The sequence below is a fragment of the Achromobacter sp. UMC71 genome, from assembly GCF_014170305.1.
Taxonomy (GTDB): domain Bacteria; phylum Pseudomonadota; class Gammaproteobacteria; order Burkholderiales; family Burkholderiaceae_B; genus Achromobacter.
This window is the reverse complement of the sequence record NZ_LZZT01000045.1, coordinates 1-115,343: the sequence shown is the minus strand read 5'-3', so window position 1 is coordinate 115,343 and position 115,343 is coordinate 1. Positions and strand designations below refer to the sequence as shown.

Sequence of the window (115,343 nt, the reverse complement as noted above, 5' to 3'; positions counted from 1 at the left end):
ATTTCGTGAATTATTTATGACAGGGTTCTGGTCGGCATTTTTCCATCCGTCTGTCTTGTTCTAGGTGGCGAATACTCGCGATTGGAATAAGGAAGGACGATCATGCAGGCACGGATGGCGCAGCGGGGCGGTAAGGCAATCATGGCGCGCAAAGCAAGGCGCGGCCGCCCGGACTGGCGCCCCACGCCGTTGTCGCGCGCGCTGATGGCGCTGCTGATCGCCGGCAGCTGGAGCGGCGCGGCGCAGGCGCAGACACGCGCCTTCAGCTCGGGCTGGTTCGCGGACAAGAACGCGGTGCAGTCGACGGCGCAGCGCACCGGGCGCATGCCCGACGGCAGCCTGGCGGGCATCGGCAACAGCGCGCGCCAGCAGGCCGAGTCGCGGCTGAAGCTGCAGCGTTCGCTGGACAACCTGAACCGCACGGCGGCCGCGGTGGCGGCGCAGCAGGCCGCGCAAGCGGCGGCTCGCGCCGCGGCGGCGGCCAATGGCAGCAGCGTGCCCGATGGCTTGACGCCGGGCGGCTTGTGGGTGGCCGAAGGCGCGCTGGCCAAGTGGGAAGGGGCCAAGGCGCCCCAGCCCGGCACGGAAGGCGGTCGCCAGTTGGTGACGATCGAGCAGACTCAGTCGCGCGCGGTGCTGAACTGGGACACGTTCAACGTGGGCCGCAACACCACGGTGCAGTTCAAGCAGGGCGCGGACGACGCGGTGCTGAACCGGGTAGTGGGCGCGGGGGCCAAGCCCAGCCAGATCCAGGGCGCGATCAAGGCGGACGGCACAGTGCTGGTGGTGAACCAGAACGGCGTGATCTTCACCGGCACCAGCCAGGTAAACGCGCGCAATCTGGTGGTGGCGGCCGCGACGATGACCGACGCGCAATTCAAGGCCAAGGGCCTGTATGCCGACAATGGCGCGCAACCGACCTTCACGGACGCGCTGGGCGCCGTCGAGGTGCAGGCCGGCGCGCGCCTGCAAACCGCCACGCCCGCCACGTCCACCACGGGCGGCGGCTACGTGCTGCTGCTGGGCAAGACGGCGGCCAACGCGGGCACGATCGACACCCCGGGCGGGCAGGCGCTGCTGGCGGCGGGCGACAGCTTCGTGATCAAGCGCGGCCAGGGCACCTCGGGCAATCTGGTGTCCACGACCAAGGGCAACGAGGTCACGCCCGCCGGCGTGCCCGGCCGGGTCGAGAACACGGGCCTGATCCAGGCCGCCCTGGGCGACGTGACGCTGACGGGCGGCGATGTGGCGCAGCGCGGCGTGGTGTTGTCGAGCACCTCGGTGGACACGCGCGGCACGGTGCACCTGACCGCGACGGGCGCGGACGGCCGGATCACCGTGGCCGAGAACAGCACCACGGCGATTCTGCTGGACCGCAGCGGCGCGCTGGCGCTGGACAGCCAGCGCGACGGCCTGCGCGTGCCGCCGGCGGTGCAAAGCGACACGCCTTTGCTCGCGGCGGGCGCGGACCGGCGCGAGCTGTCGCGGGTGGAGATCAGCAGCTCGGGCACGGTGGATTTCGCGGCCGGCTCGATCACGCTGGCCACCGGCGGGCAGATCGCCGTATACGCCACGCAGCGCAGCCTGCTGCGCGACGGCGCGGTGCTGGACGTGGCGGGCGCGGTGGGCGTGCCGGTCGCGATGGAGAACAACAACCTCAAGATCAACGTGCAGGGCAACGAGCAACGCGACGCGCCGGTGAACCGGGACAGCGGCAAGCTCAACAGCAATGACGTCTGGGTCGACATCCGCGACCTGGTGCTGGTGCCGGCGGGCACCAACGGCTATGCCACCGACCGTTGGTACACGGCTGGGGGGCTGCTGGAAGTCAGCGGCTATCTGGGCACGCAGGGGCACGCCGTCACCGAGTGGATGGCGCAGGGCGGCAATGTCGAATTCACCGGCGGCGACGTGGTGACGCGGGCCGGTTCGCAGATCAACCTGTCGGGCGGCACGCTGGACGTGCAGGACGGGATGATCCGCCAGAGCTGGCTGCGCGGCGTGGACGGCCGCCTGTACGAGGTGACGCGCGCGCCGGGCGACCTGGCCTATACGGGGCTGTACAAGGGCTTCGAGGCCAACAGCGCACGCTGGGGCCAGACGCGCTATTTCTACAATCCGCTGATCGCCCCGCGCGAGCGTTTCGAGACCGGCTATACCGTCGGGCGCGATGCGGGCCGGCTGGTGATCGGCACCCGCAGCGCGGTGCTGGAAGGCGAACTGATCGGCACGACGTTCCAGGGCGACCGGCAGAACGCCGCCGCGCAGGCGGGCCTGGATGGCTACCAGCAATCGCAGCGCGCCGTGGCGCGCGGCGCGCAATTGGTGGTGGGGACGTACACGCCGTATTACAGCAAGACCACGGGGGCGCTGCAGTATGCATTGGGCCGCGGCGACGGCACGGTCAAGCAGGTGGTGCTGTCCGACCGGGTGGAGGCGATTGCGGCGGGGCTGGACCTGGATACCGCGCTGCCCGCCGACCGCGCCGGCATCCTGCAGCTGGATACCGCGCGGCTCAACGGCTTTGGCCTGGGCGCGGTGAAGATCGCCGCGAGCGACATCGCGGTGCAGTCGGACCTGACCGTGGCGCCGGCAGGCGACATCACGCTGTTCGCGAACCAGCTGGCGGTGGATGCGGCGCTGACCGCCAACGCCGGCAGCATCCGGCTGGGCAATACGTTGCTTCAGGCGACGCCCGGCGGCATGGTGGACACGACGGCGGGCGTGCCCGGCGCGAACGACCGGCTGACGCTGGGCGCGCGGGCGCGGCTGGATACGTCGGGCCTGTGGGCCAACCTGGCGCTGGCGCCGGGGCAGACGGGCGCCATGCCGTACCTGAACGGCGGCAGCGTATCGTTGCGCAGCACCCAGGACCTGCTGTTGCAGGCGGGAAGCGTGATCGACGTCGGCGCCGGCGCGGCGCTGCGCGCCAAGGGCAAGGTGACGGGCGGCAAGGGCGGCAATGTGACCGTGGAAGCGGTGGCGGCCGGCACCGCGGCGGGCGGGCGGCTGGTGCTGGACGCAACGCTGCGGGGTTATGGCGTGGAAGGCGGCGGCACCTTGGCGGTGACGGCGGGCAAGGTGGCGCTGGGCGCCGCGCAGGCCGATGCCGATGTGCTGGCGCTGGCCGCGCCGTTCTTTCAGCAGGGGTTTTCGCGCTATGAGATCACGGGCAGCCGGGGCGTAAGCGTGGCCGAGGACGCGCGCATCGCCGTGTCCATGCCGGTGCTGCGGCCGGTGCTCGATGCCGCCGGGTTGGCCACGGGCACGCCGGCCCGCGCGGCACTGGAAATCTGGCAGCCGCCGGTCTACCAGCACGACCTGGCCGCAGGCACGGTGACGCGCCGCCGCGGCGCCAGCCTGTCGCTGCAAAGCGGCCGCAGCGTGTCGCTGCCGGGCGCCGATGCCGATGCGGCGCTGCTCGTCGGCCGTGGCGCGCAGATCAATGTGGATCCGGGCCAGACTATCCAGCTGCGCGGGGCCGGGCAGATCACGGTGCTGGGCGCGCTGACGGCGGCCGGCGGCAAGATCGACATCCGCCAGCTGCGCTTGGGCGACATCGATGTGGCCGAGTCCATCGAGACCGCCGCGGGCCAGGTGCACAACCGGTCGATCTGGATCGGCGAGCAGGCCGTGCTGAACGTGGCCGGCCGCGCGGAAACCGGCGCCGATGCGCAGGGACGCCGCTACGGCGTAGCCGACGCGGGGGGCGTCATCGTGATCGGCGGCGAGATCAATCACGACCGCGCCACGGCGACGTCGTCGGATGCCTACGTAATCATCCGGCCGGGAGCGGTGCTGGATGCGTCGGGGTCGAGCGCGACCGTGGACGTCAACGGGGTGGGGCCGGTGCGGATGGACCGCAACGGCGGCCGCATCGCGTTCAGCTCCTATAACGGCCTGTTCCTGGACGGCACCGTCGTGGCCCGGGCCGGCGGCGCGAACGCCGCGGGCGGCGCCCTGGACATCGCGCTGGAGACGCCGCTGTACCGCGCCCAGGGCGACAATCCGTCCAGCATCGACGTGCAGGTGCCGCGCGAGCTGGTGCTGGCCGCTGGCGGCGCCAGCCCGTTGGCCACGGACCTGCAGCCGGGCGAGGCCGCTGGCGTGCTGCGTTACGGCCAGGCTCGCCTGGACGTGGCGCGCCTGCTGGCGGGCGGCGGCTTCGACCAGCTGGGAGTGCTGGCGAACGGCCTGATGTCGTTTGACGGTACGGTCGATATCGCGGTGCGGCAGAGCCTGCGCCTGTACGCCGGGGCATTTTCGCTGGCGCCGGGCGCCGATACCGCGACGCGCGTCAATCTGGCGGCCTCGCAGGTGCGCCTGTCCGGGCCGGGCAAGTACTACGCCACCAACGGCATGCTCCGGCCGCGCGTGCTGTTCGGCGACGCGCCGTCGATGGGCACGGGCGCGTTCACGGTGCACGCCACCGATCTGCTGGAAGTGGGCAACAGCCTGTCCTTCGGCACCCAGGGCAGCATCAACCGCCCCGCGGGCGGTCCGCTGGCGGTGGCGCGCGCGGGCTTTGACCGCGTACGGCTGGAAAGCGGCGGCGACCTGCGCTTTCTGGGGCAGAACGACAGCGAACCGCGCACGCGGCTGTGGACGCGCGGCGACCTGGACCTGATCGCCGCGCAGCTGTATCCGGTGACGGGCGCCGAAGCCGAAGTGCTGGCGGGCTACACCCGCAATCCGCAGTCCGGCGTCAATGTGTTCGATCCCGCCCGCACGCTGCGGGTGGGCCGGTCGGGTGGCGCCAACGCGCCGTTGCCGGCCGTGCCGTATTCGGCGTTCGGCACGCTGCGCCTGGCGGCAAGCAACGTGGAGCAGGGCGGCGTGCTGCGCGCGCCGCTGGGTGCGATCGTCCTGGGCGATGTCAGTTCGGCGACGGGTACGCAGCGCCTGAGCTTGTTGCCGGGCAGCGTGACCTCGGTCAGCGGCGCGGGGCTGTTGATGCCCTACGGCGGCACGACCGATGGCGTGTCGTACAAGTTCAAGGGCGCGGAAGTTTCGCTGATGGGCGCCGGCGGCGCCACCGGCTCTGGGAGCGGCGCGTCGCTGCGCACCGGCATCACGCTGGGCTTTCGCGATGTGGACGCGCTGCCGGGGTCGGTGCTGGACCTGTCGGGCGGCGGCGAGCTGACGGGGGCGGGCTTTGTGTCCGGGCGCGGCGGTTCCACCGACGCGCGCTACAACCCGCTGGTGCGCAACAACCCCAAGGGCGGCTTTACCTTGCCGGGCCTGGCGGGCAATCCCGTCTACGCGATCGTGCCGGGCGTGCAGCCGGACTATGCGCCGGCGGGCGGCGAAGCCGGCGCTTCGGCGCCGGGCCTGGGGCAGCGCATCACGATCGGCGCGGGCGTGCCGGGCTTGCCGGCCGGCACCTACACGCTGATGCCGTCGACCTATGCACTGTTGCCGGGGGCGTTCCGCGTCGAGATCAATACCGGCGCGATGGCGGGCGCGGCCATGGCACCGGCGCAGATGCGCAATCTGTCGTGGGCGGCCAGCGGCACGCTGTCCGTGGCGGGCACGCACGTTGCCGACAGCCTGGCGACGCCGGTGATCCTGACGCCGGCCAATGTGCTGCGCATGCTGTCGCAATACAACGAGACCAGCTACGCCAGCTTCGTGCGCGCCGATGCGGCCACGCGCGGCGTGCCGCGTGCGATGCTGCCGGCCGATGGCCGCACCTTGCGCCTGGCGGTGCACCAGGGGTCGCCGGACGGGCAGGCGCTGCGCTTTGAGGGGCTGGCCGATTTCAAGCCGGCGACGGGCGGCTTTGGCGGCACGGCGGCGTTGAGCGGCGGCAGTCCGTATGTCGAGATCCTGGCGTCGGGCCAGGCGCCCACGGCCGGCTTTGGCGGCGCGTCGGTGCAGGCCGATGCGTTGGCGGCGTTGGGGGCGAGCCGCCTGGTGATCGGTGCGCTGCCGGTCGTGGTGTACGGCCAGGGCGGCCGTTTCTATACCTTCCAGGGCGCCGCCAACGAAGTGGTGATGCGGGCTGGCGCGCAACTGGCGGCGCCCGAGGTCATCATTTCCTCGCGGACGATCGAGGTCGAAGCCGGCGCGGGTATCTCGACGCTGGGCCGGGGCGCGCCGTCGGTCGATTCGACCAATGGCTATGCGTTCGCGCCCGGCGCCGCCGGCTTGCTGGCGGTGTCGAACGGCCGCCTGGACGTGCTGGCGCCCGATGCGCTGGGCGAGGGCGCGATCCGCATCGGCACCTGCGCGGCCACGCCTTGCCAGGGCGTGACGCGGCTGTATTCCGAGGGCACCATCGCCGCGGCCACCAATGGCGTGTTCGATCTGGGCGAGCAGGTGCTGTACGGCACCCGCAACCTGACGCTGGCCGTCGGGGCGATCAATGCAGGCACGGCCGACGCGCTGGCGCAGGCCGCCGCGCGCGGCGTGCTGCCCAACGGCCTGACGCTGAACCAGTCCATCCTGGCGCGTCTGCTGCGAGGCGACACGAGCACCGGCGCCCCGGCGCTGGAGCGGCTGACGCTGACGGCGCGCGAGTCCATGAATTTCTACGGCACGGTGGCGCTGGACACGCGCGATCCGGCAACGGGCAAATACAGCCTGGCCACGCTGGCATTGAGCACGCCGGCCATTTACGGCTACGGCGGCGCGGGCGACGAGGCCAGTATCCGCACCCAGAACCTGGTGTGGAACGGCGCCACGCAGGCGCCCGGCGCGGTGGCGGCCGGCGGGGCGGGCACCGGAGCGGGCGTGCTGCGCATCGAGGCCGAACGCATCGAGTTCGGCTACGGTCAGGGCGCCCAGCCCAGCGGGCTGGACGACAACGCCCGCCTGGCGCTGGGCTTTGCCAGCGTCAACCTGAACGCCAGCGAGCGCATCACGGCCAATCACCGCGGCAGCCTGGCGGTGTACCAAGCGCAAGGCGCCTACGTCAGCGGCAGCGGCTATACCTACAGCGGCGGCAACCTCAACCTGAACACACCGCTGCTGACCGGCGCGTCGGGCTCCGTGAACAAGATCACGGCGGGCGGCGATGTGCGCGTGGCGGCCATGCCGGGCACGCAGGCGGCCGCGGTGCGGGAATTGGGCGGCGAACTGAGCCTGGCCGGCGCCAATGTGCGGGTCGACGGCACGATCGTGCTGCCCAGCGGCAAGCTGACATTGCAAGGGCGCGACAGCGTGCTCCTGACCGGCACGTCGCAGCTGGACGTAGCCGGCCGGGCCATTGCCTTCAATGATGTGTTGCGCTACAGCTGGGGCGGCGACCTGATCCTGGAAAGCAGCCAGGGTAACATCCGCCAGGAGGCCGGCGCGGTGATCGATCTGTCGGCCAAGGAAAACGATGCGGGCAGCCTGCGGGCCGTGGCGCTGGCTGCGGGCGCGGGGCAGGTGGAACTGCTGGGCCGCATCCTGGGCGCCAGCTCGGGCCATTACGATGCCGGCGGCACCGCGGTGCCGTACCGCGCGGGCAGCATCGACATCCGCGCCCAGCGCCTGGGGGCGGCGGGCGCCTTGAACGCCGATTTCGACGCGCTGAATCAACGCCTGAATGACGGCGGCGTGTTCGGCGCGCGCGGCTTCCAGATCAAACAGGGCAGTCTGACCGTGGGCGACACGCTGCGCGCCAATGACATCAATCTGTCGATCGACGGCGGCAGCCTCACGGTGGCGGGCCGGGTGGACGCCAGCGGCGAGCGGGTCGGCCGCATCCGCCTGGCGGCGCGCGACGGCTTGACGCTGGCCGCGACCTCGGTGCTGGACGCGCACAGCACGGTGCTGCGCGTGGACAGCTACGGCAAGATCATCGACGCGCCCAACCGGGCGGTGGTGGAACTCAATTCGGGGCTGGGGGTGCTGACCCTGGCCGGCGGCGCGCGCATCGACCTGCGCCACGGCACGTCGGCCGCGCGGCATGACGGCGTGCAACGCGGCACGCTGGAACTGCTGGCGCCGCGCATCGACGCGGCCGGCAATACCGGCATCAATGGGGGCGGGGCGCCGGGTTCCGCGGCCCGTTATGGCGACATCGCCATCGAGGCGCGCGGACCGGTCGCGATCGAGGGCGCCAAGTCGATCACGTTGACCGCCATGCAGCGCTATGACGATGCCGATGTGGGCAACCCCGCCGACCGGGCCAACGGTCGCGAATACCAGATCATCGACCAGGCCTATCTGGACCTGAAACACGCCGACAGCATTGCATTCATGGGTGGGGCGCTGGCCAACGGCAACCTGATGAACGCCAAGCTGGCGGGCCTGAACAACGCCGCCTACCGCGACGTGTTCCATCTGCGTCCGGGCGTGGAGATCGTCAGCAGGACCGCCGACGGCGATCTGGTGGTGCAGGGCGACCTGGACCTGTCACGCTACCGCTACGCGGGCGTGAATCCGCGCTCGCCGCAGACGGGGGTATACGGCTCTGGCGAGGCCGGCGCGCTGATCCTGCGCGCCAAGGGCAACCTGGATGTCTACGGCAGCATCAACGACGGCTTCGCGCCGCCTGAGGCCACGCCGGACGATGAGCACGGCTGGGTGCTGACGCCCGGTGTGCAGCCGTTCGGCGGCGATGTGGTGCTGCCGCGTGGCGGCGTTACGCTTGCCGACGGCACCGAGTTTCCCGGTGGCAAGACGCTGAATTACCCCTTGCCCCTCAAAGCCGTGAAACTGGCCGCGGGCACCCGCTTGCCGGTGGAAGCTGCCCTGGATCAAACGCTGTCCCTGGCCAGCGGCACGGTGCTGTCCGGCGATGTGCGCGACGCCTCGGGTCAGTTGCTGTACGGCGCGGGCACGGTGCTGGGCCAGGCGGTGGATCTGCCCGCGGGGACCCGCCTGGGCGCGGGCACGCTGTTGGTCGACGGCACGTCGTTGCAGTCGTTCACCTGGCCCGCCAACGTGGCTTTGCCCAATCTGTACACCACGCAGGGCTATGAGCCGAATGTGTTGCTGATGGAAGGCACCATCACGCTCAAGCAGGGCGCGTTCATTCCGTCGCAGACCAAGCTGGTGTTCCCGGCCGGTACCGACTATGTGGACTTGCGCCCCGGCACGCCGGCGGACCAGCGGCGCAATTGGGCCGTGGCCCAGATGCTGCCGGCGGGCAGCCAGTCGTGGTCGGTGCAGTTGGTGGCGGGCGCGGACCTGGACGCGGCCGATCCGCGCCGGGTGCTGACCGGCCCGGGCGCCGGCAAGCTGACGCTGGCCGATACCCACTACAACGCCAGCCTGGTCCAGGGCGGCGGCTGGGTCTGGGGGCCGGACGCCGAGCAATCCGGCTACGAGCCCGGCACGCCGGTGCCGGACGATATGGCATGGCTGTGCGACGTGATCGAAGGATTCTGCGAGCGCGGCGACGCCAACGCGGTCTCGGTCACGCCGCATACGCAGAACTTCAGCGTGTTGCGTACCGGCACCGGTGATCTGGACCTGAACGCGGGTGGCGATATCAGCCTGATGTCGGCGTACGGCGTGTACACCGCCGGCACGCAGTCGGCGAATATCGCGTCGGCCTACCAGTTGCCGCGCGGCCGTTTCGGCGCCACGGTGCTGGGCGACGAACATGCGGCGACCTATGAACCGTTCGTGACGGCGGGCGGCGGCTACCAGGCCTGGTATCCGGAAGCTGGCGGCAACCTCAGTTTGTACGCGGGCGGGATGTTGCGTGGCGACGTATGGGGCCAGACCGCGCAAAGCACGTTCGACGCCCGCAGGGTGGATGCAAGCGTGGGCGTCGGCAATTGGCTGTGGCGCCAGGGCAGCGGCAGCGCCAACGGCGGCGACACGCCGACCGCGTGGTGGATCAATTTCGGCAGCTACACCCGGGCGCCGTCCGACTTCAAGGATACGACGCCGCTGCTGGTCGGCTTTACCGGCTTCGGCGCATTGGGCGGCGGCAATGTCAGCGTGCGCACCGACGGCGACGCGGGCAACGTCGAGGCGCGCGGCTCGCGCAGCAATCCGCGCAGCCAGGGGCTGATCGTGGCGGTGGGCAGCACCGGCCGCATCGCGGCCGATGGCGGTATGACGCTGACGGGCGGCGGCGATATCGACGTGCGCATCGGCGGCGCCCTCAACCCCACGCAGAATGCGCGCGGGGCGGTGTCGTCCACCAACGGCCCCACGCCGTACTACGGCGATCCGGCCATCGACCTGCAAGGCGCGCTCATCAACCTGCGCGGCAATGTGCAGTTCACGGGGGGCGCGATTGGCGGGCTGGACCTGCGCTACAGCAGCGAACCCGCTCTGCGCGATGCCAAGGACAGCCGCGGCTTCGATCCCTACGAATCGTCGATGGCCAGCGCCACGGGCGGGCTTGCGCTGATTCCAGGCGACGCAGTGATCAGGCTGGACGCACGCGGCGACCTGGTGGTGGGCGGCGCCAGCGATCCGGGCCGGGTGGCGTTGCAGAACAGCACGCCGTTCCGGCTGCGCGACGGCACCCAGATCGAGGGCGGCGGCTACAGCTGGTTCTCGATGTGGACGGCGAATACCGCCATCGAGCTGTCCAGCGCGGGCGGCAACCTGACGCCCAGCCGGCAGACCTCGCACAGCGGGCAGGGCCTGGGGTTGCAGACCGGCCGCAATACGTCGGCGTCGGATGCGCGCTACTTGTACCCCTCTATCCTGCGCGCGACGGCGTATGACGGCAGCATCTATGCGGGCGTCTCGGCCGGCTACCTGAACGCCGAGGCCAATGGCCTGCCGTATTCACTGACCTTGGCGCCCGGCGCGCGCGGTCAGCTCGAGCTGCTGGCGGGCAATTCGATCTACGCCGGCGGCTACGCCATCAACCGGTCGGGCGCGGACCCGGCCAGCGTGGCCAACGTGCTGGCGCCGGCTTTCGCGGGGTATACCTCGCTGGACAGCAGCGCGGTCACGTTGAGCAACAAGGGGGCCAATGGCATCGACGGCGCGCGCAATACGCACTTCCCATTGTTTTATTTCGATGCGCCCACCGCCAGCGCGGCGGGGTCCGGCCTGGTGACGCGCCTGTATGCCCGGGACGGCGACATCGTGGGGCTGCGTAGCGGCGAAACGCTGGCCATCATCGAGGGTCCCAACCTGGGGCAGACGTGGTACGAGGCGGCGGGCCCGGTCTGGATGATGGCCGGACGCGACATCGTGGCCTCGGGCACCGATACCGGCGTGCAATTGAACGTGCCGACGACCAACGGCTATTACTTTGGTGCAGCCGTGGCGTCGGCCACGTCGTCCGGCAACCTGTTCCTGCACCGCGACGCGCAGGACGTGTCGCGGGTGTCGGCGGGGCGCGACATTCTCTACAGTTCGTTCCAGGTGGCCGGCCCCGGTACCCTGGAAGTGACCGCTGGCCGCCATGTGCTGATGGGCGACCGGGCGTCGCTCAACAGCCTGGGCGCGGTGCTGCCGGGCGATCGCCGCCCGGGCGCGTCGATTGCCGTGCTGGCGGGCGTGGGCGCGGCCGGGCCGGATTACGCGGGCTTTCTGGCGCGTTACCTGGATGCGTCGCGGCAGGCGGATCCCAGCCGTCCGCTGGCCGACCAGGGCATGGCCTTCAAGACCTATGAAGCGGAACTGCTGCTGTGGTTGACGCAGCGCTTCGGCTTTGCCGGCAGCACGGAAGACGCGCAAGCCTATTTCCAGGCGCTACCCGCCGAGCAGCAGCGCATCTTCGCGCGGCAGGTGTACTTCGCCGAGCTGCGCGCGGGCGGGCGGGAATACAACGACAAGTCCAGCCCGCGCCAGGGCAGCTACCTGCGCGGCCGCCAGGCCATTGCGGCGCTGTTCCCGCAGACCGCGGCCGGCGCCTACCAGGGCGACCTGACTCTGTACGGCGGCGCCGGCATCCGCAGCAGCTTCGGCGGCGACATCCAGCTGCTGACGCCGGGCGGCAAGCAGGTGTTCGGCGTGGAAGGCGTGGCGCCGCCCGCCAGCGCCGGCATCATCACCCAGGGCCAGGGCAGCATCCAGCTGTACGCGCAGGGCAGCATCCTGCTGGGCCAGAGCCGGGTCATGACCACCTTCGGCGGCGGCATCACGGCCTGGTCGGCGCAAGGCGACATCAACGCCGGGCGCGGCTCCAAGACGACGGTGCTCTACACCCCGCCCAAGCGGGTCTACGACGCGGTCGGCAACGTCACCTTGTCGCCCAGCGCACCGGCCACCGGCGCGGGCATCGCCACGCTGGCGCCGCTGCCGGAAGTGCCGGCGGGCGACGTCGACCTGTACGCGCCGCTGGGCACCATCGATGCGGGCGAGGCCGGCATCCGGGTGTCGGGCAACGTCAACATCGCGGCGCTGCAGGTGGTGAACGCGGCCAACATCCAGGCGCAGGGCGACAGCAAGGGCGTGCCGGTGACGGCGGCGGTGAACACCGGGGCGATGTCGTCGGCCAGCGCGGCGGCGACGTCGGCGGTGGGCGCGGCGCAGGAATCGGCGCAGCGTGCGCAGAACCAGGCGCGGCAGAACCAGCCGTCCGTGATCAGCGTGCAGATCCTGGGGTATGGCGAGGAGCCGGTGGCGGGCGCCAGCGCGCCCGCGCCGGGCCCGTCGGCGGCGGCCACGCGTTACGACGCCGCCAGCGCCGTGCAGGTGCTGGGCGCTGGCACGCTGGACGACAGCGAGATGCGCGGCCTGAGTCCGCAGGAACGGAGCAAGCTGGCGATGTAAGGGGACGGCGGGGACGGCCTCGCCGGCGTCCCTGTCAAGCGCGCGGCCGATGGCCGTGCTGGCTCTTACAAGCTGGTGACGGCGGCGGGTGCTTGAGCCCGCCGTTGTCACGAGCGCGTCACCCGACCGTCACATGGGGTCGCTACCATGCCGCTTCCGCACTGCGTCCGGTTACCGCCGGCGCGCAGCCGCCACGCCATCTTCCTGAACCGGGGTGTTATGACAGTGACGCAGGCGCCTGGGGCCGCTTGGGCGTTCGCCTGCTGGCTAGCGCTGGGCCTGTCGGTGTTGCCGCCGGCCGCGTGGGCCCAGGGGCGGCCCGCCGAGCCCGGATGGATTCCGTTCGATATCGCGGCGCAGCCGCTGGACAGCGCGCTGGCCGCCTACACCGAGGCCACGGGCCTGGCGGTGCTGGTCACTAGCCGGCTGACGGCCGGCCGCCGGGCCGCGGCGGTGCGCGGCCGGCTGGCGCCGCAGGAAGCGCTGCGGCAATTGCTGGCGGGCACGGGCCTGCAGGCGCGCTTTGCCAGCGCGTCCGCCTTCACGCTGGTCGAGACCGCCGGCGCCGCCGATGGCGCCCGCGCGCCGGCTGCCGCGTCCAATCCAGCGGCGTTGCCGCGCTACGCCGGCATTTTGCAGAACACCGTGACGCGCGCGCTGTGCGCGTGGACGGGCGCGCAGTTCGGCCGTTACCGGGCATCGGTGCAATTATGGATCGGCCGCAATGGCGTGGTGCGCCAGGCCCGGCTGGTGTCGGGCACGGGCGACGCGCGCCGCGATGAGGCGCTGGCCGCGGTGCTATCCGGGCTGGTGATGGACGCGCCGCCGCCCGCCGGCCTGCCGCAGCCCGTGACCCTGGTGCTGTCGCCGCGCCCCGATCCGCAGGCCGATTGCCGCCAAGCCGGCGCGGCCGCAGGCTGACCCGCCATGTCCATGACCGGCGACGCCTTGCGCGACCTGTTCCTGTCCAAGTACCAGGAATTCCGCAAACGCCTGCGCATCCGGCTGGGTTCGGAAGACCTGGCCAACGACGCCATGCAGGAAGCCTGGCTGCGGGTGGACAGCCTGGCCGAGACCGCGCCGGTGGAATATCCGGCGGCCTATCTGTTCAAGATTGCCTCCAACATCGCCGAGGACCAGCGCCGCGCCAATGCCCGCATTCTGTCGATGGACGAGATCGATGAACTGTACGAAATGGCCGACGAGGCCGCGGGGCCCGTCGAGGTGGCAGAAGGCCGCGAGCAGCTTGCCGCGCTGGAGGCGGCGCTGGCCGAACTGCCGCGCCGGCGCCAGGCCATCGTGATCGCGGCCCGGGTGGACGAGGTGCCGCATCGCGAGATTGCCGAGCGTTTCGGCATTTCGATACGCACGGTGGAAAAGGAATTGCGCGCGGGGCTGGAGCACTGCTGCAAGAAATTGGAAAAAAAGTATGTCCAGCGCTACGGTCCCCAGGCCCGGGAAACGTCTTAGGAATATGACCGCCATGTTCAGACGATCTCCCCTTGATGCCGGCCCCTCGGCCAGGCTGCGCCGCGAGGCGCAGGCCTGGGTCGTGCGCCTGGCGTCGGGACAGGCCAGCGTGGCCGATGGCGAGGCGTTCCGGCGCTGGTGCGCCCAGAGCGCGGAGCATGCCCGCGTCTTCAAGGAAACGCGCGGCGCCTGGCAGCAGCTGGCGCCGGTGGCGCGCCAGGCCGCCGCCAGGCAAGCCGACAAGGCGCACCGCGCCCGGGCGGCTTTGCCGGCCCGCCGCGCCTTCCTGGGCGGCGCGGTGGCGGCCGCCTCCGCGTACCTGGCGTTCAAGCCGCCGCTGGGCCTGTGGCCAGCGCTGGACGAGCTGGCGGCGGACGTGCGCAGCGGCACCGGCGAGCAGCGCCAGGTGGCGCTGGCGGGCGATGCCACGGTGCAATTGAATACGCAGACGCGCATCAACCTGTCGCGTAGCGGCGGGGCCGAGCAGATCGATCTGCTGGCCGGCGAGGTCGAACTGAAAACCGCCGGCCAGCCTGTCAGCCTGACGGCGGGCGCGGGCCGCGTGACGGCCACGGCGGGCTGCGTCAACGTGCGCTACACCGACGGGCTGGTCCGCGTGACCTGCCTGGAAGGCAGCGCGCGCGTCGCCATCCGCCACGACACGCTGGACTTGGTGGCCGCGCAGCAGGTGGTGCTGGGCGCCGGCGGCGCCAGCGCGCCGAAGCGGGTCGATGCCGAGCAGGTCACGGCGTGGCGGCGCGGCGTGCTGGAATTCAACAACGTGCCGCTGGCCCAGGTGGTGGACGAGATCAACCGCTACCGGCCCGGCCGCATCGTGCTGGTGGGGCAGCGGCTGGCGGACAGCCTGGTGCAGGCGCGTTTTTCGCTGGACCAGCTGGCCGACGCAGCGCTCTTGATCCGTGACGTGTACGGCGCCCAGGTCACCTCGCTGCCCGGCGGCATCGTGCTGTTGAGTTGAAACGGCGCGGCACGCGTTCGGACCCTGCCGCCCGGCTTTCCTCGCATAAAACATGAAATATGAATTTTTTATGAAAAGGCGCAGTCGATGACGCTTCAGACGGTCTAGGCACCCATGCGCAGAATCGTCCGGTCCTTCGCCTCGCCGCCACTTCCGGCGAGCCGGCCCCGGCGCTGCAGATGCCAGATCCGATTCCAGGAAGGAAAGCCGTCATGTCCAGCCGTTTTCACGCTCGTGTTTCCCACCGTCCGCGCCGCGCCCTCTGGCGCCTGAAACCGTTGTCGCAGGCGGTCGCGCTGCTGCTGGTGGCGGGCAGCTGGAGCGGCGCGGCGCAAGCGCAGCCGCGGGCCTTCAGCTCGGGCTGGTTCGCGGACAAGAACGCGGTGCAGTCGACGGCGCAGCGCACCGGGCGCATGCCCGACGGCAGCCTGGCGGGCATCGGCAACAGCGCGCGCCAGCAGGCCGAGTCGCGCGCGAAGCTGCAGCGTTCGCTGGACAACCTGAACCGCACGGCGGCCGCGGTGGTGGCGCAGCAGGCTGCGCAAGCGGCGGCTCGCGCCGCGGCGGCGGCCAATGGCAGCAGCGTGCCCGATGGCTTGACGCCGGGCGGCTTGTGGGTGGCCGAGGGCGCGCTGGCCAAGTGGGAAGGGGCCAAGGCGCCCCAGCCCGGCACGGAAGGCGGTCGCCAGTTGGTGACGATCGAGCAGACTCAGTCGCGCGCGGTGCTGAACTGGGACACGTTCAACGTGGGCCGCAACACCACGGTGCAGTTCAAGCAGGGCGCGGACGACGCGGTGCTGAACCGGGTAGTGGGCGCGGGGGCCAAGCCCAGCCAGATCCAGGGCGCGATCAAGGCGAACGGCACAGTGCTGGTGGTGAACCAGAACGGCGTGATCTTCACCGGCACCAGCCAGGTAAACGCGCGCAACCTGGTGGTGGCGGCCGCGACCATGACCGATGCGCAATTCCGCGAGCGCGGCATCTATGCCGACGCCGACGCGACCCAGCCTACCTTCAAGGATGCGCTGGGCAAGATCGAGGTGCAGGCCGGCGCGCGCCTGGCGACGGCCGCACCTGGCAGCGCCACGCGCGGCGGCGGCTACGTGCTGCTGGCGGGCAAGGACGTCCACAACGCCGGTGAAATCAGCACGCAGCAAGGCCAGGCGCTGCTGGCCGCGGGCGACAGTTTCATTATCCGGCGCGGCCAGGGGTCGGACAGCAACCAGGCGTCCACCACCCGCGGCAACGAAGTGCAGATCACGGGCCAGGGGCTGGCGCGCAACACCGGCCTGATCCAGGCGCCGCAAGGCGACATCACGCTGACCGGCCAGCGCGTGGAGCAGGCCGGCGTGGCGGTGTCGACGACGTCGGTGGACGCGCGCGGCACCATCCACCTGGACGCGCGCGGCAGCGGCGCGGCGGTGACGCTGCGCGAATCCGCCGTCAGCGCGATTCTGGTGGACGCCAGCCTGACCACGGCCTTGGACGGCCAGCGCGCCAGCCTGCTGCAACCGGCGGTGCCGTCCAACACCGCGCTGATGGCGGGCGATACGTTCCGCCGCGACCTGTCGCTGGTGCAGATCAACAGCCAGGGCAGCGTCGACTTCCAGGGCGGCTCGCTGACGCTGGCTACGGGCGGCCAGGTGGGGGTCAAGGCCGATGGGCGGGCGCTGGTGCAGGATGGCGCGCGCATCGACGTGGGCGGCGCGGTGGGCGTGATCGTGTCGATGGAGTCGAACAATCTCAAGATCAACCTGCAGGGCAACGAGCAGCGCGATGCGCCAGTTAACCGCGACAGCAAGCTGCTGAACAACAGCGATGTCTGGCTGGACCGGCGCGACCTGGTGCGCGTGGCGGCGGGCAAGGGCGGCAACGACGCCGACCGCTGGTACACGGCGGGCGGGTTGCTGGAAGTGGGCGGCTATCTGGGCACGCTGGGCGTGCCGGTAAGTCATTGGCTGGCGCAGGGCGGCGTGGTGCGTTTTGAAGGCGCGGAGGTGGTGACGCGGGCCGGCTCGGCCATCAATCTGTCGGGCGGCACGCTCGATGTGCAGAGCGGCGAGATCCGCCAGAGCTGGCTGCGCGGCGACGACGGCCGCCTGTACCTGGCCGACCGCGCGCCGGGCGATCTGCTCTATTCCGGGCTGTACCGAGGCTACGAGGCGGTGTCGCGGCGCTGGGGCGAGAACGCCACGCGGCGCTTCTACAACCCGCTGATCGCGCCGCCGACCCGCTACGAATCGGGCTATACCGTCGGCCGCGACGCGGGCGCGCTGGTGGTGTCCACCCGCAACGCGGTGCTGGACGGCGACGTCATCAGCGACACCTACCTGGGCGATCGGCAGACGCGCGCGCCGCTGGCCGACCAGGACGGCTACAGCCAGTCGCACCGCAATGCGGCGCGCGCGGCGCAACTGGTGGTGGGCACCTATCTGCCGTTCTTTGACGCCGCTGGCGCGTTCCTGCGCTACCAGTTGGGCGCCACCGGCACGGCCACGGACGTGGCGGTGGGCAAGGGCCTGGCGGACCGTTCCGCCGGTCTGGGCCTGGACGACGCGTTGCCCGCCGACCTGAAGGGCAAGCTGTTCCTGGACGCCGATCGCCTGAACGGTTTCGGCCTGGGCGCGATGCGCATCGCCGCCAGCCGCAAGATCAGCGTGGATGCCGGCTTGCGCAGCGCCGACGGCGGCGAGATCACGCTGTATGCGCCCACCATCGACATCAACGCCGACCTGGTCAGCCGCGGCGGCCTGATCCAGGCCGGCAATACGCTGCGCCAGCCGGGTTCGTCCGGCCGGATCGAGGACGTGGCCTTGGCGCCGGCCGCCGGCGCCAAGGCCGCGCTGCGCGTGGCCGGCGGCGTGGCGCTCGATGCCCGCGGCGTGTGGAGCAATCTGAAGGAAGACCCGGCCGCGCAGCGCGGCCTGGCCGTCATCGATGGCGGACGCGTGCTGTTGCGCGGCACCGGCGACGTGGCGCTGGCGGCGGGCAGCGTGATCGATGTGTCGTCGGGTGCGGCGCTGCTGGCCACCGGCGCGGTGCAGGGCGGACGCGGCGGCAGCGTGACGCTGGAGGCCAACGCGATCAGCACGCAGGCGGAATCGGGCGGCAAGCTGTCGCTGGGCGGCGCGGTGCGCGGTTATGGCGTGAGCGGCGGCGGCACCTTTAGCATCGCCAGCGGCGGCACGCTCGTCCTGGGCGGCCCGGCCGACGGCCTGGCGGCCGATGTGCTGCGGCTGGACCCGGCCCTGTTCCAGACCGGCTTTGCCACCTACGACCTCAACGGGCATGGCGGCCTGCGCGTCGCCGACGGCGCGCAGATCGACCTGGCCATGCCGGTGTTGCGCCTGCGGCGCGAGACGGGCCCCTTGCCGCAGTCGGGCATCGATCCGGCCGAAGCGCTGACGCTGTGGACGCCGCCCGTCTATACCGAAGATGCCAAGCGCGGCAAGCTGACACAACGTGCCGGCGCCAGCCTGAGCCTGCGTTCGGACCGCGCCGGCGCGGGCGGCGCGCTGGTGGTCGGCGAGAACGCCCGGGTGACGGTGGATCCGGGCCAGTCCATCCGCCTGAGCGGCGGCGACCAGATCACGGTGCTGGGCCGCCTGACGGCGCCGGGCGGCCTGATCTCCCTCATGGACACCCGCCTGAATTCGCAGCAGTACTACACCCCGAAGGCCAATGGCCGTTCGGTCTGGGTCGGCGAGCGTGCCGTGCTGGACGTGGCCGGCGACAGCCGCGTTGCAGTGGCCGCTGACGGCCACCGCTATGGCGTGGCGCGCGCCGGCGGCGCTATCCAGATCGGCGGCGCGCTGGACTGGGAGGCCGATGCCTACGCCGCCAACCGCCCGATGGACCGCCATCTGATCCTGCGGCCCGGCTCGCTGTTGGATGCATCGGGCTCGCAGGCCCTGGTGGACCTGCCGGGGCGCGGCGCCACGCTGCTGGCCTACAACGGCGGCAGCATCGTGCTGTCGTCGGCCAACAGCCTGTATCTGGACGGCGGCCTGCGCGCCGCGGCGGGCGGCCCGGGGGCGGCCGGCGGCACGCTGGCCGTGGCGCTGACGCCGGCGTTCTATCTGAGAAGCCTGGCCGACGCCGCGGTGCTGACGCCGCGCGTGCTGGCGCTGACGCAGCAACAGGGCGCGTCCCTGTTGCCCGCCAGCCTGCGTCCGGGCGAACTTGGCGCGGACCTGCGCTATGGCGTCGGCGGCCTGAGCGTGGAGCAGGTCCAGGCCGGCGGCTTCGGCAACCTGGCCCTGTTCGCGTCGGTAAGGGCCGACAGCGGCCTGACGCTGGCCATGCCCCAGAGCCTGCGCCTGTCGGGCCCGCTGATGCTGAGCCAAAATGCCCCCGCGGGCAGCCTGGTGCACCTGTCGGCCCCGTACATGTTCCTGAATCACGCGGCCTATGAGCCGCCGCTGGGGTCCGACAGCGTGGTGCAGGTCGGCGTGGTGACGCCGGACTGGCTCAAGCGCGGACATCGTCTGGTGCTGGACGCCGGCATGATGGACCTGCGCGGCATGCGCGACTTGCGCAGCTTCGATGATGTCCAGGTGAACCTGACCGGCGACCTGCGCCTGACGGGCGTGTCCGTGGGCCAGGACTTCAATGGCAACACGCTGCTGGGCGCGCCCAACCGCCTGACCGTCACCGCGGCCCAGATCTATCCCACCACCGGCGGCGGCGGCGGGATCGCCGCGGGCGAATACTACGGGCAGGGCGGCGGCAGCGCGGTGAAGAATCCGGATGCGGTGCTGACGATCCGGCGCGCCACGGAGGCCATGCCGGATATGCCGTATTCCGCCTTCGGTTCGGTGACGCTGTCGGGACCCAATATCGTCCAGGGCGGCGTGGTGCGCGCGCCACTCGGCTCGATTCTCTTCATGGGACCCGAAGGCGCGCCATCCAGCGTGCGTTTCCTGGCCGGCAGCGTCACATCGATCAGCGGCCAGGGGTTGGTCATGCCTTACGGCGGCACCACCGACGGCATCAAGTACCTGTACGGCGGGCAGGAGATCCGGACCAGCGGCGTGGGGGGCAATGACTTGAACGGCGCGCCCGCCCGCATGATCCAGATCAACATGAAATCCGTCGTGGCCGACGCCGGCTCGCTGCTGGACCTGTCCGGCGGCGGCGAACTGACCGGCGCCGCGTTCGTGCGCGGACGCGGCGGTTCGGTGGACGTGCTCAAGTACGCCATGGCCGACGCCAATCCCGGCTTCGGTTTCAGCAAGTCCGGCAATGCCGTCTATGCCATCGTGCCTGGCTTCGGCGGCGACTATGCGCCGGCCACGAAAGACGCCGCCATGCCTGGGTACGGCCAGCGCGTCACCATCGGCGCCGGCGTGCCGGGCTTGCCGCCCGGCACCTATACGCTGCTGCCCGCCAATTTCGCCCTGCTGCCGGGCGCGTTCCGGGTCGAGGCCGGCGCGCCGGGCGTATTCGACGCCGCGCAGGCCGCGCTGACCCGCGGCGGCTCCTGGGTGACCACGGGCCGGATGACGGCGCCGGGCGTCAGCCCGGGCACCGTGCCCGCCAGTCAACTGCTGGTGACGCCGGGCGACGTGGTGCGCCGCCACGCGCAATACAACGAAACCTCGTACAGCGCCTTTCTGGCGGCGAACGCGGCCCGCAGCGGCACGCCGTTGCCGATGCTGCCGGCCGACGCGGGCATGCTGCGCCTGAAGCTGACACCGGGCGCGGGCCGCGAAGGCACGCCGGCCGTGTCGTTCGGCGGCGTGGCGCGCTTCTCCGCGGCGCCGGGCAGCACCGGCGCGGGCGGCACCCTGGCCGTGGACGTGCGCGGCGGCGGCCTGGAAATTCTGGGGCCGGGGCAGGCGCCGGCCCTGGCCGGCCCTGGCGTGGCGGTCTCCGCCGACGCGCTTAACGCCTTGCTTCCCGCCCGCATGGTGCTGGGCGGCGCGATAGGCGCCTCCGCCAATTCGCCCGGCGCGATCAGCCTGGGCGGCGACTCTCAACGCGTGCTGGTGCGCGGCGGCGCCCGCCTGTACGCGCCGGAGCTCGTGCTGCTCGCGCCCACCAACGGCAGTATTACCGTTGAGCAGGGGGCCGTCCTGTCCACCGTCGGGCGGGGGGCGGCGCCGCAGGACGCACGTGGCGGCTATTACTATTCGGTCCAGTCCAACGGCGCTTTGGTCTTGTCCAATGGGCTGGTCAACTTGCGGCCGCCGGAGCAAGACGGCCGGGTGGCCATCGACATCGGCGCTTGCGCGAGCGTCTGCTCGGGAACCACGCGCCTGGTGTCCGAGGGCACCCTCGGCGCGGCCACCAACGGCGCCTTCACCTTGCGCGACAACGTCGAGTACGGCACGCGCAACCTGATGCTGAGCGTGTCCGGCCTGAACCTGGGCTCGCCGCAGGCGCTGGCGCAGGCCGCCGCGGCGGGACAATTGCCGCCCGGACTGGCGCTGGACCAGGACGCCCTGGCGCGGCTGCTGCGCGGCAATACGGCGTTGGGTGCACCCGGGCTGGAAAGCCTGATCTTCAATGCCGCTGAATCCATCAACGTCTATGGCGCGGTGACGCTGGACACCCGCGCCGCGGCCGGTCCCTCGGCCTTGCGGCGGCTGGTGCTGGGCGCACCGGCCGTGTATGGCTACGGCGCGGCCGGCGATACCGCGCGCATCAGCGCGCCGGAGTTCGTCTGGGCCGGCTCGGTCATGGCCAGCCCGGCCGGCAAAGTGCCGTTGGGCTACGACACGCCGGCCGCGCCGGGCGGCGCGGTGCTGGATCGCCTGGGCGACGGCAGCCTGACGATCGCGGCCGACGTCATCCGCTTCGACTACTCGCCCTACACGGTGCCGGCCTCGCTGGTGCCGGCCAACCGGCTGGCGCTGGGCTTTGCCACGGTCAACCTGGAAGCCGCCCAGATGATCACGGGCGTATCGACCGGCAGCCTGCACGTCTATCACAAGCAGAACGGCTACGCGGCCGGCGAAGGCTGGCGCTACCAGGGCGGCGACCTGATGCTGCGCACGCCGCTGCTGACGGGCGAGGCGGGCGCGACGCTGGCGTTGCGCGCCGGCGGCGCGCTGGCGCTGGCGGGCACCGGCGCCGTGGCCCCGGCCCGCGACGCGCTCGGCGCCACGCTGGATCTGAAGGCGCAGCGCGTCACGCTGGACTCGACCGTGGCACTGCCCTCGGGCAAGCTGATCGTCAAGGCCGACGGCGACATCACGCTGGGGGCGGGCGCGCGCATCGACCTGGCGGGGCGCGCCTTCACGGCATTCGATGCCACGCGTTACAGCTGGGGCGGCGACCTGGACCTGAACAGCGTGACGGGCAATATCGTGCAGGCGGCCGGGTCGGTCATCGACCTGTCGGCGCGCAAGCAGCGCGGCGGCCGCATGCAGGCCGTGGCGCTGGGCGTGACCGGCGGCCGCGTGGCACTGGACGGCACCATTCTGGGCAGCGCCAGCGGCGAGCACGACGCCGGCGGCACGCGCGTGCCCTACGACGGCGCCGAGATCACGCTGCGCGCGCAGACGCTGGCGGATTTCGCGGGCCTGAACCAACGGTTGAACCAGGGCGGCGTCACGGGCGCCCGTCGCTTCCAGCTCAAGCAGGGCGACCTGGTGGTGGGCGACGAGCTGCGGGCGCGTGTGGTCGAGATCAGCGTCGACGGCGGCAGCCTGACCGTCAACGGCCGCATCGACGCCAGCGGCCGGCAGGTGGGCAGCATCCGCCTGGCGGCCCGCGACGACCTGCGCATCAACGGCCTGCTGGACGCGCATGGCGAACGCCTGCGCCTGGACAGCTATGGCAAGGTCATCGACGCCACCAACCGCGCCATCATCGAACTGACCTCGCGCGACGGCACGCTGGCACTGGGCGCCGGCGCGGCCTTCGATCTGCGCGCCGGCACCGACGACCCCGGCCGCCTGGGCGGCCGCCAGCTTGGCACGCTCGACCTGAACGCTCGCCGCCTGGGCGGCGGCGCCGAACGCGGCGCCATTGCCGGGTCGGGCGATGGCGCCAACGACGTGGCCATCAGCATCACGGGCACGCCTCGGATCCTGGGCGCCAAGACTGTCGCCGTGAATGCCTTCCGCCGCTATGACGATGCGCCGTCGGCCGCGCTGCCCGACGTCAGCGGCAAGACGCCGCAATTGATCACGCAGGCCTATCTGGACGGCATCGACGGCGAGAACGTGGCCTATATGAACGCCGCGCTCGGCAATGGCGCGCTGACCGCCAGGCTGGCGGCGCTGGGCCCGTACCACTTGCGACCGGGCGTCGAGATCGTCAGCGCCACGCCCGATGGCAACCTGACGGTGTCGGGTGACATCGACTTGTCCGGCTACCGCTACGGCCCCAACGCCAACCGCACGGTGGCCGCGCTGCGCGGCTACGGCGAGCCCGGCAAGCTGGTGCTGCGCGCCGGCGGCGACCTGGCCATCCACGGCAGCATCAACGACGGTTTCGCGCCGCCGCCCGATACGATTGACGACGGCGGCTGGAAGCTGGTCGAAGGGCGTTTCCTCGGCAATGGCCAGACGCCGTTCGGCGAAGATCTGGTGGTGCCCATCGATGGCGTTCAGCTGGAAGCGGGCACCCTCTTCCCGGCCGGCCGGGCGCTGAACTACGACTTGCCGGCGCAGGCCGCCACGCTGCCGGCCGGCACCGTGCTGCCAATGGCGGCGACGCTGAACGGCCCCTTGGCCCTGCCCGCGGGCCTGGTGCTGACGGGCGACCTGACGCTGGCCGACGGCCGCGTGCTGCGCGCCGGCACGGTGCTGCAGGAAGCCCTGGCAGTGGGCGCCGGCGCCCGCCTGGGTGCGGGCTTCACGCTGCGTAGCGAGGCGGCGTTGCAGGCCTTTACCTGGCCCAAGGACGTGCCCCTGGCGGCGGCCTTGAAGGCCAGCGCGCCGCTGAACCTGGCGCGCGGTTCGCTGATTCCGTCGCAGACGTATATCGAGCTGCCGGGCGATCAACCCATCAACCTGCGCCCGGTGGGCCCGGATGGCAGGCAGGGCCGCAACTGGGCCCTGGCGCCGATGCTGGGCGAAGGCGCCAGCGCCTGGAGCCTGATGGCCGTGGCCGGCGCCGACCTGACGTCGGCCGATATGGCGGCGCGCAAGCCGGACGGCCAGGGGGATATCATTCTGGCCGACACGCACTACGGCAAGCTGGGTTATGGCAGCAAGAGCGTCACCAACGTCTTCATCGGCGAGCGGGTGCTGACGCAGCGCGCCATCGACGAACTGGAACTCGATCAGTCGTTGCTGGGCACGCCCGTCAAGCCCATTGCCGACCAGTACGAGCTGAGCGAGGATAGTTTCTGCAACAGCACGGGCTATTGCGAGGCGGGCAAGCGCAAGCTGACGGCGGCGGGGTCGATCTACTGGTTCGGCGACGAGTCCGGCAAGGGCCGCTACGTGGCGGAGCTGGAAGCCGAGTGGGGCATCTCGGAAGATGAGTTCTGCGGTGAGACCGGCAATTGCGAAGGCGGCGGCCGCACCGAGACCACCACCAAGCGCGACTACCGCTATGGCGACCGCACGCCGCTGTTCAGCGTGTTGCGCACCGGCACTGGCGACCTGTCGCTGCTGGCCGGGCGCGACGTCGGCATGGCGTCGGTATACGGCGTGTACACGGCCGGCACGCCATCGTCGCTGGGGGCGGGGCAGGATGCGCGTTTCAACCTGCCGCGCGGCACTACCGCCGACGATGCCGTGCTGGGCACCATCCAGTACGACGGCAAGTACGACGCGGCACTGGCCGCCTACCGCGCCTGGTATCCGGACCAGGGCGGCAACCTGACCGTGGCGGCGGGCCGCGACATCTATGGCGACGCGTGGGCCAAGACCGCCATGAACGCCCAGCCGTACGGCACGCCGGACGTCGAATATCCCAAGTATCCCAGCGCCGCGCTCAGCAACTGGCTGTGGCGCCAGGGCAGCGTGGGCATGCCGGGCGTGACGGATATCGCCTCGAGCTGGTGGATCAACTTCGGCACGTACGCCGCCAATTCGTCGACTAACGGGGAACAGCCGCGGGTGGTCGGCTTTACCGGCTTCGGCACCCTGGGCGGCGGCAATCTCAGCATCACCGCCGGCCGCGATGCCGGCGTGCGCGACCCGCGCGGCGACGCGCTGCTCAACAACAACATGGCCTCCGGCCGCTCGCAGGCCCTGGTGGCCGTGGTGGCCGGCACCGGCCGGGTGGTCGGCGGCGACCTGGTGCTGACGGGCGGCGGCGACATGGACCTGCGGATCGGCGGCGCGTTCAACCCGAACCTGCGCGCGGTGCAGCAGTCCGACGGCGCCAGCGGCCTGGGCGGCGGCTACGCCGGCAGCATGGAAGACGTCGACCTCAACGGGCTGCTGGTCAACCTGCGCGGCCAGCTGGCCTTGACGGCCGGACGCGTGGGCGGCATCTCGCTGTTCTATGGCGACGGCGCGCAGCTGCGGGCCCCGGACCTGTCCGCGGTGGGCGGCGGGAAACCCTTGGGCGGACCGCGCCTGCTGCTGGGCGATGCCGTGGCGTCGTTCGACACGCGCGGCGACCTGGTGCTGGCCGACGCGCCGGACCCCGGCCGCGTGCGCCAGATCAATACCAGCCCGTATACCCAGGGCAGCCTGGTCAAGGGCGGTGGCGCGGAAAGCTGGTTCACGCTGTGGACGCCGGGCACGGCCATCGACCTGTTCTCGGCGGGCGGTAACGTCACGCCGTTGAGCACCAACAATACGTTCCGGCCCGGTACGGACCTGCTGATCGAGGAGACGACCCGGATTGGCGCGCAGCTGCAGATCAGCTATGTCTATCCGTCCAAGCTTGATGTGACGGCGGCCGGCGGCAATATCATCCTGGCCACCACCACGCGCGAGGCCGACGGCGTCAATCATGTGCTGTTGCTGGCGCCGTCGTCCAGCGGGGCGTTGTCGATGCTGGCGGGCGGCTCGATCTTCGCGGCGGGCGCGCATGCGGTGTCGATGTCGGGCGCGGATACGCCGCTGCCGACACCGTGGCGTCCCGGCTTCATGGCCAGCAATGGCGGCGAGAACAATACCCAGACGCTTTCCAATGCCTCGGTCGAAGGCAACGTGGTCTGGCCGAACTCGCCCAAGCCCCTGTTCGTGTTCGGGCCCAACACCCCGTTGGATGCCTCGCCGCGTCAAGCGGAAGGAGAACTGGCGCGCTTCCATGCCGTGAATGGCGATATCGTCGGCCTGCGCGCAGGCGCCGAGACGCGGCTCGCGCCGCGCAGCCTGCTGGGCCGGCCCCAAACCGTGATGACCTGGTACGAGGCCGCATTGCCGGTCTCGGTGCGGGCAGGGCGCGACATCCTCGGGATGAGCGCGCTGGGGCTGCACAGCAATGCCAGCGATCTGTCGCAAGTGACCGCGGGCCGCGACATCGTGCAGGCCGATCTGAAGGTCGCCGGCCCCGGTACGCTGCTGGTGCAGGCGGGCCGCAACATCCGCCAGGACGACGTGGCCAGCGTCGTCAGCGTGGGCGCCATCGTGCGCGGCGACGCGCGCCCCGGCGCCAGCATTGCCGTGCTGGCGGGCGTCGGCCCGCAGGGGCCGGACTACGCCGGCCTGCTGGCGCGCTACCTGGATCCGGCGCGCGCGCTGGCCGCGGGCCAGACGCTGAGCGCCAATCCGGACCGCGTGGTGCAGTCCTATGCCGGTGAGCTGACGCTGGCCGGCTGGCTGCGCCAGGCGTACGGCTACCAGGGCGACGAATCGGGCGCGCCGGCCGAACTGGCGCAACGCCAGGCGCTGCTGGACGCCGAGGTGGCAGCTGATCCGGCGCGCAAGCGCCGCGACCTGATGCAGGACTATCGCCAGGAAAGCGAACTGCACCTGGTCAACTGGCTGCGCACGCACCATGGCTACGACGGCGGCGAGGACGGCGCGCGCGCCGCGCTGGCTGCGCTGGCAGCCGAGCAGCAGGGCATCTATGCCCGCCAGCTGTACTTCGCCGAACTGCGCAAGGGCGGCCGCGAATACAACGAGCAGGACGGCCCGCGCAGCGGCAGCTACCTGCGAGGCCGCCGCGCGATTGCGGCGCTGTTCCCGCAGACCGACGCCCAGGGCGCGCAGCGCCTGTACCAGGGCGACTTCACTATGTATGGCGGCGCCGGCCTGCGCACGCAGTTCGGCGGCGACATCCAGGTGCTGACGCCGGGCGGCCAGCAGGTGCTGGGCATCGAGGGCGCGGCGCCGCCGGCGTCGTCGGGCGTGGTGACGCAGGGGCAGGGCGACATCCAGCTGTACGCGCTGGGCAGCGTGCTGCTGGGCCAGAGCCGCATCATGACCACCTTCGGCGGCCACATCCAGGCCTGGTCGTCGGAGGGCGACATCAACGCGGGCCGCGGCGCCAAGACCACGGTGATCTACACGCCGCCCAAGCGGGTCTATGACGCCCTGGGCAACATCACCCTGTCGCCGTCGGCCCCGTCCACCGGCGCGGGCATCGCCACGCTGGCGCCGATTGCCGAAGTGCCGGCCGGCGACGTGGACCTGATCGCGCCGCTGGGCACCATCGATGCGGGCGAGGCCGGCATCCGGGTCTCGGGCAACGTCAACGTGGCGGCGCTGCATGTGGTCAACGCGGCCAACATCCAGGTGCAGGGCGACAGCAAGGGGATCCCGGTGACGGCGGTGGTGAACACCGGCGCGCTGGCATCGGCCAGCGCCGCGTCCTCGGCGGCGTCCAGCGCCGCGCAGGACTCGGTGCAGCGCGCCCAGAACCAGGCGCGGCAGAACCAGCCGTCCATCATCAGCGTGCAGATCCTGGGCTTTGGCGACGAGCCGGCCGCGCCCGCGCCGGCGCAACCGCGCGCCGCGGCGCCGGCCTACCGGCCCGATGGCGTGGTGCAGGTGCAAGGCGTGGATGGCGGCGGTTGATGCGCCGTGTGAACCGGCGGCCGAAATACTGGCCGCCGTGTCACGCGGGCGTCACATAGGCGGCAGGTGAAAAGCGCATCAGGGCCCGGCAAAAACCGGGCCCTGATGCTTTCTGGCACCGCTTTTCCCCGGGCCGGCGCTGTTTCATGAAATTTTTCTTACAACGCGCAGTCCGCGCCGTGCCGGAACGTCTAGTAACAAGCAGAAGCTGTAGACGCGGGTATGCGGGCAGAAAACCGTAACGGGATTGTCGCAAGCGCACTGCACGGTAGCGGCCGGTGCCAGACCGGTTATCACACAAGGAACTGAGTGCATCGCTATGCATGATTTCGAGAGCAGGGTCGGCGCGCTGCGCGCCATGATGCGCCGGGCGCCGGGGGCGATGGTGCTGGCGCTGGCCGCGGGCGCGGCATGGGCGCAGCCGGCGCCGGCCGCGGACAGCAACGCGCGCCGCGTCAACATCAACGAATACATCGTGCGCGGCAACACCGTGCTGGACGCGCGCGACATCGAAAAGGCCGTCTACCCTTACCTGGGGCCGGACCGCACGCTGGCCGACATCGAGTCGGCGCGCGAAGCGCTGCAGACCATCTACCAGGAACGCGGCTACCAGTCCGTGTACGTCGACCTGCCCGAGCAGCAGGTGGCCGACGGCATCGTGTTCCTGCAGGTCGCCGAGACCAAGGTGGGCCGGGTGCGCGTGGTGGGCGCCAAACACTATTCGCCGCTGACCATCCGCGACGAGGTGCCCGCGCTGCAGGAAGGCGCCGTGCCCAATTTCAACCAGGCCCAGGCCCAGCTGACCGACCTGAACAAGGGCGCCAGCCGCCAGGTCGTGCCGCTGGTCAAGGAAGGCCGCGTGCCCGGCACCATGGACGTGGATCTGAAGGTCGAGGACAAAAACCCCTGGCACGCCAGCCTGGGCCTGAACAACGACTACAGCGCCGACACGACGCGGCTGCGCAGCACGGCCTCGCTGGGCTACGACAACCTGTGGCAGCTAGGCCACTCGGTCAGCCTGACCTTCTTTACCGCGCCGCAGGAAACCGACAACGCCAAGGTCTGGTCCGGCTCGTATTCGATGCCGCTGGACAAGCAGTGGAGCCTGCAGTTCACCGGCTACAAGAGCGACAGCAACGTCGCCACCATCGGCGGCACCAACGTGTTGGGCAAGGGCTACTCGTTCGGCATGAGCGCCATCTACACGCTGGCGCCGCAGGGCGACTGGTACAACTCGCTGTCCGTCGGGCTGGACTACAAGAAGTTCGACGAGACCACGCGCTTCGGCAACAACGAAGACCGCATCCCGCTCAAGTACGTGCCGTTCACCTTCTCGTACAACGGCTACCGCTATTCCGAAGCGTCGCAAAGCAGTGTGGGCCTGTCGGTCGTGGGCGCGACCCGTTCGTTCTTCGGCATGGGCAGCGACTGGAAGGAATTCGACGACAAGCGCTATCGCGCCAGCCCCAGCTTCGCGCTGCTGCGCGGTGACGGCACCCACACGCAGAACCTGTTCGGCGACTGGCAACTGGGCCTGCGCGCCGGCTTCCAGCTGTCGTCGGGCGCGCTGGTGTCCAACGAACAGTTCTCGGCCGGCGGCAGCACCAGCGTGCGCGGCTACCTGGCCGCCGAACGCACCGGCGACGACGGCTTCCTGGGCTCGGTCGAATGGCGCACGCCGTCGCTGGCCCGCTGGCTGGGCAGCAATGTCAATGAATGGCGCTTCTATGCGTTTGCCGACGCCGCCACGCTGCGCCTGCGCGACCCCTTGCCCGAGCAGGATTCCAGCTATTCGCTGGCCAGCGTCGGCCTGGGCACGCGCCTGCAGGTGCTGGACTGGCTGTCCGGCGCGCTGGACTGGGGCTATCCGCTCAAGGACGGCCCCAACACCAAGAAACACGATCCCCGACTGAACTTCAGCGTACGCGCCAGCTTCTGAGCGCGCGCGAAACCGTATTTACCCCGGAGTCTTGACCATGCAACGCTTATTGATGCTCCTGCTGACCGTGCTGGCCGGCGTATTGCCGTCCGCCGCCCATGCCTGGTGGCAGCCCGACTGGCAGTACCGCAAGCAGATCACCGTCGACAGCACGCCGCAGGGCGCGCCGCTGGGCGGCGCCGCCGGCCGCACGCCGCTCCTGGTGCGCCTGCATACCGGCAATTTCTCGTTCGATGGCATCAACGAGAAGGGCGCCGACATCCGCTTCGTGGCGGGCGACGACCAGACCGTGCTGAACCACCAGCTGGAAGCCTTCGACCCGCTGCTGGGCATGGCGCTGGTGTGGGTGGACCTGCCCGAGCTGGCCGACGGTCAGCGCCAGGACATCTGGATGTACTACGGCAACCAGAAGGCCCCGGCGTCCGCCAACGGCCAACTGACGTTCGACCCCAACTACACGCTGGTCTATCACTTCGACGGCGCCGCCGGCGCTCCGCCGCGCGACACCACCGGCAACAGCAATAACGCGCAGACGCCGATGGCCGCCGCCGTTGACGGCGTGATCGGCCGTGCCGCGCAGTTCGCGGGCGGCGCGCCGCTGATGCTGCCGGCCAGCCCGTCGCTGGCCGTGCCCGCCGCAGGCGCCTTTACCTTCAGCGCCTGGGTGCGCGCCGACCAGCCGGCCGGCGAACAGCTGGTGTATGCCCGCCGCGACGCCGGCAACGCCCTGCTGATCGGCATCAACCAGGGCGTGCCCTTCGTGGAAGTGAACGGCCAGCGCAGCCAGCCCGGCCAGTCGCTGACGCCCGCCGCCTGGCAGCACCTGGCCGTCACGGCCGACGGCAGCCGCGTCACGCTGTATGTGAACGGCCGCGCCACCGCGTCGGTGGCCGCCAGCCTGCCGCCGCTGAACACGCCCGCCGCCCTGGGCGGCGACGTGCCGGCCCCGGCCGTGGCCGCCGCGCCTGCCGCCGCTGAAGGCGCCGCCACCCCGGCAGCCGATGCCGCGCCGGTTGCCGCGCCCCACGTCTACGCGCCGTTCGTCGGCGCGATCGACGAAGTGCGCCTGTCCCGCGTGGCCCGTCCGGCCGCGCTGATCCTGGCCGACGCGCTGTCGCAAGGCTCGGAATCCCGCCTGGTTGTCTACGGCACCGACGAAGAGCAATCGGGCTTCGGCTTCGGCGGCCTGGGCTTTTTGCTCAAGGCCGTGCCGATCGACGCCTGGGTCATCATCGCCATCCTGGTGCTGATGATGGTGCAGTCGTGGATCATCATGATCAAGAAGAGCCGCAACGTGGCCCGCGTGGCGCGCGCCAACGAGCAGTTCCGCGAATCCTTCGCCAAGGTCGGACAGCGCCTGGAGCTGCTGGCCGACGACAAGGCCCTGGCCACCCGCCTGGAGCACGCCTCGCTGTGGCGTCTGTACCGCGTGGCCATCAATGAAATCCGCACCCGCCGCGAGCAGGGCGCCGACACCAGCGCGATCTCGGCCGCCACCATCGAGGCCATCCGCGCCTCGCTGGATGCCGTGCGCACCAAGGAAAACCAGCTGCTGGGCGCCAAGCTCGGCGTGCTGTCCAACGCCATCGCCGGCGGCCCCTACATCGGGCTGCTGGGCACGGTGCTGGGCATCATGGTGGTGTTCCTGGGCACCGCCATGGCCGGCGACGTGAACATCAACGCCATCGCCCCGGGCATGGCCGCCGCGCTGCTGGCCACCGCCATGGGCCTGTTCGTCGCCATCCCCGCCCTGTTTGGCTACAACCGCCTGGTGTCGCGCAACAAGGAAGTCAGCGCCGACATGCGCGTGTTCGTCGATGAATTCGTGACGCGCCTGGCCGAAGTGCACGGCGAGACCCAGGCCCAGGAAGCCGCCCATCACAGCGCCGCGCGCGCGCCCGCCGCCCGGCCCGCCGTGCGCGAGCCGCAGCCCGCCGAAGCGTAAGGAGACGACCCCCATGGCTTCCGTATCCGCTTCCCAGGACGATGATGATGACGCGCCCGTCGACGGCATCAACATCACGCCGCTGGTCGATGTGCTGATGGTCGTGCTGGTCATGTTCATCCTGACCGCCACCGCGCAGATCGCCGGCATCAAGGTGAACCTGCCCAAGGCCAGTTCGTCCATCGCGCTGTCGCAGCCCAAGACGAAGGCGATTTCCGTCAACGACGCCGGCCAGGTCTTCCTGGACGCTTACCCGGTCACCCTGCCCGAGCTGGAAGACCGGCTGCGCACGGAGAAAGCGCTGAACCCCGATTTTCCGGTGATCGTGCGCGGCGACGCCGCCGTGCAGTACCAGAAGGTCGTGGAAGTGCTGGATCTGCTGCGCCGTCTGGAACTGGCCCAGGTCGGGCTGGTCACCGGCAAGCCGAAATAGGGGCCGAGGCTACCGCCATGCCGCAACACGCATCCGATACCTCGCGCTCCCCGCACCCCGCGCTTCGCTGGCTCAAGCTGGCGGCCGTGGCGGTGGTGTTGATCGCGGCCGCCTACGCGCTGTGGCGCTGGGCCAATGACATGGCCGGTGTGCGCCGCGACGCGCCCAAGGTCACCGCGATCATCCCGCTGCCGCCGCCGCCGCCACCGCCGCCCGAACCGGAGAAGCCGCCGGAGCCCGAGCCGCCCAAGGAAGAGCCCGTGGCCACGCCCGAACCCGAGCCGCAGCCCACGCCCGAGCCGCCCAAGCCGCAGGACGAGGCGCCGCCGCGCCCGGCCGACGACCTGTCCAACCCGATGCAGATCGACGGCGACGCCCAGGCGGGCAGCGACGCGTTCAACATCGGCGCTGGCCAGGGCAAGGGCATGGCGGGCGGCGGGGGCGGCCGCGCCGGCAACGCCACCTATAGCCAGTACCTCGCCTACGCGCTGCAGAAGATCCTGCGCGAAGACGAACGCACGCGCAATCTGACCTTCCGCCTGCAAGCCAACATCTGGCTCACGGCCAGCGGCCAGATCACGCGGGTGGAACTGACCCGTTCCAGCGGCGATGCCGATGTCGACGCCCGGGTGGTGGCGGCGCTACGCGCGGTGCCGGGCCTGGATGAACGTCCGCCGGCCTCGGCCAGCATGCCCATCCGCGCATCGCTGACCGGCCGCCGCCCCTCCTGAAGTGCTGAATTGAACCGATCCTGGAGTGCCAAGAGAATGAAGTTCCAACTGAACCGGTTGGCGGCAACGCTGGCCCTGGCGGGCGCCGCCGCGCTGCCGGCCCACGCCGCGCCCGCCCCGTCCGAAAACGCCACCATCAACCTGATCCGCCTGCTGGTGCAGCAGGGCGTGCTCAAGGCGGACCAGGCCGAGGCCCTGGTGGCCCAGGCCGAGGCCGAAGCGAAGGCCGCGCGCACCGCGCCGCAGGACCGTGGCGCTGCCGCGGCCCAGCCCGGCGACGTGCGCGTGCCGTACATCCCGCAGACCGTGCGCGACCAGATCCGCGACGAGGTCAAGGCCGAAGTCATGGTGCAGGCCAAGGAAGAAAACTGGGCCCAGCCCAACACCTTCCCCGACTGGGTGTCGCGCATCACTATCGACGGCGACGTGCGCGTGCGCGACGAATCGCGTCTGTACTCGGGCAGCAACAGCAATGAAATCGTCGATTTCGCCAAGCTGAACGCGAAGGGTCCGTACGACCTGAACCGCAATACCAACAACAACTACCCGCCCATGCTGAACACGCGCGAAGACCGCCGCAATCAGCTGCGCATTCGCGCCCGCCTGGGCGTGAAGGCCGAGATATCCGAGTCCTGGTCGGCCGGCATCCGCCTGGCCACCGGCAGCGACGACAGCCCGGTGTCCACGTCGCAGACGCTGGGCGGCGGCATGGGCAAGAAGGACATCTGGCTGGACCAGGCCTACCTGACCTACCGCCCCGCCAAGTGGGCCACGGTGACGGGCGGGCGCATCGCCAACCCGTTCGAGTCCACCGACATGCTGTTTTCCAACGACCTGAACTTCGACGGCGTCGCCGCGATCTTCAAGCAGCCGCTGGAAGGCCGCGACGTCACGCTGTTCGGCACCCTGGGCGCGTTCTCGACCGAATACGGCTCGAACGGCTGGAACTCGTCGTCGTTCTCCGAAGGCAAGAGCGAAGACAAGTGGCTGCTGGCCGCGCAAGCCGGCGCCGACTGGAAGATCAACCCGCAGAACAGCCTGCGCGGCGCGCTGGCTTACTACCACTTCGACAACATCGCCGGCAAGCGGTCCAGCGCCTGCTCGCCGTGGGCAGGCCAGGAAAACTGCGACACCGACTGGTCGCGTCCGGCCTTCATGCAGAAGGGCAACACGCTGTTCCTGCTGCGCAATATCACGTCCAACCCGCTGGATCCGGCCAACACGCCGCAGCCGCAGTACGTGGGCCTGGCGTCCAAGTTCGACCTGCTGGACCTGAACCTGCGCTGGGACACCCGGGTGCTCAACGGCCTGGGCCTGCGCGTGAACGCCAACTACATCCGCAACCTGGCCTACAGCAAGAGCAAGATGATGAGCCGTTCGCAAGGCAACATCGTCAACAACTTCGGCGACAACGGCGACGTGGAAAGCGGTCCCAACGCCTGGATGCTGCAGGCCACGCTGGGCCGTTCGTTCGACCTGAAGGAAAAGGGCGATTGGCTGGCGTTCGTGGGCTACAAGTACATCCAGCCCGATGCGCTGCCCGACGCCTTCAACGACTCGTCGTTCCATCAGGGCGGCACCAATGCCCGCGGTTACTACATCGGCGGCAGCTACGCCTTCGACAAGAACGTGTACGGCGTCCTGCGCTGGATGAGCACCCGCGAAATCTACGGCGCGCCGCTGTCCATCGACACGATGCAGTTCGAGATCAACGCCAGGTTCTGAGGCCATGGACATGCACATCGTATGGGATGAATCGCGCCAGCCCCGGGCGTTCGGGCAGGGCAGGCGGCTGGCCGCCGCCGTCGCCCTGTGCGCGGCGGGCTTGAGCCTGACCGGCGCCGCGCAAGCCGAAACCATGGAAGAGCGCCTGCGCGCCCAGTTGCGCAGCACCACCCAGCAACTGCAGCAGCTGCAAAGCGAGCAGGCCCAGGTCAACGCCGCCAAGGCCGCGGCCGAGGCCCAGTTGGGCGCCGCCCAGAAAGAGCTGGAGGCGCTGCGCGGCCAGCTGTCCAAGGCCAAGGGCCAGGCCGACAAGCTGGCCGAGCAGCAGGGCGCCGTCATGGAAAGCGCGCAGGCGCAGGTGGCGGCCAGCCATGCCCAGCTGGGCAAGTTCAAGGGCGCCTACGACGAGCTGCTGGCGTTGTCGCGCGCCAAGGAAACCGAGCGCGTGGCGCTGGCCAGGACCCTGGCGCAGCGCGACGAGCAGGTCAAGACCTGCGTGGCCAAGAACCGCGAGATGTACGAGGCCGGCAAGGAAATCCTGAACGCCTACGAACGCATCAGCACGGGCGGCATCCTGGCCATCAAGCAGCCCTTTGCCGGCGGCGCGCGGGTCAAGTTCGAGGAACAGGCGCAGGCATACGGCGACAAGCTGTACGACGCGCAGGTTTCCGCCGCCGCGCCCGCGGCCGGGGCTGCGGCCTCGGCCGCCCAGCCCTGATTATCAAGACCTGTCTTTATTTCTTCATCTAGGAAAACTGTAATGACCGACTCCAGCCTGATTCTCGACGTCAACGCCGAACGCCTGCAGGAACTGCTGCAATCCGCGGGCTACCGCGTCACCGTGTCCGAGCAGAACGGCATGGTGCAGCTGCTCAGCGCCAGCCAGGGCGTGGGCTTTGCCGTGCGCCTGGGCAACCCTTCGGCCGAGGCCGGCAGTTACCTGGACTACACGCTCAGCTGCGCGCTGCGCGTGCAGGGCGAGCTGCCCGTTGGCCTGGCCGAGCGCTGGAACGTGGAAAAGCGCTTTGCCCGCCTGACGGTGCAGGGTGCCTTCCTGGTGCTGGAACTGGACGTGATCCTGGCCGGCGGCGTGTCCGAGAACTACCTGCGCGCCACCGCCGAACTGTGGGACCGCCTGCTGCAGGAATTCCTGCTGTTCCTGCGCGCCAATGCCACGGGCCAGGCCGATGCCGGGCAAGAGCAGGAAGAAGCCGCCGTCGAGGCGGCGAACTGATCCATCCGCCGGGCCGGCGCCTGGCGGCGGGGGCGTAAACGTCTCCCACCCCGGTCGCCGTTCCCGGTGAATGGCGCATTCAAGCAAGCGAGGTTTCGACCATGACTATTCTTTCCGATAAGCCCACCCGGCTGCGCGTGACCGCCGCCGTGCTGTTGATCGCGGTGCTGGCCGGCGCCGTGGCGCTGATGCGCGGCAGCCCCGCGCAAAGCAGCGAATCCCAGCCCGCCAAGGTGGCCGCGGCTGACCCCGCCAAGCCGGCGGCGGCATCCGCCAAGCCCGGCGCCCAACCTGCCGCCGCGCCGTCCCAGGCGCCCGCCGTGGCCACGCTGGGCGGCGTGCAGGTGGACCGCGACGAACTGGTGCGCCAGTTGCAGGCCATGCCGCCCGACGCCCGCGCCCAGCTCCAGGGCAACCGCGCCGGGCTGGACCAGTGGCTGCGCGCGCGCCTGGCGGAAAAGGCGCTGGTCGAGCAGGCCCGCGCCCAGGGCTGGCAAGACCGCCCCGAGCTCAAGCGCGCCTTCCAGGCCGCGCAGGAGCGCATCGTGCTACAGACCTATCTGGAATCGGTCAGCCGCGCCCCGGACGGCTACCCGGCCGAAGCCGACCTGCAGGCCGCCTACGAGCGCGCCAAGCCGCAACTGGCGCAGCCGGCCCTGTACCGGGTCAGCCAGATCTTCCTGCCGGCGGCGCTGGGCGACAACGACGCGATCGCCAACGCGCGCAAGCAGGCGCAGGACTTGGTCAAGCGGGCCCAGGCTCCCAAGGCCGATTTCGCCGCGCTGGCCAAGACCTATTCGCAGGACAGCACCACCCGCGCCCAGGGCGGCGACATCGGCTACGTGCCGCTGGCGCAGCTGACGCCGGAAATGCGTCCGGCGATCGAGCAGCTCAAAGCGGGCGAGGTCTCGGCGCCGGTGCAATCGGCGGCGGGTTTCCACATCCTGAAGCTGGTCGATCTGCGCGCCGCTGGCGTCACGCCGTTCGAGCAGGTCAAGGAAGAATTGCGCGCCGCGCTGCGGACCCAACGCCAGGAGTTGGCGGCACGGGCTTACCTGGAGGGGTTGCTGAATGCAGGAACCGTCAGCATTGATGGCGCGGCCCTCAATGCCGCCTTCGAGCAAAGCGCGGCCGCCGCGCAAACCCAGCCCGCCCTCGCGGCCCGCGCGCCCTGACCCGGGTGTGGTCGCCGCGGCGTTGGACGCGCGGCTTGGCCAGGCCCTGGGCCAGGCGGGGCCGCCGGCCAGCCTGCAGTGCGCGCCGGCGTTGTTGCAGTCGCTGCGCACCACCTTCGCCGGCGAGCTGCTGCACTGGCTGGCGCTGGTGCCGCAGGTCGACGCCGGCCGGTCGCGCGATCCGCTGCGCGACCACAGCCTGGACCTGGGCGATCTGCGCGTGCTGTACCGCGCGCTGCGGGTGGCCTGGCTGGCCGAGCTGGTGTTCGGCGGTGCGGAAGGTGCTCGGCGCTGGCTGTGCAGCCCCAAGCGCCGGCTGCACGGCCGGGTGCCGATGCTGCTGTGCCAGCATGGGCGCTACGCCGCCATGATCGAGCAATGGCTGATCAACATCGACGAAGGAAACGGCCCGTGACCGCGGTTTGGCGCTTGATCGACAAAGGACTTGGCCCATGACGTTGCCCCGGCGTGCTATCGAAGGACTCGGCCCATGACGCCGCTTTGGCGCTTGAGCAACAGCCAGGACCTGCTGCCGCGGGCCCGCCCGGCGGGCCGCTGGCATGGCGCCGGCGCCGCGGTGGTGGTGCTGGACGCCTCCCCGGCGGCCGCGGTGTTCGCGCGGCTGGCCCAGGCCGAGGTGGCGCATCCGCGCGCCTTGCCGCGCAACTACTTCCTGCTGGAAGTGCAGGTGCCGCCGCAATCGGTGGCCGACCCGCGCCCGCCCGCCGCCTGGCAGACCGACCTGCAGGCCTCGCGCGCTTTCGGCAACGCCTGGCTGGAGCGGGCCGACACATTGATCCTGCAAGTGCCGTCGGCGGCCGGCGGCTTTCAGTACCTGCTCAACGCCGACCACCCCCAGCTGGCGCAATGCCAGATCGTGTCGTCGCTGGCATACCCGTTCGCGCCCCACCTGGCGGGCATCGACGGCGCGGTGCTGGACGGGGCGGGGTGGCTGGCGTCGGCGCGGGACTGAGCGGGCGCAGGTGGGCGCGCGGCGTCCCGGCCGCGGTACCTGACCACGAGCTGGCCGGGCGTGATATTCGCTGCGGCCCTCGCTAGCGTGCTGTCCACGCCGGATTTCTTTGAGTCTGATTTCTGTCCGATCAGCCTCAATATGTTCAGAAATTAGAATTTTCCAATGCTCTGTCCGATTCGGACTGCGTAGCGTAGGCGAGCTGCAATTTCCAGATCGGTGCTTTTGGCTTTGTCGATAGTCCGCGGGGTATAGGCGGGTTGCGTGTCTGGCTGCTGAGTGGGTTGGAACAGATGATCCGGCCGAATCCTAAAGCCTATATGGCTAGCGGTGGGATCGATTTGGCCGTGAAAGGAGCGGGGACGGTTGTGCCAAATGGAGCTGTTATTTTCAATGAAATAGGCGAGTATCTGAAAATATATATGCAAATTAAAATAAACAATGCTATTGATTTTTGCTATCGCCTATTTATCAAGGAGGGCAATATATCCCCTGTCTATAGATATCCAATATTGATACTTGGGGTGGCCTTTATTTTTCTCGATTTCGAGATTTGGGACACCGGTTGGGTGTGTTACTTGGGATTTGTTTTTGCGCTGATTGGTGGGTATTCTGCAAGGGCGGCACAGTTAGGTATTCGCCCTTTCGAGCGGGCGCCCTATCCACGCGGATGGTTAAGGGGCAGAAGAATAGAACAGCGAAATGGGGAGGGTGAAGAAAAAAATAGGATCCAAAAATAAGGTGTCAGGCTGCGTTTTCCGCCTGAAATAAACATGGTGTCAGACTACGTTCTTGGCCTGAATGGATCGAATTGAAAACGTAGTCTGGCACCTTATTTTTCGGAGTGTGCCGCAGCATTGGTGCCAAATATGACTCCCCTCGGGCATTTTCAACAGGCGTTCAATGCAGCGGATAACGCTGCTTGGGTGTCTAGTTGGGCGGGGCGGGTAGCTGCTAGTGCAACTACTGCAGGAAATGCTCCCATGGCTGGGGCAGCGACCGCGGTGGGAGCTGCAAGTAGTTTATTTGAGCAAATGGTGAGACCAAATTGGAAAAAATCACTGTTTGATTCAAATATTGATTTTGCGGTAAGTGTAGGTACAGGTAGCTATCCTGCGTTGGCTCCCGTGTTCACGGAACTGGGAGAGCTTGTAAAAAAACAACGAAATTAAAAATAAATACAAAACTGAATGAAATTGACATTTGGAATCGTAATTCGCGATGGAAATATAAAGCGCTGGATTAGAAACGTCCTGGCATTAACAGGGTCGGCGTTGATATTGATTGGGTTAAAGTATGATATTTATCTTATGGCCTTGCTTGGCGCCGTTGTTGGGGCGATTGGTATGTATGCATCTCAAGCTGCTGCGGTTGGCGTGAAGCCCTTTGAAAGTTGGCAATCAAAAAGAAATAGGGAAGACGATGGGAATTGCAAGTGAAATGCTGAAATAAAAAAATAGAGTGTAAAGATAAAGTGTCAGACTACGTTTTTGGCCCGGAGAGGTCACTTTGAAAGCGTAGTCTGACACCTTATTTTGTTTCGAGCGGCAGTGAATCCGGGACCACTCGGGCCGCGGTTTCTGAGGGTACGATCGTGGTGCGCTCGGATAGGGATACCGGGCGGGATAGCATCGCTGGGCTGAGTCGGGACACTGCTGGGGCGAACGGCAGCATCGGTAAAATCTTTGATAAGGACAAGCTGCGCGAGCAGCTAGAAATGCAACAGGCCTTTGGGCAACTCGGCATGCAGATCGCGGGCGATGTGTCGAAGCGGCTGGCCGAAAAAGATGCAAATGTTTGGGGAGAAGGGAAACCCGGCAGAATCGCACTTCATGCTGTCATTTCAGGTCTAGGGGCGGCGATGGGCGGAGGCAACGTTGCAGGTGCCATCGGCGGAACTATAGCGGGTGACGTTGCAACGTCATTGGTACAGACTCAAATAGAGAAAGCCGTTGCGGGGTTGCCTCCCAATATTCGTGATCAGGTGGCGAACGTAATTGCGAATGTCGTTGCTGGTGGCGCTGTCGGCGGGGCGAGCGGCGCGAGTGGTGCGTTGTTCGCAGATATGTACAACCGGCAGTTACACCCGGAAGAAAAGGCTCTCGCGACAAAGGTCGCGGAAGCAATGCAGGCACAAGGGAAAGAAATTTCTGCTGATTATATTGAAGCTCAAATGCGACAAATGGGGGTCGTAATTGATGGTGTCTCGTATCCAGGCGTTCCTGATGTGCAAATTGGAGGTGTGAATCAGACTGATGCTGGTGCGACTTGGTCTAATGAGCCGGGGTCTGTAGTTTTCGTTCAAAACACGACAAAAGCGGATGCTGCGGTACAAGCGTTAATTCTGGATATTATAAATAACAGCTCGGTACCTAACTTGGTACATTATCTGCCGGCACCCGTTTTTCGTGATACCAGCCCTCGGATGGGTTACGTGCCGCGCAGCGATATTGTTGGTAGATATTGTGTGACTGCGGAGTGTGCCGCAGCATTGGTACCAAATATGACTCCCCTCGGGCATTTTCAACAGGTGGTCAATGCAGCGGATAACGCTGCTTGGGTGTCTAGTTGGGCAGGCAGGGTTGCGGCGAGTGCAACGGTAGCGGGGAATGCCCCAGTTGTCGCAGTTGCCACTTCGCTAAGTGCTGCTGCTAGTCTCTTTGAACAGATGGTGCGGCCAAACCCGAAGAAATCTGGTAACGACGCGTTTGTCGACTTTACTTCAGCAGCAGCCTCTAATCGATATCCATATCCGGCGCCGGTGTTTACGGAGATGGGTGGGTTTGTGAAAGGAATGAACAGTGGATTTCCATTCAAATAAAAAAAAGAATATTTTCATAAAAAATGGAAATATACGCTCATCTGTTCAGTTTTTGCTTATAGGAATAGGTGGAGGGATTTCGTATCTTGGTTCGGAAATTTCCTCCTATTGGGTGGGGGTGATCGGCATTTGTGTTGGGGCGGTTGGTGGGTATGCTGGCTTGGCTGGATCAGTTGGGGTGAAACCCTTTAAGGATGAATCGGATTTTAATGGTGATAATTAAAATAAGATGTCAGACTCTGAGGTTTCCCCACGAATTCTCAGGGAAATCCATTTCAAATCAGGGGTTTGTGATGATGGGCGGAGTCAAGCGATTCGCCGCTGGATGATCAGAGTGTGCATGGCGCCAGTCCTATACCCTGCGTCAGGCGACCAAACCGTTTGAAGGAAGACAGGCCATGCGCGCAGTCGGAGTATTGCAGAAACTGTTCCACGATTCGGTCCCCAGCTTGCACCTGAGTCGGCTCAAGGCCTTGATGAGCGCGGTGCGCAGTGCGATGACAACGCGCCGGCTGACGCTGAGCGGACGGGCGCGCGGTTTACCGGCCGGCCAGGCAATCCGGCATCGGATCAAGCGCGTGGACCGGCTACTGGGCAATGCTCATCTGCGTAGCGAACGCCCCATGTTCTATCAACTGCTTGTACTGAGACAGTATTCACCTGACAGGTGACCCCATTGGGGCGTGGTCATATGACCCCAAGCTCGGACGCTGCAATCTACGCCAGAGCCCGCTTGATATAAACCATGGCCTCCTGGCACAAGCAACGGCATCGCCCGTCCACCTTCCTGCTTACTGAACCTATAACCTGGCCCCGACAGGCCTAGAATATCGTTCACGTCGGCGCTTTCGCCGGCTGACGATCCCGTTTCCGTCAGGAGCCCGCCGTATGACCGCCATTTCCGCTGCCCCGACCGCTGGCGCAGCGCTGCCCGCCGTAACCGCGCGGGTGGACGTCATTTCCATTCAATCCCAGGTTGTCTACGGCTACGTCGGCAACAACGCCGCCATGCCGGTGTTCCGCCGGGCCGGCCTGCGGGCCATCGCGGTGCCCACGGTCATCCTGAGCAACACGCCGCACTATCCCACCCTGCATGGCGGCGCGGTGCCGCTGGACTGGTTTGACGGCCTGCTCAAGGGGCTGGACGAACGCGGTGTGACCCAGGTGGCGCGCGCTGTGGTCTGCGGCTACCTGGGCCAGCCTGGGCAGGCTGACCTGCTGGCCGCGTGGTTGCCGGCGCTGCGAGCCGCCCGGCCGGACCTGCGGGTGCATATCGACCCGGTCATGGGCGACCGCAATGACGGTCTGTACGTGGATTCCGGACTGGTCGCGCAGTACCGCAAGCAGCTGGTGCCGCATGCCGACGGCATGACGCCCAACCATTTCGAGCTGGAACTGATGGTGGGCCGGCCGCTGTCGTCCATTGACGAGGTGGTGATGGCCGCGCGCGAGTTGATCGCCGAGGGGCCGCAATGGATAGTGGTGACCAGCGCCGCGCCGATGGCAGCCGCGCCGGGCACGTTGCAATTGGCCGTGGTGACGCGGGACGAGAGCACGGTGCTGACCCACCCCGAAATCGCGATCCCGCCGTCGGTGCACGGCACCGGCGACGTGTTCATGGCGGCCATCACCGCCCGGATGCTGGCGGGCGATGCACTGGCAGACGCCGCGCGGGCAGCCACGGACGCGGTGACCGACGCGCTGACGCGCACCCGCGAACTAGGCTGGGAAGAACTGGCGATTGAAGGCTGACGCCCGCCGTCCTGGTGGCCTGTGGACGCCAGGCATCCTTGCCCGCGGGCGGCACAGAGCCCCAGCCGCCAGCAAAGGCCGCCGGTCCTTGCCGTCAGCGCAAACCCCCGCCTGTCTGGACGCGGGGCCGCGCCATGCGGCCCCGTCCCGCTCAGTACGTCTTGTACGGCAGGAACTTGCCGCTCATCACGATCTGCACCCGGTCGCCCTTCGGGTCGGCTTCGCGGCTCAGGTCCATCTTGAAGTCGATGGCGCTCATGATGCCGTCCCCGAACTCTTCATTGATCAGCGCCTTGAACGTGGTGCCGTAGACGCTGATCAGCTCGTAGAAGCGGTAGATCAGCGGATCGGTCGGCACCGACGTCGGCAGGGAGCCCTTGTAGGGCACCACTTGCAACTGCACCACGGCGTCGGCGGGCAGGTCCAGCACGCGGGCCGCGGCCAGCGCCTGGTCTTCGGTCAGCGTCATCTGGCCCAGCAGCGCGGCGGTGGTCCATTCCTTGCTCTGGCCGACCGCCTCGGCGATGGCGGCCCAGGACAGCTTCTTTTCCAGCCGGCGGGTGACGATCAGTTCGGTGACTTCGGCGCGGGACATCATGGGGGGTTCACTCCTTATGGGAAGCCTTGTCGACCAGGAAGTCGACGAGATGGTTGCGGATTTCGTAATAGCGCGGTTCGTGGTGCAGGCTGGCGCGGGTGCGGCCGCGTGGCAGGTCCACGTTGACGGACTCGGCGATGCGGGCGTAGGGGCCGGCGCTCATCAGCAGGATGCGGTCCGACAGCAAAATGGCTTCGTCCACATCGTGCGTGATCATGAAAACGGTCTGGCGGGTGTCCTGGACGATGGCGCGCAATTCGTCCTGGATGGTGCCGCGGGTCAGTGCATCCAGCGCGCCGAAGGGCTCGTCCAGCAGCAGCATCCGGGGCTGGATGGCAAAGGCCCGGGCGATGCCCACGCGCTGCTTCATGCCGCCCGATAGTTCGCAGGGTTTCTTGTCGGCGGCATGCGCCAGGCCCACCATGTCCAGGTAGCGCAGGCTGTGTTCCCGCACCTGGGCGCGGGTATGGGCCGGCCAGCGGGAACGCACGCCGAATTCGACGTTCTGTAGCGCGGTCAGCCAGGGCAGCAGGGCGTGCGCCTGGAACACCACGCCGCGCGCCAGCGAGGGGCCGGCAATCTCGCGCCCGTCCATGATGACCACGCCTTCGCTGGCCTCGTCGATGCCGGCCAGGATGTTCAGGATGGTGGTCTTGCCGCAGCCCGAATGGCCGATCACGCAGACGAACTGGCCCTGTTCGATGCCGAAGTCGATGTGCTCGAACACCGGCGCCGTGGGCTGGCCATTGCGCCCCGGGTAGCGCTTGCCCAGCGACTGCACTTGCAGAAAAGGTTGGCTCATGGCGTTCATTCCCGATAGCTGACCAGCCGAGCGGCGCGCGCCAGCAGGTTGTCCAGCAGCATGCCGATCAGGCCGATGAACAGGATGGCGCAGATGATGTTGGCAATCGACAGGTTGTTCCATTCGTTCCACACGAAGTAGCCGATGCCGGTGCCGCCGATCAGCATCTCGGCCGCCACGATCACCAGCCAGGCGATGCCGACCGAGATGCGCATGCCGGTCATGATGGTGGGCGCGGCAGCCGGCAGGATCACCTGCAGCGCGGTGCGTAGCCGCGGCACCTCCAGCGTGCGCGCCACGTTCAGCCAGTCTTGCCGCACCGCGCCCACGCCGAACGCCGTGTTCACCAGCATCGGCCACAGCGAGCAGATGAAGATCACGAAAATGGCCGACGTGTCGGCGTCCTTGATGGTGTAGAGCGCCAGCGGCATCCAGGCCAGCGGCGAGATCGGCTTGAGCACCTGGATGAACGGATCGAACGCGCGGTACACGGTCTTGGACATGCCGATCAGGAACCCCAGCGGAATGGCCACCAGCGCTGCCAGCAAGAAGCCGGTCAGCACCCGCGCCACCGAGTACGCCAGTTGCACGCCGATGCCCTTGTCGTTTGGCCCCCGGTCGTAGAACGGGTCCTGCAGGTGCTGCCACAGCTTGGCGCCGACCTCGGCCGGGCCGGGAAAGGGCGTCTTCGACCCGCTGGCCGCGGCGTTGCCGACCAGCGCGGCATAGGCTGGGTCCACCGTGGCCGTCCCCGCGGCGGGGCGGGTGGCGGCATGCCACAGCAGCAGGAAGGCCAGGAACAGGATGACGGACAGGAAGGTGGCCCGCCCTGGTTGCGCAGCCCGCATCAGGTCCTCCGGATCTTGAAGCTGGTCAGGTAGGCCTCGGGCTGGCTGGCGTCGAACGGCTTGCCCATCACGCTGAACGTCTTGCGGGTCTCGGCCGGCGGGGTCAGGCCAGCCTCGCGCATCAGGCGCAGGGCGTCGGTCGCCAGGAACACGTCATTGGCGACCTTCTGGTAGTCCACGTCGCCCTTGATCTGGCCCCAGCGCTTCATTTGCGTCAGGATCCACACGGCAAACGAGTCCCACGGCATCGGGTCGAAATCGATGCGGGCGGGGTCGCTCAGTACCTTGCCCAGGCCGTCGGCATAGGTGCCGGTCAGCACCTGTTCCACCACGGTGACGGGCTGGTTCAGGTAGTTGGGCGCGGCGATGGCGGTGGCGATTTCCTTGCGGTTGGCGGGGTTGCGGGCGTAGGCGGTGGCTTCGATGATGGCCTTGAGCAGCGCCTGGTAGGTGTTGGGCTGGGTGGTCACGAATTCCCGGCTGGCGGAAAACGCGCAGCACGGGTGGCCGTCCCAGATCGCCTTGGACAGGGTGTGGATGAAACCCACGCCGTCGTACACCGCGCGCTGGTTGACCGGGTCCGGCGCCAGGAAGCCGTCGATGTTATCGGCCCGCAGGTTCGCCACCATCTCGGGCGGCGGCACCGAACGGATCTGCACGTCGGCATCGGGGTCCAGCCCGTGTTCGGCCAGGTAGTAGCGCAACAGGTAGTTGTGCATGGAATAGTCGAAGGGCACGGCGAACTTGAAGCCCTTCCAGTCCTTCGGGTCGCGCCGGTCCTTGTGCTTCATGGACAGCGTGATGGCCTGGCCGTTGATGTTCTCCACGGCCGGCATCGTCCACGGCACGGCGCGGCTCGCGCCGACCCCCAGCGAGATGGCCAGCGGCATCGGCGATAACATGTGGGCGGCGTCGTATTCGCCGGACATGGCCTTGTCGCGGATCAGCGCCCAGCCGGCCGTCTTCACCACTTCCACGTCCAGCCCCTGCTTGCCGTAAAAGCCCATGGGATGCGCCATGATGATGGGCGTGGCGCAGGTGATGGGGATGAAGCCCACCTTCAGCTTCTGCTTTTCCAGCGGGCCGCTCGACTGCGCAAAGGCCTCTTTGGCGGCCGCCAGCGGGAACAGGGACGCGATGGCCGCCATGGCCGTGCCGCTGCCCACCGCGCGCAGAAAGCGCCGGCGCAGCGCATCCTGCGGGAACAGGGCACGCATCACCGCGTTTTCGACGGCGTTGTCCGCCGCGCTGTCCAGCGCCGGGTGGCCAGGACCCGGGCCACGGTCAGCGGCGCGGTCGTGCTCGGCTTGCGACGCATGGCGGCCGCAGCCGCAGGCCAGGCGGCTGCCGGGATCGAACGGATTGCTGAACAGGGACATGAGAGCCTCCGGGGTTTGGAATGCCCCCATCTTGGGGCCGCCCGCAAGAGGCCGGTATCGCCGGTTCAACCATATGCGTGTAGTGCGCCTACTACACGGTGCGCGCCTCGCGCCAAGGCGGTGCGTGGCGGTCTACAAGGCACCCAGCTGGTGCGTGTTGGCGTAGGCCACCAGCTCGACCAGCGTGCGCACTCCCAGCTTTTCGAAGATGCGGGCGCGGTAGGTCGAAATGGTGTTCACCGACAGCGCCAGCTGCTCGCCGATGGCCGATACCGATTTGCCGGCCACCAGCAGTTGCAGCACCTGGAATTCGCGGTTGGACAGCAGTTCGTGCGGCGGCCGGGCGCTGTCCTGGCGCACGGTCTGCGCCAGCAGTTCGGCCACCGCGGGGGTGACGTACATCCTGCCGGCGGCGGCGTTGGCCAGCGCGGCCAGCAGTTCGTCGGGGTCGCAGCCCTTGTTCAGGTAGGCATGGGCGCCGGCCCGCAGCGCGCGCACCGCGAACTGGGATTCGGGATATACCGACAGCATCACCACGCCCAGCTCGGGGTACTCGGCGCGCACGGTCTTGAGCACGTCCAGGCCGTCGCGCTCGCCCAGCGCCACGTCCAGCACCATGGCGTCATAGGGCTGCTGGCGCAGCGCCCGCAGGGCGGCGGGGGCGTCGGCCGCCTCGTCCACCCGGCCCACCCGGGTGTCTTCCTGCAGGATGCGGGCCAGGCCGCGGCGGATGATCAGGTGGTCGTCGACGATCAGCAGATTCAAGGCCATGACGGTATCCTCAGGCGGCCGGCGGGTTCAGGCGCAGGCGGGCGCGCATGCCGGCGCCGGGCGCGCTGTCCAGCGTGAGGTCGCCGCCGATGGCGCGGGCGCGTTCGCGCATCCCCAGGATGCCGAACGTCTGCCGCGTTTCGGGCAGCGGCATGCCAACGCCGTCGTCTTCCACCGCCAGCAGCAGGCCGCCGTCGCGCCAGATGGCGCTGACGCTGACGCTGCGCGCCCGCGCATGGCGCTGCACGTTGGTCAGGAGTTCTTGCACGATGCGGTAGACGGCGATTTCCGCTTGCGGGCCCAGCCGCTGGCGCTCGGTGTCGGGCGGGCACAGGTAGCGGCATTGCAGGCCGGTGCGCGCCTGCAGGTCCTGCAGCAGGGTTTCCAGCGCGGCCCACAGGCCCAGGTGATCCAGCACCACCGGGCGCAGGTCGTTCAGGATGCGGCGGGTGGCATCCATGGCCGTCTGCGTCAGGTCCAGCATGCGGTCCAGGTGGGTTTGCAGCGCGGGTTGCGCGGCCAACTGGCGGCGCAGCCAGTTCAGGTCCAGCTGCAGGGCCGTGAATGACGCGCCCAGGTCGTCGTGGATGTTGCGGGCGATGTGGGCGCGTTCCTGTTCGCGCAGGGTGCTCAGGTGGGCCGACAGGCTGCGCAGCGAGTCATGCGCGGCGCTGAGCGCCGCCGTGCGTTCGGCCACCCTCGCCTCCAGCTGCGCCTGGGTGTTGTGCAGCTCGCGCTCGATGCGCTTGCGCGCCGTGATGTCCGAAAAGGTGACGACCGCGCCCACCACTTCCTGCTCGTTGCGGATGGGGTACGAGGCGTATTCGGCGTCAAAGCACGAGCCGTCGCGGCGCCACAGCACCTCGTCGTCCACCCGCTCGCCCCGGCCGTCCCGAAACGCCCTGAAGATGCGGCAGTCGTGCACCGGCATCAGCTCGCGGTTGGCGTGGGAATGGTGGATCAGGTAGTGCATGTTGCGGCCCATGATCTCGTCGGCGGCATAGCCCAGCATCCGGGCGCCCGCGCCGTTGATGAAAATGCAGCGGCCGCGCAGGTCGATGCCGTAGATGCCTTCCCCGGCGGACTCCAGCAGCATTTCCAGCTGGCGCCGCCAGGCCGCGTGGTGGGAAAGATGTTTCAGATCTGCGAACATATTCAGCCTTCCGGCGGGCCGCCGTGGCCCGATTCCCCTGGTCCGGGCCGTTTTTGGCCCTGTTTTGTGTGCAGTGCAGTGTAAGACAGGCCGGGCCGTTTATCGCGCTTATCAAACACACCGTTCCGCCAGACCGAACAAGCCCCCCGGGCCGGACAGGTAAAATCCCGGGTTGTCCACCACGCTGGGAGCCAGAGTGCAGCCAGTCATTTCAGTTCAAGGCTTATCCAAACGGTACGCCTCGGGATTCCAGGCGCTCAAGAGCGTCGACCTGGAAATCCAGCGCGGCGAGATCTTCGCGCTGCTCGGGCCCAATGGCGCGGGGAAAACCACGCTTATCAGCATCATCTGTGGCATCGTCAACCCCAGCGGCGGCCGGGTGCTGGCCGACGGCCACGACATCGTGTCGCAGTTCCGCGCGGCCCGTGCCGCCATCGGGCTGGTGCCGCAGGAAATCTCCACCGACGCCTTCGAAAGCGTCTGGAACACAGTCACCTTCAGCCGCGGCCTGTTCGGCAAGCCGGCCAATCCCGCGTACATCGAAAAGGTGCTGCGCGACCTGTCGCTGTGGGACAAGAAAGACAGCCGCATCATGGCGTTGTCCGGCGGCATGAAGCGCCGCGTCATGATCGCCAAGGCGTTGTCGCACGAGCCCAAGATCCTGTTCCTGGACGAGCCCACCGCCGGCGTCGACGTCGAATTGCGGCGCGGCATGTGGGAAATGGTGCGGCGCCTGCGCGAAAGCGGCGTGACCATCATCCTGACCACCCACTACATCGAAGAAGCCCAGGAAATGGCCGACCGCATCGGCGTGATCCGCAAGGGCGAGATCATTCTGGTCGAGGAAAAGAACGAGCTCATGGCCAAGCTGGGCAAGCGCCGCCTGACGCTGACCCTGAAGGCGCCGCTGCCGGGTATCCCCACGGCGCTGGACGCCTTCCAGCTGGACCTGTCCGACAACGGCCACAAGCTGGTCTACACCTACGACAACCACGGTGGCGGCGAGATCTCGGCCTTGCTGCGCTATCTGAACGAACTGGACATCGAATTCACCGACCTCAATTCCTCGGAAAGCTCGCTCGAGGAAATTTTCGTCAGCCTGGTGAGCGCCCAATCATGAATTTCTACGCAATCCGCGCCATCTATCTGTTCGAAATGGCCCGCGCCTGGCGCACGCTGATGCAAAGCGTGCTGTCGCCGGTGATCTCCACGTCGCTGTATTTCGTGGTGTTCGGCTCGGCCATCGGCTCGCACATGGTCGATATCGACGGCGTCAGCTACGGCGCCTACATCGTGCCCGGCATGATCATGCTGTCGCTGCTGACGCAAAGCATCGCCAACGCCTCGTTCGGCATCTACATGCCGCGCTTTTCCGGCACCATCTACGAAATCCACTCCGCGCCCATTTCCTACGTGGAAATCGTCACCGGCTACGTGGGGGCGGCGGCCAGCAAGTCCATCATCCTGGGCCTGATCATGCTGGCCACGGCCCGGCTGTTCGTGTCGTTCGAGGTCGTGCATCCGTTCTGGATGCTGGGCTTTTTGGTGCTCACGGCGGTCACCTTCAGCCTATTCGGTTTCATCATCGGCATCTGGGCCGACGGTTTCGAGAAATTGCAGATCATCCCGCTCATGATCATCACGCCGCTGACCTTCCTGGGCGGCACCTTCTATTCCATCAAGATGCTGCCGCCGTTCTGGCAGACTGCCACGCTGTTCAACCCGGTGGTCTACCTGGTCAGCGGCTTTCGCTGGGCGTTCTATGGCGTGTCCGACGTCAGCGTCGGCGTCAGCGTCGGCATGACGCTGGTGTTCCTGGCGGTGTGCCTGATCGCGGTGCGCTGGATCTTCAAGACCGGCTATCGCCTGAAGACCTGACCGGGCAGGGCGCGCGTTCACGGCCGTGAACGCGTGTCCGGGCTGAGCATGCAACGGGCGCCGTCAAGGCGCCCGTTGTTTTTTCAGCCGGCCGTCGGCGCGCGGCGCGCCAGGCCGCCGTGGGCATCGAGCATGCGCTCGCGCCAGGCATGCACGGCGTCGTCGTCCGCCAGCAGTGCCAGCGCGCTGGTGCAGCGCGCCCACATGAACATCCCGAACACGGCATAGTCCGCATAGGCCGGCTGCGCGCCCGCCAGGAACGGCTGCCTGGCCAGCATGTGGCGCAAGGGCAGCAGCGCGGCGCGCAGCCGCTCGATCTGCTCGGCGTAGCCCGCCGGCAGGTCTTCCAGCGGGCCGAAGCGCTTTTCGCGGCTGGTGCGGAAATAGTCCTTGTCCTCGTCGCGGATCAGGCCGTGGATATCCGGCAGCAGCAGCCGGGCCAGCACCGGTACCAGCGTGGTGTCGGCCCAGCCATTGATGAACAGGCTGAGCGCGCGGCCGGTGTCGCCGCCGAACAGCGAGGGCCGTTCGGGAAAGGTATCTTCCAGGTAGCAGGCGATCTGCCACGAGTCGCTGACCACGGCATCGCCGTGCAGCAGCACCGGCACCAGCTTCTGGCCGGAGAACGCGATGGTCTCTTTCTCGGTGAAGCCCCAAGGCACGGTGCGGGCCGTCAGGCCCTTGTGCGCCAGCGCCATGTGGATCTTCCAGCAATGCGGGGAAAAGCGCAGCGCCGGGTCGGCGCCGGCCAGGTCATAGAGAGTAAGGTCCGGGGTCAAAGCGGGGCTCCTGGGCGATCCTGGAATCGGTCCAGGGCCTGTTCACACTAGAAGGCCCTAGGATAACCCCAAGCGCCGGCCGTTATTGCACGGCCGCGCCGGCCTTGCCCATGCTCATCAGACGCTGCTTGAGCTGCGGGTCCTGCTGCACCGCGCGGCCGATGCCGTTGAACTCTTCAACGGACAGGCCGTCGGCCTGCACCAGCTTGACCATCTTGGCGTCGGCTTCCTCGACGATCTTCTGCTTGGCCGCGTCGCTCTTGGCGGCATCGACCTTGGGACGGTATTCGTCCACCACGCCCGATACCTTCTGCGACGCCGAGGCGAAACGCTGCAGTTGCTGATCGGACGGCTGGATAGCCGGGGGCGCGGCCTGCGTCTGCGGCGGGCTTTGGGTGGCCGGGGCGTTTTGCGCCAGGGCGGGGGCACCGGACAATGCGGCTACCGCGAGGACGGCCGATAGGATTGCGGTCTTGGAACGCTGCATGAAACCTCCGTGTTCCGGGTGAATGTCCGTTCATCATGACCATCCACCCCGGAGGGTTCAAGTTTCGCAATGTGTTTTCCTGTGTCGGCAGACCACGATACGGATACGGCCGCAAGGGGCGCGGTCCCGGGAGCGCGGCGGAAACGTTTGCGTGCAACTCTGTGACATTGAGAGATCATCGCCGGGGTCCGGTTGCCGGCCCCGGCGCGTCAACACCTTGGATTCCAAGGCGTTGACGCCACCGAGCCTTAAAGCCCGAGCCTTACAGCAATTCCAGCGCGACCGCGGTGGCTTCGCCGCCGCCGATGCACAGCGTGGCCACGCCGCGCTTGCCGTTGGTGGCCTTCAGGGCGCCCAGCAGCGACACCATGATGCGCGCGCCAGAGGCGCCGATGGGGTGGCCCACGGCGCACGCGCCGCCGTGGATGTTGACCTTGTCGCGCGGAATGTTGTGTTCCTTCATGGCCGCCATCGTGACCGCGGCGAAGGCCTCGTTGATCTCGAACAGGTCGACGTCGGCCGTCTTCCAGCCCACCTTGTCGTACAGCTTCTTGATGGCGCCCACGGGGGCCGTGGTGAACCATTCCGGCTCTTGCGCAAAGCTGGCGTGGCCGACGATCTTGGCGATCGGCTTGCAACCCAGCTTCTTGGCGGTGGATTCGCGCATCAGGATCATCGCGGCCGCGCCGTCGGCGTTGCCCGACGAGGACGCCGCGGTGATGGTGCCGTTGGCCGCGAACGCGGGCTTGAGCGTGGGAATCTTTTCCACGTTCAGCTTCTGCGGGCGCTCGTCGCGGTCAATCACCGTATCGCCCTTCTTGGACTTGATGACAACCGGCACGGTTTCCCATTTCAGCGTCCCGTCCTTGGCGGCGGCCTGGGCGCGCGACACGGACTCCACCGCGAAGGTGTCCTGCTCTTCGCGCGTGAAGCCGTACTTGGCGGCGCAGTCTTCGCCGAACGTGCCCATGGCGCGGCCGACCTGGTACGCGTCTTCCAGGCCGTCCAGCATCATGTGGTCGTACACCTTGTCGTGGCCGAAGCGGTAGCCGCCGCGCGCCTTCATCAACAGATACGGCGCATTGGTCATGGATTCCATGCCGCCGGCCACCACCACGCCATGGGTGTCGGCGACGATGGCGTCGTGCGCCAGCATGGCGGCCTGCATGCCCGAGCCGCACACCTTGGACACCGTGATGGCGCCCACCGAGCTGGGGATACCCGCCTTGATGGACGCCTGCCGCGCGGGCGCCTGGCCCTGGCCGGCCTGCAGCACGTTGCCCATCAGCACCGCGTCGATCTGGTCGGGCTTGAGGCCCGCGCGCTCGATGGCGGCGCTGATGGCGGTGGCGCCCAATTCGTTGGCGGACAGGGTGGAAAACTCGCCCTGGAACGCGGCGAGCGGGGTGCGCACGGCACTGACGATAACGATGGGATCAGTCATGGGAACTCTCCTGTTTACAAGGAACAACCGTGAAAGGGTGTGCTGCAAGAAAGGGGGGCTTCATTGAGCAAGCTCCAAGGCAGTATAGACATGCCCGTGCGTGCTGCGATAGCCGCAATGGAACACATGGCCCGGCCCGAATTCCGGCGTGGCCGCGCGCAGCAGGCGCATCTCCAGGCGCTGGCGGGACGGATCGATGCGGGTCACGGCGACATCGGTGAAGTCGAACTCGACCCGCGTCAGCGGGTGCATGCATTTGTAGAACGCTTCCTTGGCGGAAAAGAGCAGGGTGACGAACTGCGCGCGGGTCAGCGCGCCGGTATCGACGTCATGTTCCTCGGGCCGCATGCAGACCGATTCGATCGCCTCGGCTTCGCGCTCGGTGGCGATGGCTTCGATGTCGATGCCCAGCGCGCGCACGTGCTGCCGGCGCGCCACCGCCACGGCCACCAGCACGCGGCTGTGGCTGATCGAACCGATGTATCCGTCGGGCCACAGCGGCGCGCGGTCCGCCGCCACGCCCACCTGCGTGGCGGACGAGCCTGCTTGGGCCAGCAGCGCGGCGGCCAGTTCGCGGCCTGCCTGGAACTCCGCCTGCCGGCGCGCGTGCGGCGGCAAGCCGCCCGGCGCGGACAGGCCGGGCGTGATGCGCAGCACGCGCTGGACGATCGCGGGCGACAAGAGGAACGGGGCCTGCGGCAACGCCGCCTGGTCGACGCTCATGGGCGGGTGCCGCGCCAGGGTGGAGCGGGTTCGCAAGGGGTCGGAACGAGCATGGAATAGTTGAAACCTGAAACAGTGTTCGAGGGGGGCGGAAAGCCGCCGCGCAAGGTTATGAAAGAGTAGGGTTTTCGAGCCCCCGATGCACGCGAAAATTCTGATGCAAATCGACCGGAAAAGCCCATTCCTGGCGGCTATTGCTTCTTATACACTGGCTCCTCGAAGCCCGCACAACAAGATGCGGGCCGCCAAAAAAAGCGCCGCGGATTCCGCTGCGCAACGGCAAATCCGGCACGCTATCCGGGGAGACAATATGAGTGACTTTCACCTGACATTGCTCGCCTTCAAGGAATCCCCCGCGCCGCAAGTCGTATGCAGCGCGCGCAAGATCTCGGAATGCAATCACGCCTTCGCGAATCTGTTTGGTTACTCGCGCAAGGAATTGGTGGGCAAATCGATTCTTCAACTTTATCCTTCCCAATCCGACTTTCACCAGATCGGACAACGTTGTCTCAAGCACCTGGAAAACAACTGCTACTACGAAGACGAGCGCTTCATGCAGCACCGCAGCCGCGAGGTTTTCTGGGCACGCGCGCGCGGCATCACGCTCACGCCCGAAGACCCCTTCGAGCTGATGATCTGGAGCTTCGAGCGCATCGCCGAAAACGGCCTGCGCACGGCGCACCTGACGCGCCGCGAACGCGAGATCTCGGCCTATGTGGCCAACGGCCTGAGCTGTAAGGAAATCGCCGTGCGGCTGGACATCTCGTACCGCACGGTCGAAGTCCACCGCGCGCGCATCATGCGCAAGCTGGACGCCAAGAACACCGCTGACCTGGTGTCCAAGATCGTCCTGGTCGAAAACCTCTCCTGACGCGCGCGGGTACCTGGCGCTATTTTCCCAGCATCATCTCCGGCAGGATCGTGACGATGCTGGGAAAGGTGAACAGGATCAACGTCGTGACCACCTCCATGATGACGAACCACCAGGCGCCATGAAAGATCTGTGTGAGCGGCGTCTGGCGGTCGATGCCCGCGATGACGAACACATTCAGCCCGACTGGCGGCGTGATCAGGCCGATCTCGCACATCTTCACGGCGAGAATCCCGAACCAGATGGGGTCGAACCCCAGCGACACCACCGTGGGAAACATGATCGGCAGCGTGATGACCAGCATCGAGAAGGCATCCAGGAACATGCCTAGCGGGAAATAGGCCAGCAGCATCAGGCCCACCACCAGCAGGGGCGGAATGTCCGACGAGACGATCGCTTCGGCGATCTGCTGCGGCACCTGCACAAGGCTCAGGAACAGGCTGAAGATGCCCGCGCCCAGCATGGTGAACAGGATCATCACTGTGGTGGTGACGGCGTTGCGCAGGCTCTCGTACAGCTTGCTACGCAGCTCGGTGCGCGCCTGGCGCGCGAACAGCAGCATGATGAAGGCCGCGAACGCGCCCACGGCGGCCGCCTCGGTGGCGGTGACAAAGCCCAGGTAGATGCCGCCCAGCACAATGGCGAACAGCACCAGCACCTGCCAGCCGTTGGTGATGGACAGAACGCGTTCGCGCCACGGGCTCTTGGGCAGGACCGACGCGGCCATGCTTGGCGACGCGCTGATGACGCGGATGCCGATGATGAAGATCAGGGTCGACAGCAGACCGGGCAGCACGCCCGCCACCAGCATCTTGCCCGCCGATACCTCGGTCAGCGCGGCATAGAAGATCAGCAGCACGCTGGGGGGAATCAGCACGCCCAGCACGCCGCCGGCGGCGACAGCGCCGGCCGACAGGCGCGGATCGTAGCCGGCGCGCTTCATCTCGGGAATGGCCACGGCCCCGACCGTCGCGGCGGTCGCAACACTGGAGCCGGACGTGGCGGCAAAGCCCGCGCAGGTCAGCACGCTGGCCATGGCCAGCCCGCCGGGCAGGTGGCCGACCCATTTGCGGGCCACCTCGAACAGCCGCTGCCCGACCCCGGCATGGTGCGCGAACGCGCCCATCAGGATAAAGAGCGGAATGACGGTCAGCAGGTAGGACGCGGACTGGGCGTAGGAATAGGACTTGAGCCGGTTCAGGACAAAGGTGGCGTCCTCGACCATGATCAGCCCCACGATGCCCGACAGGGCCAGCGCGGCGAACACCGGCGCGCCCAGCAACAGCAGTACGAAAATCAGGCCGGTGGCAATCAACGTAACGGTAACGGCGTCCATGGATGGGGTTCCGGGTGGGATCAGTGGGAAGCCAGCACGGCGGGCGCGGAGGCCGCCGGCGCGGCGCGGCACAGGGCGCAACCGGCCTGGCACAGCATCTGCAGGGCGCCGAACCACAGGCCGGCCGCCACGATCAGCTTGGTCCACCAGACCGGCACTTCGACATAGCCCCAGCGGAACTCGCGGATCTCGACCGACTCCAGCGCGTCGCTCGTGGCGGGGTAGGCCAGTACGGCGAGCACCACGGCGGCGGCCAGCCAGGCCAGCGCATCCATCCATTGCGCCACGCGCGGCGGCACCTTGTTGTGCAGCAGCGTGACGCGGATGTGGGCGTCGTCCATCTGCGTCCAGCCCAGGCCGAAGAACACGATCACCACCAGGCTCAGTTCCGACATCTCGAAAAAGCCCGGCACCGAATGGCCGTAGATGAACCGCACGATGGCATCCAGCGTGATGCCAAACATCAGGAACAGCAGGAACGCCGTGGCGATGGCGCCGAAGAGATTGGAGACGACGCGTAGCGCCGCGCCGAGCCGGGTGGAATAGTCCATGGATACTCTGCCTGTGAACGGCCCGGCGCGAGGCCGGGCCGTGGGGAGGGAAGGGGCGGCAATCAGGCTTCGGCGGCGAGTTCGTCGAAACGCTTCAGGGTGCCCTTGGCGTCGTATTTGGCGATGGCGTCGTTGATCAGCGCCTGCATCGCCAGGCCGTCCAGGCCGGCCGGCTTGGCCACGCGGTCGACCCAGCCGTTGGTCTGCGCCGGCTGCACCAGGGCGCGCGCCCGGTCTCGTTCCGACGCGGGCAGCGACGAGAACTTGGCGCCTTCCGCCTTGGCTGACTTGACGTACTGGCGCGCCGCGCCCTCGAAGATCCGCGCATACTCGCCGCCGTAGATCTCGCTGACGATCTGGTCGCTGACCTGTTTGACCGGTTCGGGGTAGTTCTTCCAGGTGCGGGCGTTGATGATGGTGGCGGCCGGGCCATGCGGGCCGTCACCGATATCGGTGAAGTACGGGGCGATCTCGTGCAGCTTGTAGGCCACGGCGGTGATGAAGTCAAAGCCGTACACGCCGTCGAGCACGCCGCGTTCCAGCGCGGTGTAGACCTCGGGCGCGGCCATCGGCACCGCGGTGCCGCCCAGGCGCTCGATCACCTCGTTGGCCGCGCCATAGCCGCGGATGCGCTTGCCGCGCAGGTCGTCGATGGAATGGATGGGCTGGCGGGTGACCAGCGGCGCGTAGTACCAGTTGGTCCAGTACAGGACCTTGCTGTTGTAGCGGCGTTCCCATTCATCGCGCAGCGGGGCGTATTCGGCGTAGACGTCGCGGCACAGCCATTGCAGCGCATCCGAACGGTGCATGCGGTAGTACCAGTCCAGCCCGCGGGTCACGGGCAGCTGCGATTGGTAATACCCCGGGGAAATCAGCGACATCTCGGACGTGCCGTCGCGCACGGCCGACAGGTGCTCGCCCACCTTGTTCAAGGACTGCGCCCAGTAGCGGCGTACCTTGACCTCGCCATTGGTGCGCGTTTCCAGCTGCTTGAGATACCACTCGTCCAGGCGCGACGGCCCGGAGGTTTCGCTGATGTAGCTGTCGAACTTCAGGGTGATCGGCTTGGCCGCCGCCGCGGCCCGGCCGGTCCAGACCGCCGGCGCCGAGGCGCTGGCCAGTATGGCCGCCGTCTTGATGAAATCGCGTCTCCTCATGCTTGCCTCCTTGGGGCATTCCGGCTTGTGTCGCGCCGGTGTTTCGGCCTTGGGATTCCGCTTGCCTTGGCCTGTGGTCGGACCAGGGCCGGTTGCTTTGAACCGGTCCTAGCTCGTGGGGTCGGCGCCGCGCAGGGCTTCGCGCAGCGCTGTCTTCAGGATCTTGCCGTAGCTGTTCTTGGGCAGCTCTTCGTGAAAGACGTAGCGCTTGGGCTTCTTGAACGAGGCGATCTCGGTGCGGCACCAGGCGTCCAGGTCTTCGGGCGCCAGGGTGGCGCCGGGGCGCGACACCACGAATGCCACGACCTCTTCGCCCCATTGCGCGCTGGGTGCGCCCACCACCGCGACCTCGCGCACGCCTGGATGGCGCGCCAGCGTTTCCTCGACTTCGCGCGGGTAGATGTTCGAGCCGCCGGAGATGATCACGTCCTTGCTGCGGTCGGTCAGGGTCAGGAAACCGGCGTTGTCCAGGCGGCCGATGTCGCCCGTGCGCAGCCAGCCGTCGACCAGCGTCTCGGCGGTGGCGCGGTCGTTGCGCCAGTAGCCCTGCATGACGGCGTGGCCGCGCACCAGCACCTCGCCGTCGGTACAGGACGGCACGGACTGCAGCGCGGCGTCCACCACGCGCAGCTCCATGCAGCTCTGGGCGGTGCCCACCGACGCCAGCCGCGCCGCGCGTTCGGGGTGGGCGGCGTCGGCGATCACTTCGCGCGACAGCGCGGTGATGGTCATGGGGCTTTCGCCCTGGCCGTAGATCTGCACGAAGCGCTGCCCCAGCACCGACAGGGCGTCCTCCAGGTCGGCCAGGTACATGGGCGCGCCGCCGTAGATGATGGTCTTGATGCCGCGCCCGTCATGGCCGCTGGCACGCGCCTGTTCGACCAGACGCTTGATCATGGTGGGGGCGGCAAAGAGCGACAGCGGCCCGGTCTGTTCGGCCAGGGACAGGATTTCCGCCGGCTCGAAGCCGCGCGATTCCGGCACGATGTGGCGCGCGGCCTTGCGCACATACAGCACGTGGTACAGGCCCGCGCCGTGCGACATCGGGGCGGCATACAGCATGCCGTCGCCGGCCTGCACGGTTTCGACGTCCACGGCGTAGCACAGCCCCATGGCCACCAGATTGCGATGGCTGAGCATGACGCCCTTGGGCCGGCCGGTCGTGCCCGAGGTGTAGAACAGCCAGGCTAGCGCATCGCCGGACAGCTGTGCGGGCGGGGCCCAGGGGCCGGGCGCCTGGCAGGCGGCGGCGTAGCCGGGGCCGTCGATCTCCAGGTGGCGGCAGCCCGCCGGCAACAGGCCGTCTGGCAGGTCGCCGAGGCGATCCGTGAAGAGGGCGCTGGCGCCGGCGTTGTCGGCGATCCAGGCGACTTCCTTGGGATGCAGCTTGGGGTTGATGGGCACGGCCACCGCGCCCAGCCACCACGCCGCATACAGCAGTTCGAGGTATTCGGCGCGGTTGCGGGCGAACAACGCGATGCGGTCGCCTTCGGCCAGGCCGCAATCATCCTGCAACCACTTGGCCACCGCGGCGGCGCGGCGGGCGAAGTCCCGGTAGCTTGCATGCAGCCGCAAGCCCGTGAATACGGCCGGGCGCGAGCCATGCTCCAGCGCGGCCGCTTGCAACCAGTTGGCGATATTCATGCTTGTTACGCCCGTACGGCTTCGAGTACCGAGGCGTAATTCGCGACCGCCATGCCCCCCATGTTGAAGACCAGCCCGAGTTCGGCGCCCGGGCATTGCATGTCGCCGGCCCGGCCGGTGAGCTGGCGGTAGGCCAGGGCATGCATGGACACGCCGGTGGCGCCGACAGGATGCCCCTTCGCCTTCAGGCCGCCGGAGAGGTTGACGGGCAGGTCGCCGTCGCGCTGCACCGTGCCGTCGTCCAGCACCCGGTGGCCTTCGCCGGGCGCGGCCAGCCCCATGGCTTCGTAGATCAGCAGCTCGGAAATGGTGAAGCAGTCGTGGACTTCGGCGAAGTCCAGGTCCTGCAGCTGGACGCCGGCCTCGGCGTAGGCGCGCTGCATGGCGCGGTGCGGGCCCTCGAAGGCGAGCAGGTCGCGGCCCTCCAGGGGCAGCATGTCGCTGACGTGGGTGGCGGCGCGAAAGCGCACTTGGCGGGCATGGCGCGGCGCGCGCCGCTCGCAGGTCATGACGATGGCGGCCGCGCCGTCGCTGATCGGGGAGCAGTCCGTCATGCGCAGCGGCGCCGCGATCATGGGGTTGCGGTCGGACACCGCGTTGCAGAACGCCGTGTCCAGCTCGCGCCGCAACTGCGCCAGCGGGTTGCGCATGGCGTTGCCGTGGTTCTTGGCGGCGATGGCGGCCATGACGGGCAAGGGGTCCTGGTAGCGTTCGGCGTAGGCTTGCGCCACCCGGGCGAACTGCTGCGGAAAGCTCAGGCCGCTTTCGCGCGGGTCGTTCTTGTAGCCCGCGCAGGCCAGGGCCTCGGTGACTTCGGGCGTGGTGCGCGAGGTCATTTTTTCCACGCCGATCACCAGCACCGTGCGGGCGGCGCGCGACTGGATCGCGCGCAGGCCGGCGTGGATCGCGGCGGAGCCCGAGGCACAGGCGTTTTCGCAGCGCACGGCGGGCTTGAACCGCAGGGCGGGGTGGGCCTGGTGAATCAGCGATGAGGCGAACGCGTCGGGCACCAGCCCCGCGTTGAAATGGCCCAGGTACACGGCGTCGATCTCGGCCGGATCGATGCCGGCGTCTTCGATCGCTTCGTTCGCAGCCATCACGATGAGCTGCTCAAGGTTCAACGCATCCAGTCGGCCAAACGGCGTATGGCCGCTGCCCACGATCAGAACGCCCGTGTCATCGAACATGTCTCTCTCCCCTTGCGCAGCGGTGTGCTTATGCGAATCAAGTGTAGGGCGGCGCAAGTACGTATCTCTATACGTGCATCCACGTATGCGAATACGTAGCGGTTGGCGCCATACGCCGGTCCGTACGTACAGGTTTTTTGGCATCCGCAGACGGCTCGCATGTTCGCGAACCCAGCGCTTGGCGCTGCGGTATTTCAGGCTGGGAGGCGCGAATTGAAAGGCTTTGAAGAATTTGCGGCGGGACAGGAAACACGTACGCGCAGTCCCCTTCTGCAACGTAATCGCATGCGTGATTTTGCTCGGAAAAAACAGCCTATACGTACGTGTTTGGCGTGGTGACGCGTCTGGAAATTTCACATCATCTGTATAAGAATTCGTCGACGCGTGCAGACGGCGACAGGCTACGCATTACAAGAAATCAGGCCGTCGCCATGGTCGGAATAGTCTTTCAAAGGAAGATAAGATCATGACGAGTTTCGTATCGCTTTTGGTTGGAGACGGCAGTGTGCTGGTTCGTTGCGGCGAAGTGCTGATGGCGAAGGGACACCGCATCAAGGCAGTGATTTCATCGGATCTGATCGTGCGCGCATGGGCCGCCAAGGCCGGCATCCCGCAGTACGAACTGAGCGATGCCGTCAAGCATGAATCCCAGTTTCCGGTCGACATCATCTTCAGTATCGGCAACTACTCGGTGATCCCCCAGGCCCTGCTCAAACGCGCCCGCCGCATGAGCATCAACTACCACTACGGACCCTTGCCGGAATACTCGGGTCTGCATGTGCCGGCGTGGGCCGTCTACGACCGCGCCACCGACTACGCCATCACCTGGCACCGCATCGGCGACATCATCGACGGCGGCGGCATCCTCAAGCGCATCGCCGTACCCATTGAGTCCAGCGACACCGCGTTGTCGCTGGGCCTGAAGTGCGATGAAACCGCCGTCCACAGCTTTGGCGCCCTGGTCGACGAACTGGCCGCCGGCCGCGAACAGGAAACCCCGCAAGACCTGTCCCGGCGCCGCTACTTCTCGCGCCGGTCGCAGATCTCGGCCGAAGGCCTGATCGACTGGAGCCAGGACGCCGAGCAGATCGCCGCCCTGGTGCGCGCCACCGACCACGGTCCCTTCAGCAGCCCGCTGGCCTGGCCCAAGGTGTTGATCGACGGCCGCGTCCTGGCGGTGCGTCGCGCCAGCATCGAGGCCCGCGCGGCGGGCGCCGCGCCCGGGCAGGTGATTTCAGCCGATGCCTTCGGCGCGAGCATCGCCACCGGCAACCGCGCGATCCGCCTCGAAGCCCTGTGCACGCTGGAAGGCGCTGACGTGGCCATGGCCGACCTGGTCAACGCGGGCGGCCTGCAAGCCGGCGCGCGCCTGGCCTGGGCCGGCGAACAGGCGCGCGCGCAGGTCACGGCGGCAGGCGCGGCCGCCACGGAATCGACCGAATTCTGGCGCGGCCAGCTGGCCGACTATCAACCCTACCGCCTGCCGTACACGCGGCCCGCGGCGCCGGAAAGCAATACCGCCCCGATCGTGGGCAAGCTGCCCGCCGCGCCCAGGGACGGGGATGTGGAAAACGCCTTTATCGAGCAGGCCGTGGGCGGCCTGTGCACCTTCCTGGCCCGCGCCTCGGGCGCGGCCGACGTGCACGTGGCGTTCGCCACGCCGCGCGGGGAGGTCGAGCTCGATTACCGCGACGTGTTCTGCGCCTGGGCGCCGGTGTTGGCCCGGATCGACGCGACGGCGCCGGTGGCGAGCAATCTGCAGGCCGTTGCCGCGGCCTTGCGCCGCGCGCGGGAACATGGCTTGATCCGCCGCGACATGATCGGCCGCGATGCCGCCCTGGCCGCGCGGGCGCAGCGCGGCGAACTGACGCCGGACGTGGTGGTGTCAAGCAAGACGCCCGCGGCCTATGCCCTGGATGACGACCGCCCGGTGCTCGAGCTGGTGTTGCTGCCCGGCAGCGATGCCTTTGAATTGCATTTCAACCCGCGCAAGATCGCGCGCCGCACCGCGGCGCAATTGGGTGCGCAACTGGCGGATTGGTGCCGCCGCCTGCCCGAGTCGGGCGCCTGGCCGCTGCAAGAGGTGGACGCCCTGTCCGCCAGCGAAAAGGAAGCCCTGCTCGACCAATTCAACCAGACCGGCAACCCCGCCGTGACCGGCGCCGTGGTGCATCAGCTGTTCGAAGCGGCTGCCGCCCGGCACCAGGACCGCGTGGCGCTGCGCTGCGCCGACCAGGCCGTGTCGTATGGCGAGCTGAACGCCGCCGCCAACCGCCTGGCTGGCGTGCTGCGCCAGCAGGGCATCAAGCGCGGGCAATTGGTGGGCGTGTGCCTGGACCGCTCCATCGACATGGTGGTGGCGCTGCTGGCGGTGCTGAAGGCAGGCGCCGCGTACGTCCCGGTCGACATGGCCTTTCCGGCCGAACGTATCCGCCAGATGCTGGACGCCGCCCGGCCGGCGCTGCTGATCGCGCCGCCCGCGGCGCGCACCGGCGCCTTGAGCGCCTGGGCCGACCGCTGCGTCGATATCGGCGAAGCGCTGGCACAAGCCGGGCAAGAGGCCTCCGATCCGGCGAATGCCACCCAGCCCGACGACCTGGCGTACGTGATCTTTACGTCCGGTTCCACCGGCAAGCCCAAGGGCGTCGAGGTCACCCACGGCGCACTCGGCAACTTCCTGCAGTCGATGCAGGCCGAACCGGGCTGCGACGCGACCGACAGCCTGCTGGCGGTCACGACCATTTCCTTCGATATCGCCGCGCTGGAGCTGTTCCTGCCGCTGATCAGCGGCGCCAGCGTGGTCATCGCGCGCCAGCACGAAAGCCTGGATGGGCAGACGCTGCTGGACCTGCTGCAGCGCCACGCGGTGACCATGATGCAGGCCACGCCCACTACCTGGCAGTTGCTGCTGCAATCGGGTTGGCAGGGCGCGGCGCGGCTCAAGCGCATCCTGTGCGGCGGCGAGGCGCTGTCGCGGTCGCTGGCCGACGAGCTGCTGGCCCGGGCCGACTCGGTCTGGAACATGTACGGCCCGACGGAAACCACCGTCTGGTCCAGCGTGTGGCAGGTCAAGCCTGGTGAAGACATCGTCATCGGCAAGCCCATCGCCAATACCCAGCTGTATGTGCTGGATGCGCGCATGGCGCCGGTGCCGGCCGGGTTTGCCGGTGAACTGTGCATCGGTGGCGCCGGTGTGGCGCGGGGCTACCACAAGGACGCGCAGCAGACTGCCGCGCAGTTCGTGGCCAATCCCTTTGGCGCGGGCGCGCTGTACCGCACCGGCGACCTGGCCTGCTTCAAGGAGCCGGGCAAGCTGGTCGTGCTGGGCCGCAACGACGGCCAGATCAAGCTGCGCGGTTTCCGCATCGAGCTGGGCGAGGTCGAGGCCGCCGTGGCCAGCCACGAGGACGTCGCCCGCGCCGTGGTGGTGGGGCGCAACGACCAACTGGTGGCCTATTGCCTGCGCAATGGCGCGCCGGCCGACGCCGCCCAGGACCGCCGCGCAGAGAACACCGCGGTGACCGAGTGGCGCGATGTCTGGGACCGGGCCTACGAGCCGGGCGCGGCCGACCCGACCTTCAATACCGCTGGCTGGCATAACAGCTATGACGGCCTGCCGTTCTCGGCGGACGAGATGCGCGACTGGCGCAAGCACACCGTGGACCGCATCCTGTCGGCTTCGCCCGAGCGGGTCTTCGAGGTCGGCTCCGGCACGGGCCTGGTGCTGTTCGAGGTGGCGCCCAAGGTTCGCCGCTACCAGGCCATCGACGCCTCCAGCCAGGCGGTGGAAAAGATCAACCGCCACCTGGGCGGCCTGCCGCAAGCGTCCTGCGAGCACCGCCTGGCCAACGACCTGCCCGAGGTCGAACCGGGCAGCTTCGACACGGTGGTCATCAACTCGGTGGCGCAGTATTTCCCCAACGCGGGCTACCTGCTGTCGGTGCTGGATTGGGCGACGCAGGCCGTGACCCAGGGCCGCATCTTCATCGGCGACGTGCGCGATCTGTCGCTGCTGGAGGCCTTTCACGCCGACGTGGCGAACTTCCAGGGCCTGTGTAGCCTGTCGCCCGACGAACTGCGCCGCCGCACCCAGCGCGCGCTGCGGTCCGAGCGCGAACTGGTGCTGGCGCCCGAGTTCTTCGCCCACCTGCCCTCGGTGTATCCGCAAATCACCCGGGTCGAGGTGGCGCTGCGCGATGGCGGCTACGTCAATGAAATGACACGCTTTCGCTACGACGTCATCCTGCACGTGGGAACGTCGGCGTCGGCGACGGCGGCGCGCGGCAAGGCGGCGGCCATGGCCACGGCGGACTGGCACCAGGACGGGCTGGACCTGCCGGCGCTGGCCCAGCGCCTGGCCAAGGGCGGCAAGGCGCTGACCGTGGCCAATATCCCCAACGGCCGGCTGGCGGACGTGCAGCAGCGGGTGGGGCATGTGCTGGACGCGGCGCCCGCGGCCGGCCCGGGCCAGTGGGTGGATCCGCGCGACCTGCAACAGGCCGCGGACGAGGCCGGCTATCGCCTGGTGATGCTGCCCAGTCGCAGCCGCGACATCTGGGCTTTGGACGCCGTGTTCCACAAGGACGGCGAGCAGCCCGACCTGACCTGGCAAACCGCCGCGCCGATGGATCGTGCCGCATTGAGCCAGTTCGCCAACCAGCCGGCCGCCGGGGCGCCCCCGCGTCCGGCGCTGCAGCGCGTGCTGCGGCCGTGGCTACAGGCGCGTCTGCCGGGCTACATGATTCCGGACTTCTTCGTCGAACTCGACGAATTCCCGCTCACGCCCAACGGCAAGATCGACCGCAAGGCCCTGCCCGAGCCGACCGAAGTGATGCTGGAACCGGCCGTGCAGCCCACCAACGAGCTGGAACAGCAGTTGCAGGCGGTGTGGGCCGAAGTGCTGGGCCATGACCGCATCGGCATCAACGACAGCTTTTTCAAGATCGGCGGCAATTCCCTGCGCGTGGTGCGGGTGCAGGCCGAGCTGCAGAAACTGCTGGGCCGTTCGGTGTCGACCTCGACGCTGTACGAGCACTTCACCATCAAGGACCTGGCCGCACACCTGGCCGGCAACCGCAAGGCGGCGGTGCTCAACACGCCCAAGCGCCGCAATGCGCTGGCCGACGAGCCCATCGCGATCGTGTCGATGGCCTGCCGCCTGCCGGGCAACGTGAACAGCCCGGAAGACCTGTGGGCCCTGCTGGAGCGGGGCGGCGACGGCATCGTGGAAGTGCCGAAGGAACGCTGGGACGCCGCGGCCATCTATGACGCGGATCCCGACGCGCGCGGCAAGTCCTATTGCATGCGCGGCGGCTTCGTGACACCGATCGACCTGTTCGATGCGCCGTTCTTCGGCATCTCGCCGCGCGAAGCCCGGGCGCTGGATCCGGCCCAACGCATGATGCTGGAAGTCACGTCCGAGGCCATCGAGCAGGCCGGCTATTCGATGGACCAGCTGCGCGGCAGCCAGACCGGCGTGTTCATCGGCATCGGCAAGGGCTATCACGAGTATGGGCTGGCGCTGGCCGGCGGCCTGGCCGATCTGGACGGCTACGTGGGCACCGGTTCGGCCGGCAGCACCATGTCCGGCCGGGTGTCGTACGTGCTGGGCCTGGAAGGGCCGAGCATGACGGTGGACACCGCCTGCTCGTCGTCGCTGGTCACGACCCACCTGGCATGCAACGCCTTGCGCCAGGGCGAATGCGACCTGGCGGTGGCGGCTGGCGTGACGCTGATGCTGTCGCCCGACCTGCACGTGGAGTTCAGCCGCTTGCGCGGCATGTCGCCCGACGGCCGCTGCAAGTCGTTCTCGTCCAGCACCGACGGCACGGGCTGGAGCGAAGGCGCGGCGGTGGTCGTGCTCAAGCGTCTGTCCGACGCGCAGCGCGACGGCGATCCGGTGCTGGCCATCCTGCGCGGCACCGCGGTCAACCATGCCGGCCACAGCGCCAGCCTGACCACGCCCAGCGGCCCCGCGCAGCAGCGCGTGATCCGCCAGGCGCTGTCCATGTCCGGCCTGAAGCCGGCCGACATCGACTACCTGGAAGCGCACGGCACCGGCACCAAGCTGGGCGACCCGATCGAAGGCAATGGCCTGGCCGCCGTGTTCGGCGGCAGCCATACGCCGGACAAGCCGTTGTGGGTGGGGTCGGTCAAGTCCAACCTGGGCCACACCCAGGCGGCGGCGGGCCTGGCGGGGGTGATGAAGGCGGTGTTGGCCATGCATCACGACAAGCTGCCCATCACGCTGCATGTGGTCGAGCCGACCCCGGCGGTGGATTGGGCCGCGGCGCAGATGGCGCTGGTGCAGCAAGAGCAGCCCTGGCTGCCGGGCGAACGCCCGCGCCGTGCGGGAGTCAGTTCGTTCGGCATCGGCGGCACCAATGCCCACGTTATCGTGGAAGAACCACCCAAGGCTGCGACCAAGGCCCGCGCCGGCAAGCCCGCGGCGCCGCCGGAAACGCTGCCGTTCGTGCTGTCGGGCTTTACCGTGCCCGCGCTGCGCGCGCAGGCCGACAAGCTGCACCTGCACATGGGCATGAACATCGAGGACCGCTTCCTCGACGTGGCGTATTCGCTGGCCACCACCCGCACGCACTTTCGCAAGCGGCTGGTGGTGTTCGCCAAGGGCAAGTCGGACCTGCTGGATTCGCTGGCCTCCTACGGCCGCACCGGCGAATTGCCGGCCGGCGCCGTCAGCTCGGCCGATGACCGCGACAAGGAATGCCGCCTGGCGCTGCTGTTTACCGGGCAGGGCAGCCAGCTGCCCGGCATGGGGCAGGGCCTGTACGGGTCCAATCCGGTCTTCAGGCAGGCCCTGGACGACATCACGCAACGCTTTGGCGGCCTGGAAAAGCCGCTGCTGCAAGTGATGTTCGCCGAGGCCGGCAGCGCCGACGCCGCCCTGCTGAACCGCACCGACTTCACCCAGCCGGCCCTGTTCGCGCTGGAAGTGGCCTTGTGGCGGGTCTGGGAAAGCTGGGGCGTGCAACCGGACTTCCTGCTGGGCCACAGCATCGGCGAAATCGCCGCCGCGCACGTGGCGGGCATCTTCGACCTGGACGACGCATGCCGCCTGGTCGCCGCGCGCGGCCGGCTCATGCAGGCGTTGCCGGCGGGCGGCGGCATGGCCTCGCTGGAAGCGAGCGAGGACGAAGTCCAGGCCGCGTTGGCGGCGCTGGACCTGAGCGCCCGCATCTCGTTGGCAGGCCTGAATGCGCCGCAGCAGACGGTAGTGTCGGGCGACATCGACAGCATCGACAAGGTGGTGGCGCATTTCAAGCAGCAGCAGCGCAAGGCCAAGCGGCTGGAGGTCTCGCACGCCTTCCACTCGCATCTGCTGGAACCGATGCTGGCCGAATTCCGCCAGGTGGCGCAGTCGCTCAGCTACGCGGCGCCCAAGCTGACCGTGGTCAGCAGCCTGACGGGCCAGCTGGACAAGCAGGGCCAGATGACCCAGCCGGAATACTGGGTGCAGCAGGCGCGGCAGGCCGTGCGCTTTCACGCCGGCATGCGCACGCTGTATGAGCAGGGGGTGAACACCTTCCTGGAACTGGGCCCGCAACCCGTGCTGTCCGGCATGGGCGCGGCTTGCCTGGCCGACGACGGCCCGGTGACCTGGGTGCCGTCGATCAACCCGGCCAAGGACGAGACCCTGACGATGCAAAAGGGCCTGGCCGAACTGCACGTGCTGGGCGCGCCGGTGGACTGGCGCGGCTTTTTCGCCCCGTATGGCGGCGAACGCGTCAAGCTGCCGTGCTACGCCTTCCAGCGCGAACGCTATTGGCTCGAACCCATGCCCACCCGTACGGTCGGGGCGGGGCTGAACGACGCCAACCACCAGCTGCTGGGCGGCGGCGTGCAGATCGCCGGCACCGATCTGACGATGTTCACGACGGTGGTGGCGGCCGACGAGCCGGCCTGGGTGCAGGAACACCAGGTGATGGACGCCGTGCTCATGCCCGGCACGGCCTTCTTCGAGGCCATGCGCGCGGCCGGCAACCACATCAAGGGCCAGTGGGACCTGGCCGACGTCATTATCCTGGCGCCGATGGTGCTGACCCCGGGTGTGCCGCTGCGGATGCAGATCACGGTGGGGGCGGAATCGAACGGGGCGCGCACGGTGCACGTCTACAGCTCGCTGGAATCCGATGACGCCGCCGAGTGGCAGCTGCACGCCGAAGGCAAGCTGGTGCCCGCCCAGGTCGAACGCCAGGAAACGGCGCAATTGCCGCCGCCGGACGGCGACCCCATCGACGTGGCCGCGCTCTACCAGGACCTGCACGAACTGGGCTACGGCTACGGCCCCACGTTCCAGGGCATCAATGCGGCCTGGCACGTGGACGGCGACGTCTGGGCGCGCGTGGCGCTGCCCGAGGCTGCCGCGCCGTCGGCGATCCGCTATGGCCTGCATCCGGCGCTGCTGGATTCGTCCATGCATTCGCTGCTGCTGACGCAGCGCCTGAAGGACCAGGTGGGCGACGATGTGTTCGTGCCGTTCGAGGCCGAGCGGCTGTCGGTCTGGAAGGACGGGCTGGCCGAAGTCTGGGTGCGGGTCGCGGCGTTCGAGATGGGCGAGGGCGAGTTCTGGGCCTCGCTGGACCTGTACGACACCACCGGCGAACACGTGGGCCGTTTGCACCGCCTGCATGCCCGCCGCATCGACCGCGCGGCGCTGCGGCGCCTGGCGTCGGCCGGCGTGGACCGCTATCTGTTCCGCATGGAGTGGACGCCGGTAGAGGCCCCCGACGCCGTCTTCGGCGGCACCTGGGGCCTGATGGGCGGCGCCGATACCGCATGGGCCGACGAGGTCCGCGCGCGTCTGACGCAGGCCGGGGCACAGGTGGTCGATATTTCCCAGCTGAACGAAGCCGAAGCGTGCGACGGCGTGATCCAGCTGTGGGGCGCGGGCAAGCAGGTGGTGGATCAATCCCACCGCTATGCCGCTACCGCGCTGCTGCAGGTGCAGGAGCTGGCGCTGGCCGGGTTCGCCAAGCCGATGATCTGGTTGACGCGCGGCGCGGTGGGTACCAGCAGCGATGACCCTGTCGCCGACCTGGGGGCCAGCCCCCTGTGGGGGTTGATGCGCACTGCGCGCAACGAGCATCCGGAGCTGGCCCTGCGCATCGTCGACCTGGGCGAGCAGGGGGCCGACATGGACTTGCTGGCCTCGGCGCTGGCGCTGGAAGGCGAACCGGAGTGCGCGCTGCGCGGCGGCAAGATCCTGGCGGCGCGGCTCAAGAAGGCGCCGTCGACTGCCGGCCTGGTGCTGCCGGCCGAGGGCAACTGGCGCCTGGAGATCGCCACCAAGGGCCGCCTGGACCAGCCGCTGTCGGTCAAGACGCTGGTGGACGAACCGCTGGCCGCCGGCGAAATCCGCGCGGCGGTCAAGGCCACGGGCGTCAATTTCCTGGACGTGCTGAACGCCCTGGGCATGGTCGAGATCCCCGCGCTGGGCCTGGAATTCGCTGGCGTGGTAACCGAAGTGGGCAGCAGCGTGAAGCACCTGAAGCCGGGCGATCCGGTGCTGGGGCTGGCGCGCGGCGCGTTCGGCTCGTCCATCGTGGTGGATGCGCGGCAAGTGGTGGCCAAGCCCGACAACCTCAGCTTTGAAGAGGCCGCCACCATACCCATGACGTTCCTGACGGCATGGTACGGCCTGCACGTGCTGGGCAACATGCAGCCCGGCGAGCGCGTGCTGGTGCATGCCGCCGCGGGCGGGGTAGGCATGGCGGCGGTGCAACTGGCGCTGCTGCACGGCGCCGAGGTCTACGGCACGGCCAGCGAGCCCAAGTGGCCGGCCCTGCGCAAGCTGGGCCTGCAGGACAGCCATATCGGCACCTCGCGCAGCCTGGACTTCGCGCAGGCGTTCGCCGAAACGGCGCCGGGCCGCAGCTTCGACATCGTGCTGAACTCCCTGGCGCGCGAGTTCATCGACGCCAGCTTCGCCATGCTCAAGCCGGGCGGCCGCTTCCTGGAGATGGGCAAGATCGACCTGCGCGACCAGACCTGGGTCGAGGCCAACCATCCCGGGGTGACCTACCGGGTCTACAACCTGCCCGAGGCGGGCGTCGAACGGATCCAGGAAATGCTGGGCGCGATCGCCGCGCTGTTCGCCCAGGGCAAGCTCAAGCCGCTGCCGCTGCGCACCTTCCCGCTCGATTGCGCGTCCGATGCCTTGCGCTTCATTGCGCAGGCGCGGCACGTGGGCAAGGTCGTGCTGGTGCCCGCCAAGCGGCGCAGCCTGGTCGAGCCGGACGGCGCGGTGCTGGTCACCGGCGGCCTGGGCGGCCTGGGCCGGTATGTCTCGAAATGGCTGGTCCAGAACCACCAGGTGCGCGACTTGGTGCTGACCTCGCGCAGCGGCATGAAGTCGCCCGACGCGCAGGCCTTCGTGGCCGAACTGGCCGAGCTGGGCGCCCGCGCCACCGTGGTGGCTTGCGACGCGGCTGACTACCAGGGCCTGGAGCAAGTGCTGGGCGAGTTCAACGACGCCCGTCCGCTGCGCGGCGTGGTGCATGCGGCGGGCGTGCTGGACGACGGCATGCTGTCGGGGCTGACCCCCGAGCGCCTGGACACGGTGTTCGCGCCCAAGGTGGACGGCGCCTGGCACCTGCATCAGCTGACGCAGGACCTGCCGCTGGACTTCTTCGTGCTGTTCTCGTCGATCTCGGGCGTGACCGGGGCGCCGGGCCAGGGCAACTACGCCGCGGCCAACACCTTCCTGGATGCGCTGGCGCACCATCGCCGGGCCCGCGGCCTGGCCGCCACCTCGGTGGCGTGGGGCGCCTGGGACGGGCAGGGCATGGCTGCCCGGTTGAGCGACGCCGACAAGACGCGCTTCAGCCGCCAGGGCATGGAAGCGCTCGGGCCCACCGAGGCGCTGGACCTGTTCGAGTCGGCGGTGATGAGCGATTCGCCCACGGCGGTCGCCGCGGCGCTGGACCTGGGCCGCCTGCAACGCACGCTGGAAGACAACAACGGCGGCGCGGCCCCGGCCTTGTACCGCGAGCTCTTCAGCCGTTCGGCCGGGGGCCGCGGCCAGGGCGGCGGGGGCGGGGGCGGCAGCGGCTTGCGCAAGCTGCTGGCGGAAACGGCGGTCGAGCAGCGCGAAGCCGCGGTGCTCGATGCCGTGCGCGCCGAAGTGGCCAAGGCGCTGGAGTTCGCCTCGCCGGAAGACGTGGACGTCAGCCTGCCGTTGCAGGACATCGGCATCGATTCGCTGACCGCCGTGCTGCTGCGCAACCAGCTGTCGGACATGACCGGCCTGGCCTTGCCCGCCAAGATCGCCTTCGACCATCCGAACCTGCGGGCGCTGAGCCAGTTCCTGCTGGAAAAGCTGACCGAGGCGGGGCTGGACAGCCAGGAGGCGGCGCCGCAAGAGGGCACGCCGCGCAAGGAAGCGGCGGCCGGCAAGCGCCTGGACGACCGCGTCGCCCGGCGCGGCTTCCTGGAGCCGGAGCTGCAGTTCGACAACGTGGCGGCCATGGAAGCGGAGCCGGAAGCGGTCTTTGTCACAGGCTCCACCGGCTTTGTCGGCGCTTTCCTGCTGCACGAGCTGCTCAGCGCCAACGTCATCGCGTACTGCCTGGTGCGCGCCGACGACGCCGAACAGGCGATGGCGCGCCAGGTCGACATCCTGCAACAGTACGACCTGTGGCGGCCCGAGTTCGCGGCTTTGCTCAACCCGGTCGTCGGCGACCTGACCCAGCCCCTGTTCGGCCTGTCCGAGCACGAGTTCGATCAACTGGCCGACCAGGTGGACGCGATCTGCCATTCGGGGGCGCTGGTCGACTGGATGCTGCCGCTGGATAACTACCTGGCGCCCAACGTGGTCGGCACGCATGAGGTCCTGCGGCTGGCATCGCGGGGCCGTGGCAAGGCGGTGCACTTCGTGTCCACGGCCGCCACGCTGCCGCGCTACCTGGGCTACGAGGTGTCCAAGGACGAGCGCGAATTCGGCTACCTGACGTCCAAGTTCATGGCTGAGCAGATGGTGGCCGCGGCGCGCCGGCGCGGGGCGCGGGCTTCCATCTACCGCTTGCCGTTCGTGGCCGCCAGCTCCACCAGCGGGCACTTCCGGCTGGATCGCGGCGACTTCCTGCACAACCTGATCTCGGGCTGCGTCGCCATGGGCAACTTCCCCTTGCTGGGCTCGGACATCGGCGGCGTGCTGCCGGTGGACTACCTGGCGGGGGTGATCGCCCAGGTCATGACCCGGGACGCGGCGCGGATCGGCCACGACTACGACTTCGCCAATCCCAATGCGCCCGGGTTCAACAGCCTGGTCCAGCACATCCGCGGCGCGGGCGTGCAGGTGGGCAGCGTGCCGTTCGACCAATGGAAGGACGAGGCGCTGGCCTATGCGCAGGCCAACCCCAAGAGCGCGATTGCGCGCATCGCGGCGGTGCTGGACGGCCTGAGCGCCCAGAGCGACCTGGAGCAGATGTTCGACTGCTTCCCGGTGGGCGACAAGGTCTTCGGCGGCGAGGTCTATGCCTGCCCGCCGGTCGACGGCAAGCACGTACAGCCCTACGTGGACCGCATCGTGGCCGGCTTGCCGGCCAGGCAGCAAGCGCAGGAGATGTCCCCGGTGTCGCAACCGGCGTAAGCAAGTTCGACCTGCCGTTCCGGCCCACGCGCCCCTCAGGCGCCGCCGGGGCGGCATCCCCAGCCCATTTCCACCCCCGTGGAGGATTTGAATGACTACCCTCGAATTGCAAGAGCATCCGGCAGACGTGTCGTCCGAGGCCCAGGGCACGGGCATCTGGCAAAAGACCGGCACCTTCCTGAATGAGGCGGCGGGCGTGCATGCCCGGCACCTGGTCCGCGTGCTGGACCGCTATACCGTCGAGCCCGGCGCCGTGGCCTCGCGCCTGCCGCCGAACCGCACGCTGAACACCTGCTGCTTCTATCCCGAAACCGAACCCACCCGCGTCATCCCGATGAACGTGGATGCGGACCTGGCGGTCAAGCTGCGCCGCGAGCTGCGCCTGCAGGCCAAGGTGGCGGGCAGCTTTTCGGACACCTCGGTGGGCACCTATTTCCCCTTGTCCACCATGTTCGAGAACAGCGCCTTGTTCATCCCGTCGGCCAAGCGCTTTTACGACCGCAACCAGGACAAAGTGCTGGAGAACTTCCCGCTGGCGGCCACCACCGTGGTCAACGCCTTCGTGGTGCCCAAGGGCAAGAAGCCCTATGGCACGCACTCGGCCAGCGGTATTGCCCTGCAGATTCCTTCGCTGGTCAAGAAGGGGCTGGGCTTTCCCAAGCACTACAAGAGCTTTCACACGGCCCTGACGCCCACGCCGCTGACCCGCCAGCCCTTCGTCATCTTCGAGGACGCCGAGGTCGAGGCGCCCAACCTGAACTTCGTCTACATGAAGATGCTGGACATGGACCTGGACCCGGACGAGCGCGCGGCCGTCGACAAGGCGCTGTACCTGTACACCGAAGGGCTGCTGTCCGAGATCGACCTGCCCACGGTGCGCGATTTCCTGATGGCCAAGTACTGGGAAAAGAAGTACGCCGACAAGCCGTCGTCCGGCTGGTTCTGCGATTCCAAGGTGGGCCAGGCGCTGTTCTTCGACAACTACCGCGCGCACGCCGACAGCACGCTGCCGCAAGCGACCGAAGACCGCGTCACCATCGACTTCCGCTGCTTCTCCAAGGTGGAGTATCCGGCCGGCATGACCAGCGGCCTGGACTTCATCGTCGATCCCAAGGAACGCGCCTACCAGACCAAGCGCAAGCGCGCCGGCATCGAATTCCTGCTGACGGCGCTGGGCTACCACGACATCGACGAGTTCCTGCGGATGATCTTCGGCACGCCCTACGGCCACATCAACCCGTTCGAGCTGCTGACCGATCTGCAGTTCGGTGTCTACAACAAGACGAAGCACCATCTGCTGGACCAGAACCTGGACGCGCACTACGAGCGGGTCGAGCGCCTGTACGAAAAAATCGAGCGGGACGGCGAATATGTGCTGCCCGAACGTGCCCGCCAGTGCCTGGCCGCCATGGCAGGGAGCTGACCATGCCAGACGCCCGGCAAGACCCGGCCTTCGCGGCCATCCTGGACAAGTACTTCGCCATCACGCGGGTGCCTTACGACGAATTCACCCGCGCGTTCCTGCGGCGCTGCCAGTCGTTCTCCGTCAAGGCCAACGACGGCGTCTACAAGTACTACCGGCGCGGCGACGGGCCCACCGTGTTGTTGGCGCACGGCATCCACAGCCATCTGGGCAGCATGGTGCCGCTGGCCGAGCAGTTGCTGGACCGCGGCTACGAAGTGGTGCTGTTCGACATGCCGGCGCACGGCGAGGCCGCCGGCAACGGCACCGATCCGGTCCAGGTGCGGGATTTCATCCGCAAGGTGTGCAGCCGGGCGGGCGACATCCATGCCGTCGTCAGCCATTCGCTCGGCGGCCTGTGGGCCTTGTCGGCCTTGCAGCAGGGCGTCAGCGTGGATGCCTTCGTGTCGATCTCCACCCCGTCCACCAGCCGCTTCCTGGTCGAGAAATTCGTCCAGCTGAACCAGCTGGGCGCCGAGGTCGAGACGGCGCTGTGCGACGAACTGCAGCAGCGCTACGGCGCGGCGCTGTGGACGGACCACTCGCCGCGGCACATCGTCGGCCATTTGAACGTGCCCGGCCTGGTCATCCATGGCGGCGCGGACGACTTCGTGCCGCCGTCGCATGCGGATGAACTGCACCAGGCCTGGCCCGGTTCCACCCTGGAGATCGTCGATGGCGCGGGCCACTTCGAGATCCTGGGCCTGTCCGCCGTGGGCAAGCGGGTGGTGACGTACCTGCAGGACCTGCCGGTGCACACCGCCGCGGCGTGACGCAAAGGGCCCCGGGGCGCCTTTTCGGGGCGGCGCCCAGGGGCCTCTCCACCAGACGTTTTTTACAGGAAACGGGATCTCTGATGAAACATGCGACTCAAGTAGAAACCCTGCGGAAAATGTTCAAGCTGCGCGAAGTCGATCGCGACGAGGACATGCTGGGCAAGGTAGTGCAGGTGCCGGCGAGCGTCTATATGGACAACGGCATCCTGGAACGCGAGCTGGCCACCGCCTTTCGCGACTACCCCCTGGTGGTGGGCGCGTCGGCCCAGGTGCGCGAGCCGGGCTCGTATCTGCTCAGTCCCTGGGACAAGCTGCCTTTCGTGGTGGTGCGCGACAAGGCGGGCGTGCTGCGCGCCTTTCTGAACGTCTGCCGCCACCGCGGCGCGCGCCTGGTGTCGGGCAACGAGAAAGAACTGAAGTTCTTCACCTGTCCCTTCCACGGTTGGGTCTACGGGCTGGACGGCGCCTTGAAAGGCGTGACCAAGCCGTACAACTTTCCGGACATGGACTGCCAGCAGCACAACCTGGTGGAACTGACGGTGACCGAGCGGCTGGGCATGATCTGGCTGCACCCCACGCCGGGGGCGGCGATCGACCTGGACGCCAGCCTGGGCGCCGAAATGCGTGACGAAATGGACGGCTTCAAGCTGGGCGACATGACCCTGCACAGCCGCAAGGTCAGCACACTGAACGCCAACTGGAAGCTCTTGATCAAGACCTACCTGGAACGCTATCACGTGCCGATCCTGCACAAGAACACCATTGCCCCGGTGTTCGAGAAGGGCGTGATCGCGCACTTCGAACACGGCCTGCACATCCGCATCGCCGCGGCCAAGACCAACCTGATGGACGCGGCCGGCGTCGATCCGGCGTCGTGGCGCATCCTGGACTACGCCTCGGTGTTCTACACGCTGTTCCCCAACACCTTCCTGATCAACCACGCCAACATCGTGTCGCTCAACGCGTTCTATCCCATCGCGCCGGACAAAACGATCTGGACGCACGACATGCTTTATCGCGACGCCGACTACGCGGGTGAGGAAGGGCAGGCCACGCTGGCGCAGCGCTTCGGCAACATCGACGCGGTCTTTCACCATGAAGATTTCGGCATCGTCGAAGGGGTGCAGGCGGGGTTGCAGTGCGGCGCCAACGCGCATCACACGCTGGGCCTGGAAGAAGGGCTGCTGGGCATGTTTCAGCACAACATCGACCGCGTGCTGACCTGACCATAGGTGTTCCATGAGCGGCATCGATTTCGTCTTCGTCCTGGGCACCGCCGTCATCCTGTTGACGCCGGGGCCCACCAATACGCTGCTGGCGGCGGCGGGGCTGGCGCAGGGCGTGCGGCGGGCGGCGCCGCTGGTCGCTTTCGAGCTGGCCGGTTATCTGGTCGGCATCACCGCGTGGGGCTTGTTCCTGGTCTCCGCGCAGGCGGTCTATCCCTGGGTGGGCATCGTGGTGCGCGTTGCCAGCAGCGTCTACCTGGCCTATGTGGCGGTCAAGATCTGGGGCGCCGCCAGCGCCCAGGCCACCGCGCGCAAGGCGCCGATCGGCCCGGCTGCGCTGTTCGTGGCCACGCTGCTCAATCCCAAGGGGCTGGTGTTCGCCTCGACGCTGTTCCCGGCGCATTCGTTCGACCGCCTGCAGACGTACATCGGGTCGATCCTGCAGTTCGCCTGCCTGCTGGTGCCCATCGCGTTCATCTGGATCAAGTTCGGCGCGGCGCTGGGCGGGCAGCGGTCCCGCTTCATCAACCCTGAAAACCTGCAGCGCACCGCAGCCTTGGTAATCGGGGTATTCTCGGTATCGATTGTTGGGTCCGCCGTTCGCTTGTCACTGCTACCAGGATAAAACGACGTATGACGACTGAAAACAAGATCTCCGTTCCCGCTTCCGCCGGCGACGCCGGTAAGGCGAGCAAGCCTCGCAAAAAGCCGTTCATCGCCAGCGTCATCGGCGGCGTCTTCGGTTTCGCCGGCACCGTGGCGCCCGACCTGACCGCCCGGCTGGTCAAGCGCCTGATCTTCACGCCGACTCGTCTCAAACCCTCGGAACCCGGCCGCAGCATCCTGGGCCAGGCGCGGGTCGATAAGCGCTCCATCGACGGCCAGACCGTTTACCACTACGTGTGGGGCGACGCGGGGCCGCGCATTCTGCTGGTGCACGGCTGGGGGGGCGATGCCGCGCAGATGACCGCCTACGTCGAACCGCTGCGTCAACTGGGCTATCAGGTCGTGGCCATCGACATGCCCGCGCACGGCCGGTCCACCGGCAAAAGCGCGTCGGTGCGGCATTTCGAGCCCTGCGTGGCCAACGCGGCCCGGGTCTATGGCGAATTCCACGGCGTGATCGCGCACTCGCTGGGCGCGGCCGCCGTGACCTTCGCAATGTCGCGCGGCTTCTCGGCGCCGCGCGCGGTGTTCCTAGGCCCGGTCAGCCGCTACGACAGCGTGTGGGAATACTCGCGCCGCATGATGAACCTGCCGGCCAAGGTCATGCCCCGCGTCGTCAAGCACGCCCAGGATTGGCTGGGCATCACCTTCCCCGAAATGGAGCCGGCGCGGCTGGCGCCCGCGATGTCGACGCCGCTCTTGATCATCCACGATCGCGGCGACCGCGAAAGCCCCTTCGACGACGCGGCCGTGCTGGCCGCGGCCTGGCCGGGCGCCGAATTGGTCGCCACGGAAAAGATGGGCCATACCCGCGCGCTGCGCGATCCCGCGCTGGTCACGCAGGTGGTGGCGTTCGTGACGAAATAGCAGGCCGGCAGGCGCCCCGCCCCGCGCCTGCGCGCCGCGGCGAGGGCCTGTGCGAGGCGCATTCTAGTGGGAACAGGCCCTAGGCCAGCACCATGCTCAACATCACCAGCGCCAGCAGCGCGATGTAGACGCGAGCATGCAGCCGGTCCGGAATGCGCGGAATCAGCGGCGCGGCCAGCCGGATGCCCGCCAGCGACCCCAGCGCCAACGCCGCGAAGGCCAGCAGGTCCACATAGCCGACGATCCACGGCGCCAGCGGCGCCGACAGTTCGCGCGCCGCCGCCATGTACGCCAGCGTGCCCACGATGGCCACCGGCAAGGTCAGCGGATTGGCCATGGCCGCCGCCTTTGCCATCGGCAGGCCGCGGCGCCGCAGCAGCGGCACGGTCATCACGCTGCCGCCCACGCCCAGGAAGGTGGCGATCGCGCCGATCACCACACCGCCGCCCACGATCACGCCCTGGCCCAGCGGCTGCGCGCCTTGCGTATCGGTATGCGCGAGGAAGCCCTGGCGCAGCAGGCAATCCAGGATCGTCACGCCCAGGTAGGCGATGAAGGCATAGCGCACCAAGTCGCCGCTGGCCGAAGTGGCCGCCCAGGCGCCCAGCAGGGCGCCCACGCCGATGAAAGCCGCCAGCGGCCAGACGTAGGCGCGCACGATGTTGCCGTTGCGCTGGTGCTTGCGGGTGGCGGCGATGGAATTGACGATCATCACGCAGGTGGATGTGGCGACCGCGATGTGCATCGCCGCCTGGCCGATGGCGTCGTTGGCGCCATGGGTGGCGGTCAGCACGCCATACAGCACCGGCACCACCACGAAGCCGCCGCCAAAGCCGAACAGCACCGTGGTGACGCCGCTCAGGGCGCCGAACAGCGCCAACACGACATACAGCATGTCTTTTCGCCTCCTTGCTGAGTAAAACGCCACGATAGGCCGGCGGGCGGTGGCTTGCTTTCGAGGATTGGACAATAATGTTCGTGTTTCGGCCAAACCCTCGCCCATGCGCAATACCCATATCGACCGGCACGACCAGCTGGACCGCGCACTCGTCGCCATCGGCAACGACTATCCGCCCGGCCATCTGCTGCCGGCGCACTCGCATCGCCGCGCCCAGTTGCTGTACGGCGCTACCGGCGTCATGCACGTGGTGACACGCGACGGCAACTGGGTCGTGCCGCCGCAGCGCGCCGTCTGGATTCCGGCGGGCGTGGCGCACCAGGTGCGCATGCAGGACGTCAGCACCCGCAGCGCCTATCTTGAGCCGGGCACGGGGCGCGCCAGCACGGCCTGCGAAGTGGTCGAGGTGTCGCCGCTGCTGCGCCAGCTGCTGCTGGAAGCGGTGGATATGCCGCCCGAATACGATCTGGTCGGGCGCGACGGCGCCTTGGCCGCGCTCTTGCTGCACGAGGTGGCACGCGCCCCGGTGCTGCCGCTGCACATCCCGCTGCCGCGCGACAAGCGCCTGGCGCCGCTGTGCCGCGCCTTCATTGCCGCGCCCGACGTGCGCCAGACGCCGGAATCCTGGGCCGAGCGCCTGCACATGAGTCCGCGTACCTTCAGCCGGCACTTTCGCCAGCAGACCGGCATGGCGTTTTCGGAATGGCGCCAGCGCGCCTGTGTGGTGCTGGCCCTGGCCCGGCTGGCCGCCGGCGCGCCGGTCACGGCCATTGCCCTGGACTTCGGCTATCAAAGCCCGGCGGCCTTTTCCACCATGTTCCGGCGCGTGCTGGGGCGGCCGCCCACCGGCTACCTGCGGCCGCAATAGGCCACATTGCTACTATGCCGGCACCTTCCGATCTACACGCCAAGTTCATGTCCGCCACGCATTCCCCCTTATCCATCGGCATCGCCGGCGCCGGCAGCGCGGGGCTGGCGACCGCGCTGGCCCTGGCCCGCGCCGGGCATCAGGTGCGGGTGTTTGAAAAGCATCAAGGCTTCACCACGCTGGGCGCGGGCCTGTTGCTGCAGCCGCCCGGCGTGCGCGGGCTGCGGGCGCTGGGGCTGGACTTCGCGGCGCTGAACGTCGGCGCGCCTATCGACCGGCTGCTGGGCCTGTCGCATCGTGGCTGGCGCGTGGTGGACATCGACTACGTCGGCGACGGCGCGCGCGCCGTTAACCGCGCCGCGCTGGGCGGCGTGCTGTTCGACGCGGCGCAGCGCGCCGGCGTGCAGTTTTCCTTCGGCTGTCCGGTGGAACGTCTCGGCATCGAGCGGGGCCGCGCCCAGGTGCGCCACGCGGGCGGCGAATCAAGCTTCGACCTGTTCGTGGTGGCCGACGGCGCGGCGTCGGCGCTGCGCGAGCAGGTCGGCATGGCCGCCAGGTCCAGCGTCTATCGCTGGGGCGCCTTGTGGGGCCAGTTCTGGGTGCCCGAATGGGCGGGCGCGTCGCAGCTGTTGCAGCGCTTTGCCGGCACCCGCGAAATGATGGGCCTGTTGCCGACCGACGTGGGCCCCCAGGGCGTGCGCCTGTCGCTGTTCTGGAGCATCCGCCACGACGCCTTGCCGGCCTGGCGCGCCGCGCCCATCGAGGCCTGGAAGGCGCGCCTGTTGCAACTGTGGCCCGACGCCGAACCCGTGGTCAGCCAGATCCGCGCGCATGACGACCTGGCCGTGGCGACTTACCGCCACACCTGGCCGCGGGCCCTGGCCCAGGGCCCCTACTGTGCGGTGGGCGATGCCGCCCACGCCATGAGCCCGCAACTGGGCCTGGGCACCACGCTGGCCGTGCTGGACGCCCTGGCGCTGGCCGCCGCGGTCACCCAGCACGGCGCGCAGGAAGGCCCCGCGCGCTACGCCCGCCGCCGCCTGATGCCGTCGCGCCTGTACCAGACGCTGAGCCGCGCGCTGACGCCTTGCTTCCAGGCGTCCGGCCCCGGCCTCTGGCGCGACCTGGCCTTTGCCGGCAGCCTGCTGGTGCCGGGCGTGCGCGGGCTGATGAAGCGTGGCTTGCTGGCGATGCCAGAGGCAAGGGCGGGACGCGGCTAGCGGCGGACGCAAAAAAGCACCCGGCGGGGTGCTTTTTCGTGGAGCGGTCCGTCGTGGCCGTTATGCCGCGTACCACAGCACCGCGAAGAAATGGCACACCGTGCCCGCCAGCACGAACAGATGCCAGATGAAGTGGCTGTAGCGCCAGCGGTTGTCGAACACGAAGAACACCACGCCGCCCGTATAGGCCAGCCCGCCCGCCACCAGCCACCACAGGCCGCCCGTGGGCACCCGTTCGAGCAGCGGCTTGACGGCGATGATGACCAGCCAGCCCATGGCGAGGTACAGCCCGGTGGAAATGGCCGGGCGGTTCAGCTTCTTGCTGGCCTTCAGGCCCACGCCCAGCAGCGCCATGGCCCAGACCAGCCCGAACAGTGTCCAGCCCCAGGGCCCGCGCAGGGCGCCCAGCGCGAACGGCGTGTAGGTGCCGGCGATCAGCAGGTAGATGGCGGAATGGTCCAGCACGTTGAACAGGCGCTTGGCCCGGTTGTCGGGCAGTGCGTGGTAGATGGTGGACGCCAGATACAGCAGGCACATGGTGGCGGCGAACACCGCCGCGCCGGCGATGAAGGCGGCATCGCCCTGGCGCACGGCCGCGACGATCAGGATGGGGGCGGCGGCCAGCGCGCCAGCCGCGCCCAGGCCGTGGCTGATGGTATTGGCGATTTCTTCGCCCAGGGTCTGGCGGCGGTCGTTTGGGAACATGGTTTGCTGAGGCAGATACCGAGAGTGAAACCTAGGGTTTCTACCATAGGCGTTTTCGGCCTTTGCCTCAAGCGGCGCCGGTCCACGGGGTAGAGGGCCTTGATCTGGTGCAAATCCCCGGCTGCGCGGCCGTTCAAAATGCTGCGAGGTTAAGTTACTGTGTGATACATTTCACACGCTCATTCATCTGCCCACAGAGGCGGCGCCTGGGCGACTTCTTTGCGTCAACGACGGGCATCGCATCCGGCGTACCCGCACACACTCTTGAAGGGGAGGCACTTATGATTCCGGCAATTGGCCTGATGGTTGGGGCTTACATCGTCACTCGCATGACCGCGACGTTGACCCGACCCGATACCAACAAAGTCGTCAAAGTGCTTTCGATCATTACCATCGTGGTGGCGCTGGTGTCCTGTCTGGACCTCTTGACCAGCAGCGCTGCGATCCAATCCGGCCGGTTCTGACCCGGGCGGGTTCCAGTGCAATGGCGTCCGCTTCCGGCGGATGCGGCAGTCGGCGGGCCGCAGGGTGCGGCCAGGTGGTTTTCAAACGTCGTCGTGGAGTTCAAAGAGGTTTACTGGCCGAGGCTAGGGCCTGCCAGCGTTAAAAGGAGCCCCGCATGGACACCCAAATGAGCGCCTATCAAGGCGCGAAGCGCACTCGTGGCAGCCCCCCGGCGAGCATTAGGCCCTGATGATGCCGCGCAGTTTCACCCGCTTGTTTTTCAACGCTGCAAAAAAAATCAGCAAACTCCAGCGCGCGGCGTTGCGCATGGCTGCGCCCAAGGCGGCCCGCAAGCGCACCGCGTCCGCGCGCCAGGCCGCCGCCGCGCGGCAGGCGGCCAAGACCGCGGCCACCGCCGCGTCCAGCCTGGGCTCCGGCCGCTGGGAGGCCTCACGGCAATTTTCCGATGCGCGCGGCCGGCGCCTGACCTTTGCCCGCTATACCCCGCCCGGCGCGCCGCGCCAGAGCATGCCCTTGGTGGTGATGCTGCACGGATGCCGCCAGACCGCGCTGGGGTTCGCGCAGGGGTCGCGCATGAACCAATGGGCCGACGCCGGCGGTTTCATGGTGCTGTATCCGCAGCAATCCATGACCCGCCAGGTGCAGCGCTGCTGGCGCTGGTTCCAGCCCGACGCCGAGCACGGCGGGGCCGACGCCGACCTGATCGCGGCCTTGATCCAATCCGAAGTGACGCGCCACGGGCTTGACGCCGAACGCGTCTATATCGCCGGCCTGTCGGCGGGCGCCTGCATGGCGGCGCTGGTGGCGTTGCGCCATCCCGCCCTGATCGCCGCGCTGGCCATGCACTCGGGGCCGGTGGTGGGCGATGCGCACACCGCCGCGGCTGGCCTCGCCACGATGCGGCGCGGATCGGTCAAGCCGCTCTTGCCGCTGGTGCAAAGCGTGGCCGATCCCGCCGTCTTTCAACTGGGCATGCCCGCCATGATCCTGCAGGGGCAGATGGACCCGGCCGTGGCGCCGCGCAACGCCAAGCAATTGTTCGAGCAGTTCCGCGCGCTCAATGGCCTGGGCGCGCAAGACCTGCCGGTCGAGCGCGTGCTGGGCCTGGGCACCGAGAAGGCTTATCGCCGCGTCGACCTGCTGCGCGGCCGCAAGACGGTGCTGCGGCTGTGCGAGATCACCCGGGTCGAGCACGCCTGGAGCGGCGGCGACGCCTCGGTGCGCTACCACGCCCGCAGCGGGCCGGACGCCTCGGCGCTGATCTGGCGTTTCTTCCAGGGGCAACGCCGCGTGGCCGCCGCGCCGTAGCGGTTGCCCGCTGTAGCCGCTGACGCCCTGCATACGCTGCTGCGCCGTAGCCGCTGCTGCGCTGCACCGCGACGCCGTGGTCGCGTGCCGGCCGGAACGGCGCTATCGTTGACGGCGTGATTGTTCCGGAATCGAGGATGGAGTTGTCGCGGCCACCGCCGCCGTTTGACGGCGCCCGGCGCTAACATCGCCGCACGCCTGGAAATCCGGGGCCGCTTCGGGTCCTGGCCTGGCAAGTTCTACGGAAAAAAACATCATGTCCCTGTCCATGTACCAGGCCTCCGTGCCTCTGTTCATTCGCGGCCTGACCGTGCTGGCGTCGCTGCTGGAAAAGGGCGCCGCCCACGCGGCCGCCGCTGGCATCGATCCGGCCGAGCTCATCAACGCCCGCCTGGCGCCCGACATGTACCCGCTGTCGGGCCAGGTGCAGCGCGCCAGCGATGCGTCCAAGTTCGCCGTGCAGCGCCTGTCGCAAGTCGAATCGCCCAAATTCCCCGACGAGGAAGCCACCTTCGAGCAACTGCAAAGGCGCATCGCCGACACCATTGCCTATCTGCAATCGGTGTCCGCCGACAAGCTGGACGACGCCGGCACCCGCAAGGTCACGCTCAGCTTTGGCGAGTTCAAGCCCGAATTCCAGGGCGACGCCTACCTGCTGACCTTCGCGCTGCCGAACTTCTACTTTCACGTCACCACCGCCTACGGCATCCTGCGCCACGCCGGCGTGCCGATCGGCAAGATGGATTTCCTGGGGCCGTACCCGGCCTGATTAACGGCTCGAAAGCGCGGTGCCGCGAACCGGCCGGTGTTCTCCAGCCGATTCGCGGGGCTGCGCTTCCCGCCGGATCAGCCTTGCTTCTGCGCCTGATCGCCGCAGCCGCTCATGTCGCCCATTTTGGCCATGTTCCGCTGGATTTCCTCGGGCGTCAGGTCTTCCTTGTGGGTCGCGATGGACCAGCGATGGCCGAATGGATCCACCACCTGGCCGTAGCGGTCGCCCCAGAACATGTCCGCCGCCGGCATGGTCAGCTGGGCGCCGGCCGCCACCGCCTGCTTGAGGGCGGCGTCCACGTCCTGCACATACAGGTGCAGCGTGATGGGCGTGCCCTTGAGCGCCTTCGGGCCCAGGCTGCCCCATTGAGGGAAATCGTCCATCAGCATCATCACCGAATCGCCGATGCGGATGGCCGCGTGCATCACTTTGCCGTCGGGGCCGGGCAGGCGCGTCAGCTCCTGGGCATTGAACGCCTTCTTGTAGAACGCGATCGCGTCCGACGCGCCTTCACAGATGATGTGCGCGGTCAGCGTGTGCATGCCGTCGGGAATCGCCTTGCTAGCGGGGGTTGCCATGGTGTGTCTCCGAAAGTGGGAAAGCGCTTCGATTGAAATCCTGGGGACAGGTCCGGCCCCGCTTGCGCGGATCGGCCTGTCCTTGTCCTACGACGAACGGGCGGCGCCGGAATCGACAGGCCGCCCGGAATTTTTTTATTTCTTGGCCGTCTTGCCCACCAGGGTGGCAAAACCGCCCCAGCACATGCGCTTGAAATCGAACACGCCCTCGCAGGACATCTCCGTCAGGCGCGGGTCGGCCATGACCTTGGCGTTGATGCGGTCGCGGTCGGCCTTGCTGGCGAACGCGATCCATGAGAACACCACGGTTTCGCCTTCGCGGGCGCCGGCGGCGGCCGTGAACGAGCCGAAGCCTTCGCCGTCGATGTCGTCGGCCACGCATTCGCGGAACTCCAGCGCGCCGTATTCCAGCCAGATCGAGCCGGCCGTTTCGGCCAGTTTCCGGTACGCCTCGATGTTGGCCTTGGGCACGCTCAACAGGTAACCGTCTATGTACTGTTCCATCAGATGCTCCTTCGCTTCGTGTTGTTTTATGCGCTTGCCGCAAGCCCGCTGGTCACTGCGGCCACCGCCGCCGATATCGTCATCGACAGGTGTCACTGTATCGGGATACGGGCGGCTTTCAGATAGGCGATTGCGACATCTTCAGGGTGGATTGCGACAAGCGGCAGGCGTATGCTTGGCGGCATGAAAAACATCGCCTTTTTGCTGCCTGCCGGCACCAATATCGCCTCGCTGGAAACGGCCCGGCACGGCTTTCTGGTGGCCAACGAATTCCTGGTGGCGCACGGGCGCGAACCGCGCTTTTCTGTACGCACCCTGGCCGCCACGCGCCAGGTCAGCCTGGATGATGGCCGCATCACGGTGCAGGCCGACCTGGTGCTGGATGAGGCGCAGGGCATCGACATCTGCATCGCGCCGCCGCTGCTGGGCGCGGTGTCCGACGTGGTGCTGTCCAATCGCGAACTGATCGACTGGCTGGCGCGCCACTACCGCAACGGCGGCGAGGTCGCCAGCCTGTGCATGGGGGCGGCGCTGCTGGCCGCGGGCGGGCTGCTGGACGGCCAGCAGGCGGTGGTCCATTGGGTGGCGCGCAACCTGTACGCCAGCCTGTTCCCATCCGTCGAATGGACCAGCGATCGTGTGGTCATGTCCGACAACGGCATCTACACCAGCGGCGGCGCGTTCTCGGCCGCGCACCTGGTGCTGCACCTGATCGAAAAATACACCGACCGCGACACCGCCATCTGGTGCGCCAAGTACTTCCAGCTCGACTGGAGCCGCCAGAGCCAGCTGCCGTTCTCGGTGTTCATGGGGCACAAGTCGCATGCCGACCAGGTGGTGCGCGCGGTACAGGACGAAATCGAAACCCGCTATACCGAAAAGATCACCGTCGAAGACCTGGCTGACCGCCACGCCATGGGCCGCCGCACGCTGGAACGGCGCTTTCGCCAGGCCACCGGCAACAGCATCGTTGAATACGTGCAGCGCGTGCGCGTCGAGGCCGCCAAGAAGCGCCTGGAAAGCTCGCGCAAGAGCGTGGCCGAAGTCATGTACGAAGTCGGCTACAACGACACCAAGGCGTTTCGCGACATCTTCAACAAGTACTGCGGCATGTCGCCCGTGGGCTACCGCGAACGCTATCAGTGAGTAGGATTTCCATGCCCGCCCCGTCCGGCGCCGAACGCGCCGCTACCACGCCCACCTGACCCCGACGCTGCCGGACACGCTGCGCTGGCGTTCGCCGCCCAGGTTGGTCAGCCCGCTGGCCGCCGCGTACAGGCTGGTCGACCTGCCGACCAGCGCGGCCACGCCCAGGTCCACCTTGCCCGCCGTCTGGCCGACGGTGGCGCCCAGCACCGTGTCGCCGCCGAAGGTGGTGCGGTCGTTGTCGCCGAAGGTGCGCAGCACGTTCAGCCGCACATACGGCTGCCAGCTCACGCCCGATGATTCAAAGCGGCCCAGCAGCCGCAAGCCCGCGCGCGCCAGATAGGTGTTGCCGCGATTGAAGCCCACCGTCGAGATGCCGTCGTCCAGGTTGTTGAACGACAGGCGCTGCCAGACCAACTGCGCCTGCGGTTCCAGTTCGACGTTGCCGCCCAGCGGGATCGGCAAGCCGGCCTCGGCGGACCCGGTGATGGCGCGCCCGTGCGTCGTATCGCCCAGGCCGTCGCGCGACCGCGGCTTGGCATCGAGCGTGCTGCCCATCAGCACCACGTCGGTATACCAGCCGCCGGGCCCGATATGGGTCCAATAGGCGCCCAGGCTGTAGGCATTGACGGCCAGGTGGCCGGCGTTCAGGCCGTTCACGCCCAGCGCGAAACCGTTGACGTCGCCTGTGGCCCGCGCAAAGCCGGCGAACAGGCCGAAGCGGTTCTGGTGCCCGCTGTCGCTGACGGTGGCGTAGATGTCCTGCCCGGCCTGCATGCCGAAAATCGTGCCCTTGAATTGCGGGTTGGCATCGCCGCTTTGAGTCAGGGTGTCGTGGCCGCCCCAGCCGCGGGCCCAGGCGGCTGGCAGCGTGCCCGTCTGGGTCAGCTGCGACTGCGCGCCCTGGCGTTCGTGAAAGCTGCCCAGCTGCTGGATGCCAAGCTGCCGCGCCACGCCGGGCAGGGCGGCATACACCGGCACTTCCGGCCGGTACAGAACGATCGGGTCCGAGCCCGGCGGGGGCGGTTCGGGCAACGGCGGTGTGCCGATGGCCGGGTCGGGCGGGTCGATGCCGCCGTCCACCGCTGTCACGCTGCTGCGCAGATACCAATTCTCGGCAGTGCCTGCCGTGACGCCGCCATGCGAAAGGTAATACTGGTAGGCGCCGGCCTTTACCGGGCCGGCCAGCATGAAGGCGCCGGGCGAGGTGGTCGCGCCGTTGGCCGCTTGGATCACCTGGATGCCGTTGGATGCCGTTTCCGCGCCCGGGCCGCCGATGTTGGTGATGCGCAGCTGGGTTGACCCGGTTGCCGTGCCGCCGTTGATCACCAATTGGTCCGACGGCGCGCCGTCGCCGCCCAGGTAGGTATTCAGCGCCATGGCGCCGTTCTGTCCGGTGTAGCTGTTGACGTTCAGGCGGTTGCCCACGCCCGTGCCGCCCAGTTGCACCAGCCCGGCGTTGGTCAGCGCGCCGTTGATGGTGAAGGCGCCGTTGCCCGATCCGGCCAGCGACGGCGTGGCGTTGGCCGCGGCGACGGTGCCGTTGTTGGTCACGGCGCCGTTGACTGTGCCGTAGCCGCCCAGCGTCGTGCCCGCGTCGACTTGCACGGGGGCGTTCAGCACGCTGGCCACGTTCAGCGTGCCGCTTTGCACATAGGCCTGGTTGAACGTGCCGCTGCCGGTCCAGTTCCACAGCGAGCCTTGCATGGTCAACGTGCCGAAATTCAGGAAAGGATTGGACGCCGTGCCGGTGCCTTGGAACGTCAAGGTGTTGTTGCCGTTGCCGCCGTCCGCGTTGCCGTTGATCACCGAGCCGGTCTGCAGGATCAGCGTATTGTGGCCGTTGCCCATGCTGATCGCGGTGCCAACGCCGCTTTCCACCAGGCCCGCGTTGATGATTGTCGTGTTGCCGTTCAGGGTGCGGATGCCCGAGCCGTTCTGGCTGATGATGCGGCCGCCGGCGCGGTTCTCGATGGTTGCCGTGAAGCTGGAGCTTACCGAGTTCGACAGCACGGCATCTGGCGATCTGCCGGTGTTCGTGCCGCTGGCGGTAATCGTGCCCGAGTTCACCAGCAAGGCGTTGTTGCCCTGCAGGTAGACGGTCTGGCTGGAACCGCCGCTGGAGGCCAGCGTGCCGCTGTTGATGATTGTGCCGTTGCCACTCAGGATCGAGGCCGCGCGGGCGTTGCTGCCGGACGTCGATACCGAGCCGGTGTTGATGATGGTGTTGTTCGTCTGCCCCTGCGTACTCTGAATCCAGACGGCGGACATGCCATAGGCGAAGGGGCCGGCCGTGGTGATTATGCCGTGATTGATCAGCGTATTGCCGCTGCCATTGGCCGCCATGCCATCGTTGAACGTGCCGGTTGTGGTTAGGCTGGCGCCAGCGGTGTTGGTGATCTGGTTGCCGTTGCCGACGCCCAGCAGCACCGCGCCACGTGCACTGGCGCCGCCACCGCCGCCCGTCAGCACGAGCTGGCCGTTGTTGCTGATCGTGCTGTTGGCCTCGACGCTGATGCCCACCGGGTTGACCGCGCGCGTGAAGCTGCTGGTGGCGGTGTTGTCGATGTTGACGGTGACGCCGGTGCTGCCGGGCTGCGCCGTGACCGGGGCGATGCCCGCGCCGGAGCAGGTCACGGTGACGCCGCTGGCGGGCGTGGGGTCGCTGCAGGCCGCCATGGCGGGAGGCGCTAGCGCGCAAGACAGGAGCATGACGCTGTGGGCACCTCTACCGATGGCTTTCTTCATGGGCAACGTCCTTTAACGGGAAACACGCCTCTTGCAAGAATGGCTCGACTTATAGCACCGTGGATTCTCATTTGCGGGAATTGGTAGCAAATGATTGCGTTTTTTGCGCCGCAGCAGCGACGCCGCGCAAGGGCTGATGGAGGCGGACTGGGGCGGCCGGATGCCCGAGTCGGCGGACGCGTCAGCCCCCGCCGCGCCGCCGGCGGAATGCCCACCACGCCACCAGCGCCGTGAACGCCGCGACCAGCAGGCAGATGATCCAGAAGCCGTGGTGGTCGTCCGACAGCGGAATGCCGCCCACGTTCATCCCGAACAGGCCGGCCATGATGTTGATGGGCAGCGCCAGCACCGTCACCAGCGTCAACGTGAACAGCGTTCGGTTGTTCTGTTCGTCCAGCCGCGCCGTCATCTCTTCCTGCAGCAGCTTGATGCGTTCGACCAGCCCGGCCATGTCGCCCAGCACCACCGAGAATTCCTCGGTGGATTCGCGCAACTCCTGCACATCGCGCGGGCGCAGCCAGGCTGGCGGGCGAGCCAGCAGGCGGAACACCGAGCCGGGCTCCGGGGCCAGCGTGCGTTGCAGGCGCACCAGTACCCGGCGCGTGGCCGCGAGATCCAGGCGGCCTGGGCCGCCGCGCGAAGCCAGGAAATGGTCTTCGATGCCGTCCACGTCCACGCTGGCCTTGCGCACGATCTCCATCATCAGGTCGGCCTGGTCGCGCATCAGGTGCGCCAGCAGTTCGGCGGGCGACTGGAACGGCTCGCCGCGGCGCACGTGCTCGCGCAGCCGGTCCAGCGACCGCAGCGGCTTGCGGCGCAGCGTGACCAGCAGTTGGCGGTGGGCGCAGACCCACAGCGTCGATACCTGGGCAGGGGTGCGGTCGAAGTCGAAGATGACGTCATTGAAGACCGCCACCAGCGCGCCTTCCTGCTGCTCGATGCGGGTCGAATGGGCGTCATCGCCGAGCATGGCGATGAAAGTGTCTGGCAGATCCAGGTGGGCCTGCAGCCAGCGCACGCAGCCGGCCTGGGACAGGTTCAGGTGCAGCCAGACGAAAGCGCCGTCTTCCGGGGCCTCACCCGGCGCTTCGCTGGCGCGGCGTTCAAGCAGGTCCGCGACCGCCGGCGGCGCGATTTCGGCGGCGGCGCCGCCTGCGGCGAACCGGAATGCGCAGATCAGGCCGGAAATGTCGGATTGGTAGTCGGCCGCTGCCGCTGGGGTCGTCATGATGCGCGATGGTGACGCCAAACCATGACAGTTCGGAGACAGTTGCCGCTGTCCCGGATCGCGGCGGGCCGCCATGCGCTATATTTCAAACGCCTTTTCCTTGCCTGGCCCCGTTTGTTCTCCTGGCCGCTACCCGCTACCGCAGAATCCCATGCCCGAAAAACCCGTCGAACCGCAAGCCGTCCTCAGCCCCAATGCCCGCTACGCGATCTTCCTGGTCGCTACGCTGAATCCCGGCGCCGAAAACGCCGCCACGGTGCGCGCCTGGTGCGAAGACGTCGCCGCGTTGACCCGCACGGTCGGCACCCGCGCCATCGCCGCCGACCTGTCCTGTATCTGCGGCTTCGGCTCGGCCGCCTGGGACACCCTGTTCGGCGCACCCCGTCCGGCCTCGCTGCATCCGTTCCGCGAGTTCGGCAGCGGCGAGCGTGTCGCCGTGTCGACGCCGGGCGACATCCTGCTGCACATCCGCGCCGAATCCATGGACGCCTGTTTCGAGCTGGCCACGCTATTGGTGGCCGGCCTGGGGTCGGCGGCCAAAGTGGTTGATGAAGTGCACGGCTTTCGCTATTTCGACCGGCGCGCCATCATCGGCTTTGTCGACGGCACCGAAAACCCGCAGGGCTTCGAGCTGGCCGACTTCACCCTGATCGGCGACGAAGACGCGCCATTCGCCGGCGGCAGCTACGTGCTGGTGCAGAAGTACCTGCACGACATGACCGCCTGGGAGGGGCTGTCCACCGAACAGCAGGAACTCATCATCGGCCGGCGCAAGCTGACCAACGTCGAACTGGCCGACGACGTCAAGCCGTCGTACTCGCACAGCTCGCTGACCACGCTGGACGAGGGCGGCCAAGAGGTCAAGATCCTGCGCGACAACATGCCGTTCGGCCGCCCGGGCTCGGGCGAATTCGGCACCTACTTCATCGGCTACGCGCGTTCGCCCGCGCCGATCGAGCAGATGCTGGAAAACATGTTCGTCGGCCGGCCCGCCGGCAACTACGACCGTTTGCTGGACTACAGCCGCGCCGTCACCGGCGGGCTGTTCTTTGCGCCGTCGGCCGAAATGCTGGAAGCGCTGGCCGAACGCGAGGGCTGATTCAGTCCGGAATCTGCGGTTCCACCAGCCGCATCAGCTGGGCCAGGGATTCCTGCCAGCCCAGGTAGCACATCTCGGTCGGGATCACGGCCGGGATGTTCTCCTGCACCACGGTCATCTCCGTGCCGCAGGACACTTTACGCAGCGTGATCGTGGTCCGCATCTGCCCCGGCAGGTTAGGATCGTCGAACGCGTCCGTGTACTGGATCTTCTCGTTCGGCACCAGTTCCAGGTACTTGCCGCCGAAGTCGTGGCTATGGCCGGTGCCGAAATTGCGGAACGACATCCGGTGCGAGCCGCCCACCTTGGCGTCCAGCTCGTGGACCTGGCAGGTAAAGCCATACGGCGGCAGCCAGCGCGCGACGGCGTCGGGCTCGAGAAAGGCGCGGTAGATGCGGTCGGGGGCGGCGCGCAGCACGCGGTGCAAGGTTACGGTTCCTGTCGTCATGGTGATTTCGCCTTGTAGGGAAATGGGGGGATGTACTGGCACGACGCACCAGCGTCCCGCAAATCGACACGGTCAGGATCAGGACAAACCCTAGGGTCTGTTAACACTAAAAGGAGCCTTCGCATGATTACCCAACAAGACAAGCACTACCTGGCGCGCTGCGTCGAGCTGGCCAGGCAGGCGCTGGCACAGGGCGATGAGCCTTTCGGCTCTATCCTGGTGTCGTCCGGCGGCCAGGTGCTGTTCGAAGATTGCAACCACGTGGCCGGGGGCGACCACACGCGCCACCCCGAATTCGAGATCGCCCGCTGGGCCGCCGCCAACCTGGCGCCCGCCGACCGCGCCGCCAGCACCGTCTACACCTCGGGCGAACACTGCGCCATGTGCGCCGCGGCGCACGGCTGGGTCGGGCTGGGCCGCATCGTCTACGCCAGCTCCACGCCGCAATTGAGCCAGTGGATGCAGGAACTGGGTTTGCCCGCGCCTCGGGTGAAGGCGCTGCGCATCACCGACGTCATTACCGATACTCCGGTGGATGGGCCGGACGAGGAACTGGCGCAGCAGGTCAGGGCGCTGCACCAGGCGCGGGTGAAGCCGTCGGCATGACGTCGTGGGGCCGGGGCCGCTGACGGGCTCTGTGCAGCAGCACATCCCGCCGGCGCTTCTGGACGGATAGGCAGCGCGATTAACGCAGCAGCACATCCTCGTAGAACGCACCGATCGGCAGCGTGCGGTCGCGCACCTGGATCTCCAGCACCCAGATGCCGTCGGCGGGAACGAAATCCGCGTCGGCCAGCTTGTGCTTGCCGTACAGCGCATGCGGAAAATCCGCCACCCGGTGTCCCGGGAGCTCGCGCACCAGCTCGCAGCCATGCTCGCGCGCGAATGCTTCGGCGCGGTCATACAGGGCGGCGCCGCTCAGGCCCTGCAGCCAGGCTTCGCGGGTGCTGTGGAACACTTGGCGCGCGGCCTCGGCGCAGCGCTGGCGGTCGGCGTCGGCGCCCAGCACGAACGTGTCGCCATAGTCGCCTTCGTAGCCGTCCCAGACCGGCCCGATATCCACCACGAACACGTCTTCTTCCCGTAGCCGGCGCTGGAAATCCGTGGGCTGTATGGACGGCGATTGCGTGTCGGCGCCGAACCGCACGTAGGTGGGGTGCCAGTTGTGCGACGCGCCCATGCGCCGCAGGTGCTCGTCGGCCGCGGTGATGGCTTCGCGCGTGGTCATGCCGGGCCGCATCAGCGCGGCGATCTCGCGCACTGCCGTCAGCGAACGACGGCGCGCGCTCAGGATGCCGTCCATGGTGAAGCGTTGCCCGACCCGTTCCCAGGGGTGAGCCGGGGCGGGGACGGCGATGGACCCCGCGCCGGTGGCGGGCAGGAAGGATTCGGACAGGAAGCGATCGTCGGGTAGGCCTGCCAAGCGCAGCCGTTCGCGGGCCGCGCGCACCATGGCGGGGTTGCCGCAGGCGTAGACGACCGTGCGGTCCCAGTCATGGTCCGCGGCGGCAGCGTGGTCCTGCACGTAGGCTTGCCGCGGGGGGGCTGTAGCCGCGTCCGCAGGCGTTGCCGCATCGGTAGTCTGCGTTCCGCCTGGCTGGCCCGGGGCATCGTGCGGCAGTACCGCCTGCCATTGAAAGCCGCTGCCCTTGCCCAGCAGCGCGTTCAGCATGGGCGCGGCATAGCAATCGTCCGCCGTCCGGCCGCCCCAATACAGCGTCACGGTCTTGAACTGCCCGCTTTGCAGCGCAGCCATCAAGATGGGATAGACCCCGGCGTAGCCGGTGCCCGTGGCCAGCAGCACAAGGTGCTCGACGTCATCCGTCCACCCCTCGGCGGGCCAGGTGCATGCACCCAACGGCCCCTCCAGCGACAGCGTGTCGCCGGGCATCAGGCGCGGCAGCAGACGTTCGGTGAAGCCGCCGCCCGGCATGCGGCGGATCTGGAATTCCAACTGCGCCGGACCCGCGGCGACCGGCAAGCTGGCGATGGAAAACGGCCGTCGGCTACCGTCTTCCACCAGGAATTCGACGTGTTGCCCAGGCTGCCAGGCAAATGGGGCCTCGCCGTCCACCTGGACGATCAACTGCGTCACATCGTCTGTCAGCGGCACGCGCGACAGCACGGTGGCCTGGCGGCGCTGCGATGCATGGACGGGGGCGTGCCAGTGCGGGAAGCGCAGCGCCAGGTCGCTCGCCGCGCGGCACTGGCACATCAGCAGCTCATTCTTGGCGGTGACGTAGGACCTTTCGGTGGGCGGCGTTATGTGCTCATGGCAGCCGTCGACCACCGTGGCCCGGCATGAACCGCACTCGCCGCGCTGACAGGAAAAGGGCACGGCCACGCCCTGGGCCAGTGCGGCCTCCAGGATGGACTGGGTACCGTCCGTGGTGAAGTGGCCGGCGTCGAGGGTGATGGTGTACAGGGGCGTAGTCATGGCGCGTTTCCGTGGACATGCCCCGAAAGCGGGGCGCATGGCGTGCAATGTAGCGATACAATGGCTCGGTCAGCTAGGGCCATTTTCATGATCCAGACCAAGCCACTTCGCCAGGAAGCCAGCCTGGATTTGCCGCTGGATCCGCCGCGCGAGGGCGAATCCAGGCAGTCCTGGGTCTACCGGCAGATCCGCGAACGCATCTTGAAAGGCGTGCTGCCCTCGGGCGGGCGGCTGCCGTCCACCCGCAGCCTCGCTGCGCGCTGGCACATCGCCCGGTCCACCGTCGAGGCCGCCTACGATCAACTGCGCAGCGAAGGCTACACGGCGGGCACGGTCGGGTCGGGCACCTATGTCCAGGCGGTAATACCGGACAACTTCTTTCGCGATGGGTTACCGGGAGAAGGCGGCCGGCATTCGGGCATGGCAGAGGGGCCCTCCGTTCGCGTCTTGCCGGTGGCGGGCCTGCCACCCGTGCCGGCGCCGCGGTCGGAGCCGCCGTTCACGGCCCGCAGCGCCGACGCCTCGCTATTTCCCATGGGGGCCTGGCGCAAGGGCTTGATGGCCAGCGCCCAGCGGGTGTCGCCGTCGCAGCTGACCAACGAGGAATCGCAGGGCTGGCTGCCGCTGCGCGAGCAGATCGCGCGTTATCTGGGCGCGGCGCGCGGCATCGCCTGCGACGCCAGCCAGGTGGTGGTGTTGACCGGCATCCGCGACGGCATCGACCTCAGCGCCCGTGTGTTGCTGTCGCGCGCGGACAAGGTGCTGGTCGAAGACCCCGGCTATCTCAACGCGGTGCCGCTGTTCAGCCAATACACGCGCCGCATCACGCCCATCGCCATCGACGAACAGGGCTTTTCGGTGGCGCGCGCGCGGCGTCAGCACGGCGTCAAGCTGGTGCACGTGACCCCTGCGCATCAGTCGCCCACCGGCGTCACCATGCCGGTGTCGCGCCGCCTGGAGCTGCTGGACTGGGCCGCGCAGACCGGCTGCTGGATCCTGGAAGACGACTACGACAGCGAATTCAACTACGACGGCGCGCCGCTCGCGGCCCTGAAAAGCCTGGACAGCGGCGACCGCGTGATCCACTGCGGCAGCTTCAACAAGACCCTGTTCAACGCGCTGCGCATTGGCTATGCGGTCCTGCCGCGGCCGCTGGTGGCGGCCTTCACCCGCGCGCGGCACACCACCGGGCGCTCCAACAGCATCATCGAGCAGATGACGCTGGCCGCGTTCCTGCAGGACGGCAGCTTCGCGCGCCACGTGCGCCGTGCCCGGCCCATCTACGCCGCGCGGCGCGACCAGTTGATGCGGTTGCTGCGCCAGGCCGCGGGTCCTGCGCCGTTGCGGGTCAGCGGTGAGCAGGCCGGCTTTCACCTGGTGTGGTGGTTGCCACCGGGCGTGGATCTGCCAGACCTGCTGCGGCGGGCCGAGGCGCAGGGCATCGGCATCCTGTCGGTGGCCGACTTCTGCCTGCGCGTGCAGTTGCCGCCCGGCGTGGTCATCGGCTACAGCACGCGGCAGGAGGCCGAGCTGGAGCGGGTGGGGGCGCTGTTGCGCGGGGCGGTGCCGCCCGACGCGGTGTGAGCGTCAAGGCGCGGTGACGAAGGCCTGCGCCTGTGCCGGCCGCACGAGCGGGGAGCGCCGCTAGCATGGGCCGGTGCGGTGTGCGTGGAGCAGGTGGGAGGTGTCATTTCAAGTCGTTCCTTCTGGGTTGGAAAAAGCCAAAAGAAACGCCCCCCCGGCGGACCGGGAGGGCGTCTTGAAAGAAGGGTCATCATATCGGGTCGGCGGGGGAAAATCGAGTGCGGGGAAAACTCCTGATCCGCCGCCCATGACGCGGCGTCGCGCGGCGGCCTTCCAGTGCGATGGCCATGTCAAAAGCGGCCCGCAATAGTTCGCCGGCCGCCTTGTAGCAAAATACCGTTTGCCTCATCGCGTATGACACAGGATCCCCCATGCCCCAACTCGACCTCTACCAAGTAGACGCCTTCACCGCCACCCCGTTCGGCGGCAACCCCGCCGCCGTGGTGCCGCTGGACGTCTGGTTGCCCGATGCCACGCTGCAGCGCATCGCCGAAGAAAACAACCTGTCGGAAACCGCTTACTTCGTGCGCCAGGGCGATGGGTATGAACTGCGCTGGTTCACGCCCGCCGTCGAGGTCGACCTGTGTGGTCACGCGACGTTGGCGACGGCCTGGGTGCTGTTCGAACAACTGGGCGTGGAGGACGACCAGCTGCGCTTTGCCACTCGCAGCGGCGAACTGCTGGTGCGCCGCGCCGGCTCGTCGCTGGCGATGGATTTTCCCGTCAAGCAGCCCGTCGCCGAGACGATCCCGGCTGCGTTGCTGCAAGCGCTGGGCCTGAAAGAGGCCCGCGCGCTGTACCGCACCGATGATTACCTGCTGGTGATCGACGACGAAACCCTGATCGATGGCATCAAGCCGGACTTCGCCGCGCTGGCGGCCTTCGATGTGCGCGGCGTGGCCGTGACGGCGCCGTCCACCCGCTACGACTTCGTGTCGCGCTGGTTCGGCCCGCGAGTGGGGGTCAACGAGGACCCTGTCACCGGCTCGGCCCACACCTCGCTGACGCCGTACTGGGCCGAGCGCCTGGGCAAGACGACGCTGACGGCGGAACAGGGCGGCGCCCGCAAGGGGCAACTGCAATGCGAGCTGCCGGGCAATGGCCGCGTCATCATCAGCGGACGGGCGGCGTTGTACCTGCGCGGCACGATCTACCTCTGACCTGGCCGGCCGCGACCCATGATTTCCATCGAACAGCTACGAGACCGCTACGCCCGCTTTGGCGAGCTGCGCCCGCAAGGCCCCGAAGAATGGCGCGGCGAGATGGCGCTGCCGGATGTGGTGGCGGATTTCTACGCCCGGATCGGCCCGTGGGGCGAAACGTATCATGCGCATATCGGCCCGGTCGGCGTCACGCTGTCCGAAACCCATGTGTGCTTTCCTGCCCTGCGCCGCTTGTGGGACTTGCAGGCGGGCTACCGCTGGGATGCCTCGAACGGCCAGCGCGTGCCGGACTGGCAGGACAACTGGCTGGTGGTCGCGGACCTGAACGCCGATCCGTTCATCCTGGACACCGCCAGCGGCCGCATCCTGTATGCGATGCATGGCACCGGCAAATGGGAACCCGATGAATTGGCGCCTGACCTGTGGACGCTGGCCGCCGCGTTGGCCGCGGTGGGCCAGGTCTACCTGGACGCGGACGAGGACCTGCGCGATGACGACTGGGTGATCAAGCCGGCGTACCGCGCCGCGGCGATCCGCGAGTTGACCGCCGTGCTGGGCGATGCGGGCGAGGCCGAACGGTTCTACGAAGTCCTGGAAGGCTAGCCGCCCGGACAGGTGCCTGTCAGGGCATCATTACCGAAAACCTATTCCCTCATCAGCACTTCAAATGACTCGCGGGCGCCACCTGCCTAGAATCCCCGGTCATGACATGAAGAGGCCATAACCGGCCCCAACAAGACGGAGAGGCAGGGCATGGATGCGGTATGGATCGTGGCGCTGGGCGCCGCCGTGGCAGGGTTTGTGCAGGGGCTGTCGGGCTTTGCGTTCGGCATGGTCGCCATGTCGTTCTGGGCCTGGGTGCTGGACCCGCGGCTGGCAGCAGCGCTGGCCGTGTTCGGTGCGCTGACCGGGCAACTGCTGGCCGTGTTCTCGGTGCGCCGGGGGTTCAACTGGCACGTGCTGTGGCCGTTCCTGGCGGGTGGGCTTGCCGGCATTCCGCTGGGCGTGCTGGTGCTGCCGTACCTGGACATGAACTGGTTCAAGGCCGTGCTGGGCGCGTTCCTGGCGCTGTGGTGCCCGGTGATGCTGATGTCGCAGCGGTTGCCGCGCATCGGCGGCAACCGGCTCGGTGACGGTGCGGTGGGGATGGTAGGCGGCGTGCTGGGCGGCATCGGCGGCTTCTCGGGCAGCGTGCCCACGCTATGGTGCACGCTGCGCGGCTTCGACAAGGACACGCAGCGCGCCGTGATCCAGAACTTCAACCTGGCAATGCTGTCGGTGACGATGGCCACCTACCTGGCCACCGGCATCGTCACCCGCGACATGGCCCCCATGTTCGCGGTGGTGGCCCCGGCGATGCTGATCCCCACGCTGCTGGGCACCCGCCTGTACATCGGCATTTCCGAGGTCGCGTTCCGGCGCACGGTGCTGGGGCTGCTGACCTGTTCGGGGCTGACGTTGCTGGCGTCGTCCGTGCCGCAGTTGCTGGCGCGGTAAGGCGCAGTAGGCGGTGGCAATGGCGATCTGACCGCTGCCATTGCTCAACCCGTCATGCCCTCGCGAGACCGTGAGTGGCAGGCAGCTTGTGCTCAAGCCACCGCCACGCTTTCGCGCACACTGGCCGCCAACATCTGCGCCGTGGCCGCCGACAAGGTCCACCCCAGGTGCCCGTGCCCGGTGTTGTAGAACACCCCGGGCCGCTTGCCCGGCCCGACGCGCGGCATCATGTTGGGAGTCATGGGGCGCAGGCCGCACCAGGGCACCACGCGTGACGTGCGCACGCCGGGGAAGTGCCTGCGGGTCCAGTCCACCAGCGGCTGGATGCGTTCGGCGCGGATGTCCATGTTGAAGCCGTTGAACTCGGCGGTACCGGCTACGCGGAAGCGGTCGCCCAGGCGGCTGGTGACGATCTTGGCGGCTTCGTCCAGCAGGCTGACGGTGGGAGCGGCGGCGCGGCTGTCGGCCTCGTCCAGGTGCACGCTGATGGAGTAGCCCTTGACCGGGTAGATGTTCAGCGTGTCGCCCAACTGGCGCGCGAACTGGCGGCTGGCGGCGCCAGCGCAGATCACGATGGCGCTGGCCTCGTGTTGCTCGCGCCGCGCGCCGTCTTCGCGGGCGATGTCCAGCACGTGCGGCAGGCCGTCGCGGCTGATGTGGCGGATGTCGGCGTCCTGCTCGAAGCGCACGCCCAGCCGCACGCAAGCGCGGGCCAGGCCGCTGGTGAATTTATGGATGTCGCCGGTGGCGTCGGACGGCGTGTAGAAGCCGCCGTGGCAGGCCGTCTGCAAGGCTGGCTCGATGGCGCGGGCTTCTTCGGGCGTGACGGCGTGACGCTCCAGGCCGCCTTCGCGCAGCAGCACGTTGGCGCGGCGCGCGGCCTCGAAGCTGGCGGCGTCGTGGTAGATGTGCAGGATGCCGCGGCGTTCCAGGTCAAAGTCGATGCCTTCCGCCTCGGCCATGGCGTACAGGTGCTGGCGCGCCTCGATGGCCAGGCGGGTGGTGGCAATGGTGTTCTGGCGGTAGTTGCGGATCTGCCCCATGAACTGGGCCAGCCACGAATACTTGTGCCATGAGAAGCGCGGATTCAGCAGCAGCGGCGCGTTACGGCGTCCCAGCCAGCGCAGGCCCTTCATGACGGTGGCGGCGCTGTTCCAGACTTCGGCGTTGCTGGCGGACAACTGGCCGCCATTGGCATAGGACGTTTCCATGGCGGGATAGCGCTGGCGGTCGTAGACCGTGACGTCGTAACCCAGTTTGCTCAAGGCGTACGCGGACGTGACGCCGGTGATACCGGCGCCGATGATGGCGATGCGGGGCATGGTGGCTCCAGATAGCGTGGCTGCGGCCAACCGGCAGCAGCACCCCATCTGTCTTGGTACCTGAGAGCTTCACCCGGGCGGCGTGCGCTGCGGGATCCCCTTCGGTGGGCGCGCTAGCGCCTCTCTCCAGATTGTCTACACCACGCAGTCCTGTTGCCTGAGAGTTTCCGGGGCGGTTGCTCCGTCGGCGCCCGCCACGGTGGGCGAGTCTCTTCTGCGGGGTTTTGAATCGACCGGGAAAGAATAGCCAAAATTCCGGCATGGCGAGACTTAGGGTTAGTACTAGGTCGAAGCGATTTCGGCCTACACTTGGCGCGATCTGGCCGGCGCTCGCCGGTGTTACGCGATAGGAAGCATTGCATGCGTTTACTGAAGAGATTCCGCGCGCCGTGGTTGCTGCTGGCCTGGGCCGCCTGCGCGGGGCCGGCCGCTGCCGCCGACGCCAGGGCCACCGCCCAAGCAGCGCCGCACGCACCTGCGGCGAATGCGCCCAGGGCCCTTGCGCCCGCCGACGACGCCGTCAATGCCGCCGTGCTCGAGGTCATGCGCCAATACGACATTCCCGGTATGGCGATTGCCGTCACCCGCAACGGCGAGCAGCGTTTTTTCAACTACGGCGACGCCTCTCGCGCACCGCGTAAGCCGGTATCGCCCGACACGCTGTTCGAGCTGGGCTCGATCAGCAAGACCTTCACCGTGACGCTGGCGGGGTATGCGCAGGCCACGGGCAAACTGTCGTTGCGCGACAGCCCCGCCAAGTACGTGCCCGAAGTGCAAGGCAGCGCGTTTGCCAGGACGACACTGATCAACCTGGCCACGCACACGGCTGGGGGCTTTCCCTTGCAGGTGCCGGACGCGGTGCAGGACACGGCCCAGTTGATGGCCTATCTGAAGGCCTGGACGCCGCAATACGCGCCCGGCACGCACCGCACCTACGCCAATCCCAGCATCGGCATGCTGGGCGTGGCGGCGGCGCGCAGCCTGGGCCAGCCGTACGTGACGGCAATGGAGCAGGGGCTGTTTCCCAAGCTGGGGCTGCGCGCCACCTACCTGAACGTGCCGCCTGAAAAAATGCCGGACTACGCCTGGGGCTACAACAAGCAGAACGCGCCGGTGCGGGTGAATCCGGGCGTGCTGGCGGACGAGGCCTATGGCGTGAAATCGACCGCCCGCGACATGATCCGCTTTGTCGAGGTGAACCTGGGCGTGGCGCCCGCGGAGGCCGACGTCCAGCGCGCCATCGCCGCTACGCACACGGGCTATTACCAACTGGGCGCGATGACGCAGGACCTGATCTGGGAGCAATACCGCTACCCGGTATCGGTGGATGACCTGGTGGCCGGCAACTCGGCCAAGGTGGCGTTCGAGACTTTGCCGGTGCAGGCCTTGCAGCCGCCGAGCGCGCCGCAGGAGGCGGTGTGGATCAACAAGACCGGCGCGACCAACGGCTTTGGCGCCTACGTGGCGTTCGTGCCGTCGCGCAAGCTGGGCATTGTGATCCTGGCGAACCGTAATTATCCCAATGAGGCGCGCGTGCGGTTGGCGTTGCGGGTGCTGGAGACGCTGAATCGTTGACGGCGCGTGGGCGGAGTGCCCAGGCAGCGGACGCGTTTTTCCCATGTTGGCAGCCGTTCGGCGCGGGAAAGACGGAGCCGGGATTCTTTCCGGTATAAAGGCCATGCGCAATGTCGCGCATGTGTCCAGGAATCTCTATGCACGAAGAAGACCTGCCCGGAGATCGCGTCAATATCGACGACTTGAAGGGGCCGATTACCGCGCTTGACACTCCATGGTTGGATGCGCAGATCGAGGCGCTGCCACTGCATGGTCACCTCTCTCCGGATAACTTCGAAAGGTTGATCTACCGTATTGCGGCCCAAGGCATGCGCGATGAAATGCAGGCCTATCGTTATGGTGGAAGGGGTTCAACCCAGGGCGGCATCGACGTAATCGTTCTGGACCCGAGTGGTAATCGCCACGATGTGTATGAGGCAAAGAGGGTGCAGTCCATTTCGAAGGGCGACATGACGAAATGGGTGGAAAAGTTCCTGAATGGCAAGCATGCAAGCCGGGCCAAGCGTTACGTGCTGTGCACCACCTTTCTCGTTGAACAGGATACAGGCCTGCTGGACGAGTGGATTTCCATCGCGGAGTGTCTTGGTGAGCGGGGCATAGGTTCGGAGTTGATGCACGGCGCCCGTATTCAGGAATGGCTGAAGCGTCGGCGTGAAATTGTTGTGGACATGTTTGGCGAGGCAGCAGCCAAGCGATTCTGCGTGCCAGGTCCCTCCGAATTTTCTCCGCCTGAAGCCAAGTCCTTCCGTCGTCGGTATGTTGGTGAGCACGGACGGCTCGTCGCGATAGAGAACGTGACGGTTCGTTGCGAGATCATGATGCCGGCGCTGGATGAGCCGAGCGTCACTTCCGTTGTGTCGTTTGCGCGTAGCGATCTGCGCGGAGTGTCGATCCAGTTGAGCGCGTCAGAGATCGTCCGGTGGTGCCAATGGCGATCTCATGCAGAGCCAACGGAAGAAAGGCCTTATGCGGTCGACTGTGCGGACGGTAGCGGCAATTACGTCTTTCTAGCCCATTCCGCACGATTCATGCTTGAAAAAGAAGAGGTCTTGAATCTGGATTGGGTGTTCACTCAAGGATGGGCACTGCTTATCGATTGCGCTCGTGCAGCGATTCATCATTGGAGATGCCTGCCATTTGACCGAATTCCGTCCGCGTCGATCAGACCGGTCTATGCCCTGGCTTCGGTCGACAGGGACTTTTGGTCCAGCACGTTGGCTTTTGCCCGAGCCCATAGAGCAGGCGATGGGGACAGCGTATGGCATATTTTCGACACTGCACACCACCACCTGAAGGTCTATTCGGACTCGAGTTCGACGTTGTTTGATCCAGGCTATCACGCGATTCTGTATGCCTATAACAACGGAACAATGTGGACGACCGGCGGACGACATGTGCTGATCGGCTGGAGCCGCATCGACTTGCGTATCGGTGAGCCGGATACGCTGGATCCGCGACGCGTTTGGGATGCGACTTATACGCATGATTGGCTCTTTGACCAACTTTTCCCCCGGGTGATCGAGTGGCTAGGAGAGAATCGTGCTCCTCGGGCGAAGACGCTGATGGAAAAGATTGGACGTCATACCCCGATCGTGCCGAGAAGGCATGAAACCTCAGAATTTGCGATCTCTTATGCTGAAGACGCGCAAGAATATGCGGCAGTGCCGGGCGAGTCGCTGCAATCGTTGCTGCACTGTGTGACTGCGCTGCAACGTCACTTTGCCTGCTCGTCTGGTGTGGTCCCACATGAAGCCGCGCTATGGCAGTCGATTTTGGTCGCCACTGCGCGCGTTGCGCGTTATGCGACACACCTGGATGAAAGGTATATACGGTCCAACATCGGATTGCGTGCAGATGCAGCGTTGGTCCCCGCACTGCAGGAAGCCGTTGAGTGTGGGCTCGGTGCTGTCGGCCACTTTGCTGTGGAGCTTGCGCTCAGAAGTCTGATTGCAGTTCTGGAAAGCTGTAAGTCCCTGCCCAGGGCAGACTTGTCGTTCGTGGCTAGCAAACTCCAATGTGTGCTTGATCGGCGTAACGAAGATCTGGTTTGCGATCACCTGTGCAAATGAGGGAGGGGCGCGAATTCAGACACGAGGTGATACTGGTATCTGTCCCCAAAAAACTGCTTGCATTCCTTCCGATGCGGTAATGTTCGGTACCCTCCAGATCTGGCCAATGGGCTATAAAACTGTTTCAACGTATCACTCTATCGATCGCTGAATGGTTTCAGGGCGGTGGTCTGCCAGATAATCGCCCCGTTGCTCTCAGGTCGTACCTATATGCCCCGCATCACCCCTCGTCTTGCCCTTCCGTTGTGCGCTGCCCTGGCAGCCGTCCTGGTGGGATGCGCCGCTCCCAAAGCCGCGTTTGAAAAGGAAGATTTCACCCAGAACGACACCTACTCCCGGACGTTCCCGGCGGGTAGCGGCACGGCCTGCGACGCCGGACGGCGAGCGTTGCTCAGCCAGGGCTACAACATCGACAAGTTCGAGGGCACGCGCGTCACGGGGCACAAGAACTTCCAGGGCGACGACGGCCAGCACACGCAGATCAGCTTCAATATCGATTGCGCGTCCGACGGCGCCGCCAACGAGCGCGCCACGGTGTTCGCCAACGCGGTGCAGGATCGCTATTCCATCAAGCGCACCACCAGCTCGGCCAGCGTGGGCGTGAGCGTGCTGGGGCAAGTGTCGATGCCGTTCGGCGCCAGCGACGATTCGCTGGTCAAGACCGCCAGCCAGACCGTGTCGCGGCCCGCGTTCTACGAAGGCTTCTTCCAGCTGCTGCAACGCTTCCTGCCGGATGCGCAGGCCGCCGCCGCGCCCCATGTGCCGCCAGCCGGCCGCGGCAAGCCCGCCGCGCCCAAGCCGCCTGCCGACCCGGTGACCACACCGGACGCGCCGGCCGATACGCTGAATCCTTCCACGGCCAGCGGCGCGCCGGCGGCCGGCGATAAGCCGGCGCCCGAACCGGCCCGCGCGCTACCGGCCGCCACGCCGGCCAATACGGAAGGGGCGGTTGCCACGCCAGCCAGCCCGGCGGTGAAGACGGATCCGGGCAAGGCGGCCCCGGCGGCAACGCCGTCCGCGCCGGCGACTGCCGCGCCTGCCGCGGCAACGCCGTCCACGACGACGGCCCCGCCCGCTGCTGCAACACCATCCGCCAAGACAACCCCCCCTGCTGCCGCAGCACCGTCCACCGCGACAACACCGCCCGCCGCGCAGCCGGCGGCATCCGAGGCCGCGAAGTAGTCCACACGTATTTCCTGGGGCGCGTCGCCCGCCGGTTTGTTCCAACGCAAACGCCGGCCGCACCCGCTGCCCCGCGCCTGCCGGCCGTCCGGCGATAATGCCGCGCATGACCTACCAACTCCTGAAAATGCTGCATGTCGCCGCCGTGGTCGCATGGCTGGGCGGTTCCCTGTTCGTGTCCTTGTTCCTCTTGTCGTCGCAACCGCCCGACAGCGACGAGGCCCCCAAGGAACGCAAGATGCTGGGCGCGCTGCGCCGCTGGACGCTGTTCGTGACCACGCCGGCCATGGCGCTGGCGTGGCTGGTCGGCCTGCATCTGGCGATGACCTTCGGCTGGTTCGCCATGGACTGGCTGTGGATCAAGGCGGGCCTGGCCCTGGCGCTGTCGGCGCTGCTGGGTATCCAGAGCGCCGCGCTGCGCCGTCTGGCCAACGGCAGCGCCAAGCGCCCGCCGCTGGTGGACCTGTACGCGCCATTCACCGTCATTGCCGCCGCCGTCATCGTGACGCTGGTGGTCGTCAAACCGTTCTAAGGCCACATAAACAAACACCCCTGTAATAAGGACTCAACCAACTATTCGTTCGCGCGCACGGGGCCCATCCCTAGAATCGTCTCTCTCATAACCGTATTGACTTAGAGGCGATTTCCATATGACTCCCCGTACTTTCTCCGTTCGCGCGGGCACGCTCGTCAAGGGTCTGCTGGGCGCCGTGCTGGCCGCTGCGGCCATGTTCCACGGACCGGCGTTCTCGGCCGATCCCAAGCCGCTGAAGGTGGGGGTGCGCGGCGGCGTCGACGAGCAGATCTGGGAAGTGGTGGCGCAGGTCGCCAAGAAGAACGGCCTGGCCGTCGAGCCCGTGGTCATCACCGGCACCGCCAGCCCCAACGAGGCGCTGAACAACGGCGACCTGGAAGCCAACGCCTTCCAGCACATTCCCTTCCTGAACGACCAGATCAAGCAGCGCGGCTACAAGCTGGTGCCGGTGGCGAACACGCTGATCTCGCCCATTGCCTTCTATTCCAGGAAGTACAAGTCGCTGAAGGACCTGCCCGACGGCGCCAAGGTTGGCATTCCCAACGATCCCAGCAACCAGACGCGCGCGCTGGTCATTCTGCGCGACCACGGCCTGATCACGCTGCGCGATGGCTTTGATCCCGCCACCGGCACCGCCACGCTGGCGGACGTGACGTCCAACCCCAAGAAGCTGAACTTCGTCGAAAGCGCGTCCGTGGTGCTGGCGCGTTCGCTGCCGGACGTGGACACCGCCGCCATCGTCAACAGCTTCGCCTACCAGGCCGGGCTGATCGCCACGCGCGACGGCATCGCGGTGGAAAAGAAGGAAAACAATCCCTACGTCAACATCATTGCCGTGCGTGAAAAAGACAAGAACGCGCCCTGGGTGCCCGAGCTGGTCAAGGCCTACCACTCCGAGGAAGTGCGCCAGTTCATCCTGAGCAAGTACGAAGGCTCGGTGATCCCGGTCTTCTAAGCACGCCATGATCCAGCACGAATTCTCCCTGCCGCCCGAGGCCGCGCTGGCCGCGGTCGGTGCCACGCAAGGCGCGGCGGACGCGCATATCGTCTTCGACGCCGTGCAGAAGCACTACCCGGGGCCGCAAGGCCCGGTGGTGGCGCTGTCCGACATTTCCTTTTCGATTGCGCGCGGCGAGGTGTTCGGCATCATCGGGCGCAGCGGCGCGGGCAAGTCGACGTTGCTGCGCTCCATCAACATGCTCGAGCGCCCCAGCGCCGGCCGGGTGCGGGTGGACGGCCTGGATGTGGGCAGCCTGGATGAAGACGCGCTGGTGGGGTTGCGGCGCCGCATCGGCATGATCTTCCAGCACTTCAACCTGCTGTCTGCCAAGACGGTGGCGGAAAACGTGGCGCTGCCGCTGCGCGTGGCGGGCGTGAAGCCCGCCGTGGCGCGGGTCCGGGTGGACGCGCTGCTGGACCTGGTGGGGCTGCGCGACAAGGCCGATACCTATCCGGCCAAGCTGTCCGGCGGCCAGAAGCAGCGCGTGGGCATCGCCCGTGCCTTGGTGCACAACCCCGAGATCCTGCTGTGCGACGAAGCCACGTCCGCGCTGGATCCGGAAACCACGCAATCGATTCTGGCGCTGTTGCAGGACATCAACCGCAAGCTGGGGCTGACGGTGGTGCTGATCACCCACGACATGGCCGTGATCCGCGAGGTCTGCCACAAGGTGCTGGTGCTGGACGGTGGCCGCAAGGTGGAGCATGGCGACGTCTGGCGCGTGTTCGGCGATCCGCAGGCGGACGCCACCCGCGCCTTGCTGCGGCCCTTGCAGCACGACCTGCCCGCCGATCTGGCGGCGCGGCTGGTGCCTGACCTGCCGGCCTTGAACGGCCAGCCGGGCGTGGCAGTGCTGCGCCTGCGCTTTACCGGCCAGGGCCGGCCGGAAGGCGTGTCGTTGCAGGCGCTGGCGGCGCTGGGGCCGGGCGCGACGCTGCTGCATGGCGGCCTGGACCGCCTGCGCGGCCATGCCCAGGGCAGCCTGCTGGTGTCGGTGCCCGCCGCCGTTCTACAGGAAGAGGCCGCGCGCGCCGCGCTGGTGGCCGATCAGATCAAGGTGCTGGGATATGTCGCTGTCGATGCTTGATAAATACCTGCAGGCTTTTCTGCAGACGCTGACCATGGTGGGTATTTCCGCCGCCATCGCGATCATCGCCGGCTTGACGCTGGCGGTGGTGCTGACCGTCACCGCGCCGGGCAACCTGTATCCGAAGCCGCGTCTGAACAAGGCGCTGTCGGTCACGGTGAATACCTTCCGCGCGATCCCGTTCATCATCCTGCTGGTGGCGATGCTGCCGTTCACGCGGATGCTGGTGGGCACCACGCTGGGTACCTGGGCCGCGATCGTGCCGCTGTCGGCCAACCTGGTGCCGTTCTTCGCGCGCATCGCCCAGGTCAGCCTGAACGATGTGGACCACGGGCTGGTGGAAGCCGCCCGCGCCATGGGCTGCCGCCGCTGGCACATCGTGCGCCACGTGCTGCTGCCCGAGGCGCTGCCCGGCATCATTGGCGGCATGACCGTCAGCGTCATCGCCATGATCAACGCCTCGGCGATGGCCGGCGCGGTGGGCGCCGGCGGCCTGGGCGACCTGGCGATCCGCTACGGCTACGAGCGTTATGAAACCCGCGTGATGTTCGAGGTCATCGTGATCCTGATCGCGCTGGTGTCGATCGTGCAATTCACCGGCGAATGGCTGTCGCGCCGCGCCGACCACAAGCGTTGATGGCGCGTCGCGCCATCCCTCTGTTTTCTTTGGAGTCCGTCATGTCCGATTCGCCGCAACACGGTTTTGCCACCCGCGCCATCCACCTGGGCTACGAGCCGCTGGACGAGCAGGGCGCGTTGTCGCCGCCGCTGTACCTGACGTCTACCTACACCCAGGACAGCCTGGAAGCGTTCGACCAGATCCGCCTGGGCGAAAAGGCGGGCTACGTCTATGGCCGCACCCGCAACCCGACCCAGGCTTTGCTGGAAGAGCGCCTGGCGTCGCTGGAAGGCGCCGAGGCCGGCGTGGTGACGGCGTCCGGCATGGCGGCCATCTCGGCCACCCTGCTGTCGCTGCTGCAAAGCGGCGACGAGATCGTGGTGGACCAGATCGTGTACGGCACGGCCTTCACACTGTTCGCGCAAGGCCTGCCGCGCCTGGGCATCCGCGCGGTGTTCGCGGATTTCACGCGCCCTGAAACGGTCGCGGCCGCCATCGGCCCCAAGACCCGCGCGGTCTACTTTGAAACGCCGGCCAACCCGAACCTGCGCCTGGTGGACATTGCCGCCGTGTCGGCGATCGCGCGCGGCAAGGGCCTGCTCACCATCGTCGACAACACCTTCGCCACGCCGGTGCTGCAACGGCCGCTGGAACACGGCGCCGACATCGTGCTGCATTCGGCTACCAAGTACCTGGGCGGCCACGGCGACCTGCTGGCCGGCGCCGTGGTGGGGCGCAAGGAACACATCGACGCGATCCGGCTGCAAGGCCTGCGCTATTTCACCGGCGCGACGCTGTCGCCGTTCACGGCATTCCTGGTGCTGCGCGGCATCAAGACGCTGGAGCTGCGGGTCGCGCGCCACAGCGAATCGGCGCTGAAGGTGGCCAAGTTCCTGCGCGAACACGGGGCTGTGCGCGACGTGTTCTATCCCGGCCTGTCCGGCACGGCCGGCTTTGACATCGCGCAGCGCCAGCAATCGGCGGGCGGCGGCCTGGTGGCGTTTGAATTGAAGGGCGGGCTGGATGCGGGCCGCCGCCTGCTCAACAGCCTGAAGCTGGCGCGCATCGCGGTCAGCCTGGGCGATCCGGAAACGCTGATCCAGCATCCGGCGTCGATGACGCACGCCAGCTACACCGCCGAGGACCGCGAGAAGTATGGTTTGTCCGAAGGGCTGTTGCGCCTGTCGGTCGGGTTGGAAACCGCCACGGACATCCTGGCGGACCTCAAGCAGGGGCTGGACCGGGTCTGAGCCCGCCGGCCGCGGTCAGGGCCGTGCGCGGTGCCTGGCCGATGCCGCGACCCGGTGGTCAGCGCAGGTCCGACGTCAGGTTGTCGAACTGCTGCAGTTCCAGCCGGGTCCGTTCCTCGGTCAGCCGGCGCACGGTCTGCTGGTGCGCCTGGAAGCGCGCCAGCAGCCGGTCCTGGTCGAACACGATTTCGTTGTGCTCGGCGCGCCAGGAACGGCGGTTGTCGTCAAGCAGGTTGATCATCTTCTCGAACTCGGCCAGCGTCTGGCGCTCGATGTCCCAGTTGCGCGCAAGCGTTGCCTTCTGCGTTGGACGCGCCTTGAGCGCGCCTTCGATCATCTGGTTCTTCTGCTGCTCGCTCAGGTCCAGCCCGCGGATCATCAGGGGCACGTCCGCCAGGAGCTTCTGGTTCTGCTGGCTGTACTTCTGCACGATGCGCTGCGATTGCTCCAGGATCAGCCGGCTTTCCACCAGGCCGCGATCGCGCGCCAGCCGGTTGGCGATGAACAGCTCCGACAGCCGCACGTCGTCCAGCTCCTTCATGTAGGCGCGGTACTGCGCCAGGCGCTGGCCCAGCAGGATCTTCACGCCGCGTTCGATCTGGCCATAGGCCCCGCGGGCCTTGGGCGTCGGGTCGATGTCGGGCACGTCGCCCGGCGGATGATCGGCGGCATACATGGCGGTCCGCATCAGCTCGCCGACGTGGCGGATCTCGGCGTAGGCGATCGCCTTCTGCTTGCCCTGGTAGAACCCCACGCCGCTCACGGCGCCGAGCACCCCCAGCAAAGCCAGCCCGACGCCGAACGCGATGCGCACGCGATTGCGTGGCGTGCGAAATCGCTTGAACACTGACAGGATCAGGATGGCTATACAGGCCGGAATGGTCACTGCGAGGCCGGCGCCGATGACGTGTCCCACGGCCGTCGGGGTGTCCGTGGACGACGGCGCTTTACTGCCCAGCAAGACCGTCAACGCCCACAGTCCGGCGTAGATCGCGTAGGTCCAGAACTTCAAGGCGGGACTGGCGGCGGGCGGGGTGCGCAAGGCCGCAGCCAATGGGTCCGGCTGCGGGGCGGGCGGCGCGTTGTCCAGGCTCAGGGTCGGTTCGGTGCGCGTGTCCACGGTCAGCGGCAGCCAAGAAATATTTGGATGTAAATGTTACTGTGCGGGCTTTTCGGGCGCAATGGATACGCGTTGCCAGATGACCCATTCGCCGGCGCCGTCGAAGTGGCGCGGCCCCCGCGCGGCGGTGGCCAGCGCCGCGCGCATGGCATCGCGATCCAGGCCGGGCATGTGCCGCAACAGGTCGGGCGGCAGCGCCTTCGGATCCAGGATGTCCTGGTTGAATTCCACCGCCATCAGCGCGCCGTCGTCTTGCACCCGGACGTACCACAGGCCTTCCATGTAGTCGCCCGACCAGGGGTCGGGAAAGACCGCCTGCGAGAAGCGAAAGCCGAATTCGTGCACCGCTTCCCAGGGCCAGGATTGGCGCAGGCCCATGGCGCCGGCCAGGTCGCTGGTTCGCGTGAATCCCGCGTCGTCGAAGCGGATGGTTTCAGCAAGCGGATCGGGTGCGGCGGGCGGGCCCGACAGCAGCCGTTTAAGACGTGACCACATGGCGATAGGGGCGGCAAAGGCGATGGCGGCAGTGTAGCGGCAGGCCATCGGACAACGGCCTGGCCAGCTACAGGCGCAGACTGCAAAAGTGTTACAAGTCTTGATCCATATCAACGCCGCGCGCCGCGGCGCACGTTAGGGTTGCGCTGAAGCGCAACAAGGACAGGTTCGATGACCGACAAGACCCCGCAAGTTTCCGACCCGGCTCAGGCCGCTAAACCCCAGGCGGCCAAACGCACCGCCGCCGCGCGCCGCGTGCCGGCAGCCAAGCGCGTGCAACCGGCAACGCCGGCCGTTCTGCCCCCCATCGAACGCGCCGTCACGGCCCGCAAGCGCGTCAGCGCGCGCGAAAGCGCGGCGCGCCAGGAAACCGCGGCCGTGCTGGCCGACATCGCCCGCCGCTACAACGTCGGCGAATCCGGCCAGGCCCACGAGGCGCTGCGCTCGGTGATCGAGGAGCTGTCGCCGGACGACGCGCAGGCCGTGCATCGCGCGCTGCTCGAGGTCAACGCGCAGGCGCCCGTCACCCGCCGCAATCCCGACGACGAGCTGGCCACCGATTGGCGCGAAGGCGTCTACCCGTACCAGCACCGCATGCTGCGGCGCAATTACGAGACGCAGAAATACGCGCTGCAGGTGGAACTGCTCAAGCTGCAGGCCTGGGTCAAGGCGACCGGCCAGCGCGTGGTGATCCTGTTCGAGGGCCGCGACGCGGCCGGCAAGGGCGGCACCATCAAGCGCATGATGGAACACCTGAATCCGCGCGGCGCGCGCGTGGTAGCCCTTGAAAAACCATCGGACACCGAACGCGGCCAATGGTATTTCCAGCGCTATGTGCAGCACCTGCCCACCGCGGGTGAGATCGTGATGTTCGACCGCTCCTGGTACAACCGCGCCGGCGTGGAACGCGTGATGGGCTTTTGCACGCAAGCGGAATACCTGGAATTCCTGCGCCAGGTGCCCGATTTCGAGCGAAACCTGGTCGCCAGCGGCATCCACCTGGTGAAGTTCTGGTTCTCGGTCAGCCAGGAAGAGCAGCGCCGCCGCTTCCTGCAACGCAAGGTGCATCCGCTCAAGCAGTGGAAGCTGAGCCCGGTGGACCTGGCCTCGCTGGACAAGTGGGACGACTACACCCGCGCCAAGGAAGCGATGTTCGCGCACACCGACACGGCCGATGCGCCGTGGATCGTGGTCAAGTCCGACTGCAAGAAACGTGCGCGCCTCAATGCCATGCGCTACCTGATCGGCCGCCTGCCGTACGAAGGCAAGAGCGCCGCGCCGGAGATGGCGCTGGATTCGTTGATCGTGGGGCGGGCGCTGTAAGGGGAGTTGAAGGGCTTGCACCAGGTGTATGCCCTTGCCAGCCCCCTCTGGGAAAAATGAGGTGCGTGGAGCCCTTACCGCTGGTATCCGCGCAGCCTCGCCCGGCATTCCGGAAAGAGCACGCAGACGATTTCATCGTATTGACGGTCGAGTTCAGCCGGGGTGTCCAGCATTTGCAGGAATCGCTCTAGCGCCCGTTCCTGATTTTCAGTCGCTTCCGGTTGATACGCTTGCCAGGCATGCAGATACAGATGCCGTAAACCAGCTGCGCCGTTCTTGGTCCTGAGCATGGCATTGGCGAGCACATCGTAGGTGCTCGGCACCTTGCTGCCAACAGGGCGATGCAACTTTATGGACAGCAGCACTGCCAGGATGCTGAGCTTCCTCCCCCAGAAGCGGATGCTCAGCATCGGGTCGAACGCATCGCGCCATTCGCGGTAACGCGTCAGCCGATGCGCGGCAGCGTGCATCCGTTCATCCTGACCATCTTCAGGCTCACTGTCGTGGTATGCCGTTGCAATAGTCAGGAATCCGTCTACGGCGTCGTTCCAGCTGTCGTCAGTATTGACAGCGGTTCGGCTTAGTCGGGCGGACTGGATGCGTTCCCACTGACCATGCGCCTTCAATGCGGGCGTTGCCCAGGCTTCATCTCGCTGGGTGTAGTGGCCGCCGCGTACTTTTTTTACGCCATGCAGACCCATGAGTTGGGCCGTATATTCGCTTTCCCGCTTCTCTGCGATGTGCTTGTCAAGAGTGTGCAGGGGTTCCCGATAGATGACGCGCATGGGGGGATGCAGGCGAGTCCACTCCGCACCTTCGCCCGCTTGATGTTCTCGAAAGCGGCGGTCGACATCCGTTGAGATTCCCACGTAGAAATGGCCATCAGCCAGTTCCAGGACGTATAGGTGGAAAGGGGATGACGCCAGTTGTTGCGGGTGTGCTGTGTTTTTCATGGGCAATGCTGCACTCGGCATTCTTCACCCTCCGTCACGTGAAGTCGCCATACTAAGCGCCATAAAATGGTTTGAGGCGTTGTCGACAATGTCGGAATGCAAATGCTGAAGCGCCGCTGGCTGCCGGCGGCGCATTTTGAATGCGGCGGCGGCTCCTGCCGGTTTACTTCCCGCGCATCTGATCAATCAGCCGCCGATCGCGCTTGGTCGGCCGGCCCGCCGCGATGTCCAGCGCCGGCTCGGGCGCCAGGCGCCGCATTTCCGCGGCGTGGGTGCGCGCGGCGGCGCTTTCCGGAGTTTCTTCGTACAGCTGGCGCGCCACCGGCGCCGGGCCGCGCACGCCGCTGACGGCCATCACGCGCACGTGCAGGACAGGGTCTTCCTTGCGGATGCTGACCAGGTCGCCGGCCGCCACTTCGCGCGCCGGCTTGGCGGGTTGGCCGTTGACCTGCACGCGGCCCTTGCCGATTTCGTCCACTGCCAGGCTGCGCGTCTTGTAGAAGCGCGCCGCCCAGAGCCATTTGTCGAGCCGTATCTTTTCCATCTTGGTGTTCGCAGCGATATCAGGCAGACATGATAGCGGCTTGCGTCAGGGCGGCGTGTCGCGCAGCAACGCGGCAAAGGCGTTGGCGGGCAGTGCGCGGCTGAACAGAAAGCCCTGCATGGCGTCGCAGCCTTCCTCGATCAGCATCTGCCGCTGCGCTTCGGTCTCGACGCCTTCGGCCAGCGTGCGCATGCCCAGCGAATGCGCCAGCCGCACCACGCCCCGGATCACGGCCGTCGCGGTGGGCATCTTGCCCAGCGCCCAGACGAATGACTGGTCGATCTTGAGCGTGTCGATCGGCAGCCGCACCAGGTAGGCCAGACTGGAATAGCCCGAGCCGAAGTCGTCCAGCGATGCGGAGATGCCGGCCTGGCGCAGTTCCATGAGGATGCTCGAGGCCTTTTCGACGTCGCTCATCAGCGAATTCTCGGTGACCTCCACGTCCAGCAGCGTCGGCGGCACGCCATGCACCTGCGCCAGGCGCACGATGGTGGCGGCCAGGTCGGGCGCCACCAGTTGGCGGGCCGACAGGTTGAACGAGATGCGCGGCACCGGCAGGCCGTCGGCCAGCCATTCGCTGATGTGCTGGCAGGTGGCGTTGGCGACCCATTCGGTCAGCGCCGATTCCAGCGGCGAATCCAGGATCACGTCCAGGAACGCGGCGGGCCCGAGCAGGCCGCGTGTGGGATGGCGCCAGCGCAGCAGCGCCTCGGCGCCGCACAGCGAGCCGTCGTGCATGCTGATCTGCGGCTGGAAGTGCAGTTCGAACTGGCTGTTGGTCAGCGCGCCCTGGATGTCGCCGCGCAGCGACAGGCGCGCGCCCAGGCCCTGCATCAGCTCGCGGTGATACAGCCGCACCTGGAAGCGGCCCGCCGACTTGGCTGCGTACATGGCGGCGTCGGCGTAGTTCAGCAGCATCTCGGCGGATTCGCCGGGCGAGGTCAGCATCGCGATGCCGATGCTGGCGCCCAGCGACACCGAGCGGCCGTGGATGTCGCTGGGCCGCGACACCGAGTTCAGGATCGAATTGGCCAGCGCCTCGGCCGCGCGTTCGTTGGTGCCGCGCAGCACCAGCAGGAATTCGTCGCCCCCGACCCGGGCGCAGAAGATCGCGGGCGTCAGGAACTTGCGCAGCCGTTCGGCCACGTCGCACAGCAGCAGGTCGCCCTCGGCGTGGCCGAACGCGTCGTTCACTTCCTTGAACCGGTCCAGGTCCAGGAACAGCACCGCCAGCGAGGCGTTCTGCGCCGTCAGCCCCGGCGACGCCTCGGCGATGGCGCAGGACAGCGTCTCCATGCATTGGCGCCGGTTGGGCAGGCCCGTCAGGTAATCATGGGTGGCCTGATACCTGAGCTGGGCGGTTTCCTCGCGTTCGCGCGAGACGTCGCGAAACAGCACCGCCAGCCCGCCGTCATGGGGAAAGGCGCGTGCTTCGAACCAGGTGGCCAGCGGCGCGTAGTAGCCGGTATGGCCGGCGGGGCGGTCCGTTTGCAGGGCCCCGCGGCAGGCGTCGTAGTAGCCCGTGCCGACCAGGTCCGGACAGGTGTCCCACAGGCCCTGTCCGACCAGTTCCTGCCTGCTGCGGCGCAACAGCCGTTCGGCGGCGGGATTCAGGTAGCGTACGCGCCACTCGCGGTCCATGCAGAGGAAGCCGTCGGCCAGGCTGTCGAGCGTGGCGCCGCCGGGCCCGGCCGCAAG

General features: G+C 67.8%; 81 protein-coding genes and 2 riboswitches. Of the genes, 52 read left to right on the top strand and 29 right to left on the bottom strand.

The window, feature by feature from the left end:
* Positions 1–141: 141 nt before the first annotated feature.
* The 22 genes from A9974_RS21435 to pdxK all read left to right on the top strand — a co-directional run bounded on the left by A9974_RS21435 (position 142) and on the right by pdxK (position 42,688).
* Positions 142–12,630, top strand: a complete 12,489-nt coding sequence (locus A9974_RS21435; RefSeq protein WP_220806065.1) for a filamentous haemagglutinin family protein — start codon at positions 142–144, stop codon at positions 12,628–12,630.
* A gap of 219 nt (positions 12,631–12,849) precedes the next feature.
* Positions 12,850–13,551 carry an STN domain-containing protein gene (locus tag A9974_RS21430; protein ID WP_183006191.1) on the top strand — a complete coding sequence of 234 codons (702 nt, stop codon included), beginning with the start codon at positions 12,850–12,852 and terminating at the stop codon, positions 13,549–13,551.
* Positions 13,552–13,557: 6 nt separating this feature from the next.
* Positions 13,558–14,100: an RNA polymerase sigma factor gene (locus A9974_RS21425; protein WP_183006190.1), complete on the top strand. Its 543-nt coding sequence runs from the start codon at positions 13,558–13,560 to the stop codon at positions 14,098–14,100.
* Between the two features lie 13 nt (positions 14,101–14,113).
* Positions 14,114–15,079: a FecR domain-containing protein gene (locus A9974_RS21420; RefSeq protein ID WP_183006189.1), complete on the top strand. Its 966-nt coding sequence runs from the start codon at positions 14,114–14,116 to the stop codon at positions 15,077–15,079.
* Positions 15,080–15,291: 212 nt separating this feature from the next.
* Complete coding sequence (locus A9974_RS21415; protein ID WP_183006188.1) at positions 15,292–27,960, top strand: filamentous haemagglutinin family protein; 12,669 nt, start codon at positions 15,292–15,294, stop codon at positions 27,958–27,960.
* Positions 27,961–28,279: 319 nt separating this feature from the next.
* The gene (locus tag A9974_RS21410; protein ID WP_183006187.1) at positions 28,280–29,899 is read left to right on the top strand and encodes a ShlB/FhaC/HecB family hemolysin secretion/activation protein; all 1,620 of its coding nucleotides are present in this window, start codon (positions 28,280–28,282) and stop codon (positions 29,897–29,899) included.
* 37 nt (positions 29,900–29,936) lie between these two features.
* Complete coding sequence (locus A9974_RS21405; RefSeq protein ID WP_183006186.1) at positions 29,937–31,844, top strand: DUF2341 domain-containing protein; 1,908 nt, start codon at positions 29,937–29,939, stop codon at positions 31,842–31,844.
* Positions 31,845–31,857: 13 nt separating this feature from the next.
* Positions 31,858–32,277, top strand: coding sequence for a biopolymer transporter ExbD (locus A9974_RS21400; RefSeq protein WP_054417402.1), 420 nt, complete (start codon positions 31,858–31,860; stop codon positions 32,275–32,277).
* A gap of 17 nt (positions 32,278–32,294) precedes the next feature.
* Entirely contained in the window at positions 32,295–33,008 is a 714-nt protein-coding gene (locus A9974_RS21395) for a TonB C-terminal domain-containing protein (RefSeq protein ID WP_183006185.1), read from the top strand.
* A 36-nt stretch (positions 33,009–33,044) separates the two neighbouring features.
* Complete coding sequence (locus A9974_RS21390; RefSeq protein WP_183006184.1) at positions 33,045–34,733, top strand: putative porin; 1,689 nt, start codon at positions 33,045–33,047, stop codon at positions 34,731–34,733.
* 10 nt (positions 34,734–34,743) lie between these two features.
* Entirely contained in the window at positions 34,744–35,451 is a 708-nt protein-coding gene (locus tag A9974_RS21385; protein ID WP_255468278.1) for a DNA repair protein, read from the top strand.
* A 42-nt stretch (positions 35,452–35,493) separates the two neighbouring features.
* Positions 35,494–35,967, top strand: coding sequence for a YbjN domain-containing protein (locus A9974_RS21380; protein WP_183006182.1), 474 nt, complete (start codon positions 35,494–35,496; stop codon positions 35,965–35,967).
* A gap of 101 nt (positions 35,968–36,068) precedes the next feature.
* Positions 36,069–37,142, top strand: coding sequence for a peptidylprolyl isomerase (locus A9974_RS21375; RefSeq protein ID WP_183006181.1), 1,074 nt, complete (start codon positions 36,069–36,071; stop codon positions 37,140–37,142).
* Positions 37,143–37,164: 22 nt separating this feature from the next.
* Complete coding sequence (locus A9974_RS21370) at positions 37,165–37,557, top strand: MbcA/ParS/Xre antitoxin family protein (protein WP_255468277.1); 393 nt, start codon at positions 37,165–37,167, stop codon at positions 37,555–37,557.
* Between the two features lie 75 nt (positions 37,558–37,632).
* A complete protein-coding gene (locus A9974_RS21365; protein ID WP_183006179.1) occupies positions 37,633–38,115 on the top strand; it encodes an RES family NAD+ phosphorylase in 483 nt (160 codons plus the stop codon).
* Between the two features lie 284 nt (positions 38,116–38,399).
* A complete protein-coding gene (locus A9974_RS21360; protein ID WP_183006178.1) occupies positions 38,400–38,855 on the top strand; it encodes a hypothetical protein in 456 nt (151 codons plus the stop codon).
* Between the two features lie 129 nt (positions 38,856–38,984).
* Positions 38,985–39,287: a hypothetical protein gene (locus tag A9974_RS21355; RefSeq protein ID WP_183006177.1), complete on the top strand. Its 303-nt coding sequence runs from the start codon at positions 38,985–38,987 to the stop codon at positions 39,285–39,287.
* Between the two features lie 18 nt (positions 39,288–39,305).
* The gene (locus A9974_RS21350) at positions 39,306–39,554 is read left to right on the top strand and encodes a hypothetical protein (protein WP_183006176.1); all 249 of its coding nucleotides are present in this window, start codon (positions 39,306–39,308) and stop codon (positions 39,552–39,554) included.
* 155 nt (positions 39,555–39,709) lie between these two features.
* Positions 39,710–40,936, top strand: coding sequence for a hypothetical protein (locus A9974_RS21345; RefSeq protein WP_183006175.1), 1,227 nt, complete (start codon positions 39,710–39,712; stop codon positions 40,934–40,936).
* Positions 40,917–41,159, top strand: coding sequence for a hypothetical protein (locus tag A9974_RS21340; RefSeq protein WP_183006174.1), 243 nt, complete (start codon positions 40,917–40,919; stop codon positions 41,157–41,159). The genes A9974_RS21345 and A9974_RS21340 overlap by 20 nt, the downstream gene beginning before the upstream one ends.
* A 175-nt stretch (positions 41,160–41,334) precedes the next feature.
* Positions 41,335–41,607 carry a hypothetical protein gene (locus A9974_RS21335; RefSeq protein WP_183006173.1) on the top strand — a complete coding sequence of 91 codons (273 nt, stop codon included), beginning with the start codon at positions 41,335–41,337 and terminating at the stop codon, positions 41,605–41,607.
* Positions 41,608–41,824: 217 nt separating this feature from the next.
* A complete protein-coding gene (gene pdxK / locus A9974_RS21330; protein ID WP_183006172.1) occupies positions 41,825–42,688 on the top strand; it encodes a pyridoxine/pyridoxal/pyridoxamine kinase in 864 nt (287 codons plus the stop codon).
* A 151-nt stretch (positions 42,689–42,839) separates the two neighbouring features.
* Here pdxK and cynS read toward each other — a convergent pair whose 3' ends face one another.
* From cynS to A9974_RS21300, 6 genes are all read right to left on the bottom strand, one after another.
* Positions 42,840–43,283, bottom strand: a complete 444-nt coding sequence (gene cynS / locus A9974_RS21325) for a cyanase (RefSeq protein ID WP_183006381.1) — start codon at positions 43,281–43,283, stop codon at positions 42,840–42,842.
* Between the two features lie 10 nt (positions 43,284–43,293).
* Positions 43,294–44,088: an ABC transporter ATP-binding protein gene (locus A9974_RS21320; RefSeq protein ID WP_183006171.1), complete on the bottom strand. Its 795-nt coding sequence runs from the start codon at positions 44,086–44,088 to the stop codon at positions 43,294–43,296.
* Positions 44,089–44,093: 5 nt separating this feature from the next.
* On the bottom strand, positions 44,094–44,936 hold the full coding sequence (gene ntrB, locus A9974_RS21315; RefSeq protein ID WP_183006170.1) for a nitrate ABC transporter permease: 843 nt from the start codon (positions 44,934–44,936) through the stop codon (positions 44,094–44,096).
* Positions 44,936–46,315, bottom strand: a complete 1,380-nt coding sequence (locus A9974_RS21310) for a CmpA/NrtA family ABC transporter substrate-binding protein (protein WP_183006169.1) — start codon at positions 46,313–46,315, stop codon at positions 44,936–44,938. The genes ntrB and A9974_RS21310 overlap by 1 nt, the downstream gene beginning before the upstream one ends.
* A 132-nt stretch (positions 46,316–46,447) precedes the next feature.
* On the bottom strand, positions 46,448–47,086 hold the full coding sequence (locus A9974_RS21305) for a response regulator transcription factor (RefSeq protein ID WP_183006168.1): 639 nt from the start codon (positions 47,084–47,086) through the stop codon (positions 46,448–46,450).
* A gap of 10 nt (positions 47,087–47,096) precedes the next feature.
* Complete coding sequence (locus A9974_RS21300) at positions 47,097–48,239, bottom strand: PAS domain-containing sensor histidine kinase (RefSeq protein WP_183006167.1); 1,143 nt, start codon at positions 48,237–48,239, stop codon at positions 47,097–47,099.
* Positions 48,240–48,435: 196 nt separating this feature from the next.
* On the opposite strand from A9974_RS21300, the gene A9974_RS21295 reads away from it, so the two are divergent.
* Positions 48,436–49,359: an ABC transporter ATP-binding protein gene (locus A9974_RS21295; RefSeq protein WP_183006166.1), complete on the top strand. Its 924-nt coding sequence runs from the start codon at positions 48,436–48,438 to the stop codon at positions 49,357–49,359.
* Positions 49,356–50,117 carry an ABC transporter permease gene (locus A9974_RS21290; RefSeq protein WP_183006165.1) on the top strand — a complete coding sequence of 254 codons (762 nt, stop codon included), beginning with the start codon at positions 49,356–49,358 and terminating at the stop codon, positions 50,115–50,117. The genes A9974_RS21295 and A9974_RS21290 overlap by 4 nt, the downstream gene beginning before the upstream one ends.
* Positions 50,118–50,200: 83 nt before the next feature.
* On the opposite strand, the gene A9974_RS21285 is transcribed toward A9974_RS21290, so the two are convergent.
* From A9974_RS21285 to A9974_RS21270, 4 genes are all read right to left on the bottom strand, one after another.
* Complete coding sequence (locus A9974_RS21285; protein WP_183006164.1) at positions 50,201–50,896, bottom strand: glutathione S-transferase family protein; 696 nt, start codon at positions 50,894–50,896, stop codon at positions 50,201–50,203.
* 82 nt (positions 50,897–50,978) lie between these two features.
* Entirely contained in the window at positions 50,979–51,383 is a 405-nt protein-coding gene (locus A9974_RS21280) for a DUF4168 domain-containing protein (protein WP_183006163.1), read from the bottom strand.
* 262 nt (positions 51,384–51,645) lie between these two features.
* The gene (locus A9974_RS21275; protein WP_183006162.1) at positions 51,646–52,827 is read right to left on the bottom strand and encodes an acetyl-CoA C-acyltransferase; all 1,182 of its coding nucleotides are present in this window, start codon (positions 52,825–52,827) and stop codon (positions 51,646–51,648) included.
* 60 nt (positions 52,828–52,887) lie between these two features.
* Complete coding sequence (locus A9974_RS21270; protein WP_183006161.1) at positions 52,888–53,550, bottom strand: 4'-phosphopantetheinyl transferase; 663 nt, start codon at positions 53,548–53,550, stop codon at positions 52,888–52,890.
* Positions 53,551–53,860: 310 nt separating this feature from the next.
* Between A9974_RS21270 and A9974_RS21265 the strand changes: the two genes are divergently transcribed.
* Complete coding sequence (locus A9974_RS21265; RefSeq protein ID WP_183006160.1) at positions 53,861–54,421, top strand: LuxR C-terminal-related transcriptional regulator; 561 nt, start codon at positions 53,861–53,863, stop codon at positions 54,419–54,421.
* A 19-nt stretch (positions 54,422–54,440) separates the two neighbouring features.
* On the opposite strand, the gene A9974_RS21260 is transcribed toward A9974_RS21265, so the two are convergent.
* The 5 genes from A9974_RS21260 to A9974_RS21240 all read right to left on the bottom strand — a co-directional run bounded on the left by A9974_RS21260 (position 54,441) and on the right by A9974_RS21240 (position 60,296).
* Positions 54,441–55,757 carry a TRAP transporter large permease gene (locus A9974_RS21260; protein ID WP_183006159.1) on the bottom strand — a complete coding sequence of 439 codons (1,317 nt, stop codon included), beginning with the start codon at positions 55,755–55,757 and terminating at the stop codon, positions 54,441–54,443.
* Positions 55,758–55,777: 20 nt separating this feature from the next.
* Positions 55,778–56,308 carry a TRAP transporter small permease subunit gene (locus tag A9974_RS21255; protein WP_183006158.1) on the bottom strand — a complete coding sequence of 177 codons (531 nt, stop codon included), beginning with the start codon at positions 56,306–56,308 and terminating at the stop codon, positions 55,778–55,780.
* 62 nt (positions 56,309–56,370) lie between these two features.
* Positions 56,371–57,465, bottom strand: coding sequence for a TRAP transporter substrate-binding protein DctP (gene dctP, locus A9974_RS21250; protein ID WP_183006157.1), 1,095 nt, complete (start codon positions 57,463–57,465; stop codon positions 56,371–56,373).
* Between the two features lie 108 nt (positions 57,466–57,573).
* Entirely contained in the window at positions 57,574–59,109 is a 1,536-nt protein-coding gene (locus A9974_RS21245; protein WP_183006156.1) for a class I adenylate-forming enzyme family protein, read from the bottom strand.
* 5 nt (positions 59,110–59,114) lie between these two features.
* Complete coding sequence (locus A9974_RS21240) at positions 59,115–60,296, bottom strand: acetyl-CoA acetyltransferase (RefSeq protein WP_183006155.1); 1,182 nt, start codon at positions 60,294–60,296, stop codon at positions 59,115–59,117.
* Positions 60,297–60,762: 466 nt separating this feature from the next.
* Between A9974_RS21240 and A9974_RS21235 the strand changes: the two genes are divergently transcribed.
* From A9974_RS21235 to A9974_RS21210, 6 genes are all read left to right on the top strand, one after another.
* Entirely contained in the window at positions 60,763–72,906 is a 12,144-nt protein-coding gene (locus A9974_RS21235) for a polyketide synthase (protein WP_255468274.1), read from the top strand.
* A gap of 91 nt (positions 72,907–72,997) precedes the next feature.
* Entirely contained in the window at positions 72,998–74,329 is a 1,332-nt protein-coding gene (locus A9974_RS21230; protein ID WP_183006154.1) for a hypothetical protein, read from the top strand.
* A 2-nt stretch (positions 74,330–74,331) separates the two neighbouring features.
* Positions 74,332–75,141 (top strand): alpha/beta fold hydrolase, encoded by an 810-nt coding sequence (locus tag A9974_RS21225; protein ID WP_220806064.1) that lies wholly within the window; start codon positions 74,332–74,334, stop codon positions 75,139–75,141.
* An 83-nt stretch (positions 75,142–75,224) separates the two neighbouring features.
* Positions 75,225–76,370, top strand: a complete 1,146-nt coding sequence (locus A9974_RS21220) for an aromatic ring-hydroxylating dioxygenase subunit alpha (protein WP_183006152.1) — start codon at positions 75,225–75,227, stop codon at positions 76,368–76,370.
* Between the two features lie 13 nt (positions 76,371–76,383).
* Positions 76,384–76,995 (top strand): LysE family translocator, encoded by a 612-nt coding sequence (locus A9974_RS21215; protein ID WP_183006151.1) that lies wholly within the window; start codon positions 76,384–76,386, stop codon positions 76,993–76,995.
* Positions 76,996–77,003: 8 nt separating this feature from the next.
* Entirely contained in the window at positions 77,004–77,903 is a 900-nt protein-coding gene (locus A9974_RS21210; RefSeq protein WP_183006150.1) for an alpha/beta fold hydrolase, read from the top strand.
* Positions 77,904–77,982: 79 nt separating this feature from the next.
* Here A9974_RS21210 and A9974_RS21205 read toward each other — a convergent pair whose 3' ends face one another.
* The gene (locus A9974_RS21205) at positions 77,983–78,798 is read right to left on the bottom strand and encodes a sulfite exporter TauE/SafE family protein (RefSeq protein ID WP_183006149.1); all 816 of its coding nucleotides are present in this window, start codon (positions 78,796–78,798) and stop codon (positions 77,983–77,985) included.
* Positions 78,799–78,904: 106 nt separating this feature from the next.
* Between A9974_RS21205 and A9974_RS21200 the strand changes: the two genes are divergently transcribed.
* Positions 78,905–79,669, top strand: a complete 765-nt coding sequence (locus tag A9974_RS21200) for a helix-turn-helix transcriptional regulator (RefSeq protein WP_183006148.1) — start codon at positions 78,905–78,907, stop codon at positions 79,667–79,669.
* Positions 79,670–79,716: 47 nt separating this feature from the next.
* Positions 79,717–80,889, top strand: a complete 1,173-nt coding sequence (locus tag A9974_RS21195; RefSeq protein ID WP_183006147.1) for an NAD(P)/FAD-dependent oxidoreductase — start codon at positions 79,717–79,719, stop codon at positions 80,887–80,889.
* Between the two features lie 60 nt (positions 80,890–80,949).
* On the opposite strand, the gene A9974_RS21190 is transcribed toward A9974_RS21195, so the two are convergent.
* The gene (locus A9974_RS21190) at positions 80,950–81,594 is read right to left on the bottom strand and encodes a hemolysin III family protein (protein ID WP_183006146.1); all 645 of its coding nucleotides are present in this window, start codon (positions 81,592–81,594) and stop codon (positions 80,950–80,952) included.
* Positions 81,595–81,875: 281 nt separating this feature from the next.
* Between A9974_RS21190 and A9974_RS21185 the strand changes: the two genes are divergently transcribed.
* The 3 genes from A9974_RS21185 (at position 81,876) to A9974_RS21175 (ending at position 84,136) form a co-directional block, all read left to right on the top strand.
* Positions 81,876–82,058, top strand: coding sequence for a hypothetical protein (locus A9974_RS21185; protein ID WP_183006145.1), 183 nt, complete (start codon positions 81,876–81,878; stop codon positions 82,056–82,058).
* 307 nt (positions 82,059–82,365) lie between these two features.
* Positions 82,366–83,367, top strand: a complete 1,002-nt coding sequence (locus A9974_RS21180; protein ID WP_255468273.1) for a PHB depolymerase family esterase — start codon at positions 82,366–82,368, stop codon at positions 83,365–83,367.
* Between the two features lie 256 nt (positions 83,368–83,623).
* The gene (locus A9974_RS21175; protein WP_183006144.1) at positions 83,624–84,136 is read left to right on the top strand and encodes a DUF1993 family protein; all 513 of its coding nucleotides are present in this window, start codon (positions 83,624–83,626) and stop codon (positions 84,134–84,136) included.
* A gap of 77 nt (positions 84,137–84,213) precedes the next feature.
* Here the strand turns inward: A9974_RS21175 and A9974_RS21170 are convergent, their stop codons facing one another.
* Both A9974_RS21170 and A9974_RS21165 read right to left on the bottom strand, forming a co-directional pair.
* Complete coding sequence (locus A9974_RS21170; RefSeq protein WP_183006143.1) at positions 84,214–84,717, bottom strand: VOC family protein; 504 nt, start codon at positions 84,715–84,717, stop codon at positions 84,214–84,216.
* Between the two features lie 135 nt (positions 84,718–84,852).
* Positions 84,853–85,221: a DUF1428 domain-containing protein gene (locus A9974_RS21165; protein WP_183006142.1), complete on the bottom strand. Its 369-nt coding sequence runs from the start codon at positions 85,219–85,221 to the stop codon at positions 84,853–84,855.
* Between the two features lie 171 nt (positions 85,222–85,392).
* Between A9974_RS21165 and A9974_RS21160 the strand changes: the two genes are divergently transcribed.
* Positions 85,393–86,367 carry a GlxA family transcriptional regulator gene (locus tag A9974_RS21160; protein WP_183006141.1) on the top strand — a complete coding sequence of 325 codons (975 nt, stop codon included), beginning with the start codon at positions 85,393–85,395 and terminating at the stop codon, positions 86,365–86,367.
* Positions 86,368–86,409: 42 nt separating this feature from the next.
* On the opposite strand, the gene A9974_RS21155 is transcribed toward A9974_RS21160, so the two are convergent.
* Both A9974_RS21155 and A9974_RS21150 read right to left on the bottom strand, forming a co-directional pair.
* Positions 86,410–89,115 carry an autotransporter outer membrane beta-barrel domain-containing protein gene (locus A9974_RS21155; protein ID WP_183006140.1) on the bottom strand — a complete coding sequence of 902 codons (2,706 nt, stop codon included), beginning with the start codon at positions 89,113–89,115 and terminating at the stop codon, positions 86,410–86,412.
* A gap of 181 nt (positions 89,116–89,296) precedes the next feature.
* Positions 89,297–90,343 carry a transporter gene (locus A9974_RS21150; protein ID WP_183006139.1) on the bottom strand — a complete coding sequence of 349 codons (1,047 nt, stop codon included), beginning with the start codon at positions 90,341–90,343 and terminating at the stop codon, positions 89,297–89,299.
* Between the two features lie 151 nt (positions 90,344–90,494).
* Here A9974_RS21150 and A9974_RS21145 point away from each other — a divergent pair, with 151 nt between their 5' ends.
* Positions 90,495–91,442 carry a Dyp-type peroxidase gene (locus tag A9974_RS21145; protein ID WP_183006138.1) on the top strand — a complete coding sequence of 316 codons (948 nt, stop codon included), beginning with the start codon at positions 90,495–90,497 and terminating at the stop codon, positions 91,440–91,442.
* A 1-nt stretch (position 91,443) separates the two neighbouring features.
* On the opposite strand, the gene A9974_RS21140 is transcribed toward A9974_RS21145, so the two are convergent.
* Positions 91,444–91,890, bottom strand: coding sequence for an SRPBCC family protein (locus A9974_RS21140; RefSeq protein WP_183006137.1), 447 nt, complete (start codon positions 91,888–91,890; stop codon positions 91,444–91,446).
* 123 nt (positions 91,891–92,013) lie between these two features.
* Between A9974_RS21140 and A9974_RS21135 the strand changes: the two genes are divergently transcribed.
* Complete coding sequence (locus A9974_RS21135) at positions 92,014–92,496, top strand: nucleoside deaminase (RefSeq protein ID WP_183006136.1); 483 nt, start codon at positions 92,014–92,016, stop codon at positions 92,494–92,496.
* Between the two features lie 79 nt (positions 92,497–92,575).
* Here the strand turns inward: A9974_RS21135 and A9974_RS21130 are convergent, their stop codons facing one another.
* Positions 92,576–94,327, bottom strand: coding sequence for an NAD(P)H dependent flavin oxidoreductase family protein (locus A9974_RS21130; protein WP_183006135.1), 1,752 nt, complete (start codon positions 94,325–94,327; stop codon positions 92,576–92,578).
* A gap of 87 nt (positions 94,328–94,414) precedes the next feature.
* On the opposite strand from A9974_RS21130, the gene A9974_RS21125 reads away from it, so the two are divergent.
* The 4 genes from A9974_RS21125 to A9974_RS21110 all read left to right on the top strand — a co-directional run bounded on the left by A9974_RS21125 (position 94,415) and on the right by A9974_RS21110 (position 98,571).
* Positions 94,415–95,911: a PLP-dependent aminotransferase family protein gene (locus A9974_RS21125; RefSeq protein WP_183006134.1), complete on the top strand. Its 1,497-nt coding sequence runs from the start codon at positions 94,415–94,417 to the stop codon at positions 95,909–95,911.
* Positions 95,912–96,282: 371 nt separating this feature from the next.
* Positions 96,283–97,071: a PhzF family phenazine biosynthesis protein gene (locus A9974_RS21120; protein ID WP_183006133.1), complete on the top strand. Its 789-nt coding sequence runs from the start codon at positions 96,283–96,285 to the stop codon at positions 97,069–97,071.
* An 18-nt stretch (positions 97,072–97,089) separates the two neighbouring features.
* Complete coding sequence (locus A9974_RS21115) at positions 97,090–97,677, top strand: hypothetical protein (protein ID WP_183006132.1); 588 nt, start codon at positions 97,090–97,092, stop codon at positions 97,675–97,677.
* Between the two features lie 150 nt (positions 97,678–97,827).
* The gene (locus A9974_RS21110; protein ID WP_183006131.1) at positions 97,828–98,571 is read left to right on the top strand and encodes a sulfite exporter TauE/SafE family protein; all 744 of its coding nucleotides are present in this window, start codon (positions 97,828–97,830) and stop codon (positions 98,569–98,571) included.
* Positions 98,572–98,663: 92 nt separating this feature from the next.
* Here the strand turns inward: A9974_RS21110 and A9974_RS21105 are convergent, their stop codons facing one another.
* Complete coding sequence (locus A9974_RS21105) at positions 98,664–99,893, bottom strand: D-amino acid dehydrogenase (protein WP_183006130.1); 1,230 nt, start codon at positions 99,891–99,893, stop codon at positions 98,664–98,666.
* Positions 99,894–99,937: 44 nt separating this feature from the next.
* Positions 99,938–100,027: riboswitch (glycine riboswitch) on the bottom strand.
* Position 100,028: 1 nt separating this feature from the next.
* Positions 100,029–100,120, bottom strand: a riboswitch (glycine riboswitch).
* 133 nt (positions 100,121–100,253) lie between these two features.
* Here A9974_RS21105 and ampC point away from each other — a divergent pair.
* From ampC to A9974_RS21065, 8 genes are all read left to right on the top strand, one after another.
* A complete protein-coding gene (ampC, locus tag A9974_RS21100) occupies positions 100,254–101,468 on the top strand; it encodes a class C beta-lactamase (protein ID WP_183006129.1) in 1,215 nt (404 codons plus the stop codon).
* 137 nt (positions 101,469–101,605) lie between these two features.
* Positions 101,606–103,537, top strand: a complete 1,932-nt coding sequence (locus A9974_RS21095) for a hypothetical protein (protein ID WP_183006128.1) — start codon at positions 101,606–101,608, stop codon at positions 103,535–103,537.
* Between the two features lie 210 nt (positions 103,538–103,747).
* Positions 103,748–104,719 (top strand): DUF2242 domain-containing protein, encoded by a 972-nt coding sequence (locus A9974_RS21090; RefSeq protein ID WP_183006127.1) that lies wholly within the window; start codon positions 103,748–103,750, stop codon positions 104,717–104,719.
* Between the two features lie 106 nt (positions 104,720–104,825).
* A complete protein-coding gene (locus tag A9974_RS21085; protein WP_255468272.1) occupies positions 104,826–105,251 on the top strand; it encodes a CopD family protein in 426 nt (141 codons plus the stop codon).
* A 118-nt stretch (positions 105,252–105,369) separates the two neighbouring features.
* A complete protein-coding gene (locus tag A9974_RS21080) occupies positions 105,370–106,209 on the top strand; it encodes a MetQ/NlpA family ABC transporter substrate-binding protein (protein WP_183006125.1) in 840 nt (279 codons plus the stop codon).
* A 7-nt stretch (positions 106,210–106,216) separates the two neighbouring features.
* Positions 106,217–107,341, top strand: a complete 1,125-nt coding sequence (locus tag A9974_RS21075) for a methionine ABC transporter ATP-binding protein (protein ID WP_183006124.1) — start codon at positions 106,217–106,219, stop codon at positions 107,339–107,341.
* Positions 107,322–107,978, top strand: a complete 657-nt coding sequence (locus A9974_RS21070) for a methionine ABC transporter permease (protein WP_183006123.1) — start codon at positions 107,322–107,324, stop codon at positions 107,976–107,978. Before A9974_RS21075 ends, A9974_RS21070 begins: the two co-directional genes overlap by 20 nt.
* Before the next feature lie 41 nt (positions 107,979–108,019).
* Complete coding sequence (locus A9974_RS21065) at positions 108,020–109,210, top strand: PLP-dependent aspartate aminotransferase family protein (RefSeq protein WP_183006122.1); 1,191 nt, start codon at positions 108,020–108,022, stop codon at positions 109,208–109,210.
* A gap of 58 nt (positions 109,211–109,268) precedes the next feature.
* Here the strand turns inward: A9974_RS21065 and A9974_RS21060 are convergent, their stop codons facing one another.
* Positions 109,269–110,330 carry a hypothetical protein gene (locus A9974_RS21060; RefSeq protein WP_183006121.1) on the bottom strand — a complete coding sequence of 354 codons (1,062 nt, stop codon included), beginning with the start codon at positions 110,328–110,330 and terminating at the stop codon, positions 109,269–109,271.
* Positions 110,331–110,366: 36 nt separating this feature from the next.
* The gene (locus tag A9974_RS21055) at positions 110,367–110,873 is read right to left on the bottom strand and encodes a hypothetical protein (RefSeq protein WP_255468271.1); all 507 of its coding nucleotides are present in this window, start codon (positions 110,871–110,873) and stop codon (positions 110,367–110,369) included.
* A gap of 123 nt (positions 110,874–110,996) precedes the next feature.
* Between A9974_RS21055 and ppk2 the strand changes: the two genes are divergently transcribed.
* Positions 110,997–112,148, top strand: a complete 1,152-nt coding sequence (ppk2, locus tag A9974_RS21050) for a polyphosphate kinase 2 (RefSeq protein WP_183006120.1) — start codon at positions 110,997–110,999, stop codon at positions 112,146–112,148.
* 74 nt (positions 112,149–112,222) lie between these two features.
* Here the strand turns inward: ppk2 and A9974_RS21045 are convergent, their stop codons facing one another.
* From A9974_RS21045 to A9974_RS21035, 3 genes are all read right to left on the bottom strand, one after another.
* Positions 112,223–113,101, bottom strand: a complete 879-nt coding sequence (locus A9974_RS21045; protein WP_220806063.1) for a GIY-YIG nuclease family protein — start codon at positions 113,099–113,101, stop codon at positions 112,223–112,225.
* A 163-nt stretch (positions 113,102–113,264) separates the two neighbouring features.
* Complete coding sequence (locus A9974_RS21040) at positions 113,265–113,645, bottom strand: RNA-binding S4 domain-containing protein (protein ID WP_183006119.1); 381 nt, start codon at positions 113,643–113,645, stop codon at positions 113,265–113,267.
* A gap of 45 nt (positions 113,646–113,690) precedes the next feature.
* On the bottom strand, positions 113,691–115,343 hold a 1,653-nt coding region (locus A9974_RS21035; RefSeq protein ID WP_255468270.1), incomplete at its 5' end, for a bifunctional diguanylate cyclase/phosphodiesterase.

Coding starts and splice junctions, on each gene's coding strand:
- A9974_RS21435 (WP_220806065.1), top strand. CDS start 142: ATGGCGCGCAAAGCAAGGCGCGGCCGCCCGGACTGGCGCCCCACGCCG.
- A9974_RS21430 (WP_183006191.1), top strand. CDS start 12,850: ATGACAGTGACGCAGGCGCCTGGGGCCGCTTGGGCGTTCGCCTGCTGG.
- A9974_RS21425 (WP_183006190.1), top strand. CDS start 13,558: ATGTCCATGACCGGCGACGCCTTGCGCGACCTGTTCCTGTCCAAGTAC.
- A9974_RS21420 (WP_183006189.1), top strand. CDS start 14,114: ATGTTCAGACGATCTCCCCTTGATGCCGGCCCCTCGGCCAGGCTGCGC.
- A9974_RS21415 (WP_183006188.1), top strand. CDS start 15,292: ATGTCCAGCCGTTTTCACGCTCGTGTTTCCCACCGTCCGCGCCGCGCC.
- A9974_RS21410 (WP_183006187.1), top strand. CDS start 28,280: ATGCATGATTTCGAGAGCAGGGTCGGCGCGCTGCGCGCCATGATGCGC.
- A9974_RS21405 (WP_183006186.1), top strand. CDS start 29,937: ATGCAACGCTTATTGATGCTCCTGCTGACCGTGCTGGCCGGCGTATTG.
- A9974_RS21400 (WP_054417402.1), top strand. CDS start 31,858: ATGGCTTCCGTATCCGCTTCCCAGGACGATGATGATGACGCGCCCGTC.
- A9974_RS21395 (WP_183006185.1), top strand. CDS start 32,295: ATGCCGCAACACGCATCCGATACCTCGCGCTCCCCGCACCCCGCGCTT.
- A9974_RS21390 (WP_183006184.1), top strand. CDS start 33,045: ATGAAGTTCCAACTGAACCGGTTGGCGGCAACGCTGGCCCTGGCGGGC.
- A9974_RS21385 (WP_255468278.1), top strand. CDS start 34,744: ATGCACATCGTATGGGATGAATCGCGCCAGCCCCGGGCGTTCGGGCAG.
- A9974_RS21380 (WP_183006182.1), top strand. CDS start 35,494: ATGACCGACTCCAGCCTGATTCTCGACGTCAACGCCGAACGCCTGCAG.
- A9974_RS21375 (WP_183006181.1), top strand. CDS start 36,069: ATGACTATTCTTTCCGATAAGCCCACCCGGCTGCGCGTGACCGCCGCC.
- A9974_RS21365 (WP_183006179.1), top strand. CDS start 37,633: ATGACGCCGCTTTGGCGCTTGAGCAACAGCCAGGACCTGCTGCCGCGG.
- A9974_RS21355 (WP_183006177.1), top strand. CDS start 38,985: ATGACTCCCCTCGGGCATTTTCAACAGGCGTTCAATGCAGCGGATAAC.
- A9974_RS21350 (WP_183006176.1), top strand. CDS start 39,306: ATGAAATTGACATTTGGAATCGTAATTCGCGATGGAAATATAAAGCGC.
- A9974_RS21335 (WP_183006173.1), top strand. CDS start 41,335: ATGCGCGCAGTCGGAGTATTGCAGAAACTGTTCCACGATTCGGTCCCC.
- pdxK (WP_183006172.1), top strand. CDS start 41,825: ATGACCGCCATTTCCGCTGCCCCGACCGCTGGCGCAGCGCTGCCCGCC.
- cynS (WP_183006381.1), bottom strand. CDS start 43,283: ATGTCCCGCGCCGAAGTCACCGAACTGATCGTCACCCGCCGGCTGGAA.
- A9974_RS21320 (WP_183006171.1), bottom strand. CDS start 44,088: ATGAGCCAACCTTTTCTGCAAGTGCAGTCGCTGGGCAAGCGCTACCCG.
- ntrB (WP_183006170.1), bottom strand. CDS start 44,936: ATGCGGGCTGCGCAACCAGGGCGGGCCACCTTCCTGTCCGTCATCCTG.
- A9974_RS21310 (WP_183006169.1), bottom strand. CDS start 46,315: ATGTCCCTGTTCAGCAATCCGTTCGATCCCGGCAGCCGCCTGGCCTGC.
- A9974_RS21305 (WP_183006168.1), bottom strand. CDS start 47,086: ATGGCCTTGAATCTGCTGATCGTCGACGACCACCTGATCATCCGCCGC.
- A9974_RS21300 (WP_183006167.1), bottom strand. CDS start 48,239: ATGTTCGCAGATCTGAAACATCTTTCCCACCACGCGGCCTGGCGGCGC.
- A9974_RS21290 (WP_183006165.1), top strand. CDS start 49,356: ATGAATTTCTACGCAATCCGCGCCATCTATCTGTTCGAAATGGCCCGC.
- A9974_RS21280 (WP_183006163.1), bottom strand. CDS start 51,383: ATGCAGCGTTCCAAGACCGCAATCCTATCGGCCGTCCTCGCGGTAGCC.
- A9974_RS21275 (WP_183006162.1), bottom strand. CDS start 52,827: ATGACTGATCCCATCGTTATCGTCAGTGCCGTGCGCACCCCGCTCGCC.
- A9974_RS21270 (WP_183006161.1), bottom strand. CDS start 53,550: ATGAGCGTCGACCAGGCGGCGTTGCCGCAGGCCCCGTTCCTCTTGTCG.
- A9974_RS21265 (WP_183006160.1), top strand. CDS start 53,861: ATGAGTGACTTTCACCTGACATTGCTCGCCTTCAAGGAATCCCCCGCG.
- A9974_RS21260 (WP_183006159.1), bottom strand. CDS start 55,757: ATGGACGCCGTTACCGTTACGTTGATTGCCACCGGCCTGATTTTCGTA.
- A9974_RS21255 (WP_183006158.1), bottom strand. CDS start 56,308: ATGGACTATTCCACCCGGCTCGGCGCGGCGCTACGCGTCGTCTCCAAT.
- dctP (WP_183006157.1), bottom strand. CDS start 57,465: ATGAGGAGACGCGATTTCATCAAGACGGCGGCCATACTGGCCAGCGCC.
- A9974_RS21245 (WP_183006156.1), bottom strand. CDS start 59,109: ATGAATATCGCCAACTGGTTGCAAGCGGCCGCGCTGGAGCATGGCTCG.
- A9974_RS21240 (WP_183006155.1), bottom strand. CDS start 60,296: ATGTTCGATGACACGGGCGTTCTGATCGTGGGCAGCGGCCATACGCCG.
- A9974_RS21235 (WP_255468274.1), top strand. CDS start 60,763: ATGACGAGTTTCGTATCGCTTTTGGTTGGAGACGGCAGTGTGCTGGTT.
- A9974_RS21230 (WP_183006154.1), top strand. CDS start 72,998: ATGACTACCCTCGAATTGCAAGAGCATCCGGCAGACGTGTCGTCCGAG.
- A9974_RS21225 (WP_220806064.1), top strand. CDS start 74,332: ATGCCAGACGCCCGGCAAGACCCGGCCTTCGCGGCCATCCTGGACAAG.
- A9974_RS21220 (WP_183006152.1), top strand. CDS start 75,225: ATGAAACATGCGACTCAAGTAGAAACCCTGCGGAAAATGTTCAAGCTG.
- A9974_RS21215 (WP_183006151.1), top strand. CDS start 76,384: ATGAGCGGCATCGATTTCGTCTTCGTCCTGGGCACCGCCGTCATCCTG.
- A9974_RS21210 (WP_183006150.1), top strand. CDS start 77,004: ATGACGACTGAAAACAAGATCTCCGTTCCCGCTTCCGCCGGCGACGCC.
- A9974_RS21205 (WP_183006149.1), bottom strand. CDS start 78,798: ATGCTGTATGTCGTGTTGGCGCTGTTCGGCGCCCTGAGCGGCGTCACC.
- A9974_RS21200 (WP_183006148.1), top strand. CDS start 78,905: ATGCGCAATACCCATATCGACCGGCACGACCAGCTGGACCGCGCACTC.
- A9974_RS21195 (WP_183006147.1), top strand. CDS start 79,717: ATGTCCGCCACGCATTCCCCCTTATCCATCGGCATCGCCGGCGCCGGC.
- A9974_RS21190 (WP_183006146.1), bottom strand. CDS start 81,594: ATGTTCCCAAACGACCGCCGCCAGACCCTGGGCGAAGAAATCGCCAAT.
- A9974_RS21185 (WP_183006145.1), top strand. CDS start 81,876: ATGATTCCGGCAATTGGCCTGATGGTTGGGGCTTACATCGTCACTCGC.
- A9974_RS21180 (WP_255468273.1), top strand. CDS start 82,366: ATGGCTGCGCCCAAGGCGGCCCGCAAGCGCACCGCGTCCGCGCGCCAG.
- A9974_RS21175 (WP_183006144.1), top strand. CDS start 83,624: ATGTCCCTGTCCATGTACCAGGCCTCCGTGCCTCTGTTCATTCGCGGC.
- A9974_RS21170 (WP_183006143.1), bottom strand. CDS start 84,717: ATGGCAACCCCCGCTAGCAAGGCGATTCCCGACGGCATGCACACGCTG.
- A9974_RS21165 (WP_183006142.1), bottom strand. CDS start 85,221: ATGGAACAGTACATAGACGGTTACCTGTTGAGCGTGCCCAAGGCCAAC.
- A9974_RS21160 (WP_183006141.1), top strand. CDS start 85,393: ATGCTTGGCGGCATGAAAAACATCGCCTTTTTGCTGCCTGCCGGCACC.
- A9974_RS21155 (WP_183006140.1), bottom strand. CDS start 89,115: ATGAAGAAAGCCATCGGTAGAGGTGCCCACAGCGTCATGCTCCTGTCT.
- A9974_RS21150 (WP_183006139.1), bottom strand. CDS start 90,343: ATGACGACCCCAGCGGCAGCGGCCGACTACCAATCCGACATTTCCGGC.
- A9974_RS21145 (WP_183006138.1), top strand. CDS start 90,495: ATGCCCGAAAAACCCGTCGAACCGCAAGCCGTCCTCAGCCCCAATGCC.
- A9974_RS21140 (WP_183006137.1), bottom strand. CDS start 91,890: ATGACGACAGGAACCGTAACCTTGCACCGCGTGCTGCGCGCCGCCCCC.
- A9974_RS21135 (WP_183006136.1), top strand. CDS start 92,014: ATGATTACCCAACAAGACAAGCACTACCTGGCGCGCTGCGTCGAGCTG.
- A9974_RS21130 (WP_183006135.1), bottom strand. CDS start 94,327: ATGACTACGCCCCTGTACACCATCACCCTCGACGCCGGCCACTTCACC.
- A9974_RS21125 (WP_183006134.1), top strand. CDS start 94,415: ATGATCCAGACCAAGCCACTTCGCCAGGAAGCCAGCCTGGATTTGCCG.
- A9974_RS21120 (WP_183006133.1), top strand. CDS start 96,283: ATGCCCCAACTCGACCTCTACCAAGTAGACGCCTTCACCGCCACCCCG.
- A9974_RS21115 (WP_183006132.1), top strand. CDS start 97,090: ATGATTTCCATCGAACAGCTACGAGACCGCTACGCCCGCTTTGGCGAG.
- A9974_RS21110 (WP_183006131.1), top strand. CDS start 97,828: ATGGATGCGGTATGGATCGTGGCGCTGGGCGCCGCCGTGGCAGGGTTT.
- A9974_RS21105 (WP_183006130.1), bottom strand. CDS start 99,893: ATGCCCCGCATCGCCATCATCGGCGCCGGTATCACCGGCGTCACGTCC.
- ampC (WP_183006129.1), top strand. CDS start 100,254: ATGCGTTTACTGAAGAGATTCCGCGCGCCGTGGTTGCTGCTGGCCTGG.
- A9974_RS21095 (WP_183006128.1), top strand. CDS start 101,606: ATGCACGAAGAAGACCTGCCCGGAGATCGCGTCAATATCGACGACTTG.
- A9974_RS21090 (WP_183006127.1), top strand. CDS start 103,748: ATGCCCCGCATCACCCCTCGTCTTGCCCTTCCGTTGTGCGCTGCCCTG.
- A9974_RS21085 (WP_255468272.1), top strand. CDS start 104,826: ATGACCTACCAACTCCTGAAAATGCTGCATGTCGCCGCCGTGGTCGCA.
- A9974_RS21080 (WP_183006125.1), top strand. CDS start 105,370: ATGACTCCCCGTACTTTCTCCGTTCGCGCGGGCACGCTCGTCAAGGGT.
- A9974_RS21075 (WP_183006124.1), top strand. CDS start 106,217: ATGATCCAGCACGAATTCTCCCTGCCGCCCGAGGCCGCGCTGGCCGCG.
- A9974_RS21070 (WP_183006123.1), top strand. CDS start 107,322: ATGTCGCTGTCGATGCTTGATAAATACCTGCAGGCTTTTCTGCAGACG.
- A9974_RS21065 (WP_183006122.1), top strand. CDS start 108,020: ATGTCCGATTCGCCGCAACACGGTTTTGCCACCCGCGCCATCCACCTG.
- A9974_RS21055 (WP_255468271.1), bottom strand. CDS start 110,873: ATGGCCTGCCGCTACACTGCCGCCATCGCCTTTGCCGCCCCTATCGCC.
- ppk2 (WP_183006120.1), top strand. CDS start 110,997: ATGACCGACAAGACCCCGCAAGTTTCCGACCCGGCTCAGGCCGCTAAA.
- A9974_RS21045 (WP_220806063.1), bottom strand. CDS start 113,101: ATGAAAAACACAGCACACCCGCAACAACTGGCGTCATCCCCTTTCCAC.
- A9974_RS21040 (WP_183006119.1), bottom strand. CDS start 113,645: ATGGAAAAGATACGGCTCGACAAATGGCTCTGGGCGGCGCGCTTCTAC.